This window comes from Nocardioides sp., from assembly GCF_036493135.1.
Classification (GTDB): domain Bacteria; phylum Actinomycetota; class Actinomycetes; order Propionibacteriales; family Nocardioidaceae; genus Nocardioides.
Genome location: NZ_DASXQG010000087.1, coordinates 1 through 96,502 on the forward strand (window position 1 = coordinate 1; position 96,502 = coordinate 96,502).

Here is a 96,502-nt window from a genome sequence, read left to right on the forward strand (position 1 = left end):
GTGCCGTTCACGGGCATCAGCAGCAAGGCGGTGATCATCGGCCTGGCCCTCTACGCGCTGACGATCCTGGTCCGGAGCATGCTCGCCGGCCTGACCGGTGTGCCGGAGGAGGTGCGTGAGTCGGCGCGCGGGCTGGGCTACGGCCGGACGCGGTTGCTGGTGCGCGTCGAGCTGCCGCTGGCGCTCCCGGTGATCATGGCCGGGATGCGGGTGGCGACCGTGTCCACGGTCGCGCTGACCACCGTCGGAGCGTTGGTGTCGTACGGCGGGCTCGGCAACCTGATCCAGGACGGCGTGCAGAACAACTTCAAGGCCGAGATCCTCGCGGCCAGCGTGCTCTGCGTCGTCCTGGCGGTCGTGCTCGACGCGATCATCGTCGTCGTCCAGTGGTCGGTGACGCCGTGGACCCACCGGAGGCGGTCGGCATGAGGGACCTCCGCGGCGCCTGGGACTACCTGACCACCGGCGCCAACTGGGGTGGCCCCGAGGGGATGTGGCACCTGCTCGTCCAGCAGCTGCTGATCAGCGTGACCGCCCTCCTGGCGGCGATGGTGATCGGGCTCACCCTGGCCCTGTGGCTCGGTCACCTCGGCCGCGCCGGCTTCCTGGCGGTGAACGTCACCAACATCGGCCGGGCCGTCCCGACATTCGCTCTCCTCGCGATCCTGGTGACCCTCGACCACCCGGGCACCGCGACGTTCGGCCCTTACGGTCGCGCCGGCCTGGCGACACTCATCGCGCTCGCCCTCTTCGCGCTGCCGCCCATCTTCACCAACGCCTACGTCGCGGTGCGCGAGGTCCCGCCCGAGGTCAAGGAGTCGGCCGCCGGGATGGGCATGACCGGGTCGCAGCAGTTCTGGCGGGTCGAGCTGCCGCTGGCGATGCCTCTGGTCGTCTCGGGCCTGCGGCTGGCGCTGGTGCAGGTCTGGGCCACCGCGACGATCGCCGCCCTCGTCGCCGGGCCGGGTCTCGGCTCGCTGATCACAGAAGGCTTCTACCGCACCGACTACCCCAAGGGCATCGCGGCCGCGTTCGTGGTGGCCGTCGTCGCCTTCCTGCTCGAGGTCGGCGGCGCTGCGGTGGAGCGTGCGGTGGGCCCCAATCGTAAGGGAACTGCAATCCGGTCCACCCCTGCAGGGGGTCGCACGGCCGAGGTGGTTGGGACATGATGGCCGTCCACGCCCTGGCACGAACGGGGGCACCGGACACGCGCGTCGATCGCGACGCGGGACACAGAAGGTGAGAGAAGTTCCCATGCAGACTCGACGCCTCGTGGTCGGGGTGGTGGCGGCCAGTGCCGCGCTGCTCACGGCCTGCGGAAGCTCCAGCAGCAGCACAGCCACCGACTCGGGCTCGACCGGAACCGCCGACAAGGGCACGGTCCGCATCTCCGGCCAGAACTTCACCGAGGCCGAGATCGTCGCGGACATGTACGCCGCGATCCTCCAGAAGGCCGGCTACACGCCCGACGTCCACCTCGTGGGCACCCGTGACGTCTACATGAAGATCTTCCCGAGCAAGCTCGACGTGGTGCCGGAGTACACCGGGTCGATCGTCGAGTTCCTCAACGGCAGCTACAACGGCGCCAACGCCAAGCCGATCACGGTCTCCGATCCCCAGAAGACCATCGACAAGGCCAAGCCGCTGCTCGACAAGGCCGGCATCACCCTGCTCAAGCCGTCGACCGCGACGGACACCAACGCCTTCTTCGTGACCAAGAAGTACTCCGACACCAACAACGTCCACACGCTCTCCGACCTCAAGGGCAAGTCGGTCACCCTGGCTGCGGCGCCCGACTGCAAGGGTCGCATCGACTGCGAGGGCGGGCTGTCGTCGGCGTACGGCATCCACATCACCAAGATCCTGCCGCTGGGCTATGCCAGCCAGCAGACCTACGACTCGGTGCTGAAGGGCGAGTCGCAGCTGGGCGAGACGAGCACGACCGACGGCACCCTGCAGAGCCAGGGCCTGGTGCTGCTGGCCGACGACCAGCACATCCAGCCGGCGCAGAACCTCGTGCCGATGGTCTCGACGGCGTTCCTGCAGCAGCATCCGGACGTAGAGGCTCCGCTGAACCAGCTGATGGCCGCGCTCACGACCGATGACCTCACCCAGCTCAACGCCGAGGTGTCGGTGCAACGGGCGAAGCCGGAGGACGTCGCTCAGCAGTGGCTGTCGGACGCCGGGTTGATCTGACGCGCCCGATCCGACCGGGCCGCGACGGGAGACCGCGGCTAACATGCCGGCCATGCCGTCTTCGTCCGGCAACTCCGGGATCCGCGATCTTCGGGCGTTGCGATCGATCGTGTCGAAGGAGAAGCCGGGTTCTCGGGTCGCGGTGCTGCTCGCCCACGGTGGCGTGGCCGACCGCCTCGAGTGCTGGCTGACCGAGCTGGCCGACGACCGCGTGGTCGTCCTCACGCCCGACCCCCGAGAGCTCCGCCGGTACGGCGTACCGACGCATGCCGCGGTCACGCTCGACGACGTCACCGCCCGACTGCGCCTCGTGGGTGCGGTCGACCTGGTCGTCGATCTCCTGGCTCCAGACCGGTTGCCCGACGGATGCGCCGACCACAGGTCGCTGCTAAACGCGGTCCTCCCGTACCTCGGGCGCCAGGGAGCGCTCGTGCACGATCGGATCGCGGCACCCGGCGACCTGGGCGGAGCGTTCGGTGGCCTGGCCGATGTGCTCGATGACCCGGTCGACGCGGCACCGGGTGGGGACGTCGGCACCGTCGCGATCACCCCTGACCTGGTCGTCGTGACCAACCGCTACCGGCACTACCTGAGGCTGCGCGAAGCCGATGTGCCCGACGTGCTGGTCTCCCGCGAGCCGGACCTGGTGGTCGAGGAGCTGGCGGTCCTGCCCGAGGGCGACTTCTCCGCACGGACCACGGTCCACCATCACGGGGAGGAGCCGACCGTCGCGCCGATGCATCCCGTGATCCACCACCCGCGGCTGGTGACCCGCCACTACTGCGGGCCGGTGGCGATGAGCGGGCGCACCCTGATGTGGTCCGGAGGCACCGTGCTTCCCGACTCGTTCCGGTGGCACCTGGCCAGGCACCTGGCCAACCCCTACCTGGAAGAGCCGGTCGGCGAGTTCGTCCGGCTGAAGCGTCGGCACGTCCCGGAGCGCTCACTCGAGGGCGACTTCTACCAGCTCGAGTCGGCCTACCCGAGCCACTTCGGGCACGTCCTCACCGAGGTGGTCTCGCGGATGTGGGGGTGGGACGAGGCGAAGCGGCGGATGCCCGGGCTCAAGGTGCTCTACCACCCGCGCCCGGACTTCGACCCCAAGGTCGAGCGCGCCCTCTTCTCGGCGTTCGGCATCGCAGACGACGACGTCGTCCTGGTGGAGGGGCCGGTCGAGGTCGGCTCCGTGACATCGGCGACGCCGATGTGGCACAACGCCGAGCCCCACTACGTGCATCCCGATCTGGCCGAGGTGTGGGCGCGCATCGGCGCTGGCCTGAGCACGCACGAGTCGGCGATCGAGACCTCCCCCCGGATCTTCATCTCGCGCTCCGACGCGACGGCCAACAACGACCGGATCTGCCGCAACGTCAAGGAGGTCGAGCGTCGCTTCGCCGCCCGGGGCTTCACGATCCTCTACCCCGAGCAGCATCCGCTGCCCGACCAGGCACGGCTCTTCCGCGAGGCGCGCGTCGTCGCCGGCTTCGGCGGCTCGGCGCTCTTCAACGTCATGCACACGCGTCGCCTCGAGGCCTTGGTGGTGCTCAACCACAGCGGCTACTTCGCCCGCAACGAGCACCTGTTCGCGGCCATCAAGGGCGGCGAGTCCCACTACTTCTGGTCGCCGCCGGACCAGCGACCCGAGAACCCGATGTCGATGGAGGCGTTGCGGGCGAACTGGACGTTCGACGTACGCCGCCTCGGCGACGACCTGGATCGGCTGCTGGCCCGGCTCTGACGCCCGGGCGGCGGACGGTCCTCGTTACGATGCCCGGCATGCCGCCCCGGTCACGCCTTCGCGAGATCGGCCGCTCGGCTTTCGGGCGGGTGCCCGGGCCGCTGCGCGCGCGCCTGCTCGGCCTCGTAGGCACCCGGGTCGGGCTGAGCGGCGCCGAGATCGGTCTCGTGGCGGTCGTGGTGGTCTTCGAAGAGGGTGACCGGGTCGAGGACTGTCTGGCGTCGGTCCGCGGGCAGACGCACCCGCTGCTGGACGTCGTGCTCAGCCCGGTCGGAGTCGCCGCTGCCGAGGGGCCCGACGACCCTCGGTTCCGTTCCATCGCGCCCTCCGCAACGTCGTACGACGCGGTGCGAGCGGGGATCGCCGCTGCCTCCGGCCGGTACGTAGTCCTGGTGCGCGGCTGCGACCGGCTCCTGCCGCACGCCGTCACCGACCTCGCGGGGTCGCTGTCCGTCAGCGGTTCCGACCTCGCGACCGGAGTGCTCGAGCAGACGGGCGAGCCGGAGACGTGGCTGGTGCGCGCACAGGCGGACACGCACGCGGAGCCCGGCTCGGCGGGCCCCGTCCCGCCCGCGCTGGCCGGCGACCTCACGCTGGCCAACAAGGCCTTCACCCGTGACCTGGCCCGCCGGTTGCAGCTCGATGCCGGGGACGACTGGTTGTGCTCCCCCGCGCTGGCCTGCCTGCTGCCGGGGCTGGTCGTCGACGTCCTGGATCGGCCGGTCGCGCGGTACGCCTGGGGTCGCGGGCACCGTGCCTTCGGGGCCCGACCCAGCCCGCTCCCGGAGATGGACGCGTGGCTGACCCTGCACGACGAGGTGACGGCCGCGTTGGTCGGGACACCGCTCGCCGCCGGCTGGCTGCGGCACTGGTACGACGTGCTCCTTCCGCGCTACGTGGCGGACGCGGAACGTGCCGACGAGGCGACCTGGGGGCGCCTCGTCGGCCTGAGTCGCGTGCCGGACGGGCTCGACCTGAGGGCGTCGTCGCGAAGCCTCCTGGGCCTGGCCTCGGACGCACGGCGCTCGGAGGCGCAGGCGCTGGCCGCCGAGCTCGAGTCGCTGGGCGAGGACATCCCGACGGAGCTGACCGGCGACGGACCGGTCGCGGTGTGGCGCTCGGTCGACCTCCCCGCGCAGGCGCGGCGGATGGGTGGCGGTGAGACCCGGATCGCAGCCCGGGTCGTTCGCATGACCGAGGTGGCCCAGGGGCGTGCCGTCGACCTGTGGGTGCGGGTCGGGGGCGTCGACCTCGCCGAGCACCCGATCGCGCTGACGGTCGAGGCGGACGGCGCGGTCGTGCCGGTGGAGCCTGGCGTCGACCGGACGGCCGACCGGTGGGCCGCGACGCGCTTCCAGTCGGCGGCAGAAGGAGCCGCGCGGGTGACCGTCCCGCCCGGGACCCACCAGCTGCGGGTCGACGCCCGGGTCGGGCCGGTGGCGGGCACGGCGTACCTCGCCCCACGGCCGCGCACCGCGGACCCTGCCGGTCCGGAGCCCGTCGTCCACGACATCGACCTCGCCGGCGAGACCCTCGTCGTCCGGCTCGACCGACCCGTGGCCGGCCTGCGGCTGAGAGGCCCCGGCACCGAGCTCGAGGGCGAGGCGCGCGGCCACGGCACGGTCGTGTTCCCGACCCGGCGCGATCTCTACGGCCGCGAGGTGTGGCTGGCGACGGGGGTCTACCACCTGCACCACCCCGGGGGTCTGGGCGGTCGGGCGACCTGGCGTGACCTGCTGCCGAGGGAGGTCGTCGGCGACCGCCACCGGATGAGGGTCCTGCCGGGCGGGGGTGGGCCGGGCGAGATCCACCTGGGTCCTCCTCGCCGTGACGACGAGCTGGGCGCCTACGGCCAGGAGCGGCTGCGCGCGTCGTACGCCGTCGACGAGCGGGCGACAGACCCGGACCGCTGGTACTTCGAGAGCTTCGCCGGTCGCTCGGCCACCGACACGCCGCTGGCCGTCTTCGAAGAGCTGCGCCGTCGTCGCCCCGAGCTGGAGCCGGTGTGGGGGATCCTCGACCACGGCCACTGGACTCCGCCTGGGTCGCGCCCGGTCGTGATCGGGTCTCGTGAGTGGTACGACGTGCTCGGCACGGCCGGGGTGCTGGTCACCAACACGGAGCTCGAGGAGTGGTACCGCCGGCGCTCCGACCAGCTGGTCGTGCAGTGCTTCCACGGGTACCCGTCCAAGGCGATGGGCCGGTCCCAGTGGGATGCCCGCGAGCTCCCGCCGCGGCGGGTCGCGGTGATGCGACGGCGCAGTGTCGAGACCTGGGACCTGATCTCGACTCCGACGCCGGAGATGACGGAGGTCTACCGCGAGCAGTACGGGTACACCGGCCCGGCCGCCGCGCACGGATACCCCCGCAACGACGCGCTGCGGCGGGCCGATGCCGACCGCGTGCGCGCGACGGCGCGGGCGCGGCTCGGCGTACGTCGGCACCAGACGGCCGTGCTGTACGCGCCGACCTGGCGCGACCACCTCGCGACGCGGCCGCGGGCCGCGGCGATGTCGGAGCACCTCGACGTGGACGCCGCCGCGGCCGCGCTGGGCGATTCTCACGTCTTCCTACTTCGCGGGCACCGCTTCCACACGCCGGGGCCGTCGCGCCCGGGCGTCATCGACGTGACCGACCATCCGGAGATCAACGAGCTGATCCTGGCCTCGGACGTCGCCGTACTCGACTACTCGTCGCTGCGCTTCGACTATGCGATGACCGGACAGCCGATGGTGTTCTTGGTGCCGGACCTGGCCGACTACACCGCCGGTGTCCGCGGCTTCCTGTTCCCGTTCGAGGACACCGCGCCGGGACCGCTGGTGGCCACCACCGACGAGGTCGTGGAGCAGGTGCGCGACGTCCCGGCGTTGACGGCCACCTGGTCCGGGCGCGTCCGCGCGTTCGACGAGCGCGTCAACCCCCACCAGGACGGCCGAGCCGCCGAGCGCATGCTCGACGCGATCCTCGCCCTCCGGTGAACGTCGAGTCGTCAGATGACGACTCGACGGTGTCCGTTTGCGCCGACTCGGCGGTCAGCCGTCGCCGCGGGGGGTGAAGACGGCGTCGACGAGGCGCGCCGAGGCGTGGCCGTCGTCGAGGTCCACGTAGTCGCGGCGGAACGCCTTGCGCTCGGCGGCGGTACGACGCGCCAGACCGTCCAGGTCGCGCACCAGCGTCACCACCTCCCGCGTGGTGGTTACGTGCGGGCCGGGTGCGGTCGGGGCATAGGGGATGACTCCGCCGCGGACCGCGTCGTACTTCTCCAGGTCGGGCACCAGGAAGATCATCGGCTTGTCGACGAGCGCGTAGTCGAAGCGCAAGGACGAGTAGTCGAGCACCGCGCAGTCGGAGGCCAGGATCAGGTCGTTGATGTCGGGGTGGCCGGTGACGTCGAGGATGTTCGCGCCACCCTCGTGCTTCCCGCCGGCACGCGCGTTGAACGCATGCCCGCGCACCAGGAACGTGTAGCCCGGCCCGATGTCACGGGCCGCCCGGTCGACGTCGAAGAAGTCGATCCGCTCGGCCGCCATGTCGTCGGCCGACATGTAGTCGCGGAACGTCGGCGCGTACATCACGACCCGCTGCCCGTCGGCGATCCCCAGCACCTTGCGCACCCGGTCGCGGATCGCCGGAGCGTCGTCGGACTGCAGCACGTCGTTGCGTGGATAGCCGATCTCGAGCACCTCGGCGGTCGCGCCGGCCGGCTCGAGGAACGCCTTGTTCAACAGGGGAGTGGCGTACGTCGCGGGCGAGATGAAGTAGTCCCAGGCTCGGGCCCGACGGTCGAAGCTGTTGATCTGGCCCGCCGGGAAGCCACCCTTCTCCCACCACTCGTGACCCATCACCTTGTACGGGTAGCCGTGCATGGTCTCGATCAGCACCTGGCCGCGAGGCTTCCGGTACCAGTCGGGCTGGTGGACGTTGATCATCACGTAGCGCGTGGTGGCCAGTGCCTCGTGCCACTCCGGCGTCCCCTCGACCAGCCGCACGCCGCCCTCGGGCACCGGCACCGACTGGTCGCGCACCGACCAGTAGCGGACCAGCGAGGTGCCGCGACGGCCCAGCTCGTGGTGGACGCCAAGCATGTTGCAGTTGGCAGCCTCGCTGTAGAGCGCCCGGAAGAACACGCTCGGCTGGGTGGCCTCCTCGACCTGCGCGGCGTGCCGCAGCCGGTACTGGTTGCGCTGCCCGCGGACATCGTCGGCCAGCGGTTCCTGGACGTTGAGGATCAGCGTCTGCGGCCTGGTCGAGATCACCTCCACCAGCGTGCGGAACCGGTCCTGGGGCTCGTCGGCCGGCAACAGGTCGAGCAGCTCCGACGACGGGGTGACCGGAAGGTCCTCCTCACGATCGTCCCCGGCCGCCCGCATGGTCACGGCGTACTTGTTGCGCGGGAGGGTGAGGTCGTCGTACCCCCACCGTGACCCGATCAGCGGGAACGTAAGTGTGTCGACGCCGTCATCGGCGCGCTCGATCGCACCGGGCACGTCGAGGTCGACGCTGGACAGCATGGGGGCGTAGGGGCCGAGATCGAGGCTCGTCCGCACTCGGACCGTGAACGTCTCGGCGGAGACGGTGTACGACGTGGCGACCGGCACCCGGTCGATCAGCTCCAGCTCGCCGCTGGTGCTCGCGGTGAGCCTGCGCGGCCCGGACGCCTTGTCCACCACGTCCGGCGACGTCGCCGTCGCCGGCGGGGCGAGGATCGGCGTCCACCGGCCATCCTGGTGCCGGACCCGGATGCTGAGCGGCCGCGTGACCACGCCGTACGACGTGGAGTTGGTGGCCGGCGTCGGCAGCGAGCCGAGGTCCAGCGTCACCCGCCACTCACCGTCGGTGCCGGTCGGCTCGGGCGTGGCGGTGAGCAGGTCACGGCGCTCGTTGTCGGTGTGGTTCACCACGACCTTGTCGGGGGCCGGAGCGCGGAACACGATGCTCGTCCTGCCGTCCGCGAGCTGCTTCTGCGAGACGGCGTGGGCCCTGGCGTGCGCGACCCGCATGGCCATCTGCCGCTCGGCGCCGCGCATCACGGTCCGGGTCACGCCACCACTGTCGACGTGTGCCTGCGGCACGGATACCGAGCCCGCCCGGGACATGTCGCGGACCCGCGAGGTACGGCCTACGCCTGCGGCGGTCATCGTGATCTCGAACGACCAGTCCTGCTCGACGTCGGCGGGCACTCGGTCGGCCGGGACGCGAGCGCTCCATCCGCCGGGGCGGTAGTTGCAGTGCCAGTGGGCGCCCAGCACGTCGAGCCGCGGCTCGTCGAAGAGCTCGCTCTCCAGCGGGATCCGGGTCTTGCCGTCGGCCGAGACCAGCTCGACGGCGAACTCCGGGGGGTTCGCCACGAGGTCGATGTTGCGGATGTAGGCCCACCCCGTGACCGTGGCCGTGCCGCCGTCCCAGACCGCGCGCATCACCCGGCTCACCAGCTCGAGCTGGCTGTCGGAGAGGATGCTGACGTCGTCGGGGAGACCCTCGGTCAGCGGCAGCTCGACCCGGATGCCCTCGGGCGTGGCCTCCGTCGGGAACCGGCGGGCGTCGTTCCCCCAGTTCTCGATGTAGGCGACCGCCTCGTCGCGCCGACCGCTCGCGATCAGCTCGACGAGCACCTTGTCCTGCGCCCCGACGCTGTGCACGAACTCCTCGCGGGAGACCCGGTGCACGAGGTCGAGCAGTGCCTCTCGCAGGAGTGTCCAGAACTCCGGTCCGCCCTTCACGAGGTGCCGGGTGAAGAACGGCATGTTGTACGAGATCAGCTGGAGTGCCCGGATCTCGACGGCACGGTCCTTGCCCGCGGCACGCAGCGCCTCGAACGACGCCGCCACCGCGTCGTTGTGCGCCTCGAGGTTGCGGGTCGACCAGGCGCTCTGCGAGATCGAGGAGCGGTCGTTGCGGATGCGCCACGACACCGAGATGTCGGGCACCACGTCGAAGGCACGCGCCTGGGCGAACGCCGCGGCGCTCACCGGCTGGTCCTCGTAGATCCTGCCCTCGGGGAAGCGCAGGCCCGCCCTGTCCCAGAACTCGCGGCGGTAGGTCTTGCTCCACGCCACGGCGTTCACCATCGCCTCGGGGAACGAGTCGAGGTCGACGCCGAGGCGCTTGCGGGCGTGGGCCGCCCGGATCCAGGTGCCCGCCGGGACGTGCTTCTTGTTCTCGAGGCGGTCATAGCAGGAGACGACGAAGTCAGAGCCCGACTCACGCAGCGCGTCGATCGCCGTGGAGTACGCCTCGAGGCTGACCACGTCGTCGGAGTCGACGAACGTCAGGAACTCGCCGCGGGCGTGCTCGACGCCGGTGTTGCGGGCCGCGCTCAGCCCGCCGTTCTCGCGGGTGACGACGCGGACGCGGAGGTCGCGGCGCGCGTGCCGGCGGGCGATCTCGCCGCTCCGGTCGGGGCTGCCGTCGTCGACCACGATGACCTCGATCTCGCGGTAGAGCTGGAACCGCAGCGAGATCAGGCACTCGTCGAGGAAGTCCTCGACCTGGTAGCAGGGCACGACGATCGAGAGCAGGCCCGGCACGTAGCCGCCGCGATGGACCGCTCGCCGGGCGCGGATGCGCAGGCCGTCGGTCGCACGACGCGCACGGTCGGGAGCGCTGCGGGCGAGGCGCTTCACCCGGTCGACGGATACGTTCGACAACCGGGCGGGCGGCGTGAGGCGGTTCTGCATCGATCCCTTGGGTCGGTCTGTACGGCGGGCTCCGGTCCTGGCTCATGCTAGCGGCGGCACGCGCCCCGAGCCGATTCGGTCGGGCCCCTGCGTTCGGGCCAGGAAGGGATAGTACGTATCAAAGTGCCGGGGGTACGTCGCGTAGTCGCCGGCCGTTTGATACGTACTATCCGCACGTGGCGGCCCCGGGTCGGGGGGCGTGGGAACGGTCAGGCGAGGTCGTCGGCATCCTCGACGGGATCGGCGAGCGGATCCAGCTTGCGCAGGTCGAGCACGTGCCCGGTGCCCTCTGACAACAGCACGTCGATCGAGGCCTTGGCGACCAGCCGCGAGTCGAGCAGGGAGCCGGCCGGCTCTTCGCCGAAGGCCTTCGTCCGCATCGGCGTCCCGGTCCGCTCGGGGTTGACGACGTTCACCCGGACGCCGCTCTCGGCCCACTCGTCGGCCAGCGCCTGGGTGAGGTTCACGACCGCGGCCTTGGCCGATGAGTACAGGCTGTAGCCGCTGCGTCCGCGGGTGTAGCTGCTCGACGTGAACAGCAGGAGGGAGCCCCCGGTGCGGTGCAGGTGGGGGAAGAAGACCTGCGCGATGAACACCGGTGCGAGGTAGTTCACCTCGGTCGCGGCGTAGATCGTCTCTTCGGTGGTCTCCAGCAGCGAGCCCCGCGGCAGGATGCCGGCGGTCGCGACCACGTAGTCGATCCGCCCGTGCTTCTCGGCCACCTGCTCGGCGACCGCGACGAGGTCGGAGCGCCGCTCCACGTGGGTGTTCGTGCTGGAACGGCTGAACGTCTCGACGGTCGCGCCGTGCTCCCTGGCCAGCGCCGCGATGTCGGCGCCGATGCCGTAGCTGCCGCCGAGCACGACCACGACCTTGCCGTCGAGAGCCGCGCGGTACTCCTCGGGGTCGTGTCCCTCGGGCATGTAGCTGCTGGTGAGCTGGAACAGCTTGTCGGCCAGGAACACGTCGATCGGGTCGGTCACCTTCATGTTCCGCTCCTCGCCGGAGACGACCCAGATCCGGACGTCGGGGAGGTAGCGGAGTACGACGCCGCAGTCGTCGGTCGCGGTGAAGCCGGGATCGTCGCCCGCCTTCTCGTACGCCGCGCGCAGCACGGAGGAGCGGAACGCCTGAGGGGTCTGGCCGCGCCGAAGGTTCGACCGTTGCGGGATCGCCCGGATCGTGTTGTCGGCGGGGTCGACCTCGATGATCGTGTCGGCGGACGGGATCGCGACGTCGACCGCGTCGTACTGCTCGAGCGCCTCGAAGCACTCGGTGATGATCCGCTCGCTGATCAGTGGCCGAACAGCGTCGTGGAAGAGCACCGGACAGTCGTCGGGGAGGGCGTCGAGCGCACGCAGCGTGGTGCCGTTACGGGTGTCGGCTCCCTCGTGGATCTGGGTCACCTTGTCGTAGCCGCCCTGACGCACCATGGCCCGCACCGCGTCGAGGTGGCCGGCGGCCATCATCACCACGATCTCATCGACCATCGGGTGCGCCTGGAAGGCGGCCATGGTGTGCTCGAGGATCGTCCTTCCGGCGATCTTGATCAGCTGCTTGGGGATGTCGAGCCCGACGCGTACGCCGAGCCCTCCGGCGAGGAGCACGGCGACCCGGGGTGCCCCGGGCCGGCTCGGACCGTCGGTCACGACGAGGACTTCCGCAGCGAACCGAAGACACGTCGCGTCAGACCACGGACGCCGCGCTCGGCCGCTGCCTGGCGCATCTCCTCACGCACCCGGCGGGCGGCCTTGCGCCGCTCGCGACGGGCGAAGGCACCGACGCGGGTGCGGGCCACGTCGAAGCACTCGTTGTAGTACGCGGTGAGCTCCGCGCGGAGCGTGTCGAGCTCGCGCCGGGTGAGGTCCTGCTCGGCCGCAGAGGCCCCGACCAGGCGGCCGTAGGCGTCGTAGGTGCGGGTCGCGAGGTCGAGAACCCGGGCCGGCAGCTCGAGCTCGTCCCAGTCGGCCGCGGAGCGGTGCAGCGTCGGGTCGACCAGGTCGCCCGCCTCGGCCACCTGCGCGGCGGTCGCCCGCTCGAACAGGTCCATGTCGAGGAGGGAGTCGGCCTGGGTCAGCGCCGCACGCCAGTCGGCGAGCAGGTCGTCGTACCGGACCGTCGCCCGCGGGAAGTCACGGGTGCGCGCCTCGATGCCCAGCATCATGGTCATCCAGCCGACCACGCGGGTGGTGTTGTTCGTACGCGTTCCGTAGGCGATCTCACGCGACCGCATCACCTCCGCCGGATGCCGCAGCATGGTCGCGACGTGGATGTCAGCGCCGACCTTCGCGGCGGCGACCCGGTGGAGCTCGAAGAACCAGGCGAGCCGCGGGTCCTTGACCACGATCCGCTCGTTCTCGCCGAACTGCGCCTCCAGCCAGTCGACCAGCGGCCCGAGGGCCTTCGGATCCTGGGCCAGGTCGTCGGTCAGGTCCCAGGCCTCCGGTCGGCCGTCCTCGACCACGACGTCGACCGAGGAGAGGAGGTCGTTGTGGTAGTCGACCAGCCAGCGCGGCTCGCCGAACCCCCGTGGGTTGGACCGGTTGGCGCTGACCTCGGGCTTGGGGATGTGGACGCCGAGCCGACCGGTGAGACCGGTGAAGAGACTGGTTCCGCTGCGACCCGAGCCGGCGACCAGCAGCATCTGCCTGCGGCATGTCTGCGCCGAGGTCTGGTCCTGCATGGGTGGAACTCTGTCACATCACACGCTCTGGGCCCGCGTCGGCGAGGTCCGTCGGCGACCCCCTGTCCGGCAAGCGTTTGGAGGGGCGTGCCCTAGACTTCCGGCCGGCCGGAGGCGAGCGGAGGGGTCGGGATGTCGACGGAGACCGAGCTCCTCCCCGAGCGCGCTGTCCTGGTGCACATCGGGCCGTACAAGACCGGCAGCACCGCGATTCAGAGCAGTCTGCACGCGCATCGGGCCGAGCTGTCCGCGGCCGGGATCACCTACCCCGGCAGCTACCACCGCCAGATGCGCCCGAGCTGGGCCCTGCTCGGTCGTAGCCGCGTCGGTGAGGCCGACGTACCGACCGCCGAGTGGGACGAGATGGTCGCCGAGGTACGTCGAGCGCCCGGGCGCGTGGTGATCTCCAGTGAGGACTTCTCCTCGGCCCGACCCGAGCGAGCCCGCAAGCTCGTCGACGACCTCGGGGCCGACCTCGTCCACGTGCTGATAGTGGCCCGGCGACTCGACAAGCTCCTGCCGTCCGCCTGGCAGGAGCGGGTGAAGTCGGTCAACGAGACCCGTACCTACGACACCTGGCTTCGCGAGGTGCTGGCGAAGGAGCGCACGGGCCGGGCGGCCAGGGTCTTCTGGCACAACCACGGCCTTGACGGCCTGATCGCGCGCTGGCGCGCGGTCCTGCCCGCGGAGCAGGTCATCGTGCTCGTCACCGATGAGGCCGACCGGGGGCTGCAGCCGCGGACCTTCGAGCGGTTGCTCGGCCTGGACGAGGGGCTGCTCACTCCCGGGCCGCACACCAACACGTCTCTTTCCATGGAGCGGATCGAGTTCTGCCGCCAGGTGAACCTCGCGGTCGAGTCCCGCGGCTGGGTCGGCAACAAGCGCCTCAACCCCGCCCGTCGCGCCCTGCTGTCCGGCCTGCGGGTCGCCCCACTCGCCGACTGGGAGACGCTCATCCCGCCGCTCCCGAGCTGGTCGACCGAACGGCTGGTAGCGCTCAGCGACGAGCGCGCCGACGCTGTCGCCCGCGCCGACGCCACGGTCGTCGGCGACCCGGACCTGCTGCGCTGGCACGGAGAGGGAGCCGGGGACGACCTCGGTGCACCACCCACCGCCATTCCCATCGCTGCGGCGGCCCAAGCCATGGAGCAGGCCCTCGCGGGCTCGCTCCGCGCGATCCGCAAGCAACGCCCGGCGAAGCCGGCGAGGTCGATGCCGCAGCCGGTGTTGCCGCCGGTGTCCGACGTACCGGGCCGGGACCTGGTGCGCGAGCTCGGCCGCCGGGTACGCCGCCGGGTACGCCGCTGATCCGTCCGGTGAGTCGGCTACCTCACACGAGCGCCCGTTCCGCGGCGACCGTCGCCCGCGTAGCCTGGAGGCGTTCTGGACACGTGTGGTACCCACACCGGCCGTTTCGTCTCGGGGTGACGGTGGTCGGTGGGACTGAAGCGCAGAGGACAAGCAGTGGAGACGACCTTCCGTGTAGGCGTGGTGGGTGCGGGCCGCGTGGGCGCCGTGCTCGCTGCCGCCCTTCGTGACGCCGGCCACGACATCGTCGCGGTCGCCGGCGAGTCCGACGCATCTCGCCGTCGAGCCGCCGACCTCCTGCCCGGCGTTCCGATCCGGAAGCCCACCGACGTGGCGCGCGCCTGCGACGTGCTCCTGCTGACCGTCCCCGACGACATGCTCGGCAACGTCGTCGCCATGCTGAGCGCCAGCGGCGCGCTCCGGAGCGGACAGTACGTCGTGCACACCAGCGGCCGGCACGGGCTCGAGATCCTCGCCCCAGCGGTGGCCGTCGGCGCGCGTGGCATCGCGATGCACCCGGCCATGACCTTCACCGGCACCGAGGTCGACCTGTCCCGCCTGCGCGGCTGCATCTTCGGGGTGACCGCCGCCGCCGAGGAGCGGGCCGTGGCCGAACGCCTCGTCTCCGACCTCGACGGCACCGTGATGTGGATCGACGAGTCTCGCCGCACGCTCTACCACGCGGGTCTGGCCCACGGCGCCAACCACCTGGTCACGCTGGTCGCGCAGGCGATGGAGCTGCTCGGGGCCGCCGGCGCCGACGACCCCGCCGCGACGCTCCGCCCGCTGCTGAACGCGGCGCTCGACAACGCCCTGGCCCAGGGCGACAGCGCGCTCACCGGCCCGATCGTGCGCGGTGACGTCAACACGGTCCGCGCTCATCTGGCCGAGATCGCGGCCACCGCGCCCGACACGCTCCCGTCGTACGTCGCTCTCGGCCAGGCCACCCTCGACCGGGTCGTGACCGACGGTCGGGTTCTCCCGATCCGCGGCACGGCCATCCGGCGCCTGCTCGACGAGGCGCTCGCGGCGTCACAGGCGGCCCACCCGGCCACCGCCCGGACGCCGCTTCGATGAGTCCGTCCCCCGCCCTCGCGTCCACTCGCGAGGAGCTGGCCGACGCCCTCGCGCCCGTTCGGCGTTCCGCCGCCCCTGTCGCTCTGGTGCCCACGATGGGCGCCCTGCACGACGGGCACGCCGCGCTCCTGCGCTCCGCCCGCGAGCGCGCGTCGTCCGGGGCCGTGGTCGCCTCCGTGTTCGTCAACCCGCTGCAGTTCGCGCCCGGGGAGGACCTCGACCGCTACCCGCGCACCTTCGACGACGACCTGGTGCTCTGCGAGAAGGAGGGCGTGGACGTCGTGTTCGCTCCCTCGGTCGACGAGGTCTATCCCGGCGGCGAGCCGCTGGTGACCGTCGAGCCGGGAGCGCTGGCCACCGAGCTCGAGGGTGAGTCACGGCCCGGACACTTCCGCGGCGTCCTCACCGTGGTGGCGAAGCTGTTCGGACTCACTCGGCCGGACCTGGCGTTCTTCGGCGAGAAGGACTACCAGCAGCTGGTGCTGGTCCGGCGGATGAGTCGCGACCTGTGCCTGGGCGTCGACATCGTCGGCGTACCCACCGTCCGCGAGGCCGACGGGCTCGCCCTGTCGAGTCGCAACCGGTACCTCGACCCCGTGCAGCGCGAGCACGCCACGGTGCTCTCGCGGGCGCTCCGGGCGGGTGCCGCGCGCGGGGGGTTCGGGTTGCCGGCCGTGCGCTGGGCGGCGATGCGCGTACTCGACGAGGTGCCTGAGCCGGAGCTCGAGCTCGACTACCTCGCGATCCGTACGCCGGATCTGGGTGAGGTCACGGACCTTCACCCCGCGACGCCCACGGAGGCGCGGATCCTGGTCGCGGGCCGGCTGGGCAGCACCCGGCTGATCGACAACCTGCCGATCACGCTCGGCCCGGACGTCTGATCTGTGCGCTAAGCCTGCAGGCCGAGCTTGTCGCACAGCCGGTCGCGCAGCTCGGTGACGTCGAGGGTGCCTGCCGCGGCCTGCCGAGTCGGCCAACCGCTGATGTCGAGCCCCGAGAGCCGCTCGAACAACGCCAGGTCGTCGGCGTACCGCCGCACGAGCCCCTCGACCGCGCCCGCCGAGGGACGGGGACCGGGGTTGGTGGTCGAGCCGGCCATCCGCGTGACGAGTGCGGGGTAGTCCCGGAACCGCGCCACGCCCAGGAGGTCGGTCGCGCGGTCGAGGACGGCGTGCGGCTCGCGGATCAGCGAGCCGAACTCGACCATCAGCCACTGCTCGGCCGGGAAGAACGCCATCGCCCGCTCGAGCTGGGCGCCGTACAGCCCGCGGGCGAACGGCGAGCGGCGGAGCAGGGGGGTGGGCACCGCGTCGCTGTGCGCCGACGTGGGGAGCTCGTCCGCGCCGTACTGCTCGATGGCGGCGGGGAGGTCGGGATAAGTGTCGCGACGCCGCCGCTCCATCGCCCAGTGGGAGAACGCGCGCTCGATCGGGTCGCGGAAGCTGGCAAGGAGCTTCAGGTCCGGGTCGTAGCCGTGCATCCGCTCGATCGCGTGTGGGTAGAAGAGGTAGCCCGGGGTCGCGTCGCCGGCCTCGCGTTGTTGGCGGCGCCAGGCCGGGCGGCGGTAGGTGGAGTAGTCGGGGTTGTCCCAGTCGTGCGGCTCGATGAAGAACCGCAGCTCCTTGTGCGCGCCGCCGACGATCATCCGGTGCTGGGTCAGCATCTGGTAGAGACTGCTGGTGCCGGCCTTCTGCACGCCGACGATCGCGAACGTGATCGGCACCGTCCGCTCGGCCTCGGCGAGGAGCGCGAGCCGTCGCTGACGCCGCTGGTGGATCCCCATCGTCGCCTTCCTCCCCGCCCGTGGTCGGCGACAGGCTAGCCGGAGCCCGAGGGGGTCAGCGTCTCGTCGGGCGGCGCCAGTAGCCTGCCTGCGTGAGCGTACGACGTACGGTCGGCCGGCTGGCGGCTCCGGAGCCGGGCTGGTCGGTGGGTGCAGACGTCGTCGTGATCGGCTCGGGCATCGCCGGCCTGACCGCCGCTCTGCGGCTGCGGGGACTGGTCGACCACGTGCTCGTGGTCACCAAGGACGTCCTCGACGCGGGGTCCACGCAGTGGGCGCAGGGCGGCATCGCGGCCGCGCTCGGTCCTGGTGACACCCCGGAGCAGCACGAGCGCGACACCTTGGTCGCCGGCGCCGGCGCCTGCGACGCGGAGGCCGTCCGGGTGCTGGTGACCGAGGGCCCCGACGCCGTCCGCGAGCTGATCGCGCTGGGTGCGAACTTCGACCTCCATCCCGGCGGCGAGCTCAGCCTGACCCGTGAGGGAGGCCATCACCGCGACCGGATCGCGCATGCGGGAGGCGACGCGACCGGCGCCGAGATCCAGCGCGCGCTGATCGCCGCCGTCGCGCGGGCTCCCGAGATCGAGGTGACCGAGCACGCTCTCGCGGTGGACCTGCTGCTCGCCGAGGACGGCGGCGTAGCCGGGCTCACCCTGCACGTGATGGGGGAAGGTCAGCGTGACGGGGTCGGCGCGGTGCGCTGCCGAGCGGTCGTACTGGCCAGCGGTGGGCTCGGTCAGGTGTTCTCACAGACCACGAACCCGTCGGTCGCGACCGGCGATGGGATGGCGTTGGCCTACCGGGCCGGCGCGGTGCTGCGCGACCTGGAGTTCGTGCAGTTCCACCCGACCGTGATGTGGCTCGGCCCCGACTCCCTGGGCCAGCAGCCGCTGATCTCCGAGGCGGTCCGGGGCGAGGGGGCTTTCCTCGTCGACTGGGAGGGCACCCGCTTCATGCAGGGCGTCCACGAGCTGGCCGACCTCGCGCCACGGGACGTGGTCGCCAAGGCGATCACCCGCCGGATGATCGAGACCGGCCACCCGCACATGTGGCTCGACGCGCGGCACCTGGGCGGAGCGTTCTGGGAGACCCGCTTCCCGACGATCCTGGCCACCTGCCGGCGGTACGACGTGGACCCGGTCACCGAGCTGATCCCCGTGGCTCCGGCGTGCCACTACGCGTCCGGTGGCGTGGCGACCGACGTCTGGGGGCGGAGCACACTGCCGGGCCTCTACGCCACGGGCGAGGTCGCCTGCTCCGGCGTGCACGGAGCCAACCGGCTTGCCTCCAACTCACTCCTGGAGGGGCTGGTGTTCTCGCGTCGGATCGCCGAGGTGCTGCCCAGCGAGCTGCGCGCGTGGGTCGACGCGGCTGCCGATCTGCACCAGCCGTGGCTCGTTGACGGGTCGTGCCGTCGAGCGCTGCAGGAGGAGATGACCGGTCGGGTCGGGGTGCTCCGGTCCGCCGACGGGCTGCGCTCGGCCGGCCACGCGCTGGAGGAGTTGGCCGACACTCCCGCGGTCACGGTGGACCAGGATGCCTGGGAGACCACCAACCTGGTGACGGTGAGCTCGCTGCTGGCCGAGGCCGCCTTGCTGCGCGAGGAGACCCGAGGGTCCCATTGGCGCGAGGACTTCCCCGAGCGGGACGACGCGCACCAGTCGGGTCACCACGACTGGTGGCACGCGGGCGGTGTCCCCCAGCACGTGTTCCGCCCGGCCGCACCGACCGACCTGACCACCGCGGCACGATGACGATCGCACGCGCGTCGTACGCCGACCTGCCGCGCGCGCTCGTCGACGAGCTCGCCGGCGCCGGGCTGGATCCGCGATCCGTCTACGAGATGGTCGTGGCCGCGTTCGATGAGGACCTGCCCGACGGCGGACGCGACGTCACCAGCAGCGCGATGCCCCCGATGGGCAACGGCATCGGCGACATCGCCGCTCGCGAGAGCGGCGTGGTCGCCGGGCTCGGCGTCGCGGAGCTGGTCTTCGTCTACGCGCTGGGTCTCGATGTCGACGTGACCGGTCGGCTCGCCGACGGCACACACGTGGCGGCCGGCGACGTGGCGATGACCGTGTCCGGCCCCGTCCAGGACCTGCTCACCGCCGAGCGCACGGCCCTCAACTTCGCCTCGCACCTCTCGGGGGTCGCGACCGCGACCAGCCACTGGGTGGCCGCGCTCGAGGGCACCCGCGCACGGGTCCTCGACACCCGCAAGACGCTGCCGACGTACCGCGCCCTCCAGAAGTACGCCGTGCGCTGCGGCGGCGGCGTGAACCACCGGTTCAGCCTGTCCGACCGGGCGATGGTCAAGGACAACCACGTGGTCGCGGCCGGCGGAGTCGTGCCGGCGTACGAGCTGGTGCGCGCGGCCAACCCGACCCTGCGGGTCGAGGTCGAGGTCACCGACCTCGACCAGCTGCGGGAGCTGCTCGACGCCGGGTGCACCGAGATCCTGCTCGACAACATGGACACCGCCACCATGGCAGAGGCCTTCCGGATCACGGGCGGCCGCGCCACCCTGGAGGCCTCCGGCGGGCTGACCCTCGACCGCGCGCGCGAGGTGGCCGGGACGGGCGTGGACTTCATCTCGGTGGGCGCACTCACCCACTCGGTCAAGGTCTTCGACCTCGGGCTGGACCTGCGATGACCGCGCCCTCGCTCCTTGCCGCCGACATCGGCAACAGCCACACCGTGCTGGGCCTGGTCCGCGGCAGCGAGGTCGTCGCGCACTGGCGGGTGGCCACCGTCGAGTCGCGGACGGCCGACGAGTGGGCCGTGCTCATCCGCGGCCTGCTCGGGCCGCGCGAGGAGGAGGTCGAGGGGATCGTGGTCTGCTCGACGGTGCCTTCGGTGCTCCAGGCGTTCCGGACCATGCTCACCGACCACTTCGGCGGAGTCTCGAGCGTCGTCGTCGAGCCCGGTGTCCGCACCGGCGTGCCGGTGCTCACCGACAACCCGCGCGAGGTCGGCACCGACCGGATCGTCAACGCCCTGGCCGCGGCGACCCGGTACGGCGGCCCGGCGGTGGTCGTCGACTTCGGTGGTACGGCGACGACTTTCGACGTGGTGAATTCGCAGGGACAGTACGTCGGCGGTGCCATATCGCCGGGCATCGAGATATCACTCGAGGCGCTGGAACGGCGGGGCGCACAATTGCGCATGGTCGAATTGCGGCGTCCGCGGACCGTGATCGCCCGGAACACGGTCGAGGCGCTGCAGTCGGGAATGGTGTTCGGGGTCGCCAGTCAGGTGGACGGAATTGTCTCCCGGATGATCACCGAGCTCGGCGTCGACGAGGCCGAGGTGTCCGTCATCGCGACCGGCTACCTCGCGCCGCTCGTGTACGACGAGTGTGGGTGTTTCACCGCCCATGATCCGTGGCTGACGCTGCGCGGGCTCGAGCTGGTCTACGCACGTAACCGCTGACCTCGCGCGAGTTAATACGTCGATATCACCGCCTTAACCGATCTTCGAAGCCCGTCAGGTTTGTGTGGCATCGCGCCTTCCGAGTATGTTTTCGTGCAGCACGCACGCCGGCACGGATATCGTGGATCCGTCACCCCGAGAGGACTTTGAACATGGCACAGAAAGTGCACATCACGCTCGAGGACGACCTGGATGGTGGCGACGCCGCCGAAACCGTGGCTTTCGGTCTCGACGGCCGCTCCTACGAGATAGACCTGAACACCAAGAACGCCAAGGCCTTCCGTGACGCGCTGGCCAAGTACGTCGCGGCCGCCCGACGGGCAGGCGGTCGTTCGTCCGGCGCCAAGCGCCGCACCCAGGTCGGCACCAGCGCCCGCGAGATCCGCGACTGGGCACGCTCGAACGGGCACAAGGTGCCCGACCGGGGCCGCATCCCGTCTGTGGTCCGCGAGGCCTTCGAGGCAGCGCACTGACCCTGCCTCGACCAGCGCCGACGGCCGCCCCCGCAGCAGCGGGGCGGCCGTCGCCGGTTTCAACGCGTGTGTTCGCTCTCGGCGGACGGCGGGTGTCCGGACCCGGGAACACGTAGGCTGGGAGACCAGTTGGAAGCAGCGACGCCCGGGGTGGAGCCACACGTGGGCGTCTCCACGTTTTCCAGTGTTTGGTGCAGGCGGGTGATCCCAGACCCGCGTTGAGGAGAGATTGGCATGTTCGAGCGGTTCACTGACCGAGCCCGGCGGGTGGTCGTGCTGGCCCAAGAAGAGGCCCGCATGCTCTCCCACAACTACATCGGCACCGAGCACATCCTGCTCGGCCTGATCCACGAGGGCGAGGGCGTCGCTGCCAAGGCCCTGGAGAGCCTCGACATCTCCCTGGAGGCCGTGCGCGCGCAGGTCGAGGAGATCATCGGCCAGGGCCAGCAGGCCCCGAGCGGGCACATCCCGTTCACGCCGCGCGCCAAGAAGGTGCTCGAGCTGTCCCTGCGTGAGGCGCTCCAGCTCGGCCACTCCTACATCGGCACCGAGCACATCCTGCTCGGCCTGATCCGCGAGGGGGAGGGCGTCGCCGCCCAGGTGCTGCAGAAGCTGGGCGCCGACCTCAACCGCGTCCGCCAGCAGGTCATCCAGCTGCTGTCCGGCTTCCAGGGCAAGGAACAGGCCGGCACCCAAGCCGCGACCGCCGGCGCACCCGCCGACACCCCGTCGTCGTCCCTGGTGCTCGACCAGTTCGGAAGGAACCTCACCCAGGACGCCCGAGAGTCCAAGCTCGACCCGGTCATCGGGCGCGAGCAGGAGATCGAGCGCGTCATGCAGATCCTGTCGCGCCGTACGAAGAACAACCCCGTGCTGATCGGCGAGCCCGGCGTCGGCAAGACCACGATCGTCGAGGGCCTCGCGCAGGACATCGTCCGCGGCAATGTCCCCGAGACGCTCAAGGACAAGCAGATCTACACCCTCGACCTGGGTGCCCTGGTGGCCGGGTCGCGCTACCGCGGCGACTTCGAGGAGCGCCTGAAGAAGGTGCTGAAGGAGATCCGCACGCGCGGCGACATCGTGCTGTTCATCGACGAGATCCACACCCTCGTCGGCGCCGGCGCGGCCGAGGGCGCGATCGACGCGGCGAGCATCCTCAAGCCGATGCTGGCTCGCGGCGAGCTCCAGACCATCGGCGCGACCACGCTCGACGAGTACCGCAAGTACCTCGAGAAGGACGCCGCGCTCGAGCGCCGCTTCCAGCCGATCCAGGTGGCCGAGCCGTCGATCGCGCACACGATCGAGATGCTCAAGGGCCTGCGCGACCGGTACGAAGCGCACCACAGGGTCACCATCACCGACGAGGCCCTGGTCTCGGCCGCGACCCTGGCCGACCGCTACATCTCCGACCGGTTCTTGCCCGACAAGGCGATCGACCTGATCGACGAGGCCGGCTCGCGGCTGCGCATCCGCCGGATGACCGCGCCGGCAGACCTCCGCGAGTACGACGACAAGATCTCCGAGGTCCGGCAGCGCAAGGAGGCCGCGATCGACGGCCAGGACTTCGAGGCGGCGGCCAAGCTCCGCGACGAGGAGAAGCAGCTGACCGCGAAGAAGGTCGAGCGCGAGAAGCAGTGGCGCGCCGGCGACCTCGACGAGGTGGCCGAGGTCGACGAGGAGCTGATCGCCGAGGTGCTCGCCGTGGCGACCGGCATCCCGATCGTGAAGCTCTCCGAGGAGGAGTCCACGCGACTGCTCAAGATGGAGGACGAGCTCCACCGCCGGGTCATCGGCCAGGAGGAGGCCGTCAAGGCGCTCAGCCGGGCGATCCGTCGTACGCGTGCCGGCCTGAAGGACCCGAAGCGTCCCGGCGGCTCGTTCATCTTCGCCGGCCCGTCCGGCGTCGGTAAGACCTGGCTGTCCAAGACGCTCGCGGAGTTCCTCTTCGGCGACGAGGACGCGCTGATCCAGCTCGACATGAGCGAGTTCAGCGAGAAGCACACGGTCTCGCGGCTGTTCGGCTCGCCTCCGGGCTACGTCGGCTACGAGGAGGGCGGCCAGCTCACCGAGAAGGTGCGCCGCAAGCCGTTCAGCGTGGTGCTGTTCGACGAGGTCGAGAAGGCCCACCCCGACATCTTCAACAGCCTGTTGCAGATCCTGGAGGAGGGTCGGCTGACCGACTCCCAGGGTCGGGTCGTGGACTTCAAGAACACCGTGATCATCATGACCACGAACCTCGGCACGAAAGACATCGCCAAGGGCATGAACCTCGGGTTCGCCCAGACCGACGACGTGGCGGGCTCCTACGAGCGGATGAAGAACAAGGTGCAGGAGGAGCTGAAGCAGCACTTCCGGCCGGAGTTCCTGAACCGTGTCGACGAGGTCATCGTGTTCCCGCCGCTGTCGCGCGAGCAGATCGTCCACATGGTCGACAACATGATCGCGTCCGTGGAGCTCCGGCTGAAGGACCGCGACATGACGCTCGAGCTCACCCAGGCGGCGAAGAACCTCCTGGCCGTGCGTGGCTTCGACCCGGTCCTCGGCGCGCGGCCCCTGCGCCGTACCGTCCAGCGCGAGGTCGAGGACGTCCTGGCCGAGAAGATGCTGTACGGCGAGGTCGGTCCGGGTCAGATCGTGCTGGTCGACGTCGAGGGCGAGGGCGAGACCGCGACGTTCACCTTCCACGGCCAGAAGATGGCCGAGCTGCCCGATCTGCCACCGCTGGAGACGGTGGCGGTCGAGCCCGCATCCGGTCCGGCGGGACGCGGCGAGGGCAGCGACGAGACGCCCGGCCCGAGCGACGTGGAGAAGTCGGCCGACTGACCGAGGCAGCACGGACCCGGTCGACCCACTCCGGTGGGCGGCCGGGTCTTGTGCCGCCTTGGGAGGGCCCGCGGCCGCGTGAGAGGCTCGAGCGCGGTCGGTGCCCGCTCGTGACCCGAAGGAGGCCGCGTGATCCTGTCGGCCAGCACGGTCAAGGACTCGCGTGAGAACGTCGAGAAGTTCGTGCAGCGCAACCTACGCGGTGGGATCGACCACCTGGTGATGTTCCTCGACGCGCCACTTCCCGACGTCGAGGAGTACCTCGACGATCAGCCGGACGTGTCCTACGTCCGCGCGCACGGCACGTGGTGGGGCGACATGGATGTCGGCGGTCTCAACGAGCGCCAGATCATCAACGCCGCGTTGATCTCCCGCCTCGCGGCCGGCTTCGGGTGGGCCGAGTGGATGTTCATGCTGGACGGCGACGAGGTGGCCCGCATCGACCGCACGGTCCTCGATCGGCTCGACCCGGAGACACGATCCGTGCGGCTGCTCCCGCTGGAGGCCGTCAGTCGACTCCACCCCGACGGTGACCCGACCTTGTTCAAGCGGCGACTCGACCAGGACGAGCTTCAGCTGCTGCACGAGCTCGGGGTGATCGCCGAGCCCAAGGAGCGGTCGTACTTCCGCGGGCACATCTCCGGGAAGCCCGGACTCAGGCCCTCGCACGACCTCGCCCTCGGCGTCCACCACGTCATCGACACGACCACCGGCGACCGGGTCGACGCTCACACCGACCCCGGACTGAGCCTCCTCCACTACGAGTCGCACAACGGCGACGAGTTCGTGCGCAAGTGGATCGCGCTGCTGTCCTCCGGCGAGGACGTCCGCCAGCACCGGAACCGCGCGCCCCTGGCGCGCTCGATCAGCGCCATCCTGGCGCTCGGTCTCTCGGAGGCGGAGACCGCCGCCTTCCTGGAGCGTCTCTACGAGCGCTCCGCCCTGGACGACCTCGAGACGCTGTCGCGGCTCGGCCTCCTGGTCGAGGTCGACCCGGACCTCGGCGAGCGTGCGCCGAGGCCCCCGGAGGAGGCGCGGCGGCAGGTCCGTGCCCTGCTCGACGGGGCGTACGACGTGCCCAAGCGCGTGTTCCGACCCCGGGGGCGTCACCCGAAGGCAGCCCGGGTCATCGACCGGATCCAGCGCCACGCCCGGCGTTGAACCGCCGCGGCCGGCGCTCTCGCTCCGGGCTCAGTGAGCGGCGTGCAGGTTGAGCACCACGACGCCGAGCACGATCAGCCCGAGGGCGGTGAGCTTCACCGCGTCCACACGCTCCCCGAGGACCAGCACGCCGATGGCTGCAATGGCCGCGGTGCCGAGCCCGGACCAGACGGCGTACGCCACCGAGACCGACATGTGGTGCACCACGACGGCGAGCAGCCAGATGGACAGGGCGTAACCACCCAGCACGACAAGCGACCACGGAAGGTCGTGGAACCCCCGGGTGCGCGGGAGTGCGGTGGTGGCACCGACCTCGATGCCGATGGCGGCAAGAAGGACGACGAACGGGCTGAGCATGGTCACACTCCTTCCAGGCGGATGTAGCGATCGCTACATACACTACTGTAGCGCTCGCTACGGCGCCTGTTCAAAGCGAAATCGCTCGCTAAGGTGTGCTCGTGGCCACACGACGGGACGAGCTCGCCGAGGCGGCCACCGACTACGCCCTCGAGCACGGCCTGATCGGGCTGAGCCTGCGGCCGCTCGCCCAGGCCCTGGGCACCAGCGACCGGATGCTCCTGTACCACTTCGAGGACAAGGACGACCTGGTCGCCACCATCCTGCGCACGACGAGCGAGCGCTCGGTGCGCAGCCTGCGTGCGCTGCCGCCCTCGCCCGGCCTGAGGTACGCCGTGCTCGACCTGTGGCGCGCGGTGACCACTGGCCCTCAGCAGCGCTGTCAGTGGTTGTACGTCGAGGCCGCCGCGCTCGGCCTGTTCGGGCGCGAGCCGTACGCCACGGCAGTCAAGGAGACCAACGCGCTGTGGGTCTTGGCGGTGGCGGCGCACTTCCGAGGCGTGGGCCTGACGGCGACCGCCGCGCGGCGGGTCACCCTCCTGGTCGATGCGACGTTCATGGGGCTCCAGCTCGACGAGCAGCTCGACTCGACGGCACAGCAGCGAAGGGCCGTCCGCGACCTCGCCGACGCGGTGGAGGCGCGCTGGGGCCGACGGTCTCAGCCGGGCAAGGCGTAGCCCGCGCCGTCTCGCACGAGCAGCCCGTCCGCCAGGAGCGACGCGACGCAGCGCCCGCGCTGGTCGGCCTCCGGCCAGGCGCGCTCGAGGGCGCTCGCGCCGACCGGGCCCGCGGCCTCGCGGGCCAGCGCCATCAGCCGGCCCCGGCACTGACGGTCGGTCCCCGACCAGGACTGCCCGCGTCGCGGTGGCCCGTCGTACGCCGGATGCCCGGCCGAGCGCCACGCACAGCTGTCGCGTACCGGGCAGTCGTCACACCGCGGAGCGGTGGCCGTGCAGACCAGCGCGCCCAGCTCCATCAGGGCCACCGACCAGGTCGCGGCCGTGGCGTCGTCGTCGGGCAGCTGCTCGACCGCGAGCGCCTTCTCGGCGGCGGTCACGGCGTTCGGCGGGAGCTCGATGCCGGTCACCATGCGGGCCAGGACCCTGCGGACGTTCGTGTCGAGGACGGCCTGCCGGTGTCCGAATGCGAACGCCAGCACGGCCGAGGCCGTGTAGTCGCCGACGCCGGGGAGCCCACGCAGCGCGTCGTAGTCGTCGGGGACCTCGCCGCCGTGGTCCTGGGTGATCGCGGTCGCGGCGGCGTGGAGCCGGATCGCACGGCGGGGGTAGCCGAGTCGTCCCCACGCCCGGATGGCCTCACCGGACGGCTCGGCCGCGAGGTCCGCGGGCCGCGGCCAGCGTGCGAGCCACGCGTCGTACACCGGAAGCACGCGAGTGACGGGCGTCTGCTGGAGCATGAACTCCGAGACCAGCACTCCCCATGACGTCGCGGTTGCCCTGCGCCACGGCAGGTCACGCGCGTGCGCGTCGTACCAGCGTAGGAGCGGCGCGTGGACGTCGGACACCCGGTGATCGTAGGACTCGCGAGCAAGCGTGCCTGATCGTCGGACTCGCAAGCGAGCTCGCTGCGGGCGTGGCAACCACGAGGGCCGGCTCAGGCTGATTAGCGTGACCGCATGAGTGGAAGGACGCGTGGGCGGCGGCTGCCGGCGCGCGTCTACTGGGTACGCCGGCTGATGGTTCTCGGCATCGCCGCCTTGCTCGTCGTGGGCATCGCAAAGATGCTCGGCGGCTCGAGCGACGGGTCGTCTGGCGACGACACCGCTCAGAACGTCGCGGCCAGGTCGCAGCACACCCAGGGCCCGGTCGCGAGCAGCCCAGCGACCGGCGACAGCGCTACGAGCGGCAAGCACCACGGGAAGCAGGCCGACGACCCGGTCACCCCCGTGGTGATGCCGTCGGGTCCGTGCGCGGCCAGCGACGTGGCGATCACGCCGTCGGTGCCGGAGCCCGTGGCCGGACGCGACATCTCGCTGGTGCTCGACATCTCCAGCCTGGAGACGCCGGCGTGCACCTGGACGATCTCGGGGAAGACGCTCGCTCTGAAGATCACCTCGGGCAACGACCTGATCTGGACCACGACCGAGTGCGCCCGTGCGATCCCGCAGCAGGACCTGGTGCTCCGCCAGGCCCAGCCGACCAGGGTGAAGCTGACCTGGGACGCACGGCGTTCGGAGCCGGGTTGCCCGGTGCGGACGGCGTGGGCGCTGCCTGGCACCTATCACCTGCACGTCGCCGCGCTGGCCGGTCAGCCCCAGGACGTCACGTTCCTGCTGACCACGCCGAGCCCGGCCGAGGTCACCAAGACCGCGCACCCGCACAACGGGCACCACGGCAAGAAGAAGAAGTCGGCGGTCGACTGACGCGTCACACGTAGCGCTCGAGGATCGACGACTCGGCGAGCCGCGAGAGTCCTTCGCGGACGCTGCGTGCCCGGAGCTCACCCACGCCGTCGACGGCCTGGAGGTCGTCGACACCGGCGGAGAGCAGCTTCTGCAGGGTGTCGAAGTGTTCGACCAGCCGTTCGACGACGGTGGAGGGCAGCCGCGGCACCTTGGCCAGCAGTCGATAGCCACGGGGCGCGACGGCACCGTCGAGGTGCTCACCGAGACCGAGCGCGCGTGCGGCTGAGGCCGGGTCCACCAGGTCGATGGAGGAGAGGCCCTCGAGCCTGGCCAGGGTGGCCTCGGGACCCTTGGACCGCCGACCGGCGGGCAGGTAGTCGCGGACCACCAGCTCGCGCTCCTGGTCGACTCCGGTGACGAGCTCCTCGAGCTGGAGCGACAGCAGGCGGCCGTCGGTACCGAGCTCGAGGACGTAGTCCTCGATCTCGGAGGCGATCCGGGTCACCATCTCGAGCCGCTGCGCGACCACCGCGACATCGCGGACCGTCACGAGGTCCTCGATCTCGAGCGCCGACAGCGTCGCCGAGACCTCGTCGAGGCGGAGCTTGTACCGCTCGAGCGTCGCCAGGGCCTGGTTGGCCCGCGAGAGGATCGCGGCCGAGCCCTCGATCACGTGCCGAGTCTCCCCGACGTACGCCGCGATGATCTGCATCGACTGCGACACCGAGATCACCGGGAGACCGGTCTGCCGCGCGACCCGGTCGGCGGTGCGGTGCCGGGTGCCGGTCTCCTCGGAGTGGATCGACGGGTCGGGCATCAGGTGGACGGCCGCCCGGGTGATCTTTGTGAGGTCGCGCTCGACGATGATCGCACCGTCCATCTTCGCCAGCTCGCGGAGCCCGGTGGCGGTGAAGGGCACGTCCAGGGTGAAGCCGCCGGTGCAGATCGACTCGACGGTCCGGTCGTGGCCGAGGACGATCAGCGCGCCCGTGCGTCCCCGGAGGATGCGCTCCAGGCCGTCGCGCAGTGCGGTGCCGGGTGCGATCGCCGACAGCGTGGCGCGCAGGCGCATCGTGTCGTCGTTCACCGTGGCGCCGGGCACGCCGGCCTCCCCTCGTCGAGACTGGCGACCGCGATGCGCGCAGCCGCGGCGTCAGTGTAGGGGGTGGCCGGCAGTTTCCTAGGACGTCGGCCGCTCGTCGATCCCGCCGTCCCTCTCCTCGGCAATCACGTGGAGAACGGCGTTGATCAGGGCCAAGTGGGTGAACGCCTGGGGGAAGTTGCCGAGGTGGTGACCGCTGCGCGGGTCGATCTCCTCGCCGTACAGCTCGAGCGGCCCGGCGAAGGACAGGAGCTTGGCGCAGAGCTGCCGGGCCAGCTGGTGCTCGCCGATCTCACAGAGCGCCGAGACCAGCCAGAACGAGCAGATCGTGAAGGTGCCCTCCTCGCCACTGAACCCGTCGTCGGTCTCCTCCACCTTGTATCGCAGCACCAGGCCGTCGACGGTCAGTTCGTCGCGGATCGCCATCACCGTCGCCCGCATCCTCGGGTCGTCGGGCGGCAGGAAGCGAAGCAGCGGGGCGAGCAGCAAGGACGCGTCGAGCGACGTGCTGCCGTAGTACTGCGTGAGCACGCCGCGCTCGTCGACCCCGTTGTCCAGGATGTCCTGCTTGATCTCGTCGGCGGCGAGCTCCCACTCCGCCGCCTTGTCGACGGCGCCACCCATCCGGGCGATCTTCGCGCCGCGGTCGAGCGCAACCCAGCACATGATCTTGGATGACGTGAAGTGCTTCGGCTCGCCACGCACCTCCCAGATGCCGGCGTCGGGCTCGCGCCAGTTCTTCAGCGCCTCCCCGACCTGGCGCTCGAGGATCGGCCAGATCCGGTTGTCGAGGTGGTCGGCCGCCTTCGAGTGCAGGTACACCGAGTCGAGCAGGGCTCCCCACACGTCGTGCTGGCGCTGCGAGTAGGCGGCGTTCCCGATGCGCACCGGGCGAGAGGCGGCGTAGCCGGGCAGGTGGTCGAGCTCGAACTCCTCGAGCTCGCGCTCGCCGCCGATGCCGTACATGATCTGCAGGTCCTGGTCGCCGGCCGCCATGTCGGCGATGAACGAGAAGAAGTCGACGGCCTCCCAGTCGAGGCCGAGGGAGTACATCGCCCACAGCGCGAACGTCGCGTCGCGGATCCAGGCGTACCGGTAGTCGTAGTTGCGGTTGCCGCCCATGGTCTCCGGCAGAGAGGTGCTGCCGGCCGCGGTCACGGCGCCGGTCGGCGAGTAGGTCAGGCCCTTCAGGGTCAACGCGCTGCGCTGGAGGTAGCTGCGCCAGGGGTGATCCGGGAACCGTCCGCGGGCCAGCCAGTGCTGCCAGTGGTGGGCGGTCCACACCAGCCGCGCGTAGGCGTCGTCGTACGTCGTGGGCGGCTCGGCCCCGCCCCAGGAGAGGGCGACGAAGCGGACGTCGCCCTCCTTGAGGAGCGTGCGGCTCCCGGCGTGGCCGCCCTCGAAGCCGAGGAGCATGTCGGTGGTCAGCGTCAGGTGCACGTCGCCGCCGTCGCGGGTGGCAATCCCCTGGTGGTAGCTGGTGCCGGTGTACTCCCAGTGCGCGGGGCAACGGCCGTAGTCGAAGACCGGTTCGCAGTCCATCACCGTCTGGACCTCGCCCGAGACGCACCGGACGGTGCGCAGCAGGATGTGCTCGGCCTCGTAGTCGTTCGGGGTCCGGCGGTACGTCGCCGAGCGGTCGATCGCGTGGTGCCACGGTCCGATCAGCAGCACGTCGCGGATGATGATCCATCCCGTCGGGGTGCCCCAGCTGGTCTCGAGGATCATCGTGCCGGGCAGATAGCGTCGGCTCGCCGGGACGTTGACGTCGAGCGGTGCGATCCGGAAGGACCCGGCCAGGCGCCCGAGGATCGACCCGAAGACGGACGCCGAGTCGAAGCGTGGCACGCACATCCACGCCACCGAGCCGTCGGGCGCGAGCAGTGCGGAGACCTCACCGTCGCTGAGGAAGCCGTGGTCGCCGATCGGCACCGCGCGAAGTTGGCCGGCGACGTCGTTGCGTGCCTCGCTCTGCTGCGCCATGAGGGCAGGATGTCGCCCCCATGAGGGGCGCGCAAGGGAGACGTCAGTCGGCGCCGGGGCGCGCCGGCGAGCCGTGGCCCGCCAGGCCGAGGGCGCTCAGCGCGCCGCGGAGGTCACCGACCTCGACGACGGTCATCCCGTCGACGGTGCGCCGTCGCGGCGTCGCGCTGCGGTCGCCGACCGGCACCACGGCCACGCGGAAGCCCAGCCGCGCGGCCTCGGCGATCCGCTGCGGGAGGTCGCGGACCTTGCGCACCTCTCCGGCCAGGCTGATCTCGCCGAGCGCGACCACGCCGTGCGGGGGTGCGGACTCGATGGCCGCCGACGCCAGCGCGATCGCGATGGCGAGGTCGCTGGCCGGCTCGGCCAGCCGGGCGCCGCCGACCGTGGACACGAAGACGTCGTGGGTGTGCAGCGCGATGTGACAGTGCTGCTGGAGGGCGGCGAGGATCATCGCCACCCGGGCGGAGTCGAGCCCGGACGTCGTACGTCGTGGACGGTCCAGCGGGGTCTTGGCGACCAGCGCCTGGATCTCGGCGAGCATCAGCCGGCGTCCGTCCATCGCCACCGCGACGCAGGTGCCGGGAACGCGCGACTGGTGGTTCTCCACGAAGAGGCCGCTCGGATCGGTGACGGCGGTGATGCCGTCGGCGGCGAGGTCGAAGCAGCCGACCTCGTCGACGGGCCCGAACCGGTTCTTCAGGGCACGCACCATCCGGAATCGCGAGTTGCGGTCGCCCTCGAAGTGGAGCACGACGTCGACGACGTGCTCGAGGACGCGCGGGCCGGCGATCGAGCCGTCCTTGGTGACGTGGCCGACGATGATCGTGGTGATGTTGCGGGTCTTGGCCACGCGGATCAGGGCGGCTGCGACCTCCTTCACCTGGGTGACACCGCCGGGGACCCCGTCGAGGCCCGAGGCCCCGATGGTCTGGATCGAGTCGACCACCAGCACCTCGGGTCGCACCTGCTCGACATGGGTGAGGATCGCGCCGAGGTCGGTCTCGGCGGCGACGTACAGCTCGTCGTGGACACCGCCCGTGCGGTCGGCGCGCAGTCGCACCTGGGACGCCGACTCCTCGCCGGTGACGTAGAGGGTGCGGCGCTGGTAGCGCGACGTCTGGGCCGCGACCTCGAGGAGCAGCGTGCTCTTGCCGACGCCGGGCTCGCCGGCCAGGAGGATCGCGGCACCCGGGACGAGCCCGCCGCCCAGGACCCGGTCGAGCTCGGGCACACCGCTGCTGCGGAACGCCGAGGCCTCCACCGACACCTGGGCGATCGGCAACGCGGCGCTCGTCACCGGAGCCGCCTCGGCCCGCGGCCCTCGTGTCGCCGTACGGATCATCAGGGCCTCGGCGACCGACCCCCACGCCTGGCACTCGCCGCAGCGCCCGACCCACTTCGCGGAGGTCCAGCCGCACTCGGAGCACTGGTAGGACGCGCGCGGGGTCTTCGACATGATCGGCACGCTAGGCCGAGGCGCCGACAGGCCCGCGCAGACACGTCGACGGACGCGTCGTACCCGTGTGGGTGTAGCGCGGACGGGAGCGATCGCGGACGGTATCCTCAGCCGTTGGATCGATCAAGGGGACGATCACGAGGGGAGCGCTCCATGGCGTGGTCCGGACGAATGTCGGTCACGCCGCCGACGCTCGCCGACGTGGCCGAGCGGGCCGGCGTGTCCCGGCAGACCGTCTCCAACGCCGTGAACAGCCCCGAGCTGCTGCGCCCGGACACGCTGGCTCGCGTGCAGGACGCGATCGCCGAGCTCGGGTACTCGCCGAACCGCGCCGCTCGCAACCTGCGCACTCGCGCCTCCCACCTGATCGGCCTGAAGTTCAACCCCGCGCAGGAGGGTACGGCGAACGCCGCGATGGACCGCTTCGTCCACTCGCTGGTGGAGACGTCGGGCGAGAGCGGCTACCACATCCTGTTGTTCTCGGGCACGACCGACGTCCCGCTCGGGGGGTACGACGCCCTCCTCCGCTCGACCGCGGTCGACGCGTTCATCGTGACCGACACCTACCTCGGAAACCCGCAGGCAGCCTGGCTGACGTCGCGGCGCGCGCCGTTCGTCGCGTTCGGCCGGCCGTGGGACAACCCGGACGCCACCCACGCGTGGGTCGACGTCGACGGCGCCGCCGGCGCCGAGCTGGCGACCGACCACCTGCTCGACAAGGGCCACACCAGGATCGCCTGGATCGGCTGGCGCAAGGACTCCTTCATCGGTGAGGACCGGCGATCGGGCTGGACGCGTGCCATGCACGCGCGCGACCTGCCGACGACCGGCCTGGCGTCGCGGGTCGAGGACACGGTGGCCTCCGGCCGGGAGGCCGCATCGGTCCTGCTGGACGAGGCGCATCCGTCGGCGTTCGTCTGCGCGTCCGACACGTTGGCGATGGGCGTGCTGCACGCCCTCGGCGACCGCGGCATCCACTGGGGCCAGGACATCGCCGTCGTCGGCTTCGACGACTCCCAGGTGGCCCAGGTGGTGCCGGGCGGACTCACCTCCGTGCGCCAGCCCCTCGAGCAGGTGGCGGTCGAGGTGATCAAGGCCCTCGAGGGCCTGCTCTCCACCCCACCCGTCGCGGGCCCCGGCGTGCTGCTCTCCCCGACCCTCGCCGTGCGCCTGTCGTCGGGGTGAGCCCGGCGTCGGTTTCAGCGCCTACGCGGTGAATCTCATGCTTCGTGGCCGCGGCAACGCCCCAGAAGCATCAGGAAAGGCCAGGAAGATGGGGATCAGAAGCGCCGCCACCAGAGGTTGACGGCGTAGTCGACGGTGGTGCCGTCGTGCTCGGAGAGGATCGCGTCGGAGACCTCGGGGCTGAACTCGATGCGGACGACGGCCTCGAGGTCCGCACGATCGTCGAAGCGCCAGTCGAGGTCGAGCGGCACGCGGGCCCAGCCCTGGCCGGCCCAGAAACGTTCGACGGTTACCGGGTCCACCTTCGGGTAGCCGCGCCGGAACCACCGCCCGAACGTCGAGCGGGTCGCGTCGTTGTCGATGACGAACACCGTGCCGCCGCGACGTACGACGCGCGCGAGCTCGCGCAGTCCCGGCTCGCAGCCGGGCCCGAAGAAGTACGCCCACCGAGCGTGCGCGACGTCCACCGACGCATCCGGCAACGGCACGGCCTGGGCGGTGCCGTGCAGCAGCGTCACGTTGGCCGACCCCCGGGTACGACGTGCCGCCAGCCGGAGCAGGGCGGGATGCGGCTCGACGCCGTACACGCGAGCCGCGGACGCCGCGAACCCCGGCAGCTGGAAGCCGGACCCGCACCCGAGATCGAGCACCTCCCTGGACGACCAGTCGGCGATCGACGACATCGTCGACCCGAGCACCCCGTCGCGGTCGACCGCGCGGTTCTCGAGCTCGTACGTCGCGGGGTGCTCCCAGATGTTGGGGCTGCGGACCGAGCCCCGCGGCAGGCCCTCGGGACCCGTCAGACCCGGACCAGCCCGTTCGGGGTTTGGAACTGCGCGGCGATGATGCCGGGTGTGCCATGCGGTGCGACCCACTCGACCTTGACGTCCTCCAGCGGTGCCTCGACCGTCTCACCGAGCCACTCGCTCACCCGCTGCGGGTCACCGGCGATCTCCAGGCAGGCTAGCGACCAGTCGTCGACACCTCCGGTCGACGGGTGCAGCCCCTCGGGGCTCAGCCACTGCACGAAGAACGGCAGCTGCGGGTCGGAGATCAGCCCGTTGACACCGATCTGCTTCCAGAGCAGCTCGGTGCCGTCGGGGCGACGGCGGTTGCCGGCCACCGACTCGCGACCGAGCCGACGCTCGAGCGGCGCGATGTCGTCGACCGCGATGACCCAGCCGAGCCAGCCGCCGCCGAGAGCCGAGCGGGCACGAACGGCCTGACCGAACGGGGCCTTGTCTGACGCCGGGTGGTCGAGCACCTCGACCACCTCGAGGTACGTGTGGTCGGCCAACGGCAGCACCATGTTGCGGGTCCCGAACCGAGGGTGGATGCCACCCTCGCTGAAGTCACGGCCGAGCAACCCCCCGATGCGCTGGGCGGTGCCGGCGAGGCCGTCCGGGCCGGCGGCGTAGCTGAGATGGTCCAGGCGCATGCGGAGCATTCTGCGCCACGACGTACGCCGATCCGGACGGGGGGTCGGTGTCTCTCGACGTCGAGAGGTGGTAGGAGCCTCAGCTCGGGTCGGCCGGATGGATCGCCAGCCGGTCGCGTGCGGCGAGGTGTCGCTCGCAGTGCGTCACCAGCTCGTCGTACGCCGCGCGTCCCATCAGTGCGACCAGCTCCGCCTCGTTGCTGACGTAGAGCGCTTCGCGCGCCACGTGCGCCTCGGTGTTGCCCGAGCAGTACCAGTCGAGGTCGTGGCCGCCCGGCCCCCAGCCGCGCCGGTCGTACTCGCCGATCGACACCTCCGTGTACGACGTGTCGTCCTGGCGCTCCACGGTGCGGAAGGTCCGGCGAATCGGCAGCTGCCAGCAGACGTCCGGCTTGGTCTCCAGCGGGTTGCGCCCCTGCTGCAGTGCCAGCGAGTGCAGTGCGCAGCCCGCGCCGGTCGCGAAGTCCTGACGGTTGTGGAAGATGCACGCCGACTGCCCCTCGTGCTCGACGACCTTGGTCTTGCGCTCGCCGTCGGCGTCCTTCTCGATCCAGTCGGACTTCTTCGCATGGCCCTTCGGATGGAACTGCCACAGGTCCGGGCCGAGCTGGTCGACGTACGACGCGACGCGCTTCTCGTCGGCCTTGTCCGCGAAGTGCGCACCGAGGGCGCAGCACCCGACGTCCGGCGCATCGGCGTAGATGCCCCGGCAGCCCTGGCCGAAGATGCAGGTGTAGCGGGAGGTCAACCAGGTGAGGTCGCAGCGGAAGACCTGGTCGGCGTCGGCCGGGTCGGCGAACTCGACGTAGGCACGCGGAAACACCAGATCGACCTCGGGCACCGGTCCAGCCTACGGGCGTCCACGCCGGGCCCGCGTACCTCGGGTCCGGCTGCGCGCTTGTAGATTCGACCCATGCGCCTCGGCGTCCTCGACATCGGCTCCAACACCGGTCACCTGCTCGTCGTCGACGCACATCGCGGGGCGGCGCCGCTTCCGGCGTACTCCCACAAGGAGCCGTTACGCCTGGCCGAGCACCTCGAGGACGGCGAGGTGACCGAGGGCGGGATCAAGGCGCTGACCAAGTTCGTGGCCGACGCCGTCGTCGTGGCGGAGGACAAGGGAGCCCAGGACATGCTGGGGTTCGCAACGTCGGCGGTCCGCGATGCGCGCAACTCCGACGCCGTTCTCGACCGTGTCGCCGACGAGACCGGGGTACGGATCGCGGTCCTTCCCGGTGACGACGAAGCGCGGCTGACCTTCCTCGCCGTACGACGCTGGTTCGGGTGGTCGGCCGGGCGGCTCTCCGTGTTCGACATCGGCGGCGGCTCGCTCGAGATCGCCGGCGGCGCCGACGAGGAACCCGATGTGGCCTGGTCGATGCCGTTGGGTGCGGCCCGGCTGGCGCGCGACTACTTCAGCAACGGGCCCCCCGACGAGAGCCGTATCCGCGCGCTCCGCAAGAAGATCCGCGCCGACATCGCCCAGGACGCCGGTCGCCTCCTGCGAGCGGGGCCACCCGATGTCGCGGCGGCGACGTCCAAGACGTTCCGGTCGTTGGCCCGCATCTGCGGCGCGGCGCCCAGCGAGCTCGGACCACTGGTCGACCGGGCCCTCGCACTCGGCGATCTGCAGGGCTGGATCCCGCGCCTGGTCGGGATGGGTCCCGAGGATCTCGCCGCCCTGCCCGGCGTCTCGCCGAGTCGCGCCCACCAGATCGTGCCCGGTGCCCTCGTCGCCGAGGCGGTGATGGACATCTTCGAGCTCGCCACCCTCGAGATCTGCCCGTGGGCGCTCCGCGAGGGCGTGATCCTCGAACGCATCGACGCCGTCGGCCTGGCCGATGGCCCGGACGGGATCTAGCGGTGGCCCTGGTCGCTCTCTCGACGGCGTCGGTCTACCCGGAGTCCAGCGCCCACGCGTTCGCCTACGCAAAGTCCCTCGGGTACGACGCGGTCGAGGTGATGGTGGGCATCGACGCGCTCAGCCAGCAGACCGCCGCGGTCAAGCAGCTGTCGGACCACCACGAGCTCCCCATCTGCGCCATCCACTCGCCGTGCCTGCTGTTCACCCAGCGCGTGTGGGGCACCGACCCGTGGGGGAAGCTCGAGCGCTCGGCCGAAATGGCGCACGCCGTCGGCGCCGACGTCGTGGTCGTCCATCCGCCGTTCCGCTGGCAGCGTGAGTACGCCGCGGGATTCGTCGACGGCATCGCGGCCATGGAGGAGTCCACCGGCCTGGCGTTCGCGGTCGAGAACATGTATCCCTGGCGCGCCTCGCCGCGGCGAGGCGTCGAGATGTACCTGCCCGGCTGGGATCCGTCCGAGGAGAACTACGCCAACACCACCGTCGACCTCTCCCACGCCGCCATCGCCCAGACCTCGCCGGTCGAGATGGCCGAGCGGCTGGGCGACCGGCTACGCCACGTCCACCTGACCGACGGGTCCGGGTCGCCGAAGGACGAGCACCTCGTCCCCGGCCGCGGTGCCATGGATGCGCAAGGCTTCCTGGAGTACCTGTCCAGCGTCCGCTTCACCGGCCACATCGTGCTGGAGATCAACACCCGCAAGGCCTCCACCCGCGAGGAGCGTGATGCAGACTTGCGCGAGTCGCGCGACTTCGCCCGCATGCACTTCCGAGCCTGAGGAGCGCCCGGCGTGGCATCGGGCCAGGTGCGCCGGAGGCGTCGCCGTGAGCGGTGTCGAGGTGCGCGACGAGTCGGCTCCTCCAGACGACGTCAACGCCGAGGTCGGCGGGCGCACGGCGCGGCTTGGGAGGGCGACCTCGAGGGCATCTAGGCGCTGCTCGCCGCCGGCGCCCCGGCGGCCCCCCTTGGCCTGGGCTGAGCACGCATCCTAGGAGGAGGCGGCCGGGCTGCTCCGCCGGCATGCCGGGCATCGACGTACCTCCGGCGTAGCCTGCGCGCATGCCGTCGACCTCCCGTGCGCCGCGCCGTGGACGGCGTCCGGGAGCCCCGGACACGCGGACGACGATCCTCGACGCGGCGCGTTCCGCCTTCGCCGAGAAGGGGTTCGCGGGGACCACGATCCGCGCCGTCGCGTCGACGGCCGGCGTCGATGCGGCCTTGGTCCACCACTACTTCGGGACCAAGGACGACCTGTTCCTGGCGGCGATGGAGCTGCCGTTCGACCCCCGCCACGTGATCGGTCCGGCCATGGCCGGTGGACCGGTGGGCGCGGGGGAGCGGCTGCTCCGCGCGTTCCTCTCGCTGTGGGACGACCCCGAGATCGCGCCGGTGCTCGTGGGGATCGTCCGCTCGGCGCTCCAGCCGGGCGGTGAGCGACTGCTCACGCAGGGCTTCGTGCCAGTGGTGCTGCTGCCGGTCGGTGAGGCGCTCGGCATCGATCGACCCGACCTCCGGATGCCGCTGGTGATCAGCCAGGTGGCCGGGTTGATCCTGACCCGCTACGTGATCGGGCTCGAGCCGATCGCGTCGATGCCGGCCGAGACCGTGGTGGCGACGTACGCCCCGGTGATCCAGCACTACCTGACCGGGGATGTGCCCTGAGATGTCACAACAGCGCGATCGCGCCGTTGTGACATCGAAATGGCCGATCCGACTGTCACAACAGCGCGATCGCGCAGTTACGACAGCCGCGGACGTGGGGTCTCCCTGACCGGTCAGTCGTGACGACGTAGCCAGGTCAGCACCGCCAGCACCCGACGGTTGCTGTCCGCGCTCGGCGGGAGGTCGAGCTTGGACAGGATGTTGCCGACGTGCTTGTTCACGGCCGCCTCGGTGACCACGAGCCGCTCGGCGATGGCCAGGTTGGAGTGACCCTCGGCGAGCAGGGCGAGCACCCCGCGCTCGCGCTCGGTGAGCCGGTCCAGCGGGTCCGAGCGGCGCATCAGCTGGCGGACCACCTCCGGGTCCACGACTGTGCCGCCGCCCACGACGGTGCGCAACGCCTGACCGAACTCCGCGACGTCGACCACCCGGTCCTTGAGCAGGTAGCCGACCGCCCGTCCGCCGGCCGAGTCGAGGAGGTCCTCGGCGTAGCTGCGCTCGACGTACTGGCTCAGCGCCACCACCGGCAGCGCCCGCCGGGTGCGCAGCCGGCAGGCCGCGCGCAGGCCCTCGTCGCTGTAGCCCGGTGGCATCCGGATGTCGGTGACCACGAGGTCGGGGTCGTGCTCGTCGACCGCAGCGATCAACGCCTCGGCATCGCCGACCGCCGAGACGACCTCGAAACCGAGCCGCTCCAGCAGGCCGACGAGCCCCTCACGGAGCAGGGTGCCGTCCTCGGCGAGGACCACGCGCGTCAACGGGACTCCGGGATGCGCATGCGCACCACGGTAGGGCCACCCGGCGGGCTCGACAGCCCGAGCGAGCCGCCGACCGCGGCGAGCCGATCTGCCATCCAGGTGAGTCCGGAGTCGGGTCGGGGAGTCGCGCCGCCATGCCCGTCGTCGCGGAGCTCGACCACGATGTCGCCCCCGTCGCGGCCGAGCGAGACACTGGCGCGGCTCGCACCGGAGTGGCGCACGATGTTGGTCAGCGCTTCCGAGGCCGCGAAGTACGCCGTCGTCTCGACGTGCGCGGCCGGCCGAGTGGTGAGGCTCGAGGTGACGGTGACGGGGAACGGCAACGACGCCGTGAGCTGGTCGATCGCGGCCACCAGCCCGACATCGGTCAGGACCTTCGGATGGATGCCGCGGACGAACGCGCGCAGCTCGTCCATCAGCACCTTGGCCTGCTCGTGTGCTGCGGCGACCCCGTGCGCGGCCGGGTGGTCCGCGCCGAGCGCGTCGACCACCTCCAGCCGGGCCACACCCAGCCCCATCGCCAGGGTGACGAGCCGCTGCTGCGCCCCGTCGTGCAGGTCGCGCTCGATCCGGCGGCGTTCGCTGTCGAAGCTCTCGACCAGGCGGGTCCGCGACGCGCCCACCTCGGTCAGCTCCTCGGCCAGCCGCCGAGCGTGATCGGCCTCGAGCGTGCGGCGGAGGAGGGCGACCTGGAGGCAGGCGCCGGCGGTCCAGGCGTAGACGACACCGACCAGGAGGGCCAGGCCCAGCAGGGCCAGCAGCAGCGCGGCCGACGAGCTGGTCGTCTGCCACGGGCCGACACTGACCGGGTCCTCGTCCGAGACCAGGACCGGCGCGGCGATCAGCGCCCCTGCGGAGGTCGCGAGCAGGCTGACGGTCGCGAGGATCGCGCCCTGGAGCACCAAGGTCGCGGCGGCGTAGCCGGCGTACCGCCAACGCCGCACGGTGAGGTAGCGGTCTCGCAGCCACGCGCCGGGGACCGACGGCGCGCGTGGAGGCGCCGCGAGCCGGGTCGGGTCGACCAGTCGCGCACGCCAGCGGTCGAGCGCTAGCACGGGCGTGGCCAGGAGCGGGAGCACGATGAAGCCGAGAGCCAGTCCGAGCAGCAGCAGGCCGGACGCGGACAGGACCTGCCCCCGGCTCAGCTCGGCGATCGCACCACCGATCGGTACGCCCACGGCAAGGCACGGGATCGCGAACACCACCCAGACCACGAGCGTCGACATCGTGTGCGCGAGCGCGCGCCAGGGCCACCGCCCGAGCAGGAACCGCCGTCGACGCAGTGCCCGCCAGGCGTTGTCGTCGGGAGTCGTCGCGGGCGGCACGGTGCCACGCTACGGCGCCCTCACGAGGCTGTCGGTAGTGCTGGCGCTACCGCACAGACGCCCGCAGGACGTAGTGATCCGGAGGCCCGCGTCCGGTGGCATGGACCCATGACCGATCTGCGTCCCGCACCCGTTGTCGCCTCCGGAGCGACCACCCCCGCCCTCGCACTGCACGACGTACGCCGGAGCTACGGCCGCGGCGCCGGCACGGTGACCGCACTCGATGGTGTCTCGCTCGAGGTGCCCGCTCGCACCTGGACCGCCGTGATGGGGCCGTCCGGCTCCGGCAAGTCGACCCTGCTCCATGTCGCGGCCGGGCTGGAGCGCGCCGACCAGGGCCAGGTCTGGCTGGCCGGCCACGACCTGACCCGGGCCTCCGATCAGATGCTCACGCGGCTGCGTCGTTCCGAGATCGGCTTCTGCTTCCAGTCCTTCAACCTGATGGGCGCCCTCACGGCTGCCCAGAACGTCGCGCTGCCGCTCCGGCTCGGCGGCCGCCACGTCGACAAGGCCCGCGTGCGCGAGGTGCTGGCGTCGGTCGGATTGGCCGACCGGGCCCGGCATCGCCCGCGCGAGCTGTCCGGTGGCCAGCAGCAGCGAGTCGCGATCGCCCGGGCGCTCGTCACCGAGCCGGCCGTGCTGTTCGCCGACGAGCCGACCGGTGCACTCGACACCGCATCGGCCCGGTCGGTGCTGACCATGCTCCGCAATCTGGTCGACCAGCGCGGCCAGACCATCGCCATGGTCACCCACGATCCGGCGGCCGCCGCCCGCGCCGACACGGTGGTGTTCCTGGCCGACGGCCGGATCGTCGACCGGCTCGAACGCCCCGACGCCGCCACCGTCGCCGCCCGCCTCGCGGCCCTGGAGGGCTGAGCCTTGTGGTCGATCTCGCTGCGGACCCTGCGCGACCGATGGACGCTGTTCGTCGGGGCGCTGCTCAGCGTGGCCCTCGGCGTCGCGCTGGTGCAGTCGAGCACCGTGCTGCTCGTCGCCGCCGCACGCACCCATCCGGCGCCCGCCTCGACGCCTGCCGAGGCCCGGGCTGTGCGCGAGACGGTGGAGGGGATGAGCTCGCTGATGGGGATCTCGATCTTCCTCGCGGTCTTCTTGTCGGTCTTCATCATCGGGTCGACGATGGCCTTCACCGTCGTCGAGCGGCGTCGCGACCTGGCCCTGCTCCGGCTGAACGGCGCCTCACGACGGCAGGTGCGGCGGCTGCTCGTCGGTGAAGGCCTCGTGGTGGGCTTGGCCGGGACCGGCCTCGGTGCCTTGCTGGCCCCGCTCTCGACGGCCGTCGAGGGCCGACTGGTGCACCGGGCCGGCCTGGACGCTGGGCTGCTCCACGTCGGCGTTCCCGCGTGGATCTTGCTGATCGACCTCGGCGCGGGTGTCGGCTCGGCACTCGCCGGTGCATTTGTGGCTGCGCGGCGGGCGGGGCGCGTGCGACCGCTCGACGCGTTGCGCGAGACCGGCGAGCAGAGCCGGGTGATGACGGTGGCCCGCTGGACCTGGGCGCTGATGCTGGGGATTCCAGCCATGGTGGGTGCGATGCTGGCGCAGGCCAGCGGCGACGTCCTGGTCGCGATCATGGTGGGGCTCCTGGTGATCGTGGCCGGCTCGATCGCCTTGCAGCAGCTGAGCCCGCTCGTCGTACCTCTCGTCGCGCGGCTGCTGGCGCTGCCGGCTCGGCGGCACGTCGTGGGCGAGCTCGCGCAGGCGGGCATGCGCGACGGCGTACGACGCAGCGCCACCACGGCGGGTCCGGTGATCGTGCTGTTCGGGCTGGTCGTCGGCCTGCTCGGGATCCTGGAGACGCAGACGGAGGCGTCCCGGGTGGAGCGCGTGCAGCAGAGCTCGGCCCAGCTGGTCGTGGTCTCGCACGGGGACGTGTCGGGGCGGGTGGCAGCGACGCCCGGAGTGACGGTCGCCTCGCCCGAGACCACCGTCAGCCTGCCGGTGCGGGTCAGGACGCCGCGGGGAGGGTGGGCGCGGGTGGATGCCCCGGTCGTGACCGCGGTCGACCCCGCGGCATACCGGCGGCTGACCCACCAGCCCCTGGCTGCCGGACACCTCGTGGATTTCACCGGCGGGCGTGCCGTGCTCGGTCCGTCGGCGTCTGACGACGGGCTCGGTCGGCCGTCCGCCGTGCTCGTGGGGGGCCGGCGACTCGCGGTCGTCGCCAGGGTGGCCACCACCATCGCCGGGGGTGCCGACGTCGTGGTCGACCGCGACGACGTGCCGGTGTCGCTGCTGGCGCACGCGGAGACGACGACGTTCGTGGGAGTGGCGCCGGGCTCCTCGGCCGGCGACGTCCGGGCCAGGCTGGCGGGCCTGTCCGGCGTCTCGCGGGTCTCGACGCTGCAGGTCTGGGCCCAGCATCTGGCCCACCAGGAGGGCCGGGAGAACAACGGCGTGATGGAGGCGCTGGCGGGGCTCGGCGGTCTCTACGCGTTCTTGAGCCTGGTCAACGCGGTCGCCATCGGAACCGCTCAACGGCGGCGCGAGTTCGCCGTCGCACGGGTCACGGGGGCCTCGCGCGGTCAGGTCGTCTCGGCGGCGGCGCTGGAGTCCCTCGGCGTCGGCGCCATCGGGGTGGCGCTCGGGTCGGCGGTGGTCGCGGGCTGCCTGCTCGGGATGCGGCACGGGATCGAGGGGACGCTGGGGGTGCCGATCCTCGAGGTCCCCTGGACACTGGGGATCGGGCTGACGGTCGCCGCGCTCGCCGCGGGTGCCGGTACGGCGGCCGTCGCGTCGTGGTCGGCGACACGCACCGCTCCGGTACTTCTGGTGGCGGCTCGAGAGTGACCGCCCGCCCTTGACCCGGGTCGCGTTGGCCGCTCATAATTCAACACATGGTGAATAACTTGGTCGAGATCCGGGACCTCGTCGTCGACCGTGGCGGCCGGCGCGTGCTGCACGGGCTGGACATCACCATCGAGCAGGGGAGCGTGACCGGGCTGCTCGGCCCGAGCGGCTGCGGCAAGAGCACGCTGATGCGCTCGCTGGTCGGGGTGCAGCAGCTCACATCGGGTCGGGTGATCATCGATGGCGTCGAGGCGGGCAGCAAGGAGCTGCGCAGCCGGATCGGCTACGTGACCCAGGCCGCCAGCGTGTACGACGACCTCACCGTCCGCGAGAACCTCTCCTTCTTCGCCCAGGTGCTCGGCGCCGACACCGCGGCCGTCGACGAAGCGATCGCGACGGTCGACCTGGCCAGTCACGCCGACCAGGTCACCGGCCGGCTCAGCGGCGGGCAGCGGTCGCGGGCCAGCCTGGCCGTCGCGCTGCTCAACTCCCCGGACCTGCTCGTGCTCGATGAGCCGACCGTCGGACTCGACCCCGTCCTGCGCCGCGACCTGTGGGCGCTGTTCCACCAGCTGGCCGAGGCCGGCGCCGCGGTCTTCGTCTCCTCCCACGTGATGGACGAGGCCGACCGATGTGACCGCCTGCTCCTCATGCGTGAGGGCGGGATCATCGCCGACGACACTCCCGCCCACATCCGCGAGCAGACCCGGACCCGGGACATCGAGGGCGCCTTCCTCGCCCTCGTCGACGGCGACCGCTCCGACCAGGGCAGCGCGTCATGACGCCCCGGATCCTGCTCGCCGTCGCCCGGCGCGTGCTCACCCAGCTGCGCCGCGACCGCCGTACCGCCGCGATGCTGCTGGTCCTGCCCTGCGCGCTGATGACCCTGCTGTGGTGGATGTTCCAGGACATCCCCGGCTCGCTCTTCGACCGCTTCGGCCCGGCCCTGCTGGCGTTGTTCCCCTTCATCGTGATGTTCCTGGTGACCAGCGTGACCACCCTCCGCGAGCGCTCCTCGGGCACGCTCGAGCGGTTGCTGGCGATGCCGATGGGCAAGCTGGACTTCCTCGGTGGGTACGCCGTGGCGTTCGGCGTGGTCGCGGCCGTCCAGGCCGCCCTCGCCGTGGCGTTGAGCGTCGGGCTGTTGGGACTCGAGGTCGAAGGGCCGGTCCTCCTACTCGGTGTCGTCGCGGTCGCCGACGCCGTCCTCGGCACCGCGCTCGGCCTCTTCGTCAGTGCGTTCGCACGCACCGAGTTCCAGGCGGTGCAGTTCATGCCACTGTTCGTGATCCCGCAGATCCTGCTGTGCGGGCTGTTCGTCCCGCGGTCGTCGCTGCCCGACTTCCTCCACGCGGTGAGCAACCTCTTGCCGCTGAGCTACGCCACCGACGCCATGCAGACCCTGGTCAGCACCCCGGCGACCGGCGACGTCTGGCGCGACCTGGGCATCGTCGTTGCGTTCGCGGTCGCCTCCCTCGGCCTCGGCGCCGCCACCCTGCGCCGCCGTACCCCCTGACCCCGAAGTCGATAGTCCCTGACGTTTCCGTCCCCCGAGCCGCCGGGAGCGAACGGAAACGTCAGGGACTATCCCGTCCCCCGGGGCCTCGTCACCCCAAGAAGTAGCCTGTCGCCATGCCGCTCCTCCGCCAGCCGTTGCTGCTGCTCGCACGCAGCGGCCGGATCAAGCGCCTGGTCAGCACGATGCCGGTCTCTGCGGGGATCGTCCGGAGCTACGTCCCCGGCGAGGACACCTCGGACGCCGTGCACGCGACGGCCGGCCTGGTCGACGAGCACCTCCGGGTCACCCTCGACTACCTCGGCGAGGACACGCTCGACTCCGACCAGGCCGACGCGACCGTCCAGGCCTATCTCGACCTGCTCGGCGCCCTCTCCGTGCGCGGGCTGACCAGGTGGGCCGAGGTGTCGGTCAAGCTGTCGGCCATCGGCCAGGCGATCCCGCAGCAGGGACACAAGATCGCGCTGGAGAACGCCCGCACCATCTGCCGCGCCGCACGCAACGCCGGCACCACCGTCACGCTCGACATGGAGGACCACACCACCACCGACGCGACGCTGGCCACCCTGCGCGAGCTCCGCAAGGACTTCCCCGAGACCGGAGCCGTCCTCCAGGCCTACCTCCACCGCACCGAGGCCGACTGCCGCACCCTCGCCTACGAAGGCTCGCGGGTCCGCCTCTGCAAAGGAGCGTACGACGAGCCCGCCGAGGTCGCCTTCCAGAGCCGGCTCGAGGTCGACAAGTCCTATGTCCGCTGCCTCAAGGTCCTGCTGGCCGGACAGGGCTACCCGATGATCGCCACCCACGACCCACGGCTGATCCGGATCGCCTCCTCGCTGGCGAGCCGCAACGGCCGCGCGGCCGGCAGCTACGAGTTCCAGATGCTCTTCGGCATCCGCCCCGAGGAGCAGCGCCGACTGGTGGCGGCCGGCGAGACCATGCGCGTCTACGTGCCCTACGGCACCGAGTGGTACGGATACCTCATGAGACGCCTCGCAGAGCGGCCGCAGAACCTGACATTCTTCGTCCGGTCCCTGGTCTCCAAGAAGTAGCCACGAGAAAGATGTCGCCCGTGAGCACCACCGCGATCATCGGCGCCGGCGTCATGGGCGAGACCCTCCTCTCGGGACTGGTCCGCGCCGGACGCCCTCCCGCCGAGCTCCTCGTCGGCGAGAAGCGTCCCGAGCGGGCCCGCGAGCTCGAGGAGAAGTACGCCGTCTCCGTGGTCTCCAACCTCGACGCCACCAAGCGTGCGGACACGATCGCGCTGGTGGTGAAGCCGCAGGACATGGGCGCCCTGCTCGACGAGATCGGGCCCGCCGTCCGGCCCGGGCAGCTCGTCGTCTCACTCGCGGCCGGCATCACCACGTCGTTCCTCGAGTCGCGGCTGCCGGACGGCGTCCCGGTCGTCCGGGTCATGCCGAACACGCCGGCCCTCGTCGACGAGGGCATGGCCGCGATCGCTCCCGGCTCCCACTGCGACGACGAACACCTCGCGATCGCCGAGGGGCTTCTCGGCGCGACCGGTCAGGTCCTCCGGGTGCCCGAGAAGCAGATGGACGCGGTGACCGCGATCTCCGGGACCGGCCCGGCGTACGTGTTCTTCGTCGTCGAGTCGATGATCGAGGCCGGCGTCCATCTCGGACTGCCGCGGGCCACGGCGACCGAGCTGGTCGTCCAGACGCTGGTCGGGTCGGCGAAGATGCTGCGCGAGACAGGCACCCATCCGACCGTGCTGCGCGAGCAGGTCACCTCGCCCGGCGGCACCACCGCCGCCGCGCTCCGCGAGCTCGAGATCCACAAGGTCCGAGCGGCCTTCCTGGCAGCCATGGAGGCCGCGCGCAATCGTTCGGCCGAGCTCGCCGAGGGTTCCTGACCGGGGCGCGTCGGGCGGTCCTGCCGGTCTAGTCTCCTGACCGAGGAGGCTCCGATGTTCCGTCCGAGGCTGACCCGGGCCGTGACCCTGACGCTCGCGACACTCCTCGGTGCGGCGGTCGGCGTGGTCCTGCTGTCGGGCAGCGACCAGCCGGTGACCGCGCACGTCTTCGCACGGTGGCAGCAGCTCGCCACGCCACCCCTGTCTCCGCGTACCGACGCGCTCGGCGTCCACGTCGGCCACCGGGTGCTCGTGCTCGGAGGACGGCAAGGGTCCGTGCTGCGCGACGGCGCGACGTACGACCTCCGGACCGGGATGTGGCGCCATCTGCGGATGCCGGTCGCGGTCACGGACCGGGACCACGCCGTGGCCGCAGCGGGTGTGGCCGTCCTGCGGCACGCCCGGCCCGGCCGGTCCGCGGCCTGGTGGCGCTTCGACCCGAGGATCGACCTGTGGTCCCGGATGCGACACCTGCCCGCGCACCTGTCGGTCGCGTCCGCGCTCGGCTCGGAGGTGTACGCCATCTCCGAGCGTCACGTCGTCGTCTACAGCGTCCAGCTCGATCGGTGGACACCGCTGCCGGCCGACCGACTCCGGCCCGCGCTCCGTGGCCGCAGGGTGACCGCGAGCCCATCCGGCACCGTGATCACGGGGTACGCCGCCGATCACCCGCATCGGCTTCTCGCCGACCGCTGGGACGGCCTGCGCTGGCACCGGCTCTCCCACCTGCGAAGCGCCAGCCTGGCTCGGACGCCCGTGGGCCCCACCCCCGCGGCGCGCTACGGGAGCACCCAGGTCTGGGCCGGTGGCCGACTCGTGGTGTTCGGGGGAGCGTCGTACGACGGACTGCGGCGGGTGCTGACCAACCGGGCCTGGATCCACTCACCGTGATCCCGGAACCGAACCGAACGTCCGCCCGTCGACGTTCCTGAGGTGCGAGCGAGACGGGGAGGTGCGATGACGGTGCCGGAGTACGACGAGGTGTACGCCGCGCTGTGGCCGCGCCTGGTGCGCACGGCGTACGCCGTCTCCGGTGACCTCGGTGTCGCGGAGGACGCCGTGCAGACGGCGTTCGCGAAGGCCTACCGCAGCTGGCGCCGGATCTCGCAGATGGAGGCTCCGGTGGCCTATCTCCGGAAGATGGCCGTCAACGAGGTGCTCAACGACCGTCGTCTCGCCCGCCGTCGGCACGAGATCACCAGCGACGAGCCGCCGGAGCGCGCGGATGCCGGGAGCCCGGACGTCGCGCTCGCCCACGACGAGCTGTGGCGGGCGATTTCGTCGCTGCCGCCCCGCCAGCGGGCGGTGCTCGTGCTGCGCTACTACGAGGACCTCAGCGAGCAGCAGATCGCCGACGTCCTCGGCTGCCGCCCGGGCACCGTGAAGTCGCAGGCGTCGGCTGCCCTGGCCACCCTGCGCACCCGGGTGGACCACCCGAGCCGAGCCGGAGAGGGGCTGTGATGGACGTCGAGCAGCAGCTGCGGGAGACGTACGCCGAGCGACTCGGCGCGCTCGAGCCGTCGGGCGGTGACGTCGATGTGGCTCGTCGTACCGGCGCGCGACTGCGCGCGCGTCGCCGGCTGGCTGTGGGGGCCGCCGCGGTGGCGATCGTGACCGTCGCCGTCGGCGGGACCCTCGTCGGGACCGGGAGGGTGTCGGTCGGCCCCTCGCACGACGTCGGTCACTGGCGCGAGCTCCCGGCCGCCCCGTTGTCGCCGCGTGCGTACGCCGAGTCCGTGTGGACCGGCCGCGAGGTGATCGTGCTCGGCGGCTCAACCGATCCCTGCCCGCCGAACGCGAGCTGCGTCAAGGCGGATGTGGAGCTGCGCGACGGTGCGGCGTACGACCCTGCGACGAACAGCTGGCACCGGATCGCGTCCGCGCCCGTTCCGGTCGGTCCCGGCGACCGGTTGCTGGCGGCGGACGGCGTGGTCGTGCTGCGTCACTGGCAGCAGCACGGGTCGCGGTGGTTCACCTACGAGCCAGACCACAACCGCTGGTCGCGGATCGGGAACGTCCCGCGCGGCGTGCGCGACCTGCCGTCGGCGTACGGGTCGAAGGTCTACGCCCTGGTCGGCCGCCGGGTCGCGGTGTACGACGTGCGCTCGTTCCGCTGGACGTTGCTGCCCGGGGACTCGCGTCAGCCCCCGATGACCGAGCGACGGATCACCGCAACGCCGGACGGGCCCGTCGTCATCGGGCAGCTCGCGATCAACGGCCCGGAGACCGGCGACGGGGTGACCGCCGACCTGTACGACGGGAGGTCGTGGCGTCGCTTCCCGATGACGCACATCGAGGGCAACGACTGGGTCTGGGCGGGCGACCGGATGGTCGACTTCGACTCCTACCAGCACCAGGGGATGGACCGGATGCTTCCCGGCGTCTCCCTCGGTGGCACGCTCGACCCGTCCACCGGGCAGGCGAGCCCGCTCCCGGACTCGGCCCTCGAGACGCCGCCTGACCCGTGGTCGCCGAACGCCGTCGGTCCGGGACCGTGGGCCGCCTCCTGGGGTCTGGTCTACGACGTGTCCCACGGCCGCGCCTGGACGCTGCCGCGACCCGACGGCGCCCAGGACGAGGGGGTGACGGCAGCCTGGGCCGCCGGGGAGCTGCTGGCGTTCGGCGGCACCGACTACGGAGCCGACGGTGCCGAGCCCGTCAACCGGGCATGGCTCTACACGCCACCGACGTCATAGCCCCATCGCCGCCGTCGCGTCGGCGAGCACCGACGCCGTCACCTCCCGGCACCGCTCGGAGCCCGACGTAAAGACCGAGGCCACGTACGCCGGGTCGTCGGCGAGCTCGACGTACGCCTTCTGCAACGGCTCCAGCGTCGCGACCACCGCCTCGGTCACCGCCGACTTGAGGGCGCCGTACGTCGTGATCCCGTCCGCAGATCCTCCGCACGCGGTGAGGATGTCGAGCAGGTTGGTCACCCCCGGCTTGTCCTCCGAGGAGCGGACCGCGTCCGGCCCGGTGTCGGAGTCGGTGACCGCGCGCGCGACCTTGCGGCGTACGACGTCGGGTGCGTCGGTCAGCCGGATCACGCCTGCGTCGTTCGCGATCGACTTCGACATCTTCTTCGCCGGGTCCTGGAGGTCCATCACCCGAGCGCCCGCGGCCGGCGTCCGCACCTCGGGCACCACGAAGACCGGCCCATACGTGTGGTTGAACCGGATCGCCAGGTCGCGGGTGAGCTCGACGTGCTGGCGCTGGTCGTCGCCGACCGGCACCACCAAGGGCCGGTACAGCAGGATGTCGGCCGCCATCAGCGCCGGATAGGTGTACAGCGAGACCCGCGTGGACGGGACGCCGCGTCCCTTCTCCTTGAACTGGATCATCCGGTTCAGCTCGCCGGTGTACGCCGTGCACTCCAGCAGGTAGGACAGCTCGCGGTGCGCCGGCACCCGGCTCTGGCGGAACAACGTGACCCGCGACGGGTCGAGTCCCGCGGCGAGGAACAGGGTCGCCATCTCGGTGATGGTCGCCCGCAGCTCGGCCGGGTCCTGCGGGGTGGTCAGGGCGTGCAGATCGCACAGCCCGAAGAAGCAGTCGTCGGGCGACGACGCGGCGTCCTGCGCCTCCACGAAGCGACGCAGCGCGCCGAGGTGGTTGCCGAGCGTCAGCCGCCCGGTCGGGGTGATGAGCGAGAGGTTGCGGTCCATGGTGGGCTCCTGTGTGGGGGCCCACGGGCGGAGGTCTCGACAAAGCGGAGGACACGAAGAACGGCCGCCCGTGGGCGGCCGTGGAAAGAGGGTGTGCTCGATCGGGGGTCCGCCGTCAGGCGGGCCACCAGCAGAGGTTCTGGTTCCGAAGCACGACCCCAGGCTACCGGTAGCGTGAAGCGCATGCCAGCGTGTTCGGGTCCCGCGACGGTGGTCTTCGATCCGACGCTGACCGAGTACGACTTCGGGCCGAGCCACCCGATGTCCCCGATCCGGGTCGACCTCACCATGCGTCTGGCCGGCGACCTCGGGGTGCTCGACGGGTTGCGGACGGTCACCGCGCCGGTGGCCGACGACGAGCTGGTCGCCACCGTCCACGAGCCTGGGCTGATCGAGGCGGTGAAGCGCGCCGGTGCCGACCCGATCGGTTTCGAACCGACCCACGGGCTCGGCAGTGACGACAACCCGGTGTTCCACGACATGCACCGCGCGGCCGCCCACGTGGTCGGCGCCACGGTCGAGGCCGTTCGCCAGGTGTGGAGCGGCGACAGCCTGCACAGCGTCAGCATCTGCGGAGGCCTGCACCACGCGATGCCCGACAGCGCGAGCGGCTTCTGCATCTACAACGACGTGGCTGTCGGCATCCGCTGGCTGCTCGCCCAGGGCGTGCAGAAGGTGGCCTACGTCGACGTCGACGTCCACCACGGCGACGGCGTCGAGCGGATCTTCTACGACGACCCGCGGGTGCTCACGATCTCGCTGCACGAGACCGGCCAGGCGCTGTTCCCGGGGACCGGCTTTCCGCAGGACTGCGGCGGCCCCGACGCCGCCGGGAGCGCCGTCAACGTCGCACTCCCACCCGGTACGTCGGACGCCGGCTGGCTGCGGGCCTTCCACGCGGTCGTGCCGCCACTGGTCCGCGAGTTCGCGCCCGACGTACTGGTGACCCAGCACGGTTGCGACAGCCATCGGGACGACCCGCTCGCCGACCTGATGCTCAGCGTCGACGGGCAGCGCGCGTCGTACCTCGCCCTCCACGACCTCGCCCACGAGGTCGCCGGAGGTCGCTGGGTGGCGACCGGTGGAGGCGGCTACGCCCTGGTGGAGGTGGTCCCGCGCGCTTGGACCCACCTGCTCGCCGTGGTCGCCGGGCAGCCGCTCGAGCCCGGCACGGCGGTCCCCGAGTCATGGCGCACCCACGTGCGGCAGGCCCTCGGCCGGACGGCGCCGTCGGTGATGACCGACGGTCGCGACCCGGCGTACCGGGACTGGTCGGAGGGCTACGACCCGGCGACCTGGCTCGACCGGTCCATTCTGGCCACCCGAGAGGAGATCTTCCCGCGGCACGGCCTGGACCCGCTCCCGTGACCCTTCCGGACGGTTCAGGACGGTAAAATTGGCGTCCGTTTCAACTCGACACGCGTAGGTATCGTGAGTTTCTATAGGGATTTCCTTCCCCATGAGTCACATGAGGCCCTATTCTCACCAACGAAAGCGCGGGACGTCGGTCACCGGAGGGGAAGCCGGTGCGTGCCTGCCAAGAGAGACGGTGCCTGCGATGCCTGCCCACGAGCCCGGAGACATCTCCGACGTGAAGTTCCTGACCGTGGCCGAAGTAGCCGCGATGATGCGCGTGTCCAAGATGACGGTGTACCGCCTGGTCCACGGCGGTGACCTGCCCGCGGTGCGGGTCGGTCGCTCGTTCCGGGTGACCGAGGAGGACGTCAACGAGTACCTCCGCAAGAGCTTCTACAGCGCCGGCTGACATCCGCTGTACCCACCCAGACCGGAGCAGCCCTCCGGTAGTTTGCGCCGAATTCCTCGCCTCACCCGCAGGCCGTTAGGCTGACGGGGTCGTCCCGGCAGGTCCGGGATCCCGGACAGGTCGGTCGGAAGAGGTATTCGTGGGTTCGGTCATCAAGAAGCGTCGTAAGCGGATGGCGAAGAAAAAGCACCGCAAGCTGCTGAAGAAGACGCGCGTCCAGCGACGCAAGCTCGGGAAGTAGACCCCTCCTCCGGGGAACACCGTGGGCGCCGACACGAAGGTCGTGCTCGTCACCGGGGTCTCCCGAGACCTCGGACGCCGTTTCGCGCGACGGTTGGCCGCTGAGCCCGACGTCGCCCGGGTGGTCGGCGTCGACGCCGTGCCGCCACGTGGCGACATCGGCGACGTCTCGTTCGTCCGAGCCGACATCCGCAACCCCGTGATCGCCAAGGTGATCGCCAAGGAGGACGTCGACACCGTCGTCCACATGAGCGTCATCGCCACGCCCGGCACCGCCGGCGGCCGCGGCACGATGAAGGAGCTCAACGTCATCGGGACGATGCAGCTACTCGCGGCCTGCCAGAAGTCCGAGAGCATCCGCCACCTCGTCGTGAAGTCCACCTCGACCGTGTACGGCGCGAGCAGCCGCGACCCGGCCATGTTCACCGAGGAGATGGGTCCGCGCCGCGAGCCCAGCTCCGGTTACGCCAAGGACGTCGCGGAGATCGAGGGCTACGTCCGCGGTTTCGCCCGGCGTCGCCCCGACGTCCGGGTGACCACGCTCCGGCTGGCCAACGTGCTCGGCCCCCACGTGCTGAGTCCGATCACGTCGTACTTCCGGCTCCCGGTGATCCCGACCGTCCTCGGCTTCGACCCGCGCCTGCAGTTCGTGCACGAGACCGACCTGATGAGCGTCCTCACGCACTGCGTCCACACCGACGTGCCCGGCACGTTCAACGTCGCGGGCGACGGCGTGATGCTGCTGTCGCAGGCCGTACGCCGACTCCGCAAGCCCACCGTCCCGCTGGTGCGGCCGGCGGTGGGCGGCGTCGCCGCGGTGCTGAAGTCCGCCAGGATGGCCGACTTCTCGCCAGAGCAGCTCGGGTTCCTCACCTTCGGCCGCGGCATCGACACCTCCCGGATGCGTGCGGAGCTCGGCTTCGAGCCGACGTTCACCACCGAGCAGGCGTTCGCCGACTTCGCCGCGTCGACCGGCCGGTCGGCCAGCCCGGTCGAGCGCGTCTTCGACGGGCTCGCGTCGGCCCTGCCCGATCCCGCGACGACGGGAGCAGGCCATGGGTGACGCCGAGATCATCCCGATCGGCACCGGCGGCCGGCCCGGCCGTGGCACGGGCAGTGCGCGCCCGTCGAAGGCATCCCGCACACTGGCCGGCGGCGCGAAGGCGGCTGCGCGACGCGGGCCGACGCTGGCGCCGGAGCCCGAGTCCCGGCCCGAGCGCCCGGCCACGACGACGCAGGACCGTGCTCCGATGGCGGGCATCACGCCGGGCGAGTGGCTGGCGGCGTTCCAGACCGGGGCGACCCAGGTGTTCGGCGACGACTGGGAGCCGCAGCTGGCGCGACTCCTGGCATTCTTGCGTCGCCGGCTGACCGGCGAGTACGACGTCGACGAGTACGGCTTCGACCAAGAGGTCGCCGAGAAGCTCCTGCTGGCCAGCCTGCGGCCGATTGCCGAGAAGTGGTTCCGGATCGAGGCCCGCGGCGTCGAGAACCTCCCGTCCGAGGGGGGCGCCCTGGTGGTCTCGAACCACTCCGGCACGCTGCCCGTCGACGGCCTGATGACGATGTTCACCATCCACGAGCAGACCGGCCGGTTCCTGCGTCCCCTCGGGGCCGACCTGGTGTTCCGGATGCCGCTGATCAGCAGCCTCGCGCGCAAGGGCGGCGCGACGCTGGCGTGCAACGAGGACGCCGAGCGGATGCTGGCCAGCGGCGAGCTGGTCGGAGTCTGGCCCGAGGGGTTCAAGGGCATCGGCAAGCCGTTCACCGAGCGCTACAAGCTGCAGCGGTTCGGGCGGGGTGGGTTCGTCGCGGCGGCCGTGCGCACGGGTGTCCCGATCGTGCCGTTGTCCGTGGTCGGTGCCGAGGAGATCTACCCGCTGGTCGGCAACGTCCCCTCGCTGGCCCGGCTGCTCGGCATCCCCTACGTCCCGATCACGCCGTTGTTCCCGTGGCTCGGTCCGCTCGGGCTGGTGCCCCTGCCCTCGAAGTGGCTGATGGAGTTCGGCGAGCCCATCCGCACCGACGAGTACGACGCGGGGTCGGCCGACGACCCGATGCTGGTGTTCAACGTGACCGACCAGGTGCGCGAAACCATCCAGCAGTCGCTGTACTCGCTGCTGATGGAGCGGACCTCGGTCTGGCGCTGACGCCGTACGCCGTACGCCGTACGTCAGGGGAGGGGCAGCAGGCTGCCCACCCCGTCGACGGTGTCGCCGAGGACGCCGGCCACCTGATCGCCGGCCTGACCCACCGCGTCGAGGAGGTTGGTCGCGGTGTCGGTGACCGTCGAGGCCACGTCGTTCTGGTGACCGTGGGTCAGCCCGTCGGTGAGGTGCTGGACGGTGTGCTGGACGTCGCCGGCGGTCGGCGACTGGGTGGTGTCGCCGGGGTCGTCGGTGCTGGAGGTGCCCGGGTCGGTGACGCTCGCCGGCGGCAGCTGACCGTGGATCTGCGGCAGCTGCGGGCCGCCGTCGGAGCCCTGCTGCAGCGGGCCGTGGTGACGTGGCTTCGGGGCCGCCACCAGCCAGGAGTCAACGGTCGCCTGGGTCGCCTGCACGAGCACGCTCGGCACCGACGTGATCGCCGGACCCTGGCAGGACGGGCAGGTGTGGAGCGAGGTCTGTTGGACCTGGTCGAGCACCTGGGCGGCCTGCAGGAGCGGGTCGAGAGACTGGGGCGGGACCTCGGACTGCAACACCTTCAGCCGATCCATGCTGGTGGCGGTGAACGCCCGCAGCGCGGTCATCGACGACCGGTCGCCGGTCGCCTCGTAGTCGGCGACCAGGAGGTCGGAGCCGTCGATCGCCTGCTGCGAGAACGCGTCGAGTGCCTCGTTGATCCGGGCCGGGTCGGCGTGCTCGCGGCTGAGCTCCTGTGCCTCGTCGAGGCGGGTGCCGGCGCTGCCGAGCAGGACCCGACCGCGGTCGCCGCGGTCGAAGGTGAGCTCGGCGTGAGCACTCTCCAGGCCGCGCTTGACCGGGTAGAGCCCGTCGCCCGGCAGGGCGCTCTGGGCGGCCACAGCCACGGTCGCGGAGGCACCCACGAGCGCGACGCCGCTGACCACGGCCGCCAGCCGACGGTGCCGGCGCCGGGTCTGGGGGGTGGTGGGCCGCAGGCGCAGCCGGGCGTCGGTGTCGTCGCGCTCGGCGGCCGCGGCGATCAGCACGGACTCGGCCTCGGCCAGCAGCCGGTCTCGGAGGGCGGCCACGAACACCGGGTCGGCGACAGGTGCGGGAACGGCGCGGAGGGCACCCACGACGTCGAGGAGGTCGGCGTACTCGGGCAGGCGTGCGCCTCCCGTCGAGCTGTCCTCGACAAGCTCCTGGAACTGCTGAGCGCGTCGCCCCCTGGTCACGATGAACCTCGATGCTGGTCGGGAGTGTCGCGGCGTGTGCCTGACACGCCGCTCAACGAGCGGCCCTCGCAGCGGGTTACGGGACCAAGGTCCCGAGCGGGTCTACTCATCGCGCCACCCGGCCGGCACGAGCTTGGCGAGGTTGCGCACGCCGCGGAGCTGGAGCTGCTTGATCGCCCCTTCGCTGCGGCCGAGGACCTCGGCGGTCTCCGCGATGCTGAGGCCTTGGAGGAAGCGCATGATCAGGCAGTCGCGCTGCTCGTCGGAGAGCTGCCGGAGCCCGTCGAGCAGCACCTCGTTGGTGAGCCCGGCCATGACCGCGTTCTCCGGTCCCTCGGTGGCGTCGTCGTGGGCGCCCATGTCCTCGGTGGTCTGCTCGAGCCGGGTACGGCCCGCCTTGAAGTGGTCGGTGCACAGGTTGCGGGCGATGGTCATCAGCCAGGCGCCGAAGTCCTTGCCCTGCCACCGGAACCCGCTCATGTTGCGCAGGGCCCTCAGGAAGGTCTCGGAGGTGAGGTCCTCGGCGAGGGTCTGCGACCGCGTGCGGTAGTAGACGAACCGGTAGACCGACCCCTGGTAGTGGTCGTACAGCTGCCCGAACGCCTCGCTGTCCCCGCCGCGGGCGAGCTCGACGAGGGCGATCAGCCGGGCGCGGTCAGCCTCGGAGTCCTCCGAGGAGGCGGCTTGGTCGGAGTCGTCGAAGCCGCCTCCGGACGACGGCCCGCCGGCGACCGTCGCCTCGCTCAGCAGCATCCAGGACGGGACCCCGGCCGGCTGGGGTCGCAGGTCGAGGACGCCGAGCACAGCGGCGCGCAGGTCGTCGAGTCCGCGTGCCGTGTCGTGGTGGGCCCACGTCATGGCTGTTTGTCCCTCCCGAGCACCAGGGGGTTGGCGCAGTTTCATGGTAAGTGCGAGACGCCGCAGGTGTAACCCGCTGTGACGAAAACGCGGAACACCGCTACCGGCGGCGACGTACGGCGGCACCCGCGGCGACGGCTCCGGTCGCGGCTCCTGCGACTGCGGCGGCCACGAGCCCGACTCTGGCGGCCTTCCGGCCGGTCCGGTAGTCGCGGATCCGCCAGCCCTGACGTTTGGCGTAGGCCCGCAGCCGGGCGTCGGGGTTGACCGCGCACGGGTCGCCGACCAGCGAGAGCATGGTCAGGTCGTTGTACGAGTCGGAGTACGCCGAGCAGGCGGCGAGGTCGAGCCCCTCCCGCTCGGCGAGGGCCCGCACCGCCTCACCCTTGGCGGGACCGTGCAGCATGTCGCCGACCAGCCGACCGGTGTAGACGCCGTCGACGTGCTCCGCGACGGTGCCCAGGGCGCCGGTCAGTCCGAGCCGGCGGGCGATGATCCGGGCGATCTCGATCGGCGCGGCCGTCACCAGCCAGACGCGCTGGCCCTCGTCGAGATGCATCTGCGCCAGCGCGCGGGTGCCCGGCCAGATGCGGTGGGCCATGGCCTCGTCGAAGATCTCCTCGCCGAGGTCCTCCAGCTCCTTCACCGTGTGGCCGGAGATGAACGACAGGGCGCTCACGCGGGTCTGTGCGACGTGGTCGGGATCCTCGACGCCGACGATCCGGAAGTAGGCCTGCTTCCAGGCCGCCGAGGCGATCTCGCGGGTCGTGAAGAACTTGCGCCGATGCATCCCTCGGGCGAGGTGGAAGATGCTCGCGCCCTGCATCAAGGTGTTGTCGACGTCGAAGAACGCGGCTGCCGTCGGATCGGCCGGAGTGGCCAGTGCGGTCTCCACCTCGGCGGCCGCGGCAGCGGCCTCACCGGCGAGAGTCGAGCGCTGTCGGAGGTTCAGCGGCTTGCGGCTCTTCTCGGGAGTCACGGGTCGAACACTAGGGGGTGGGAAGGCGTTCGTGCTGTGCGATCCTTGCCCGCATGCCCACCCACGACGTGTCCTCGCTCGTGGCCGACGCGGCTCTCGACCGCCCGGAGATGCTGGCCGTCGTGGAGTCCGGTGGGCGCAGCGTCACCTGGGGTGTGCTCGAGGACGAGGTCGCGCGGATCGCGACCGGTCTCGGCGCCGCGGGGCTGGTGGCCGGCCAGCGGGTGCTGGTCGCGATGGGCAACCGCATCGAGTTCGTCACGGCGTACCTCGGCGTGCTGCGCGCTCAGGTCGTCGCCGTCCCCGTGAACCCGCGCGCCACGTCCGGTGAGCTCGCGCGGATGATCGCTGACTCGGGGTCGCGGCTCGTGATCGCGGACTCGGAGACGATCGCGACGGTGCGGGACGCCGTACGACTGGTGCGGGCGTCCCGCGCCGGCGAGACCGACGAGCTGGACACCGACCTCGTCGAACGGTCGCACGACCCCCGTGTGTACGTCGTCGGTGCCGAGCCCCAGGACGGCGAGCAGGCGTACGACGCGCTGCGTGCCTCGGCGCCGCGGCCCGTTCCTCCGCTGCCCGACCCGGACAAGCTCGCCTGCCTTCTCTACACGAGCGGGACGTCGGGCCGGCCGCGTGCGGCGATGCTCACCCACCGCGCGCTGATCGCCAACATCGATCAGGCCGCCGAGGTCGAGCCGCCCATGATCCACGGCGACGACGTCGTGCTCGGAGTGCTGCCGCTGTTCCACATCTACGGACTGAACGCCGTGCTCGGCGGCGTGCTGCGCCACCGAGCCAAGCTCGTGCTGGTCGAGCACTTCGACCCCCAGGCGACCCTCGACCTGATCGACGACGAGGCGGTCAGCGTCGTGCCGGTCGCGCCACCGGTCTTCGCGTACTGGATGCCCGAAGAGCACCTGCGCGAGCGCCTCGGCCCGGTCCGGCTGATGCTGTCCGGCTCGGCCCCGCTCTCGCCGGAGCTGAAGGAGCAGTTCACCGAGGCGACCGGCATCCCGGTCCACCAGGGGTACGGCCTCACCGAGGCCGCGCCGATCGTCACCAGCACGCTGTGCAGCGTCGAGCTCCAGAGCGGCTCGGTCGGTGCGGCGCTGCCCGGCATCGAGATCAAGCTCGTCGACGAGGTCGGTGTCCCTCCGGAGGGCGACGACCCGGGTGAGATCTGGATTCGCGGCGCCAACGTGTTCAGCGGCTACTGGCCCGACGGTGACGGCGGCCCCGACGCCGACGGCTGGTGGGGCACCGGCGACGTCGGCTTCCTCGACGCCTCGGGCGACCTGTTCCTGGTCGACCGGCTCAAGGAGCTGGTGATCGTCTCCGGCTTCAACGTCTATCCGGTCGAGGTCGAGGACGTCATCCGCGAGGTACCCGGCGTCGCCGAGGCCGCGGTGATCGGCGTCGAGGACCCGGCGACCGGCGAGGCCGTCGTTGCGTACGTCGTACCGACCGGCGGGGCAGAGGGTGTCGCCGCCGCGGTCCGCGACCACTGCGCCGTACGCCTGGCTCGGTTCAAGCAACCCTCGCGCATCGAGGTCGTCGACGAGCTGCCGTTGACGGTCACCGGCAAGGTGCAGAAGGGCCGGCTTCGCGGCATGGAGCGGCGTCGGCAGCTCGGGCTGCTCGAATGACGTCCCGCGTCACCTTCTACACCCGCCCCGGCTGCCACCTCTGCGACGACGCGCGGGTGCTGATCGAGCAGGTCTGTGCCGAGCTGGGGGAGTCGTACGACGAGATCTCCATCGCCGACGACGCCGACCTCGAGCGCCGCTTCGGCCACGAGGTCCCGGTCACCTTCGTCGACGGACGGCAGCACGACTACTGGCGGGTCGACCCCACCCGCCTCCGGGCCGCGCTGACCTGACCCGCTTCAGCCGAGTGAGGCTCTCGCGCCGGCGCCCACGTGAACGCTGCGCAGGAACCGCACCATCGCCGAGCGGTCCCAGCCGGCGTTGTCGGGGTACTGGATCCGGACCACGCCTGCCGGCTCACCGGCCACGGTCCTCATCGAAAGGGTCGTGTAACCCGAGTCCCCGTGGATCCAGACCTGCCGGCCGCTCCCGGCCACGAGCTGACCGCTCAGCGGATTGTGGTCGAAGGTGATGACGAGCTTGCCGACGAAGTCGTTCGGGTGAGGTGACGTGGAGCCGTCGTCGGGCACGATCGTGACGGCGTACGGGCTCTGCGACTGCACCGACCATCCCCGGGGCGTCAGATCGAAGGAGTACGGCTTCGCGTGCAACGTCGTCGCCAGCAGCTCGATCGACCCCGAGGTGACCGACGGTGTCGTGTTCTCGGGCTGCGCCGCCCGGTTGAGCACACCGTCCACACCGACCCCCGCGATCGTCGCCAGAGCCAGTGCGCCGAGCCCGATCCGGAAGCGTCGACGCGAGCGAGCCCGGAGAGCGGTGCGGGCGCGGGCGAGGTCGTCGTAGGGGTCGGCGGTGACGGCGTTCTCGGGCAGGACGTGTTCGAGTGCGCGCTTGACGCGGGTGGAATCGTCCATCAGCCCAGCTCCCGGACGGTGTCATGGTCGACCACACGGAGGGCGTGCCTCAGATGTGCCAGTGCTCGTGCATTCTGCGACTTCACCGTTCCCGGTGAACAGCCGAGCAGCCGCGCGGTTTGCTCGACGTCGAGGTCGTGCCAGTGCCGTAGCACGACCACCGCCCGCTGTCGTGGCCCGAGGGTCGCGAGGGCGTCGAGGATGGTGCGCCGCAGGTCGACGTCCGGATCGTCGCTGACCGGATCGGCGGGCATCACGTGCACTGGCAGAGACTCTCGGCGCCGGTGCGCTCGGCGCATCTCGTCGATGAACGCGTTGGCCAGGCTCGCGCGCGCATAGGCAACCCTGCACTGGGCAGTACGCACCTTCTCCCACGACAGCGGTCAGACCCCACCCCGACAAGCTCGCCCCGCTCTGCCGAGGCCACCATCGCGCCAAGACCTTCGGCCGTTGGCACTACCGACGCCGGCCCGACGGCAGCTACCGCTGGACCTCACCTTCGGGACAGATCCACCTCGTCCCGGCACGCCCACGCGACTGACGCGCGCCCACACAGAACTGTCGGCGTCCGGCCGTAGGGTCGCCGGTGTGACGCGACGATGAGCAAGATGGACAACCTGCGGGCGATGCGGGAGGCCCGGTACGAACAGGCCAAGGCCCGCGGCGCCCAGGCCGGGCCGACTCACCCCGTCCTGCCTCCGGCCGACCTCCCCGAGACCGACGCGGGTGGGGAGCTGTGCGGCCATCGCGCGATCAGCGGGCGTACGTGCACCCGCGAGGCGGGGCACTCCGCCAAGAGTCACCGCTACGCCTGACGACCTCAGCACGAGCCCGTCGTACCGATTTTGTTCTCGCGTTCACAAACTCCTACAGTGAACGACGCCGCTCGGGCCGGTCCTGTCCCACCTCAGGGCTCGACCTCCGTGTCCGGCGGCTGGAAAGACGAAGGCCTTGACCGCACGGACGTCCCACGACACCGCCCGGGAGATTCCCGAGGCGACCGTGGCCCGACTCCCCGTCTACCTGCGGGCGCTCACCACGCTGTCGGAGGCGGGCACCACGGTCTGCTCGAGCGAGGAGCTCGCCGCGGCCGCCGGCGTCAACAGCGCCAAGCTCCGCAAGGACCTGTCCTACCTCGGGAGCTACGGCACCCGCGGGGTCGGGTACGACGTCGACTACCTGCGCTACCAGATCGCCCGCGAGATGGGGGCGACCCGCGACTGGCCCGTGGTAATCGTCGGGATCGGCAACCTCGGCCACGCGCTCGCGAACTACTCCGGGTTCCGCAGCCGCGGCTTCCGCGTCGTCGCCCTGCTCGACGCCGACGGCCAACGGCACGGCGAGGTCGTGGCGGGCGTCGTCGTACGCCCCTTCAGTGACCTGCGGGCGATCGTGCGTGAGCACGGCGTCGCCATCGGTGTCATCGCCACCCCGGCCGCCGCCGCCCAGGACGTCGCCGACCAGATGGTCGATGCCGGGATCTCCAGCATCTTGAACTTCGCACCCACCGTGCTCAACGTCGGCGACCACGTCGCGGTCAGCAAGGTGGACCTCTCCAAGGAGCTCCAGGTGCTCGCCTACCACGAGCAGCGCAAAGCGACCCAGGAGACCGCATGACGGCCTTGGTCGTGGGCATCTCCCACCGCTCCGCTCCGATCGCGCTCCTCGAGCGCCTCGCCGTCGACCCCGACGGTGCCGCCAAGCTGGTCGAGGACGTGCTGGCCTACCCCCACGTCTCCGAGGCTGCCGTCGTCGCGACCTGCAACCGGCTCGAGATCTACGCCGCGGTCGACCGCTTCCACGGCAGCGTCGAGGACATCTCCCAACGCCTGGTCGAGCCAGCGGGCGGGAGCGTCGAGTCGCTGATCCCGAACCTCTACGTCCACTACGACGACGGCGCGGTCTCCCACCTGTTCCGGGTCGCCGCCGGTCTCGACTCGATGGCGGTCGGTGAGGCGCAGATCCTCGGCCAGACGCGCGACGCGCTGCGCATCGGCCAGGAGCAGGGCTCGGTCGGCCCGGTCCTCAACACGCTCTTCCAGCAGGCCCTTCGGGTCGGCAAGCGCGCCCACGCCGAGACCGGCATCGACCGGGCGGCCCCGACCCTGGTCTCCGCAGCGCTCGACCGGGCAGCCGGCGACCTGGTCGGACGCCGGGTCGCCGTCGTGGGTGCCGGTGCCATGTCCGCTCTGAGCGTCGCCACCGTCGTACGCCGCGGCGCCACAGAGGTCGTCGTCATCAACCGCACGCCCGAGCGCGCCGAGCGCCTCGCCACCGAGTACGGCGTGCGCTGGGCGCCGCTGACCGCGGTCGCCACCGAGGTCGCCGGGGCGGACATCGTCGTCGCCTGTGCCGGTGCGTCCGGGGTGCTGGTCACCCGCGACGCGGTCGCCGCCGCGCCAGGCCCGATCGCACTGGTCGATCTCGCGCTGCCCCATGACATCGACCCGTCCGTCACGGACCTGCCGGGTGTCTCCCTGGTGACCCTCGCCGACCTCGTCGACGAGCTCCGTGCCTCCGACGCCGGTGCCGAGGTCGAGGCGGTCCGCACGATCGTCAACGGCGAGGTCGAGGCCTTCCTCTCCGCGCGTCGGCACGCGAGCATGACTCCGACCGTCGTGGCCCTGCGCTCGATGGCCACGAGTGTCGTCGAGTCCGAGATGGACCGCATCGAGCGGAGGCTGCCCGGCCTCGACGAGGCCACGCGTGCCGAGCTGCGCCACACCCTGCGCCGGGTCGCGGACAAGCTGGTCCACCAGCCGACGATCCGGGCCAAGGAGCTCGGCGACCGCGACGCCGTCTCCTACGCCACCGCCCTGGCCGAGCTGTTCGCCCTCGACCCCGAGGCGGTCGACGCCATGACCCGGCCGATCGAGCCGGGCCACCCGGGAGCCGAGTCGTGACCGGGCCGATCCGCCTGGGCACCCGCGCCTCGGTGCTCGCCACCACCCAGTCCCGCTGGGTGGGCGAGCGCCTGACCTCGGCTCTCGGCCGCGAGGTCGAGCTGGTCGAGATCACCACCGAAGGAGATCGCGTCGCCCAGCCGATGGCGCAGCTCGGCGGCACCGGAGTCTTCGTCAGCGCGCTCCGCGAGGCGCTGCTGGAGGACCGCATCGACGTCGCGGTGCACTCGCTGAAGGACCTGCCGACCCAGCCGGCCGCCGGCATCACGCTCGCCGCCGTACCTCTCCGCGAGGACCCGCGCGACGTGGTGGTCGCCCGCGACGGGCTGACGCTCGGCGAGCTCCCCGCAGGCAGCCGGATCGGCACCGGCTCTCCGCGTCGGGCCGCCCAGCTGCACGCCCTCGGCCTCGGTTTGGAGATCGCCGACATCCGCGGCAATGTGGACACCCGGATCCGCAAGGTCCGTGAGGGTGTGTACGACGCGGTCGTCATCGCCCGCGCCGGGCTGGCCCGCCTCGCTCGCCTCGACGAGGCCACCGAGGTTCTCGACCCGCTTCAGATGCTGCCGGCCCCGGGGCAGGGCGCGCTGGCCGTCGAGACACGGGAGGGAGACGACCTGATGCACGACGTGGCCGTCCTCGACGACGCCCACTCCAGGGCCGCCGTCACCGCCGAGCGTGCCGTGCTGGCGACGCTCGAGGGCGGGTGTGCGGCCCCGATCGGAGTCCTCGCGGAGGTCGTCGAGGGCGACGAGGGAGAAGAGCTCTGGGTGCGAGCGGCCGCGCTCTCACTCGACGGGACGCTGGCGGTGCGGATGTCCGCGACCGGCGACCCGGCCGACGCCGGCGGCGTCGGGAACCGTCTCGCCGGGCTGATGCTCGACGAGGGGGCAGGACAGCTGACGGATATCCAGCACAGGACACAGCCGATGACACCGCGTGAGCAGCCGGTGACCGACTGCGAGAGGCAAGAGGCATGACGCGAGCCCAGAGGGCCCAGTCCCAGACCACGGTGAGCAGCGCGACCCCGACCCGGGTAGCGCGGGCCACTTCCGCCAAGCCCGGATGCGTGGCGTTCGTCGGAAGCGGGCCGGGTGATCCCGGTCTGCTGACCGTGCGTGCGGCCGACCTCATCCGCGAGGCCGAGATCGTGATCACCGAGGGTCCCGAGCACCCGGCACTGGTCCGAGCCCTGCTCGGTCTGCCCGAGGGTGCCGAGGGCGGTCCCGAGCTGGTCGACGGCGGGTTCGGCGAAGACGGTCAGCCGCTGACCCATGCGGCCCGCGCCAAGGTCGTGGTCAAGCAGGCCAAGCGCGGCGCCCGCGTGGTCCGGCTGCTGACCGGCGACCCGTTCGTCTACGCATCCGGTCCCGAGGAGGCCGCGGCGTGCGCCAAGGCCGGTCTCGACTTCGAGATCGTCCCCGGTGTCTCGTCGGCGGCCGCGGTCCCGGCGTACGCCGGCATCCCGCTGACCACCAAGGACCACCGCGAGGTCACCGTCGTCACCGCCGGCGACAAGGTCGACTGGAGTCGGTACGCCGAGACCAAGACCCTGGTCCTGCTCTCGGCCGTGAACTCGATCTCCGACATCGCCAAGGCGCTCGTCGCCGCTGGTCGCGATCCGGAGACCCCGGTCGCGATGACACGGACCGGCACCACCACCGACCAGCACACCGTCACCTCGACGCTCGAGCACATCGCGGCCGACGCCCGCGCGGCGCGGATGGCTCCGCCCGCCGTCACCGTGATCGGCGACGTGGTCGCGATGCGCGACGCGCTGTCGTGGTTCGAGACCAAGCCATTGTTCGGCTGGCGGATCCTGGTGCCCCGCACCAAGGAGCAGGCCGGCTCGCTCTCGGCCCGGCTGCGTGGCTTCGGAGGCGTGCCCGAGGAGGTGCCCACGATCTCGGTCGAGCCGCCCCGCAATCCGCTGCAGATGGACAAGGCGGTCCGCGGCCTGGTCGAGGGTCGCTACGAGTGGATCGCGTTCACCAGCGTCAACGCCGTCAAGGCGGTCCGCGAGAAGTTCGAGGACTACGGACTCGACGCCCGTGCCTTCTCCGGCCTGAAGATCGCTGCCGTCGGCGACAAGACCGCCGCCGCGATCGCCGACTGGGGTCTGCGGCCCGACCTCGTCCCCAGCGGCGAGCAGTCCGCGGCCGGCCTCCTCGAGGACTGGCCGGAGTACGACGAGCTCCTCGACCCGATCAACCGGGTCTTCCTGCCGCGGGCCGACATCGCCACCGAGAACCTCGTGGCCGGACTGATCGACCTCGGCTGGGAGTGCGACGACGTCACGGCGTACCGCACGGTCCGCGCGGCCCCGCCGCCGGCGCCGGTGCGCGATGCGATCAAGAGCGGCAAGTTCGACGCGGTCGTCTTCACGTCGTCCTCGACGGTACGCAACCTGGTCGGGATCGCCGGCAAGCCGCACCCGTCGACGGTCATCGCCGTGATCGGTCCGGCCACGGCGAAGACCGCCGAGGACCACGGGCTCCGGGTCGACGTCCTCGCGTCGAAGCCGGACGTCGATGAGCTGGTCGACGCGCTCGCCGACTTCGGCGCCGCCCGCCGCGCGGAGCTGCTCGAGGCCGGCCTGCCGGTCACGAAGCCGTCCGAGCGCAAGCCGGCCACCCGCAAGAGCAAGGCCACCTCGTCGCGATGACCGACGAGCTCGGCGCGCAGGTCCCGCGGCCGGTCACCCGGCCTCGGCGCCTTCGCACGACCCAGGGTCTGCGGAGCCTGGTCGCCGAGACCCGGCTCGCGCCCGAGCAGCTGGTACTGCCGATGTTCGTCCGTGAGGGCGCCACCGAACCGCGACCGATCTCGACCATGCCCGGGGTCGTCCAGCACACCCGCGACTCCCTGCTGAAGGCTGCCCACGAGGCGGTCGACCTCGGGCTCGGCGGTGTGATGCTGTTCGGCATCCCGCAGGATAAGGACGCGCTCGGGTCCGGCGCGACGGCACCGTCGGGGATCCTCAACGTCGCGATCACCGACGTGGTCGCCGAGGTGGGCGACGCGCTGACCGTGATGAGCGACCTCTGCCTCGACGAGTTCACCGACCACGGGCACTGCGGCGTCCTCACCCCCGACGGCCGGGTCGACAACGACCGGACCCTCGAGGTGTACGCCGAGATGGCGCTGGCCCAGGCCGACGCGGGCGTCGAGATGGTCGGCCCCAGCGGGATGATGGACGGTCAGGTCGCGGCGATCCGTGGTGCCCTCGACGGCGCCGGCCACACCGACGTCGCAATCCTGGCCTACTCCGCGAAGTACGCCTCGTCCTTCTACGGCCCCTTCCGCGAGGCCGTGGACTCATCACTGCAGGGCGACCGACGGACCTACCAGCAGGATCCCGCCAACGCCCGCGAGGGCGTCCGCGAGGTGTTGCTCGACATCGCCGAGGGGGCCGACATCGTGATGGTGAAGCCCGCGCTGGGCTACCTCGATGTCGTACGCCGCGTGCGCGACGCGGTCGACGTGCCCGTGGCGGCGTACAACGTCTCGGGCGAGTACTCCATGGTCGAGGCCGCCGCCGAGAACGGCTGGATCGACCGCGAGCGCGCGATCCTCGAGGTGCTCACCTCGATCCGGCGTGCCGGCGCCGACGTGGTGCTGACCTACTGGGCCCTGGAGGCTGCGCGCCTGCTCAGTGCGTGAGGTCGTAGACGCACTGGTTGAAGGCGCTCGTTCCCTGGAGTAGGCCGTTGGCGAGGCACTGCACGATCGCTTCTGCGGTGGTCAGGACCGTCGGCGTGGGCAACGGCGGCACGCTGAGCGTCGGACCACCGGGCACCGTGATCGGAGGAAGCGGAGGCGTCGCGGACGAGCTCGGGTCGCGGGTGGGACCGGAGGTCGGCCCGGTCGTCGGCCCGGACGTCGGCCCGGACGTCGGCCCGCCGGTCGGCCCGGACGTCGGCTGGGGCGTCGTCCCCGGGGGCTGGTTGCCGTGATGGTGGCCATGGTGGTGACGGCCGTGGTGCACGGAGTTGCTCACCAGCGGCGGGTTGCCCAGGGAGAACCCGGTGGTCGTCGTGCCGTTCGGCACCGAGCTGTAGTCGCCGGCCAGGTAGGCCTGCTCGATGGCCAGCACCAGGTCGACGTACCTCTGGTTGTGGTTGTAGCGGTACACCGCCGACCTTTGGCCGGCCGTCGTCGCGAGGTCGTCGGGTCCTGAGCAGAGATAGACGGCCGAGCCGAGCGCGGCGTCGTAGATGTCCTGCGGGTTGCGCTGGCCGTCGTTGTCGGCGTCCACACCCACGATCGCCCAGGTCGAGGGGATGAACTGCATGGGGCCGACCGCGCGGTCGAACCTCGTGTCGTGGTCGTACTGACCGGCATCGGTGTCGGCGATCCTCACGGTGCCGTGCGTGCCGTCCAGCACCGGCCCGAGGATGCCGGGTTTGTCGATGCCCTGGTCGGTCAGCACGTTGCCGTCGGCGCGGCCGTGGTCGGACTCGACCCGGCCGATGGCCGCGACCAGCTGCCAGGGCATGTGGCAGGTACGGTCGGCGGCGTCGATGACGGTGGCCGCGCGCTGGTACGCCGCGAGGGCCACCTCGGGGATGCCGCTCGCCGAGGCGGTGGACTCCACCTGCTGAGCGTTGGCACGGGTCAGGCCGTGTGACGGGATGAGGCTGGCGGGGGCCCGCACCGCCTGCGCGGGCACCCGGGTGCCGTCGGGCAGGGTCTGCGAGTCGGCAGCAGCCGACGCGTTGGACCCGGTGGTGGCCAGTCCGGCCGTCCACGCCGCCGAGAGCACAGCCAGCGGCAGCAGTGCCGACGCCTTCTGTGCGCGTCCGTACCTGCCCATCGACCCTTCCTCCTCGTGGAGCCGACCCGGAGGGGGTCTTCGCGACGACCGACCCACGGAGCATGGCTCCGGGGTGCAGGTTTCCCTCCCTGACCCCCGTCTAAACGAGCCAGACCGTTCGATGTTACGGGTCGGTACGCGTGGGGTGGGCCACTTCGGCCAAGCGGGACAGACCCTCGATTGCGGCTCGGTTGGGCGCCTCGGCCACAATGGCCCGGTGACTCACGACCGGTCGGAGGCTCTGTTCGCGCGCGCGAGCGCCGTCACGCCCGGAGGGGTCAACTCCCCGGTGCGCGCCTTCCGCGCGGTGGGCGGGACGCCGCGCTTCATCCACTCCGCCTCGGGTGCCCGGATGACCGACGTCGACGGCCACGAGTACGTCGACCTGGTGGGCTCGTGGGGTCCGATGCTGCTCGGGCACGCCCACCCCGAGGTGATGGCGGCCGTGCAGGACGCGCTCGCCCGCGGCACGTCGTACGGCGCGCCGACGGAGGTCGAGGTCGACCTCGCCGAGGAGATCGTGGGACGGACGCCGGTCGAGCAGGTCCGCCTCGTCTCCTCCGGCACCGAGGCCACGATGTCGGCGATCCGTCTGGCGCGCGGATTCACCGGTCGCGACGTCGTCGTGAAGTTCGCCGGTTGCTACCACGGACACGTCGACGCGCTCCTCGCCTCCGCCGGCTCGGGGCTCACCACGCTCGCCGTACCCGGCACCCCGGGTGTCCCGGAGACCGCCACGGCGCTGACCCGGGTGCTGCCCTACCACGACCGCGACGCCGTGGCCGCGCTCTTCGCCGACGAGGGCGACCGCGTCGCCTGCCTGATCACCGAGGCAGCACCCGGCAACATGGGCGTGATCGCGCCCGACCCGGGGTTCAACCAGTTCCTCGCTCAGACCTGCGGCCGGCACGGCGCGCTGTTCATCAGCGACGAGGTGATGACCGGCTTCCGTGCATCGCGCCAGGGACAGTGGGGCCTCGACGGCGCGCTCGAGGGCTGGACCCCCGACCTGATGACCTTCGGGAAGGTGATGGGTGGCGGCTTCCCCGCCGCGGCGTTCGGTGGCCGCGCCGACGTGATGGCGATGCTGTCGCCGCTGGGACCCGTCTACCAGGCCGGCACCCTGTCGGGGAACCCGATCGCCGCTACGGCCGGCCTGACCACGTTGCGGCTCGCGACCGACGACGTCTACACCCACGTCACCACCGCCGGCGACGCCGTCAAGGACGCCGCCGACAAGGCCCTGTCCGACGCGGGAGTGCCGCACACGATCTCGTCCGCCGGCACGATGTTCTCGGTCTTCTTCACCGACGGCCCGGTCCGCGACTACGACGACGCCCAGCGCCAGGACACCGCGGCGTACGCCGCGTTCTTCCACGCCATGCTCGACCACGGTGTCTACCTGCCGCCGTCCGCGTACGAGGCCTGGTTCCTCTCCTCCGCGCACGACGACGACGCCGTGGCGACGGTTCTGGAGGCGCTGCCGCACGCCGCCGCGGCCGCACGGGAGGCTTCGCGTGGCTGACCGGACCCAGGACCAGACCACGGTGCACCTGATCCGTCACGGTGAGGTCCACAACCCCGAGGGCGTGCTCTACGGCCGCCGCGACGGGTACCACCTCTCCGACCTCGGCCGGGAGATGGCCCAGCGCATCGCCGGCGCACTCGGCGACCGCGACATCGTCCACCTCCGTACGTCGCCCCTCGAGCGTGCGCAGGAGACCGCGGCGCCACTGGCGGCGGCCTTGGCCCTCACTCCCGTGATCGATCCCCGCGTGATCGAGTCCGGGAACGTCTTCGAGGGCAAGCGCTTCGGTCACGGCGACAACGCCCTGCGCAAGCCGAGCACGTGGATCCATCTCCGCAACCCGTTCAAGCCGTCGTGGGGCGAGCCGTACAAGGAGGTCGTCGCGCGGATGATCGCCGCGGTCCACGATGCCCGTGACGCCGCGGTCGGCCACGAGGCCGCGATCGTGTCCCACCAGCTGCCGATCTGGATCACCCGGCTCTCGCTGGAGAAGCGCTCCTTCCTGCACGACCCGCGCAAGCGGCAGTGCACGCTGTGCTCGGTGACCTCGCTGCAGTTCACCGGCGACGAGCTGACCACGATCAGCTACTCGGAGCCGGCCGGCGACCTGATCCCGGTCCGCGACAAGTTGGCGCCGTTCTCGGCCGGCGACGCCCCGGAGGCGAGAAAGCCGTAGATGGTGTCCAGGCGCGTGCTCTCGACGGTCGCGGCGGCCGTGTTCCTGCTGACCGCGAGCGGCTGCTCCTCCCTCCACGGTCTCAACGGCACCGACGGCAAGGACTTCGTCCAGGGAGACGGTGGCGTCCACGAGGTCGCGGTGGCCGACCGGGGCCGGCCGGTCGGCTTCACGGGCAAGGACCTCGACGGCAAGCCACTGTCGCTGGCCGCGCTGCGGGGCAGGCCCACCGTGATCTCGGTGTGGTGGGCCGGGTGCCCGCCGTGCCGCAAGGAGGCACCGCTGCTGGTCGGCGCCCAGCAGCAGCTCGGCGACCGGGCCCACTTCGTCGGTGTCGATGTCCGCGACGGCGGAACCGCCGCACCGAAGACCTTCGAGTCGCAGTTCGGCATCACCTGGCCGTCCTTCTACTCCCCGGGTGGTGAGGCGCTGCTGGCGTTCCCCGGGACGCTGACGCCCAACTCCATCCCGGCCACCGTGGTGCTCGACGCGCAGGGTCGCGTCGCGGCGAGCATCATCGGCGCGGTGCCGTCGCAGCTGACGCTGGTCCAGATGGTGCAGGACGTGATCGTGCATGGGTGACTGGTTCCAGCACCAGGCTCTCTCCGGCTCGCTGGTGCTGGCGATCCCGGTGGCCCTGGTCGCCGGGCTGGTCTCCTTCTTCTCGCCCTGCGTGATCCCCCTGCTGCCGGGCTACCTCTCCTATGCGACCGGCCTGTCCGGCGCCGACCTCGAGCACGCCCGGCGGGGGCGGATGCTCGCCGGCGCCGTCCTGTTCGTGCTCGGCTTCTCGGTGGTCTACGTCGTGATCGGGTTCACCGCCGGCTCGGTCGGCACCTGGCTGGTGCGTTCGCGCACCCAGCTCGAGGTGGTCCTCGGCATCGTGCTGATCCTCCTCGGCCTGGCGTTCGCCGGGCTCGTGCCGTTCCTGCAGCGTGACGTGCGCGTCCACTCGGTCCCCGCGGTCGGCCTCGGTGCCGCGCCCCTGCTCGGCTTCCTGTTCGGGCTCGGCTGGACGCCGTGCGTCGGGCCGACCCTGAGCGCGATCATCACCCTCGGTCTCAACGAGGGCACCGCCAACCGCGGCGCCCTACTGGCGGGGGTCTACTGCGTGGGGCTGGGAGTGCCGTTCATCGTCGCGGCCCTGGCCTATCGCCGCGCTCTGGGCGCGTTCCAGTTCGTCCGCCGTCACCAGCAGTGGGTGACCCGGGTCGGCGGCCTGATGCTGGTCCTGGTGGGGCTCGCGCTGATCACCGGCTACTGGGACCAGGCCGTCAGCTGGCTGCAGGTCCACCTCGTGAACAACTCCACGGTGGCAGTGTGAGGGCCCTCGGATGAGCGACCTCCGGACGGACCAGCCCGAGGAGACGGGGAGCTGGCAGCCGAGCGGCGACCGCGACCACCACCGGCGTGCCGGGGAGCTGACCGCGTGGGAGTTCCTGCGCTGGACGTGGCGTCAGCTGACCTCGATGCGGACCGCGCTGGTCCTGTTGCTCCTCCTCGCCCTCGGCGCGATCCCCGGCTCGGTCATCCCGCAGAGCGGCGTCGACGCGCTGAAGACGCAGAACTGGCAGGCGGCTCACCCGCACCTGACGCCGATCTACGAGAAGCTCAGCCTGTTCAGCGTCTACCACTCACCGTGGTTCGCCGCGATCTACCTGCTGCTGATGGTCTCGCTGGTCGGCTGCATCGTGCCGCGGTTGTTCGTCTACTGGCGCGGCTATCGCAAGCAGCCACCCGTCGCGCCACGCAACCTGACCCGCCTGCCGGACCACGCGTCGTACACCACCGACGAGGAGCCGGCGGTCGTCCTGGAGCGTGCCGCGCGGCGCCTGTCCCCCGGCAACCGGATCTCGACGAGCTCGACCGACCAGGGCTGGGGCCCGCCCGCGGAAGGAGGATGGGTCTCCGCCGAGCGCGGGCAGCTGCGTGAGGCCGGCAACCTGCTCTTCCACCTGTCGGTACTCGTCGTCCTCGTCGGCTTCGGCATCGGCAGCCTGTTCGGGTACAAGGGCGGCGTCATCCTGATCGTCGGCAACGGCTTCTCCAACACCCTGACGCAGTACGACGACTTCGACCCGGGCTCGCTCTTCGACGCCGACAAGATGGAGCCGTTCTGCTTCACCGTGCACGACTTCAAGGTGCAGTGGATCCAGAGCGGTCCGCGGCAGGGCCTGGCCCGCGGCTTCCAGGCGCCGTTGACCTACCGCAACTCCTGCCAGGGCGACGAGTCGTCATGGTCGGCGCAGCAGAGCTACGACCTGCGGGTCAACCATCCGCTCACGATCGGCGGTACCCAGATCTTCCTGATCGGCCACGGCTACGCCCCGGTGATCACCGTCCGCGACGCCCAGGGCCACAAGCTCTACGACGGCCCGACGGTCTTCCTCCCCGAGAGCTCCAACTTCGAGTCGTTCGGCGTCGTCAAGGCGGCCGGCCTCCGGGCAGGCCAGGACATCGGGCTCGAGGGGTTGTTCTACCCGACCTTCGCGCTGGTCCGGGGCCAGCCGATCAACGTGATGGGCGACGACAAGAACCCCACCCTGTCGATGCTCGCGTACGTCGGCGACCTCGGCCTGAACACCGGGGTGCCGCAGTCGGTCTACGCGATGGACAAGGCGAACATGCGACAGCTGAAGAAGCCGAACGGGAAGGTGTTCCGCGTCGACATCCAGCCGCACGAGACCGTGCAGCTGCCCGATGGCGCCGGCTCGGTCACGTTCCACGGCGTCAAGCACTGGACCCGGCTCCAGATCAGCCGTACCCCGGACGTGTGGCTCACGTTGCTCGGTGTCGTCCTGGCGCTCGTGGGCCTGCTGGGCTCGCTGTTCATCCGACCCCGGCGCGTCTGGGTGCGCGCTCGTCGTCGCGACGGGACGACGCTGGTCGAGGTGGCCGCCCTGGACCGGTCGGGTGGCGGTGACCTGGCACCCGTACTCTCGTCGGTGGTGGACTCGTTGCAGGCCGAGGAGGGAACACACGCATGAGCGTCGACCTGGGCATCGGCACGGGCACGTGGGAGCACCTCAGCAACCAGGCGATCGCAGCGGCGGGTGTCGTGTACTTCCTGGCGCTGGTGGCTCACCTGGTGGAGTGGAGCGCGCTGCGCACCGTACCGGTGCAGGCGGCCGCGCGCGTGGCCGTACCCGCTCGGGCCACCGCCGGTGCGCCGCCGGTCGAGGATGTCCCGTCAGGGGCCACGGCCGGGCCGGAGGAGTCGATCCGGTTCCGGATCGCGATGTTCGGCAACCTCGCGCTGATGCTCACCGTGATCGCCGCGGTCGCCCACTTCGTGGGGCTCTTCGCTCGGGCGGAGGCGGCGCAGCGGGTGCCCTGGGGCAACATGTACGAGTTCACGATCTCGGGATCATTCGTCGTGGTCGCCGGCTACCTCCTGCTGCGCAAGCGCTTCGGCCTGGCCTGGATGGGGCCGATCGTCACCGGTCTCGTGCTGGTGCTCCTGATGATCTCCGTGCTGTGGCTCTACGCCCCGGTCGAGCCGCTGACCGAAGCCCTGCGGTCGTACTGGCTGGTGATCCACGTGATGTCCGCGATGATCGCCACCGGCGCGTTCACCCTCGGCGGTATCACCTCGGCGCTGTACCTCGTGCGGGCGCGCGCCGAGAAGCGCGGACGCGTCCCCGACAAGGGGTACATCGCCCGGCTCCCCGCGCTGACGACCCTCGACCGCGTCTCCTACCGGATCCACGCGTTCGCGTTCCCCGTCTGGACCTTCGCGGTGCTGATCACCGGACCGATCTGGGCGCACGAGGCCTGGTCGTCGTACTGGAACTGGGACCCCAAGGAGGTGTGCGCCTTCATCACCTGGGTGGTGTACGCCGCCTACCTGCACGCACGCGCGACCGCCGGTTGGCGCGGCCGGAACGCCGCCATCCTGGCGCTGGTCGGCGTGGCCACGCTGTGGTTCAACTTCATCGGGATCAACTACTTCTCGACGACGAGCCAACACTCCTATGCGAGTGGCGCTCCGGCGAGCAGCCTCGTCGCCCACCTACCTCAGGACGGATGACGCTGCAGGCTCAGCTCGGGTCGTCGGGACCCTTGTCCCGCCGGGAGATCTGGGCCAGGAACTCGTCGTCGTCATCGGGGCCCACCGGTCGGACATACTCGTCGTCGTCCCGATGAGGTCGCCGAGGGAAGCCCTCCAGCAGGAACCGTGCGGCGTAGTAGGAGCCCACCGCGACAACGACCAGCAGCAGTACGAACCTCCACACGGCACCAGACTAGGACGGCGCTGGTCGTCCGTGGGCGCGACTTGCCAATTCTGGCCGTCCTCGACGGGCTGACTAACCTGTGGGTGTGAAGGAGTTCTGGATCTACACCGGCCTGCGGCTGATCTTCTTCGCCGCCTCGGTGGTCGTGATCGGCGGCGTCTGGCTCGCCGTCTCGGACTCGGCCAGCGTGATGTGGATCCTGATCCTCTCCCTGGCCGTCAGCGGCCTGGCGTCGTACTTCCTGCTCGGCAACCAGCGCACCGCCCTGGCCCGGCACGTCGACGAACGCGCCCGTCGCGCGACGGAGAAGTTCGAGGAGCTGAAGGCCAAGGAGGACGTCGACTGACGGTCACCTGGACCGCGGCCGGCTACGGCTACTTGCGACGGTTGATCTGGCGGTTGATGCGCGACTCGGACTGACCGAGGATCTTGGCCAGCAGCGGCACCCGCATCTTCCACGCCACGAACCCGGCCACCACGATCACCAGCAGGATCAACCAGAACATGTGACCAGCCTAGACGGCCGGTGGGCGGCGGCCCGGCAATCGGGTCGAGCTGTGGCAGCCCAGCGGTCCGGCAACGGTTGTGGCCTCTGGTTTGCCTCCCACGTGGTGCACCGCTGCTGAGGTGGGCTCGGCGCGGCCGGTGGTGCGGCCGGTCAGGTGGCGACAGCGAGGCCGACCAGCAGACCGAGCCCGTAGAGCAGCTCCGCGACGCCGGTCAGCTGGAGCACCGGGATCAGCCCCGGGCCTCCGGCGCCGGACCGGACGACGCGCGACGCCTTGAGCGACGGAACGGCGTACACCAGGGCGAGCAGGGCCCACCAGCTGGTGGTGAGTGCGACGCCGATCAGGGCGACCAGGGCGAGCAGCATCAGCAGCACGTAGAAGAGTCGCGTGCGCCCGTCTCCGAGCCGGACGGCGAGGGTGATCTTGCCGGCGCCGCGGTCGGTGGGGATGTCGCGGAGGTTGTTGGCGACCAGGATCGCGCAGGCGATCGCGCCGATGCCGACCGCGGCGTACCACGCGGCGGCCTGCCACTCCTGCGTCTGGACGTACGTCGTGCCGACCACCGCGACCAGGCCGAAGAACACGAAGACCATGACCTCGCCCAGACCCAGGTACCCGTAGGGCTTCGAGCCGCCGGTGTAGAACCACGCGGCCAGCACGCACAGCGCGCCGACGACCACCAGCCACCAGGCGGTCGTCGCGGCGAGCACGAGGCCGGCGACGGCCGCCACCCCGAACGCCAGGAACGCCGCGCGCTTCACGGCACCGGGCGACGCCGTACCCGAGCCGACGAGGCGCATCGGACCGACCCGGTCGGCGTCGGTGCCGCGGATGCCGTCGGAGTAGTCGTTGGCGTAGTTTACGCCGACCTGAAGGGCCAGCGCGACCACGAGGGCGAGGAGCGCCTTCCACCACACCGCACCGTCGTCGTACACCGCGACGGCGGTCCCGGCCATCACGGGCGAGATCGCGGCGGGCAGCGTGCGGGGACGAGCGCCGGCGACCCAGTCAGAGGTGGAGGGCATGGCGGGATTCAAGCAGTCGTGCCCTAGCGTTCGTCGCATGGGTCTGCGGCTGGGCGGTGTCGTCGACCGTGACATCGACGCCGTGGAGGCGTGGCTTGCCGACCAGGATCCCGGACCGGCGATCGTCGCCACCTCTGGCTCTTCGGGCGCCCCGAAGCAGGTCGTGCTGTCCCGCGCCGCGGTCCTCGCGTCGGCCGCCGCGTCGGCCGCACGGCTCGGCGGGTCGGGGCCGTGGCTGCTCGCGCTGCCGTCGTCGTACGTCGCCGGGCTGAACGTGATGGTGCGGTCGTTGCTCGCCGGCCATCGGCCGGTCCCCCTGGGCGAGCGTTCACCCCGGGACGCCTCGGTCGTCGGCGGGTACCTCTCTTTGGTGCCGACCCAGCTCCACCGTTGGCTGAGCGACCCCGATGATGCCCACTCGCTCGCGGCCTTCGGCGCCGTACTGGTCGGCGGAGGACCGGTCGACACGGACCTCAAGGACCGCGCGCGGAGTGTCGGCATCCGGCTGGTCGCGACGTACGGGATGGCAGAGACGTGTGGTGGCTGCGTGTACGACGGACTGCCGCTGGACGGCGTCGGCCTCGCGCTGGCCACCGACGGGCGGGTGAGGCTGGCGGGGCCGACCCTGTTCGACGGGTACCTCGACGATCCGGCGGCGACCGACGAGGTGCTGGTCGGCGGGTGGTTCCACACGTCGGACACCGGGCGGCTGGACCAGGACGGGCGGCTCCAGGTGCTCGGTCGGCACGACGACATGGTGGTCAGCGGCGGGGTCAATGTGCCCGCCGCCGCCGTCGCCGCACGGCTGCGCGAGCACCCCCAGGTGAAGGCGGCCGAGGTCGTGGGGCTGACCGATGCCGAGTGGGGCCACCGAGTGGTCGCCGTCGTCGTCGGTGATCTCGCGCTGGCTGAGGCACGCGAATGGGTCGGGGAGAAGCATCCGCGCGCCTGGGCGCCGCGCGAGGTGGTCGTCGTACCGGAGCTGCCGATGCTCGCCAACGGCAAGGTGGACCGGCTCGCCGTTCGCGAGCTGGCGAGGGCCGCCCGATGAGGGTGTTCTCGATCCCGATGACGACCCGCTTCCGCGGCATCGCAGTGCGCGAGGGCGCCCTGATCGAGGGGGAGTCGGGGTGGGGCGAGTGGAGCCCGTTCACCGAGTACTCCCCCGAGGTCGCGGAGCCGTGGCTGCGATGTGCGGAGGAGGCCGCGGCCGGCGACTGGCCCGCGCCCGTGCGCGACCTCGTGCCGGTCAACGCCACGGTCCCGGTCGTCTCGCCCGCGGCGGCCCACGAGCTCGTGCTTCGGTCGGGTTGCGCCACGGCCAAGGTGAAGGTGGCCGACCCCGGCACCGAGCCGGCCGACGATCTGGCCCGGGTCGAGGCCGTGCGTGACGCGCTCGGGTCGACCGGGAAGGTCCGCGTCGACGCCAACGGCGCGTGGGACGTCGCCACCGCGGTGGCCACGATCGCCGCGCTCGACCGGGCCGCGGGCGGCCTCGAGTACGTCGAGCAGCCCTGCGCGTCGGTCGAGGACCTCGCCGCGGTACGCCGTCGGGTCGCCGTTCCGATCGCGGCGGACGAGTCGATCCGCCGGGCGGAGGACCCGTACCGCGTGCGTGATCTGCGGGCGGCCGACATCGCGGTGCTCAAGGTCCAGCCGCTCGGTGGGGTGCGGGCCTGTCTGAGGATTGCCGAGGACATCGGGATGCCGGTGGTCGTCTCGTCCGCGCTCGAGACCTCGCTCGGGCTGGCGGCGGGGGTCGCCCTGGCGGCCGCACTGCCCTCACTCGAGCACGCGTGCGGGCTCGCGACCCGGGCGCTGTTGATCGCCGACGTCGCGACGCCGGAGCTGGTGCCGGTGAACGGCGCGCTGGCCGTCGGCGTACCCACCGTCGTCCCCTCGCTCCTGGACGCCGTCGCCGCGTCGCCGGACCGGGCGGCGTGGTGGGAGGAGCGCCTCGCCGCCGTGCGGGCGGTCCGACAGGATCGTGACTCGTGAACGAGTCGACCGCCCTCGCGCGGGCGGTGATCAGCCGCCTGGTCGAGGCCGGGGTGCGCGAGATCGTCCTCGCGCCGGGGTCGCGGAACGCACCCCTGGCCTTCGCGGCGTACGACGCGGCCGAGACGGGTGTGGTCCGGCTGCACACCCGCATCGACGAGAGAACCGCCGGCTTCCTCGCTCTCGGACTGACCAAGGTCGGCTCGCGAGCCGCCGTGATCTGCACGTCGGGGACCGCCGTCGCCAACCTCCACCCCGCGATGCTCGAGGCCACCCATGCCGGTGTGCCCCTCGTGGCCGTCACCGCCGACCGCCCCGCGCGCCTCCGCGGCACCGGCGCCAACCAGACCACCGACCAGGTCGGGATCTTCGGCCACCTCCTCCCCACCGTGGACATTTCCGGGCTAGTCCCTGACGAAACCGTCCTTCTCAAGGCGATATCGGAACCGTTTCGTCAGGGACTACCCCTCCACCTCAACCTCCGGCTGGACGATCCGCTGGTGCCGGAGGACCGGTGGACCGACATGCCCGCGGCCACGGAGCGGGAGGAACGACCGGGGTGGCGACGCTTCGAGAACGACGCGCACCAGGAGGTGGTGATCCCGCTCGGGCCGCGGACGGTCGTGGTGGCCGGTGACGACGCAGGACCGCCCGCTCGACAGCTGGCCGAGCGCGCGAGCTGGCCGCTGCTCGCCGAGCCCTCCAGCGGCTCGCGCACCGGCACCCATGCGATACGGACCTACCGTCTCCTCCTCGACGCCGACCTCGGCACCGAGATCGAACGGGTCGTCGTCTACGGGCATCCGACGCTGTCGCGGCCGGTCTCCCGGTTGCTGGCCCGCGACGACGTCGAGGTCTGGAGCGGGCCCTCCGGGTGGGGGACCTGGACCCAGCGACCGTTCGCCGTCGACCACGACTTCCGCCGGCTCTCCGTGGCCGAGGGCGCCGACACGACGTGGTTCGACCGCTGGCGCGAGGCCGACGCCCGTCTCGGCCGAGCACTGGACGCGCTGCTCGCCGCCGAGCCCGACCTCACGGCGTACGACGTCGCCGGTGCGGTCGCGCTGGCCCTTCCGCGCGAAGGGCTCCTTGTCGTCGGCGCGTCCAACCCGATCCGCGACCTCGACCTGATGGTGCCGCGCTACGAGGTGGGCGGCCGCCGCAAGGTGATCGCCAACCGCGGTCTCTCCGGCATCGACGGCGTCGTCTCGACCGCCGTCGGCGCCGCCCTCGGCCGCCGGTCCGACCGCAGCCTCGCCCTCGTCGGCGACGTGACGTTCCTCCACGACAGCAACGGACTCGTCCTCGGCCCCGACGAGCCGCGGCCGGACCTCACGATCGTCGTCACCAATGACGACGGCGGCTCGATCTTCGCCACCCTCGAGCAGGGTGCCGAGGAGTACGCCGAGTGCTATGACCGCCTCTTCGGCACGCCCCATGGCGTCGACATCGCCAGCCTCTGTGCCGCGACCCGTACCCCGCACCTGAAGGTCACGAGTCGCGTCGAGCTCGAGCAGGCCCTGACGACTCCCAACGGCGGGATCGAGGTCGTCGAGGCCGTCGTACGCCGCGACAACAGGCGCGACCTCGACGCCCGGATCCGCGCCCTCGCCGAGGCGCACTAGTCGGTCACGACTCAGCCACGACGATTCCGCGACGGCGACCCGGCCGTCATCATCGCGGTATGGACGCTCGTGCCGGCGTGGCCGCGCTGCTGGTCGGCGTCGGGATGTTCACCGGCTGCTCCTCCCAAGCGAGCGACCACGCAACCGACGGCGCGACCGACGACGCGGCGCGCGCGATCGCTGCCGGCGACCCGGCGTACGCGCTGGATCGGCTGCGGCACAACAACGGCGAGGTCGGCGGAGCTGCGCCCACCCTCGAGGACTCCCTGCCGAACCACCGCTACGCGCTGGGTGACACCGGAGAGGTCGCCTCCTACTCGGACGCCCTCGCCCTCGGCACCGTCACCGGGGTCAGGAAGGGCATCGGTGTGACCTGGCGCGACGATGACAACTACACCGTCGTCGACTTCGACGACATGGCGGCCGACACCCGAACGGTGGTCGTCACGATGACGGTCGCCGACGGCACGGGAGCCATCACGCCGGGCGACGGCCCCATCAGCTTCCGGGTACTGGTGCCATCGCTCGCCGACCCCGACCGGTTCGCCGCGGGCATGGCCGGACTCGGCCGGATCGCGGTGGTGCTCCACCGGGACGCCACCGACTTCGACAGCACACCCTGGCGACCACTCATGAACGACAACCTGATCGGGGTGATCGCGGACGACGGCACGCTCACGCTCCCAGGTCTGGCGCGCGGGGCAGTGTTCGCCGGCGACCTCCACACCGCCGCCCAGCTGCTCGCGGCGGCCCGGGCGCCGGACACGACCACGACCGTCCCCGTTCCTTGACCGAGCCGGCGCAAGGACGGTCAAGACACCGCCCTCGCCGCGGGGCACCATGTCCTCATGACCGTCGCCGCCGACACCTTCGCCGAGTTCGTCGACGGGCTCGCCGCTGCGCTCGACGACCACGAGGCGACCGGCGAGGACTGGGCCGCCCGCCACCACTTCTCGCGCTACCACTTCGACCGGATGATCAAGTCCGTCGCCGGCGAACCGCCGCAGGCGCTGCGTCGCCGCATCCTGCTCGAGCGCGCGGCGTACCGGATGATCACCACGCGGGCGCCGCTCCTCGACATCGCCGTCGAGGCCGGCTACTCCTCGCACGAGGCGTTCACCCGCGCGTTCACCAAGGCGTACGACGTGGCCCCGCGCGAGTGGCGCAAGAAGCCGGGCCACATCCAGATCGGAGAGGCGAACGGCGTGCACTTCGTGCCTCCGGCCAGCATCCGCCTGCCCTCGCGCGACGTCGTCCGCGGGCCCGACCTGCTCGAGAAGATGGTCGCGCACCACGTCTGGCTGACCGGCGAGATGGTCCGGGTCGCCGGTCACCTCACCGACGACCAGCTCGACGAGACCGTCGTGGTCGAGGACGACGACGAGGGCCAGACGATCCGCTCGCTGCTCAGCCGGCTCGTCGGCCAGATGGGCATGTGGAACGCCGCGATGGCGACCCGCGACTACGACTGGAGCGCCGAGGACCACGAGTCGATCAGCTCGATGCGACGTCGCCTTGGCATCGAAGGCCCGCGCTACCTCGCCCACGTGCGCGAGGTCTGTGACCAGGGGAGGATCGAGGACACGTTCGTCGACGCCCTCTGTGAGCGCGCGGAGGTGTTCACGTACGGCGGGATGATCGCCCACGTGCTGACCTTCGCGGCGTACCGCCGGACGGTCGTTGTCCTCGCGTTCAGCCGCCTCGGCCACGACGAGCTGGGCTGGGGCGACCCGATGAGGTGGGTCGCGGACCGGGCGTGATCCGCGCCGCCGTCGGCGCATGGCAAGAATGTCCGCGTGGAGATCGCGTTCGAGCTGGTGACGCTGGCGATCGTCGTGCTCGCGGGGACGGCGCTCGCCGAGCGCGTTCGCTTCCCCGCGCCGCTCGGGCTGATCGTCGTCGGTGTCGTGGCGTCGTACGTGCCCGGTGTCCCGACCGTCCACCTCAGCGCGGACGTCGTACTGCTCGGTCTGCTGCCGCCCCTGTTGTACGCCGCAGCCATCCAGACCTCGCTGGTCGACTTCAACGCCAACCGCCGGCCGATCCTGCTGCTCAGCGTCGGCCTGGTCATCTTCACCACTGTGGGCGTCGGCGTGCTCGTCCACGCCCTCCTCCCCGGCATCGACTGGTGGGCCGCGCTCGCCATCGGCGCCGTCGTCGCGCCTCCCGACGCTGTCGCGGCGACCGCGATCGGGCGACGCATCGGCCTGCCACGCCGCATCGTGACGATCCTCGAGGGGGAGTCGCTCCTGAACGACGCCACCGCACTCGTCGCCCTGCGGACGGCGATCGCGGCCGGTGCCGGAGGGGTCGAGACGTGGAGCGTGGGCACGGACTTCCTGGTCGCCTCCATCGGCGGCGCGGCGATCGGGTTCGCCGTGTTCCTCCTGATCGCCCCGATGCGTCGCCACGTCACCGACCCGATCCTCGACACCGCGATCTCGTTCGTGGTGCCCTTCGCGACGTACATCATCTCGGAGGAGGTGCACTCCTCCGGCGTCGTCAGCGTGGTGGTCGCCGGGCTGCTCCTGGGCCACAAGGCGCCGGTCATCCAGACCGCGCAGTCGCGCATCGCCGAGCGCATCAACTGGCGGACCATCGCGTTCTTCCTGGAGAACACCGTGTTCCTGCTGATCGGTCTGCAGGCGCGGTGGATCCTCCAGGGCGTCCGCGACGGCGGGACCCCCGCCGGCCGGGTCGTCCTGGTCTGCGGGCTGACGCTCCTCGCCTGCGTCGTGCTCCGGCTCGTCTGGGTGTTCTTCGCCCGCTACCTGCTGGTCCGACCCGGTCCCGACCCGATCACCGGCCAGGTGCCGCCGGCGTCGTTCACGTTCCTTCTCGGCTGGGCCGGGATGCGCGGCGTCGTGACGCTGGCCGCGGCGTTCGTGATCCCGGCCGACGCGCCGTACCGCGAGGTGTTGCTGCTGATCGCGTTCACCGTCGTGGCCGGCACCTTGTTCATCCAGGGCCTCTCGCTGCCCTGGCTGGCGCGTCGGCTGCGCGTCCCCGCACCGGACCCGCTCGAGGACGCGCTGGCCCGCGCGACCGTGCTGCAGCAGGCGTCCAAGGCGGGCTTCAAGAAGCTGCACGAGCTGGAGTACGACGACCGCCACGGCGTCTTCGCGCTCCTCAAGCAGCGCATCGAGCAGCGCAACTTCGCGGCGTGGGAGCGGCTCGGCACCGTCGCCGACCAGGAGGCCCCCAGCGAGCTGTACACCCGGGTACGGCTGGAGATGATCGCCGCCGAGCGGCAGCGGGTGCTCGACATCCGCAAGTCCGGGACCGTCGCCAGCGAGGTGGTCAGCGACGTGTTGGCCATGCTCGACGTCGAGGAGTCGATGCTGGACATCAGCCAGGACAGTCGCGAGGAGATCCGGGTGACGGCGGCGCAGCGTCGTACCGGCGTCTCGTGCGCGGACCTCGACTCCTTCCCGGCGATCGAGACGGTCGCGGAACCGGAGTGCGGTGACTGCCTCCGCGAAGGTACGGCGTGGGTCGCGCTCCGCCAGTGCCTCGAGTGCGGGAACATCGGCTGCTGCGACTCTTCACCCCGCCGCCACGCCACCGCCCACTTCCACGAGTACCAGCACCCGGTGATCGAGTCCGCCGAGCCCGCCGAGGACTGGCGCTGGTGCTACATCCACCACGCCACCGCCTGAGCGAGGTCCTCGAAGGTGGGGTGGCGGAGTGTCGTAACAGCGCGATCGCGCTGGAATGACATCCCAGAGCGCTCTTCGGGTGTCATAACCGCGCGATCGCGCCGAAATGACAGTCGCCCGACGTGCCTAGGCTGAGGACATGCGGATCACGAAGTTCGGCCATTCCTGCGTCCGGCTCGAGCACGACGGGAAGGTGGTCGTCCTCGACCCGGGGATGTTCACCGATCCGGAGGCGGTCGACGGGGCGGACGCGGTGGTGATCACCCACGAGCATCCCGACCACTACCTGCCCGATCACCTCTCTCGCACCGACGCGCCGGTGTTCACGATCGCGGCGGTGGCTGCGAAGATCCGCGACGACGCACCCGCGATCAGCGAGCGGGTGACGGTGGTGGCGCCGGGTGAGTCCTTCGACCCCGGCATCCCGGCGGAGTCGGTCGGCGAGCTGCACGCCGTGATCCACCCGGACCTACCGCGCTTCTTCAACTCCGGCTACCTGTTCGACCTCGGCGGTACGACGGTCTACCACCCGGGTGACGCACTGACCGTCCCGGAGCAGCGCGTCGACGTGCTCTGCGTGCCGGTCTGTGCGCCGTGGATGCGCGCGGCCGAGGGTGTCGACTTCGCCCGAGCTGTCGGGGCCCCGCGCAACGTCGCGATCCACGACCGGATCTATTCCGAGGCAGGGCTGAAGATCGTCGATGGCCACTACGGCCTGCTCCTGCCGGAGACCTCGACGTACCTCCGCCTCCCCGACGGCGCCGATCTCGACTGACGCCCAGGGCCTAGCGGACGAGCAGGCAGAACGGATGTCCCGACGGGTCGGCGAGCACGTAGAGCGCCTCGTCCTCCTCGTCGGTGCGGTCCAGCAGGATGCGTGCGCCGAGCGCCAGCGCTCGGTCACGCTGGCGAGCCAGCTCGTAGGCGCTGGACACCGAGAAGTCGAGGTGCATCTGCATCGGTACGTCGTGCTCGGGCCAGGTCGTCGGCTCGAGCCGGTCGACCTGCTGGAAGGCGAGCTTCCGACGGCCCTCGGAGTCGACGAGCACCAGCCAGTCCGCGTCGTCGAGCCCGTCGACAGGTGGCTCGTCGCCCGGGCGGTACTGCAACCCGAGCAGGTCGCGGTAGAACTCAGCAAGCCCGCGACAGTCGGTGGTGTCGATCGCGGTGTGCATCAGCCACGGGAACTCGTCCATGCCCGGCACGGTAGTCGCGGAGACCGACGTCAGTCGGCGCCGAGTGAGTCGCGCACCGGCACGAGCTTGGCCTGCGACTCGGCGAGCTCGGCCTCCGGGTCGGAGTCCGCGACGATGCCGCACCCGGCGAACAGGCGCACGGTGTTGTCGGCGATCTCGGCCGACCGCAGGGCGATGCCCCACTCGCCGTCGCCGCTGGTGTCCATCCATCCGACCGGGCCGGCATACCGGCCGCGGTCCATGCCCTCGATCTCCGCGATCAGGGCGACCGCCTCGGTCGTCGGCGTGCCACCGACGGCCGCGGACGGGTGCAACGACGCGGCCAGCTGGAGCGACGACACCGTGCTCGCGTCGTGGACGACGCCGGCCACGTCGGATGCGAGGTGCATGACGTTGGGGAGGTGCAGCACGAACGGCGTCTCGGGGACGATCATCGACGAGCAATGCGGCTCGAGCGCGTCGGCGACGGAGCGTACGGCGTACTCGTGCTCCTCGTGGTCCTTGCTCGACCGGGCGAGGGTGGCGGCCTGGGCGAGGTCGCGCTCGTCGTCGCCGGTACGCCGGATGGTTCCGGCCAGCACGCGCGAGGTCACGAGGCCGCGCTCGCGGCGCACGAGCATCTCCGGGGTCGCACCGAAGAGGCCGTCGACGTGGAACGTCCAGCACATCGGGTAGCTCGTGGCGAGGCGGTTGAGCGGCCAGCGGACGTCGATCTTGCCGGCGGCGGTGGCGACCAGGTCGCGGGCGAGCACGACCTTGCCGAGCGCGCCGGCCGTGATCCGGCCGACTGCCTCGGCCACGACCGCCATCCAGTGCTCGCCGTCCATCGCGCCGTCGCTGAAGACGACGTCCTCCGGCGCCTCGGCCGCCCCCCTCGGCGCGGCGTACGACGCGCCGTCGACGACGGTGAGCCAGGTGCGGCCGCCTCGGCGGCCGACCACCACCCGCGGAACCGTCAGCACTGACTCCCCGGGGTCGTCGGCGAACGCGAAGGACCCGAAGCAGACCAGCCCCGAGCCGGGTTCGCTGACGTCGTCCCGGATGTCGGCGCGAGCGACCGTCTCGGTCCACCACTTGTCGGCGTCGGAGAAGCGCGTGATGCCGCGGGGCCGGATCTGCGCGGCGACGCCCCAACCGACCAGTCCCTCGTCGCGGCGGAGCCAGGTCACGGCGTCGTCTGCGGGGAGCATGGTGAGGAGGGGGTCGTCGTCGTCGATCTCGGTCGTCCGGACCGACAGACCGGGCGACGCGGGGGTGGCCGCGGGGCTCGTCACAGTCGGGAAGCGTACCGGGCGGCCGACCTCAGCCACGCGTCGACGGGAACTGCTGTCGCCAAGGTCACGACCAGTAGACGACGACCTTGTCCCCGACCTGCACCTGCGAGAACAGCCATTTGACCCCGTCGTAGTCACGGATGTTCACGCACCCGTGTGAGGCGCCGTTGTAACCGACGGTCGCGAAGTCCGAGGAGTAGTGCACCGCCTGGCCGCCCGAGAAGAACATCGAGAACGGCATCGACGAACCGTACATGCGCGACACATGGTCGGCGTCCTTGAGATAGACGTGGAACAAGCCCTCGCGGGTCGGGGTGTCGTTGAGCGTCGAGCCGAACCGGGCGTCGAGCGTCTGCTGCACGTGGCCGTCGATCACCCACCGCAGCGTCCGCGTGGTCTTGTCGATGCACATCACGCGACCGGTGAGGCAGCGCGGGTCCAGCTTGCCGGGGGAGGGCAGCTCGTTCCGGAGCTCGGCCGAGGTCGGGGTTGTCGTCATCGCGTCCAGCCGGTCAAGAGTGCGCTGGTCGACGGCACCGGTGACCGGGATGGCCCGCTTCGCCTGGAAGCCGTTGACCGCGGTGAGGGTCTGCGAGTCGTAGGTGCCGGTGACGTCGCCGAAGTACCACGCGATCTGGCGCAGGCGCGCCTGGATCGCACGTACGTCGTGGCCGTTGTCGCCGGACTGGAAGAGGGGCTTGCCCGCGTGGAGCACGTTGAACATCGCGTCGTGGGTGGGCGTGGTCGTCATCGCCCGGAGCTGCTTCCAGGTCTTCGCGTCGAGAACCCCCGTGCGGTGGAGGCTGTGCTTGCCCTGGAAGCCCTTGACCGCGGCGGCGGTGGTCGCGTCGTAGTCCCCGGTGGTGGTCTCGGGGAGCCACGCCAGCTGGAACAACCGCTGCTGCAGCTCGCGGACCTGGGTGCCCTTCGATCCGGGCTTCAGCACGTCGGCGTCCGCCTGCACGTGGTGGGTCGGTGACGAGCTCGGGGAGCTGGGGGAGCTCGGCGACGTCGGTGACGTCGGCGATGTCGTGGAGGAGGGCGGCGTCGTGGAGGAGGGTCCGCCGGGCAGGTTGCCCGACGACGCCACGGAGCGTTGGTCGTGGTCCTTCAGGAGCCGACCTCCGGCGTACGCCGCGCCGCCGAGCACGCCGATGACGAGCACCAGCGTCAGCAGGATCTTGAGGACCTTCATTGTTCTCCTCCGGGGAAGTCCACGGCTCGGCGGTCGGGCGAGGCGTGGCGAGGACGCCTCAGTGTCGATCCTGAAGACGCGAAAACCCGGCATTTGGTTGCAGTCGCCACGCGTCGTCGGACGTGCTCTCATCGGACCGGCACAGGGTGCGGACAGAACCGAGCCCTACTCTCGTGCCGTGGCCCGCGCAGACCTGGACAAGCAGCCGAGCGACGTACGCCGGATGTTCGACACGGTCGCCGAGCGGTACGACGTCACCAACGACGTGCTGTCCCTCGGCCAGGACCGGCGCTGGCGCAAGGACGTGTTCGACTCCGTCGCGCCCGAGCCTGGCGAGCTGGTCCTCGACCTCGCCGCTGGCACCGGCACCTCCAGCCAGCCGTTCGCCGACGCCGGCGCGACCGTCGTGCCCTGCGACTTCTCGCTCGGCATGCTCCGAGTGGGCAAGCAGCACAAGCCGTACCTACCGTTCACGGCCGGGGACGGCACCCGGCTGCCCTTCGCCGACGGCGTCTTCGATGCGGTCACCATCTCGTTCGGGCTGCGCAACATCGTCGACCCGCTGGCCGGGCTTCGCGAGCTGCGGCGCGTCACCCGGCCCGGGGGTCGGCTCGTCGTCTGCGAGTTCAGCCACCCGACGTGGGCGCCGTTCCGGACCCTGTACGTCGAGTACCTCATGCGCGCGCTCCCACCCATCGCGCGCGCGGTCTCCTCGAGCCCCGACGCCTACGTCTACCTGGCCGAGTCGATCCGGGCCTGGCCCGACCAGCCGGCCCTCGCCGACATGATCGGAGAAACCGGGTGGCGGCGTCCGCAGTGGCGTAACCTCACCGGCGGCATCGTCGCGCTGCATCGGGCAACGGCATGAGGGAGCGGCATGAAGAGAGTCGGCTGGTTCGGCCTGGTGTGCCTGCTGCTCGTCTCGGCGAGCGGATGCAAGGTCCATCGACCGTCCTTGAGCGATGACGGTCCTGAGCGCGGCTGTACGCCGCCGAAGCTGACCGTCGTCGGGCACGCCGGGAAGCGTGGTCCCCTGACGGTCCATCCCGGACAGACCCTGCGCCTGCGCGGGATCCACTTCACCGACGACTGTGCGGCCGGTGGAGCCGGCACGGGGCGGACGATCCCCAGGTTGCAGCTCGTGCTTCAGTCGAAGTACCGGATCGGTCCCCTGGCCACCGTGCATCCTCACGGCGCGAGCTCGGCGTTCACGGTGGCCGTCAGGATCCCGCCGACGACCGCGACCGGTCCGGCGAAGATCTTCGACACGGCCGGCTCCGTCGCTGGCGGCATCCGGCTCGTCGTACGACCCTGAGCAGGGTGGCAGGTACGGCATTTAGGGCACATCGGAGTTCGTTAAATGCCCAGGTGAGAGGCCGTTTGCCGGTCCACGGACCCGGAGATGCACGCCCGATGGTGGAGTCCTAGACTGGCCGACGGCCGGTTCGTGAAGGCGTTCACAAAGTCACAATCTCGGTGACGTGGGTCACGGACGGACACCGCAGCAGGGAAGGAAATCTGGATGGAGCTCTACACGCCCGTCCTGGTACTGGCGGCGATCGCGGCGGCTTTCGCGATCCTCTCGGTGATCATGTCGGCCGGGGTCGGGCCCCGGCGCTACAACCGCGCGAAGCTCGATTCCTACGAGTGCGGCATCGAGCCCACACCGCAGCCGGTCGGCGGCGGCCGCTTCCCGATCAAGTACTTCATCGTCGCGATGATGTTCATCATCTTCGACATCGAGATCGTCTTCCTCTATCCCTGGGCCGTGCAGTTCGACGCACTGAAGGCCTTCGGGCTCGTCGAGATGGTGCTGTTCATCGCCACCGTCTTCGTCGCCTTCGCCTACGTCTGGCGACGCGGCGGCTTGGACTGGGACTGAGGTAGCTGTTCCATGGGTCTGGAAGAGAAGCTTCCGAGCGGCGTCCTGCTGACCACCGTCGAGGGCGTCGCGGGCTACATGCGCAAGGCCAGCTTCTGGCCCGCCACCTTCGGTCTGGCCTGCTGTGCCATCGAGATGATGACCACCGGTGGCCCGAAGTACGACCTCGGGCGCTTCGGCATGGAGGTGTTCCGGGCCAGCCCCCGCCAGGCCGACCTGATGATCGTGGCGGGCCGGGTCAGCCAGAAGATGGCCCCGGTGCTGCGCCAGATCTACGACCAGATGCCCGACCCGAAGTGGGTGCTCGCGATGGGTGTCTGCGCCAGCAGCGGCGGGATGTTCAACAACTACGCCGTCGTACAAGGCGTCGACCACGTCGTCCCCGTCGACATGTACCTGCCCGGCTGCCCGCCGCGTCCGGAGATGCTGATCGACGCGATCCTCAAGCTCCACGACCAGGTGCAGCACAAGCCGCTCGGCCCGAACGCCCGCAAGGCCGAGGTTGAGCACGAGACCGCCGCCCTCGCCGCCGCCCCGACCTCGCAGATGAAGGGCCTGATGCGGTGAGCCCCGACGACCACACGGAGCAGAGCAACGTCCCGGCCCAGCCCGGCTCGGTCGAGAGCATGGGCACCCGCCACGGCATGTTCGGCGTTTCCGGGTCCGGCGACACCAGTGGGTACGGCGGTCTGGTCAAGCAGACGATCTTCCCCGGCGCCAACCAGCGCCCCTACGGCGGCTGGTACGACGAGGTCGCCGACGCACTGGAGGCACGGCTGAGCTCCACCGGACTGATGGCCGCCGTCGAGAAGGTCGTCATCGACCGCGACGAGATCACGTTCCACATCCGGCGTGACGACCTGCCGTTCGTCGCACAGATGTTCCGCGACGACGACGCGCTGCGCTTCGAGCTCTGCTCCGGCGTGAGCGGCGTCCACTACCCCGGCGACACCGGGCGCGAGCTGCACGCCGTCTACCACCTGCTGTCGATGACCTACAACCGCCGCGTGCGGCTCGAGGTCAGCGTCCCCGACGCCGACCCCCACGTCCCGAGCATCGTCAGCATCTACCCCACCAACGACTGGCACGAGCGCGAGACCTTCGACATGTACGGCATCGTGTTCGACGGCCACCCGGCCCTGACGCGGATCCTGATGCCGGACGACTGGCCCGGCCATCCGCAGCGCAAGGACTACCCGCTCGGCGGCATCCCGGTCGAGTACAAGGGCGGGACGATCCCACCGCCCGACGAGCGAAGGAGCTATTCCTGATGTCACCCCACGACGTTCTTCTCCTCCGCCGCGCCGCTTCCCCGTCGAACAACGCCCCGGGGACCCCGACGTCTCGTGGAGATGAGGCATGACGACACAAGACCTGTACGCCGGCACCGCCGACACCGCCGAGGGCAAGGTCTTCACCGTCACCGGCCAGGACTGGGACTCCATCACGCAGGGCCTCGACGACGTCGAGGAGCGCATCGTGGTCAACATGGGCCCGCAGCACCCGTCGACCCACGGCGTGCTCCGGCTGATCCTCGAGCTCGAGGGCGAGACGGTGACCGAGGCCCGCTGCGGCATCGGCTACCTCCACACCGGCATCGAGAAGAACATGGAGTACCGCTCCTGGGTGCAGGGCGTCACGTTCTGCACCCGGATGGACTACCTCGCGCCGTTCTTCAACGAGATGACCTACGTGCTCGGTGTCGAGAAGCTGCTCGGGATCGAGGAAGACATCCCGGAGAAGGCCCAGGTCATGCGGGTCCTCCTCATGGAGCTCAACCGGATCTCCTCCCACCTGGTCTGCATCGCTACCGGCGGCATGGAGATCGGCGCCCTGACCGTGATGACGATCGGGTTCCGCGAGCGCGAGCTCGTGCTCGACCTCTTCGAGCTGATCACCGGGCTGCGGATGAACCACGCGTTCATCCGGCCCGGTGGCGTCTCGCAGGACCTCCCGCCCGGCGCGCTCGACGAGATCCGCAGCTTCGTCGCGCTGATGAAGAAGCGCCTGCCGGAGTACGCCGACCTCTGCAACGCCAACCCGATCTTCAGGGGCCGCCTCGAGGGGGTCGGTCACCTCGACCTCGCCGGGTGTCTGGCGCTCGGTCTGACCGGCCCGGTCCTACGGTCGACCGGCTACCCGTGGGACCTCCGCAAGACTCAGCCCTACAGCGGCTACGAGACCTACGACTTCGACGTCCAGACCTGGGACACCAGTGACTCCTACGGACGTTTCCGGATCCGGCTGGCGGAGATGTGGGAGTCGCTGAAGATCGTCGAGCAGGCGGCCGACCGGCTGGCCAACCTCGACGGTGCGCCCGTGATGGTCGCCGACAAGAAGATCGCCTGGCCCAGCCAGCTCGCGATCGGCAGCGACGGCATGGGCAACAGCCTCGACCACATCCGCCACATCATGGGTGAGTCGATGGAGGCCCTGATCCACCACTTCAAGCTGGTCACCGAGGGCTTCCGCGTTCCGCCCGGCCAGGCGTACGTGCCGATCGAGTCGCCGCGCGGCGAGCTCGGCGCCCACGTCGTCTCCGACGGAGGCACGCGTCCGTTCCGCGCGCACTTCCGCGACCCGTCGTTCACCAACCTCCAGGCCACCAGCGTGATGTCCGAGGGCGGCATGGTCGCCGACGTGATCGTCGCGATCGCCAGCATCGACCCGGTGATGGGAGGGGTCGACCGGTGACCCAGGAAGCAACCGGGCTCAGCGACACGACATACGCCGAGCTGAGGGAGATCGCAGCGCGCTACCCGCAGCCGCGCTCCGGCCTGCTGCCGATGCTCCATCTCGTGCAGGCCGCGGAGGGTCGCATCACGCCGGAGGGCATCGAGGCGTGCGCCGACATCCTCGACATCAGCGCGGCCGACGTCAGCGGGGTGGCGACCTTCTACACGATGTACAAGCGTCGTCCGGTCGGCGAGTACCACGTCGGGGTCTGCACCAACACGCTGTGCGCCGTGATGGGTGGCGACGCGATCTTCGAGCGGCTCAAGGAGCACCTGGACGTCGGCAACGACGAGACGACCGACGACGGGAAGATCACCCTCGAGCACGTCGAGTGCAACGCCGCTTGCGACTACGCCCCCGTGATGATGGTCAACTGGGAGTTCATGGACAACATGACTCCCGAGTCGGCCACGCAACTGGTCGACGACCTCCGGGAGGGCGCGGAGGTCCGGTCGACGCGTGGACCGCGGGTCGCGACCTGGCGCGAGGTCGAACGAGTGCTCGCCGGCTTCCCGGACGATCTGGTGGACGAGGGTCCGGCTGCCGGTCCTCCGTCCCTGGTTGGCCTCGAGATCGCCCGCGAGCAGGGCTGGACCGCGCCCGGCCAGGACACCACACACGAGGAGGGCCACCAGGATGGTTGACACGCTCACCCCGGTCCTCACCTCCGACTGGGCCGACGAGCAGAGCTGGAAGCTCGCGACGTACGAGCGCAACGGCGGGTACCGCGCCCTGCGCAACGCGTTGTCGATGGCGCCCGACGACATCATCACCGCGGTCAAGGACTCCGGGCTGCGCGGCCGTGGTGGCGCCGGCTTCCCGACCGGGATGAAGTGGGGCTTCATCCCGCAGGACAACCCGAACCCGAAGTACCTCGTGGTCAACGCCGACGAGTCCGAGCCGGGCACCTGCAAGGACATCCCGCTGATGATGGCGTCGCCGCACACGCTCGTGGAGGGTGTGATCATCAGCAGCTTCGCGATCCGCGCGAACACCGCGTTCATCTACGTCCGCGGCGAGGTCGTCCACGTCATCCGGCGGGTGCAGGCTGCGGTCGCCGAGGCGTACGCCGCGGGTCACCTCGGGACGAACATCCACGGGTCCGGCTACGACCTCGACGTCGTTGTGCACGCGGGCGCGGGTGCCTACATCTGCGGTGAGGAGACCGCGCTGCTCGAGGGTCTGGAGGGCCGACGCGGACAGCCGCGGCTGCGACCGCCGTTCCCGGCCGTGGCCGGTCTCTACGCGAGCCCGACGGTCATCAACAACGTCGAGTCGATCGCGTCGGTGCCGAGCATCATCGGCAACGGCGCCGACTGGTTCGCCTCGATGGGCACCGAGAAGTCCAAGGGCTTCGGGATCTTCAGCCTGTCCGGCCACGTCGCTAAGCCCGGGCAGTACGAGGCGCCGCTGGGCATCACGCTGCGCACGCTGATCGACCTGGCGGGCGGGGTCCGGCACGGCCACGAGCTGAAGTTCTGGACGCCGGGCGGTTCGTCCACACCGATCCTCACCGCCGAGCACCTCGACGTTCCGCTGGACTTCGAGGCGGTCGGCGCGGCCGGCTCGATGCTCGGCACCCGGGCCCTCCAGATCTTCGACGAGACGACGTGCGTGGTCCGGGCCGTGCTGCGGTGGACCGAGTTCTACAAGCACGAGTCCTGTGGCAAGTGCACGCCGTGCCGCGAGGGCACCTGGTGGCTCGTGCAGATGCTGACGAACCTCGAGCAGGGCGTCGGCCGCGAGGAGGACCTCGACGTCCTGCTCGACCAGTGCGACAACATCCTCGGCCGCTCGTTCTGCGCACTCGCGGATGGTGCGGTGAGCCCGATCTCGAGCTCGATCCAGTACTTCCGGGACGAGTACCTCCAGCACCTCTCGAACGGCGGATGTCCCTTCGACCCGGTCGCCTCCACCCTCTTCGTGTCCGAGGGAGCCCGCTGATGGCGATCTCCGAGGTCGAGCACCCTGACCTGATCACCCTGACCATCGACGGCGTCCAGGTCAGCGTGCCCGCCGGCACCCTGATCATCCGGGCGGCCGAGCAGGTGGGCGTCCAGATCCCGCGGTTCTGCGACCACCCGCTCCTGGAGCCGGTCGGCGCCTGCCGGCAGTGCCTGGTCGACGTACCCGACGCCGGCAACGGCCGGCCCATGCCCAAGCCGCAGGCGTCCTGCACGATCCCGGTCGCCGAGGGCATGGTGGTCAACACCCAGGCCACCAGCGAGGTCGCCGACAAGGCGCAGCAGGGGATCATGGAGTTCCTGCTGGTCAACCACCCGCTGGATTGCCCGGTCTGCGACAAGGGCGGCGAGTGCCCCCTTCAGAACCAAGCGATGTCCAACGGCCGTGGCGAGTCGCGGTTCGCCGTGACCGGCGGGGTCAAGCGCACGTTCCCCAAGCCGATCAACATCTCCGCCCAGGTGCTGCTCGACCGTGAGCGCTGCGTGCTCTGCGCCCGGTGCACGCGATTCTCCGAGCAGGTCGCCGGCGACCCGTTCATCGCACTGCTCGAGCGCGGCGCGCTCCAGCAGGTCGGGATCTATGAGAAGGAGCCGTTCGAGTCCTACTTCTCGGGCAACACCATCCAGATCTGCCCGGTCGGCGCGCTGACCAGCGCCGACTACCGCTTCCGCTCGCGCCCGTTCGACCTGGTCTCGACCCCGTCGATCGCGGAGCACGACGCGTGCGGCGCGGCGATCCGCGTCGACCACCGTCGCGGCCAGGTGATGCGTCGGCTGTCCGGCAACGACCCCGAGGTCAACGAGGAGTGGATCACCGACAAGGACCGCTTCGCGTTCGGCTACCTGCGCACCGACGACCGGCTCGGCTACCCGCAGATCCGTGAAGAAGGCGAGCTGCGGCCGGCGTCGTGGCCCGAGGCGTTCGCAGTCGCGGCGCGCGGCCTCGCCGAGGCCGGTGCGACCGGTGTCCTGCCAGGCGGCCGGGTGACCGCCGAGGACGCCTACGCGTACAGCACCTTCGCGCGGCTCGCGCTGGGCACCAACGACGTGGACTTCCGGTCGCGACCGCACTCGGCGGAAGAGGCTGACTTCCTGGCGGCCGAGGTGGTGCTCCGGCAGGGCGCGACGTACGCCGACCTCGACGCCGCCAACTCCGTCGTCCTCGTCGGGCTCGAGCCCGAGGACGAGGCGGGCACGATCTTCCTGCGCCTGCGCAAGGCGAATCGCGAGCACCGCACACGGGTCTGGTCGGTCGCGCCGTACGCCACCAAGGGGCTGAGCAAGATGGGCGGCACGCTGATCGCGGCCAGGCCCGGTACCGAGGCCGAGGTGGTCTCGGGGCTGGCCCACGACGAGGGCGTCGAGCTGGACAGCGCCAGCGTGATCCTGGTCGGCGAGCGGATGGCGACCGTCCCCGGCGCGCTCACCGCCGTCGCCCGACTGGCCCGCACCTCCGGCGCCAAGCTGGCGTGGGTGCCGCGGCGGGCCGGCGACCGCGGTGCACTCGAGACCGGCTGCCTCCCGAACCTGCTGCCCGGTGGCCGTCCGGTCACCGATCCTTCGGCCCGGGTGGACGCGGCCACCGCCTGGGGCGTGGCCGGCCTGCCCGAGCAGCCCGGTCGGGACGCAGACGCGATCGTCGCCGCCGTCGCGTCCGGTGCGCTGGGCGGCCTGGTCGTCGGCGGCGTCGATCCCGACGACACGGCCGATCCCGCGGCGTTCCGGACGGCGCTGGAGTCCGCCCGCTTCGTGGTCGCGCTCGAGCAGCGCGAGACCGACGTGACCCGCGCCGCCGACGTCGTGTTCCCGGTGGCGCCGGTGACCGACAAGCCCGGCACCTTCGTCACCTGGGAGGGCCGGCCCCGCGAGTTCGACGCGGTCTTCGTCGACCCGAACGCCCTGCCCGACGCCCGGGTCCTCGCCGGCATCGCCGAGGAGCTGGGCCGACCGCTCGGCTTCCGCACTTCGGCCGAGGCACACGACCGGATGGTCGAGATGGGGCCGTGGGACGGCGAACGCGCGACGCTGCCCGACACCCCCGCTCCGGGCTCGGCGACGGCCCTTCAGGACGGCCAGGTCGCGCTGGCCAGCTGGAAGCTGATGCTCGACAACGGCTCGATGCAGGACGGCGAGAAGTACCTCCGCGCCACCGGTCGTACGCCGGTCTGCCGCGTCTCGCCGGGTGCCGCCGCCGCGCTCGGCGCCATGGTCACGCTCGAGGGAGACCGCGGCTCGGTCACGCTCCCGGTCGAGGTGGCCCACGGCCTCGCCGACGACGTGGTCTGGGTACCCGCGAACTCCACCGGCAACGGCATCCTCGCCGACCTGGCCTCGCCCGGGTCCGGCGTACGCCTGAAGGGAGCCGAGCAGTGACGGTCCTCGATCTCTCCCCGAGCGCCGGGGCCAACGGCCTGGGCGCCTTCGGCCAGGACCCCTGGTGGCTGATCCTGATCAAGGCGCTGCTGATCTTCGTGATCCTGGTGCTGCTGACGCTGTTCAACATCTGGTTCGAGCGCCGCGTCGTGGCCCGGATGCAGCACCGCATCGGCCCCAACGTGAACGGCCCGTTCGGTCTGCTCCAGAGCCTCGCGGACGGCGTGAAGCTGGCGCTGAAGGAGGACATCATCCCAACGGCCGCCGACAAGGCCGTCTTCATCCTCGCTCCGGTGATCGCCACGGTCCCGGCGTTCGTGGCGTTCTCGGTGATCCCGTTCGGCCCGGTCGTCACGCTGCCGTGGAGCGACCGGCAGACCCCGCTCCAGCTGACCGACATGCCGGTGGCCGTGCTGTTCGTGCTGGCGGTCGGCTCGATCGGCATCTACGGCATCGTGCTCGGCGGCTG

Annotated in this window: 93 protein-coding genes; 66 read left to right on the top strand and 27 right to left on the bottom strand. The window is 71.2% G+C overall.

What is annotated here, in order from left to right:
• From VGJ24_RS16015 to VGJ24_RS16035, 5 genes are all read left to right on the top strand, one after another.
• The coding region (locus VGJ24_RS16015; protein WP_331501634.1) for an ABC transporter permease at nucleotides 1-429 on the top strand (429 nt) is incomplete at its 5' end.
• Nucleotides 426-1,169, top strand: a complete 744-nt coding sequence (locus VGJ24_RS16020; RefSeq protein WP_331501635.1) for an ABC transporter permease — start codon at nucleotides 426-428, stop codon at nucleotides 1,167-1,169. The genes VGJ24_RS16015 and VGJ24_RS16020, both read left to right, overlap by 4 nt.
• A gap of 85 nt (nucleotides 1,170-1,254) precedes the next feature.
• A complete protein-coding gene (locus VGJ24_RS16025; RefSeq protein ID WP_331501636.1) occupies nucleotides 1,255-2,196 on the top strand; it encodes an ABC transporter substrate-binding protein in 942 nt (313 codons plus the stop codon).
• Nucleotides 2,197-2,248: 52 nt separating this feature from the next.
• Nucleotides 2,249-3,934, top strand: a complete 1,686-nt coding sequence (locus VGJ24_RS16030) for a glycosyltransferase family 61 protein (protein WP_331501637.1) — start codon at nucleotides 2,249-2,251, stop codon at nucleotides 3,932-3,934.
• 38 nt (nucleotides 3,935-3,972) lie between these two features.
• The gene (locus tag VGJ24_RS16035; RefSeq protein WP_331501638.1) at nucleotides 3,973-6,912 is read left to right on the top strand and encodes a bifunctional glycosyltransferase/CDP-glycerol:glycerophosphate glycerophosphotransferase; all 2,940 of its coding nucleotides are present in this window, start codon (nucleotides 3,973-3,975) and stop codon (nucleotides 6,910-6,912) included.
• A gap of 54 nt (nucleotides 6,913-6,966) precedes the next feature.
• On the opposite strand, the gene VGJ24_RS16040 is transcribed toward VGJ24_RS16035, so the two are convergent.
• The 3 genes from VGJ24_RS16040 to VGJ24_RS16050 all read right to left on the bottom strand — a co-directional run bounded on the left by VGJ24_RS16040 (nucleotide 6,967) and on the right by VGJ24_RS16050 (nucleotide 13,294).
• Nucleotides 6,967-10,611 carry a bifunctional glycosyltransferase/CDP-glycerol:glycerophosphate glycerophosphotransferase gene (locus VGJ24_RS16040; RefSeq protein WP_331501639.1) on the bottom strand — a complete coding sequence of 1,215 codons (3,645 nt, stop codon included), beginning with the start codon at nucleotides 10,609-10,611 and terminating at the stop codon, nucleotides 6,967-6,969.
• Nucleotides 10,612-10,820: 209 nt separating this feature from the next.
• Nucleotides 10,821-12,260: a bifunctional cytidylyltransferase/SDR family oxidoreductase gene (locus VGJ24_RS16045; RefSeq protein ID WP_331501640.1), complete on the bottom strand. Its 1,440-nt coding sequence runs from the start codon at nucleotides 12,258-12,260 to the stop codon at nucleotides 10,821-10,823.
• Nucleotides 12,257-13,294, bottom strand: coding sequence for a hypothetical protein (locus tag VGJ24_RS16050; protein WP_331501641.1), 1,038 nt, complete (start codon nucleotides 13,292-13,294; stop codon nucleotides 12,257-12,259). The genes VGJ24_RS16045 and VGJ24_RS16050 overlap by 4 nt, the downstream gene beginning before the upstream one ends.
• Nucleotides 13,295-13,426: 132 nt before the next feature.
• Here VGJ24_RS16050 and VGJ24_RS16055 point away from each other — a divergent pair, with 132 nt between their 5' ends.
• From VGJ24_RS16055 to panC, 3 genes are all read left to right on the top strand, one after another.
• Nucleotides 13,427-14,602, top strand: coding sequence for a hypothetical protein (locus VGJ24_RS16055; protein ID WP_331501642.1), 1,176 nt, complete (start codon nucleotides 13,427-13,429; stop codon nucleotides 14,600-14,602).
• 156 nt (nucleotides 14,603-14,758) lie between these two features.
• Nucleotides 14,759-15,679, top strand: coding sequence for a Rossmann-like and DUF2520 domain-containing protein (locus VGJ24_RS16060; RefSeq protein WP_331501643.1), 921 nt, complete (start codon nucleotides 14,759-14,761; stop codon nucleotides 15,677-15,679).
• Nucleotides 15,676-16,560 carry a pantoate--beta-alanine ligase gene (gene panC, locus VGJ24_RS16065; RefSeq protein WP_331501644.1) on the top strand — a complete coding sequence of 295 codons (885 nt, stop codon included), beginning with the start codon at nucleotides 15,676-15,678 and terminating at the stop codon, nucleotides 16,558-16,560. The genes VGJ24_RS16060 and panC overlap by 4 nt, the downstream gene beginning before the upstream one ends.
• Before the next feature lie 8 nt (nucleotides 16,561-16,568).
• Here the strand turns inward: panC and VGJ24_RS16070 are convergent, their stop codons facing one another.
• Nucleotides 16,569-17,462 carry a hypothetical protein gene (locus tag VGJ24_RS16070; RefSeq protein WP_331501645.1) on the bottom strand — a complete coding sequence of 298 codons (894 nt, stop codon included), beginning with the start codon at nucleotides 17,460-17,462 and terminating at the stop codon, nucleotides 16,569-16,571.
• Between the two features lie 92 nt (nucleotides 17,463-17,554).
• Here VGJ24_RS16070 and VGJ24_RS16075 point away from each other — a divergent pair, with 92 nt between their 5' ends.
• The 6 genes from VGJ24_RS16075 (at nucleotide 17,555) to VGJ24_RS16100 (ending at nucleotide 25,351) form a co-directional block, all read left to right on the top strand.
• Nucleotides 17,555-19,216 carry an L-aspartate oxidase gene (locus VGJ24_RS16075; RefSeq protein WP_331501646.1) on the top strand — a complete coding sequence of 554 codons (1,662 nt, stop codon included), beginning with the start codon at nucleotides 17,555-17,557 and terminating at the stop codon, nucleotides 19,214-19,216.
• Nucleotides 19,213-20,115 (top strand): carboxylating nicotinate-nucleotide diphosphorylase, encoded by a 903-nt coding sequence (gene nadC, locus VGJ24_RS16080; protein ID WP_331501647.1) that lies wholly within the window; start codon nucleotides 19,213-19,215, stop codon nucleotides 20,113-20,115. Before VGJ24_RS16075 ends, nadC begins: the two co-directional genes overlap by 4 nt.
• Nucleotides 20,112-20,894 (top strand): type III pantothenate kinase, encoded by a 783-nt coding sequence (locus VGJ24_RS16085; protein WP_331501648.1) that lies wholly within the window; start codon nucleotides 20,112-20,114, stop codon nucleotides 20,892-20,894. Before nadC ends, VGJ24_RS16085 begins: the two co-directional genes overlap by 4 nt.
• Before the next feature lie 152 nt (nucleotides 20,895-21,046).
• Nucleotides 21,047-21,367, top strand: a complete 321-nt coding sequence (locus VGJ24_RS16090) for an Lsr2 family protein (protein WP_331501649.1) — start codon at nucleotides 21,047-21,049, stop codon at nucleotides 21,365-21,367.
• A 234-nt stretch (nucleotides 21,368-21,601) separates the two neighbouring features.
• Complete coding sequence (locus VGJ24_RS16095; protein WP_331501650.1) at nucleotides 21,602-24,190, top strand: ATP-dependent Clp protease ATP-binding subunit; 2,589 nt, start codon at nucleotides 21,602-21,604, stop codon at nucleotides 24,188-24,190.
• A 129-nt stretch (nucleotides 24,191-24,319) separates the two neighbouring features.
• Nucleotides 24,320-25,351 (top strand): glycosyltransferase family 2 protein, encoded by a 1,032-nt coding sequence (locus VGJ24_RS16100; RefSeq protein WP_331501651.1) that lies wholly within the window; start codon nucleotides 24,320-24,322, stop codon nucleotides 25,349-25,351.
• Nucleotides 25,352-25,381: 30 nt separating this feature from the next.
• On the opposite strand, the gene VGJ24_RS16105 is transcribed toward VGJ24_RS16100, so the two are convergent.
• The gene (locus VGJ24_RS16105) at nucleotides 25,382-25,708 is read right to left on the bottom strand and encodes a DMT family transporter (RefSeq protein ID WP_331501652.1); all 327 of its coding nucleotides are present in this window, start codon (nucleotides 25,706-25,708) and stop codon (nucleotides 25,382-25,384) included.
• 101 nt (nucleotides 25,709-25,809) lie between these two features.
• Between VGJ24_RS16105 and VGJ24_RS16110 the strand changes: the two genes are divergently transcribed.
• The gene (locus VGJ24_RS16110; protein ID WP_331501653.1) at nucleotides 25,810-26,385 is read left to right on the top strand and encodes a TetR/AcrR family transcriptional regulator; all 576 of its coding nucleotides are present in this window, start codon (nucleotides 25,810-25,812) and stop codon (nucleotides 26,383-26,385) included.
• Here VGJ24_RS16110 and VGJ24_RS16115 read toward each other — a convergent pair.
• Nucleotides 26,367-27,233 carry an A/G-specific adenine glycosylase gene (locus VGJ24_RS16115; RefSeq protein ID WP_331501654.1) on the bottom strand — a complete coding sequence of 289 codons (867 nt, stop codon included), beginning with the start codon at nucleotides 27,231-27,233 and terminating at the stop codon, nucleotides 26,367-26,369. The two genes, VGJ24_RS16110 and VGJ24_RS16115, sit on opposite strands and share 19 nt — an antisense overlap.
• Before the next feature lie 111 nt (nucleotides 27,234-27,344).
• Between VGJ24_RS16115 and VGJ24_RS16120 the strand changes: the two genes are divergently transcribed.
• Complete coding sequence (locus VGJ24_RS16120) at nucleotides 27,345-28,091, top strand: hypothetical protein (RefSeq protein WP_331501655.1); 747 nt, start codon at nucleotides 27,345-27,347, stop codon at nucleotides 28,089-28,091.
• A gap of 4 nt (nucleotides 28,092-28,095) precedes the next feature.
• Here VGJ24_RS16120 and disA read toward each other — a convergent pair whose 3' ends face one another.
• The 3 genes from disA to radA all read right to left on the bottom strand — a co-directional run bounded on the left by disA (nucleotide 28,096) and on the right by radA (nucleotide 32,617).
• Complete coding sequence (gene disA, locus VGJ24_RS16125; protein WP_331501725.1) at nucleotides 28,096-29,145, bottom strand: DNA integrity scanning diadenylate cyclase DisA; 1,050 nt, start codon at nucleotides 29,143-29,145, stop codon at nucleotides 28,096-28,098.
• Nucleotides 29,146-29,253: 108 nt separating this feature from the next.
• The gene (locus VGJ24_RS16130) at nucleotides 29,254-31,158 is read right to left on the bottom strand and encodes a glycoside hydrolase family 15 protein (RefSeq protein ID WP_331501656.1); all 1,905 of its coding nucleotides are present in this window, start codon (nucleotides 31,156-31,158) and stop codon (nucleotides 29,254-29,256) included.
• A 43-nt stretch (nucleotides 31,159-31,201) separates the two neighbouring features.
• Nucleotides 31,202-32,617: a DNA repair protein RadA gene (radA, locus tag VGJ24_RS16135; protein ID WP_331501657.1), complete on the bottom strand. Its 1,416-nt coding sequence runs from the start codon at nucleotides 32,615-32,617 to the stop codon at nucleotides 31,202-31,204.
• Between the two features lie 153 nt (nucleotides 32,618-32,770).
• On the opposite strand from radA, the gene VGJ24_RS16140 reads away from it, so the two are divergent.
• Nucleotides 32,771-33,802: a LacI family DNA-binding transcriptional regulator gene (locus VGJ24_RS16140; protein WP_331501658.1), complete on the top strand. Its 1,032-nt coding sequence runs from the start codon at nucleotides 32,771-32,773 to the stop codon at nucleotides 33,800-33,802.
• A gap of 95 nt (nucleotides 33,803-33,897) precedes the next feature.
• On the opposite strand, the gene VGJ24_RS16145 is transcribed toward VGJ24_RS16140, so the two are convergent.
• The 3 genes from VGJ24_RS16145 to VGJ24_RS16155 all read right to left on the bottom strand — a co-directional run bounded on the left by VGJ24_RS16145 (nucleotide 33,898) and on the right by VGJ24_RS16155 (nucleotide 36,081).
• The gene (locus VGJ24_RS16145; protein WP_331501659.1) at nucleotides 33,898-34,677 is read right to left on the bottom strand and encodes a class I SAM-dependent methyltransferase; all 780 of its coding nucleotides are present in this window, start codon (nucleotides 34,675-34,677) and stop codon (nucleotides 33,898-33,900) included.
• The gene (locus tag VGJ24_RS16150; protein ID WP_331501660.1) at nucleotides 34,602-35,240 is read right to left on the bottom strand and encodes a VOC family protein; all 639 of its coding nucleotides are present in this window, start codon (nucleotides 35,238-35,240) and stop codon (nucleotides 34,602-34,604) included. The genes VGJ24_RS16145 and VGJ24_RS16150 overlap by 76 nt, the downstream gene beginning before the upstream one ends.
• Nucleotides 35,241-35,319: 79 nt before the next feature.
• The gene (locus VGJ24_RS16155) at nucleotides 35,320-36,081 is read right to left on the bottom strand and encodes a hypothetical protein (protein ID WP_331501661.1); all 762 of its coding nucleotides are present in this window, start codon (nucleotides 36,079-36,081) and stop codon (nucleotides 35,320-35,322) included.
• Between the two features lie 72 nt (nucleotides 36,082-36,153).
• On the opposite strand from VGJ24_RS16155, the gene VGJ24_RS16160 reads away from it, so the two are divergent.
• From VGJ24_RS16160 to VGJ24_RS16170, 3 genes are all read left to right on the top strand, one after another.
• Complete coding sequence (locus VGJ24_RS16160; protein WP_331501662.1) at nucleotides 36,154-37,101, top strand: Ppx/GppA phosphatase family protein; 948 nt, start codon at nucleotides 36,154-36,156, stop codon at nucleotides 37,099-37,101.
• A gap of 8 nt (nucleotides 37,102-37,109) precedes the next feature.
• A complete protein-coding gene (locus tag VGJ24_RS16165) occupies nucleotides 37,110-37,883 on the top strand; it encodes a sugar phosphate isomerase/epimerase family protein (RefSeq protein ID WP_414691101.1) in 774 nt (257 codons plus the stop codon).
• 281 nt (nucleotides 37,884-38,164) lie between these two features.
• Nucleotides 38,165-38,767 carry a TetR family transcriptional regulator gene (locus tag VGJ24_RS16170; RefSeq protein WP_331501664.1) on the top strand — a complete coding sequence of 201 codons (603 nt, stop codon included), beginning with the start codon at nucleotides 38,165-38,167 and terminating at the stop codon, nucleotides 38,765-38,767.
• 113 nt (nucleotides 38,768-38,880) lie between these two features.
• Here the strand turns inward: VGJ24_RS16170 and VGJ24_RS16175 are convergent, their stop codons facing one another.
• Both VGJ24_RS16175 and VGJ24_RS16180 read right to left on the bottom strand, forming a co-directional pair.
• Complete coding sequence (locus tag VGJ24_RS16175; protein ID WP_331501665.1) at nucleotides 38,881-39,525, bottom strand: response regulator transcription factor; 645 nt, start codon at nucleotides 39,523-39,525, stop codon at nucleotides 38,881-38,883.
• A complete protein-coding gene (locus VGJ24_RS16180) occupies nucleotides 39,522-40,850 on the bottom strand; it encodes a sensor histidine kinase (protein WP_331501666.1) in 1,329 nt (442 codons plus the stop codon). The genes VGJ24_RS16175 and VGJ24_RS16180 overlap by 4 nt, the downstream gene beginning before the upstream one ends.
• Nucleotides 40,851-40,958: 108 nt before the next feature.
• Here VGJ24_RS16180 and VGJ24_RS16185 point away from each other — a divergent pair, with 108 nt between their 5' ends.
• From VGJ24_RS16185 to VGJ24_RS16225, 9 genes are all read left to right on the top strand, one after another.
• Complete coding sequence (locus tag VGJ24_RS16185; protein ID WP_331501667.1) at nucleotides 40,959-41,726, top strand: ABC transporter ATP-binding protein; 768 nt, start codon at nucleotides 40,959-40,961, stop codon at nucleotides 41,724-41,726.
• A 3-nt stretch (nucleotides 41,727-41,729) separates the two neighbouring features.
• Nucleotides 41,730-43,658, top strand: coding sequence for an ABC transporter permease (locus VGJ24_RS16190; protein ID WP_331501668.1), 1,929 nt, complete (start codon nucleotides 41,730-41,732; stop codon nucleotides 43,656-43,658).
• Nucleotides 43,659-43,705: 47 nt separating this feature from the next.
• Entirely contained in the window at nucleotides 43,706-44,440 is a 735-nt protein-coding gene (locus VGJ24_RS16195; protein WP_331501669.1) for an ABC transporter ATP-binding protein, read from the top strand.
• Nucleotides 44,437-45,174, top strand: coding sequence for an ABC transporter permease (locus VGJ24_RS16200; RefSeq protein ID WP_331501670.1), 738 nt, complete (start codon nucleotides 44,437-44,439; stop codon nucleotides 45,172-45,174). Before VGJ24_RS16195 ends, VGJ24_RS16200 begins: the two co-directional genes overlap by 4 nt.
• Nucleotides 45,175-45,290: 116 nt before the next feature.
• The gene (locus VGJ24_RS16205) at nucleotides 45,291-46,226 is read left to right on the top strand and encodes a proline dehydrogenase family protein (protein ID WP_331501671.1); all 936 of its coding nucleotides are present in this window, start codon (nucleotides 45,291-45,293) and stop codon (nucleotides 46,224-46,226) included.
• An 11-nt stretch (nucleotides 46,227-46,237) separates the two neighbouring features.
• A complete protein-coding gene (proC, locus tag VGJ24_RS16210; protein ID WP_331501672.1) occupies nucleotides 46,238-47,050 on the top strand; it encodes a pyrroline-5-carboxylate reductase in 813 nt (270 codons plus the stop codon).
• 54 nt (nucleotides 47,051-47,104) lie between these two features.
• A complete protein-coding gene (locus VGJ24_RS16215) occupies nucleotides 47,105-47,941 on the top strand; it encodes a hypothetical protein (protein WP_331501673.1) in 837 nt (278 codons plus the stop codon).
• A 66-nt stretch (nucleotides 47,942-48,007) separates the two neighbouring features.
• Complete coding sequence (locus VGJ24_RS16220; protein WP_331501674.1) at nucleotides 48,008-48,511, top strand: SigE family RNA polymerase sigma factor; 504 nt, start codon at nucleotides 48,008-48,010, stop codon at nucleotides 48,509-48,511.
• A complete protein-coding gene (locus VGJ24_RS16225; RefSeq protein ID WP_331501675.1) occupies nucleotides 48,511-49,746 on the top strand; it encodes a hypothetical protein in 1,236 nt (411 codons plus the stop codon). Before VGJ24_RS16220 ends, VGJ24_RS16225 begins: the two co-directional genes overlap by 1 nt.
• On the opposite strand, the gene trpS is transcribed toward VGJ24_RS16225, so the two are convergent.
• Nucleotides 49,741-50,715: a tryptophan--tRNA ligase gene (trpS, locus tag VGJ24_RS16230; protein WP_331501676.1), complete on the bottom strand. Its 975-nt coding sequence runs from the start codon at nucleotides 50,713-50,715 to the stop codon at nucleotides 49,741-49,743. The genes VGJ24_RS16225 and trpS overlap by 6 nt on opposite strands.
• Nucleotides 50,716-50,898: 183 nt before the next feature.
• Between trpS and VGJ24_RS16235 the strand changes: the two genes are divergently transcribed.
• The 5 genes from VGJ24_RS16235 to VGJ24_RS16255 all read left to right on the top strand — a co-directional run bounded on the left by VGJ24_RS16235 (nucleotide 50,899) and on the right by VGJ24_RS16255 (nucleotide 54,870).
• Nucleotides 50,899-52,083, top strand: coding sequence for an acetoin utilization protein AcuC (locus tag VGJ24_RS16235; RefSeq protein ID WP_331501677.1), 1,185 nt, complete (start codon nucleotides 50,899-50,901; stop codon nucleotides 52,081-52,083).
• Between the two features lie 190 nt (nucleotides 52,084-52,273).
• Nucleotides 52,274-52,480: a helix-turn-helix domain-containing protein gene (locus VGJ24_RS16240; RefSeq protein WP_331501678.1), complete on the top strand. Its 207-nt coding sequence runs from the start codon at nucleotides 52,274-52,276 to the stop codon at nucleotides 52,478-52,480.
• A gap of 139 nt (nucleotides 52,481-52,619) precedes the next feature.
• Nucleotides 52,620-52,721: a 30S ribosomal protein bS22 gene (locus VGJ24_RS16245; RefSeq protein WP_008356322.1), complete on the top strand. Its 102-nt coding sequence runs from the start codon at nucleotides 52,620-52,622 to the stop codon at nucleotides 52,719-52,721.
• A 21-nt stretch (nucleotides 52,722-52,742) separates the two neighbouring features.
• The gene (locus tag VGJ24_RS16250) at nucleotides 52,743-53,783 is read left to right on the top strand and encodes an NAD-dependent epimerase/dehydratase family protein (RefSeq protein ID WP_331501679.1); all 1,041 of its coding nucleotides are present in this window, start codon (nucleotides 52,743-52,745) and stop codon (nucleotides 53,781-53,783) included.
• Nucleotides 53,776-54,870: a lysophospholipid acyltransferase family protein gene (locus VGJ24_RS16255; RefSeq protein ID WP_331501680.1), complete on the top strand. Its 1,095-nt coding sequence runs from the start codon at nucleotides 53,776-53,778 to the stop codon at nucleotides 54,868-54,870. Before VGJ24_RS16250 ends, VGJ24_RS16255 begins: the two co-directional genes overlap by 8 nt.
• A 23-nt stretch (nucleotides 54,871-54,893) precedes the next feature.
• On the opposite strand, the gene VGJ24_RS16260 is transcribed toward VGJ24_RS16255, so the two are convergent.
• From VGJ24_RS16260 to VGJ24_RS16270, 3 genes are all read right to left on the bottom strand, one after another.
• The gene (locus VGJ24_RS16260; protein ID WP_331501681.1) at nucleotides 54,894-56,078 is read right to left on the bottom strand and encodes a DUF5667 domain-containing protein; all 1,185 of its coding nucleotides are present in this window, start codon (nucleotides 56,076-56,078) and stop codon (nucleotides 54,894-54,896) included.
• Between the two features lie 102 nt (nucleotides 56,079-56,180).
• A complete protein-coding gene (locus VGJ24_RS16265) occupies nucleotides 56,181-56,936 on the bottom strand; it encodes a sigma-70 family RNA polymerase sigma factor (protein WP_331501682.1) in 756 nt (251 codons plus the stop codon).
• 100 nt (nucleotides 56,937-57,036) lie between these two features.
• Nucleotides 57,037-57,915 carry an HAD-IB family hydrolase gene (locus tag VGJ24_RS16270; protein WP_331501683.1) on the bottom strand — a complete coding sequence of 293 codons (879 nt, stop codon included), beginning with the start codon at nucleotides 57,913-57,915 and terminating at the stop codon, nucleotides 57,037-57,039.
• A 53-nt stretch (nucleotides 57,916-57,968) separates the two neighbouring features.
• Here VGJ24_RS16270 and VGJ24_RS16275 point away from each other — a divergent pair, with 53 nt between their 5' ends.
• Nucleotides 57,969-59,564, top strand: a complete 1,596-nt coding sequence (locus tag VGJ24_RS16275) for a class I adenylate-forming enzyme family protein (RefSeq protein ID WP_331501684.1) — start codon at nucleotides 57,969-57,971, stop codon at nucleotides 59,562-59,564.
• The gene (locus VGJ24_RS16280) at nucleotides 59,561-59,797 is read left to right on the top strand and encodes a glutaredoxin family protein (protein ID WP_331501685.1); all 237 of its coding nucleotides are present in this window, start codon (nucleotides 59,561-59,563) and stop codon (nucleotides 59,795-59,797) included. The genes VGJ24_RS16275 and VGJ24_RS16280 overlap by 4 nt, the downstream gene beginning before the upstream one ends.
• A gap of 6 nt (nucleotides 59,798-59,803) precedes the next feature.
• Here VGJ24_RS16280 and VGJ24_RS16285 read toward each other — a convergent pair whose 3' ends face one another.
• A complete protein-coding gene (locus VGJ24_RS16285) occupies nucleotides 59,804-60,439 on the bottom strand; it encodes a hypothetical protein (protein ID WP_331501686.1) in 636 nt (211 codons plus the stop codon).
• Nucleotides 60,439-60,804 (bottom strand): sigma-70 family RNA polymerase sigma factor, encoded by a 366-nt coding sequence (locus tag VGJ24_RS16290; protein WP_331501687.1) that lies wholly within the window; start codon nucleotides 60,802-60,804, stop codon nucleotides 60,439-60,441. The genes VGJ24_RS16285 and VGJ24_RS16290 overlap by 1 nt, the downstream gene beginning before the upstream one ends.
• 234 nt (nucleotides 60,805-61,038) lie before the next feature.
• Here VGJ24_RS16290 and VGJ24_RS16295 point away from each other — a divergent pair, with 234 nt between their 5' ends.
• The 6 genes from VGJ24_RS16295 to hemB all read left to right on the top strand — a co-directional run bounded on the left by VGJ24_RS16295 (nucleotide 61,039) and on the right by hemB (nucleotide 67,005).
• Nucleotides 61,039-61,254, top strand: coding sequence for a hypothetical protein (locus VGJ24_RS16295; RefSeq protein ID WP_331501688.1), 216 nt, complete (start codon nucleotides 61,039-61,041; stop codon nucleotides 61,252-61,254).
• 136 nt (nucleotides 61,255-61,390) lie between these two features.
• Nucleotides 61,391-62,056: a redox-sensing transcriptional repressor Rex gene (locus VGJ24_RS16300; RefSeq protein WP_331501689.1), complete on the top strand. Its 666-nt coding sequence runs from the start codon at nucleotides 61,391-61,393 to the stop codon at nucleotides 62,054-62,056.
• Complete coding sequence (locus VGJ24_RS16305; protein WP_331501690.1) at nucleotides 62,053-63,342, top strand: glutamyl-tRNA reductase; 1,290 nt, start codon at nucleotides 62,053-62,055, stop codon at nucleotides 63,340-63,342. Before VGJ24_RS16300 ends, VGJ24_RS16305 begins: the two co-directional genes overlap by 4 nt.
• A complete protein-coding gene (gene hemC, locus VGJ24_RS16310; RefSeq protein ID WP_331501691.1) occupies nucleotides 63,339-64,322 on the top strand; it encodes a hydroxymethylbilane synthase in 984 nt (327 codons plus the stop codon). Before VGJ24_RS16305 ends, hemC begins: the two co-directional genes overlap by 4 nt.
• Nucleotides 64,319-66,007, top strand: a complete 1,689-nt coding sequence (locus tag VGJ24_RS16315; protein WP_331501692.1) for a uroporphyrinogen-III synthase — start codon at nucleotides 64,319-64,321, stop codon at nucleotides 66,005-66,007. Before hemC ends, VGJ24_RS16315 begins: the two co-directional genes overlap by 4 nt.
• Nucleotides 66,004-67,005, top strand: a complete 1,002-nt coding sequence (gene hemB, locus VGJ24_RS16320; protein WP_331501693.1) for a porphobilinogen synthase — start codon at nucleotides 66,004-66,006, stop codon at nucleotides 67,003-67,005. Before VGJ24_RS16315 ends, hemB begins: the two co-directional genes overlap by 4 nt.
• Here the strand turns inward: hemB and VGJ24_RS16325 are convergent.
• Nucleotides 66,995-68,158 (bottom strand): hypothetical protein, encoded by a 1,164-nt coding sequence (locus tag VGJ24_RS16325; RefSeq protein ID WP_331501694.1) that lies wholly within the window; start codon nucleotides 68,156-68,158, stop codon nucleotides 66,995-66,997. The two genes, hemB and VGJ24_RS16325, sit on opposite strands and share 11 nt — an antisense overlap.
• Before the next feature lie 217 nt (nucleotides 68,159-68,375).
• On the opposite strand from VGJ24_RS16325, the gene hemL reads away from it, so the two are divergent.
• Genes hemL through ccsB form a run of 6 tightly spaced genes read left to right on the top strand, consistent with a single transcriptional unit; the run spans nucleotide 68,376 to nucleotide 74,392 of the window.
• On the top strand, nucleotides 68,376-69,683 hold the full coding sequence (gene hemL, locus VGJ24_RS16330; RefSeq protein ID WP_331501695.1) for a glutamate-1-semialdehyde 2,1-aminomutase: 1,308 nt from the start codon (nucleotides 68,376-68,378) through the stop codon (nucleotides 69,681-69,683).
• Nucleotides 69,676-70,362, top strand: a complete 687-nt coding sequence (locus VGJ24_RS16335; protein ID WP_331501696.1) for a histidine phosphatase family protein — start codon at nucleotides 69,676-69,678, stop codon at nucleotides 70,360-70,362. Before hemL ends, VGJ24_RS16335 begins: the two co-directional genes overlap by 8 nt.
• Nucleotides 70,363-70,944, top strand: coding sequence for a TlpA disulfide reductase family protein (locus VGJ24_RS16340; protein WP_331501697.1), 582 nt, complete (start codon nucleotides 70,363-70,365; stop codon nucleotides 70,942-70,944). It begins immediately after the preceding gene.
• Nucleotides 70,937-71,686 (top strand): cytochrome c biogenesis CcdA family protein, encoded by a 750-nt coding sequence (locus tag VGJ24_RS16345; protein ID WP_331501698.1) that lies wholly within the window; start codon nucleotides 70,937-70,939, stop codon nucleotides 71,684-71,686. The genes VGJ24_RS16340 and VGJ24_RS16345 overlap by 8 nt, the downstream gene beginning before the upstream one ends.
• A gap of 10 nt (nucleotides 71,687-71,696) precedes the next feature.
• Nucleotides 71,697-73,349: a cytochrome c biogenesis protein ResB gene (gene resB / locus VGJ24_RS16350; protein ID WP_331501699.1), complete on the top strand. Its 1,653-nt coding sequence runs from the start codon at nucleotides 71,697-71,699 to the stop codon at nucleotides 73,347-73,349.
• Nucleotides 73,346-74,392 carry a c-type cytochrome biogenesis protein CcsB gene (gene ccsB / locus VGJ24_RS16355; RefSeq protein WP_331501700.1) on the top strand — a complete coding sequence of 349 codons (1,047 nt, stop codon included), beginning with the start codon at nucleotides 73,346-73,348 and terminating at the stop codon, nucleotides 74,390-74,392. Before resB ends, ccsB begins: the two co-directional genes overlap by 4 nt.
• A gap of 10 nt (nucleotides 74,393-74,402) precedes the next feature.
• Here the strand turns inward: ccsB and VGJ24_RS16360 are convergent, their stop codons facing one another.
• Nucleotides 74,403-74,597, bottom strand: a complete 195-nt coding sequence (locus VGJ24_RS16360; RefSeq protein ID WP_331501701.1) for a hypothetical protein — start codon at nucleotides 74,595-74,597, stop codon at nucleotides 74,403-74,405.
• 85 nt (nucleotides 74,598-74,682) lie between these two features.
• Here VGJ24_RS16360 and VGJ24_RS16365 point away from each other — a divergent pair, with 85 nt between their 5' ends.
• On the top strand, nucleotides 74,683-74,943 hold the full coding sequence (locus tag VGJ24_RS16365) for a DUF4229 domain-containing protein (RefSeq protein ID WP_331501702.1): 261 nt from the start codon (nucleotides 74,683-74,685) through the stop codon (nucleotides 74,941-74,943).
• A gap of 28 nt (nucleotides 74,944-74,971) precedes the next feature.
• Here VGJ24_RS16365 and VGJ24_RS16370 read toward each other — a convergent pair whose 3' ends face one another.
• Nucleotides 74,972-75,103, bottom strand: a complete 132-nt coding sequence (locus tag VGJ24_RS16370) for a hypothetical protein (RefSeq protein WP_331501703.1) — start codon at nucleotides 75,101-75,103, stop codon at nucleotides 74,972-74,974.
• A gap of 152 nt (nucleotides 75,104-75,255) precedes the next feature.
• Nucleotides 75,256-76,131 carry a 1,4-dihydroxy-2-naphthoate polyprenyltransferase gene (locus VGJ24_RS16375; protein WP_331501704.1) on the bottom strand — a complete coding sequence of 292 codons (876 nt, stop codon included), beginning with the start codon at nucleotides 76,129-76,131 and terminating at the stop codon, nucleotides 75,256-75,258.
• A 37-nt stretch (nucleotides 76,132-76,168) separates the two neighbouring features.
• Between VGJ24_RS16375 and VGJ24_RS16380 the strand changes: the two genes are divergently transcribed.
• The 7 genes from VGJ24_RS16380 (at nucleotide 76,169) to VGJ24_RS16410 (ending at nucleotide 84,188) form a co-directional block, all read left to right on the top strand.
• Nucleotides 76,169-77,182: an AMP-binding protein gene (locus tag VGJ24_RS16380; protein WP_331501705.1), complete on the top strand. Its 1,014-nt coding sequence runs from the start codon at nucleotides 76,169-76,171 to the stop codon at nucleotides 77,180-77,182.
• Entirely contained in the window at nucleotides 77,179-78,129 is a 951-nt protein-coding gene (locus tag VGJ24_RS16385; RefSeq protein WP_331501706.1) for an o-succinylbenzoate synthase, read from the top strand. Before VGJ24_RS16380 ends, VGJ24_RS16385 begins: the two co-directional genes overlap by 4 nt.
• The gene (gene menD / locus VGJ24_RS16390) at nucleotides 78,126-79,754 is read left to right on the top strand and encodes a 2-succinyl-5-enolpyruvyl-6-hydroxy-3-cyclohexene-1-carboxylic-acid synthase (protein WP_331501707.1); all 1,629 of its coding nucleotides are present in this window, start codon (nucleotides 78,126-78,128) and stop codon (nucleotides 79,752-79,754) included. The genes VGJ24_RS16385 and menD overlap by 4 nt, the downstream gene beginning before the upstream one ends.
• A gap of 59 nt (nucleotides 79,755-79,813) precedes the next feature.
• On the top strand, nucleotides 79,814-80,545 hold the full coding sequence (locus VGJ24_RS16395) for a hypothetical protein (RefSeq protein WP_331501708.1): 732 nt from the start codon (nucleotides 79,814-79,816) through the stop codon (nucleotides 80,543-80,545).
• A 57-nt stretch (nucleotides 80,546-80,602) separates the two neighbouring features.
• Nucleotides 80,603-81,514, top strand: coding sequence for an AraC family transcriptional regulator (locus tag VGJ24_RS16400; protein ID WP_331501709.1), 912 nt, complete (start codon nucleotides 80,603-80,605; stop codon nucleotides 81,512-81,514).
• A gap of 36 nt (nucleotides 81,515-81,550) precedes the next feature.
• Nucleotides 81,551-83,413, top strand: a complete 1,863-nt coding sequence (locus VGJ24_RS16405; protein ID WP_331501710.1) for a Na+/H+ antiporter — start codon at nucleotides 81,551-81,553, stop codon at nucleotides 83,411-83,413.
• A gap of 139 nt (nucleotides 83,414-83,552) precedes the next feature.
• Nucleotides 83,553-84,188, top strand: coding sequence for an MBL fold metallo-hydrolase (locus VGJ24_RS16410; RefSeq protein WP_331501711.1), 636 nt, complete (start codon nucleotides 83,553-83,555; stop codon nucleotides 84,186-84,188).
• Nucleotides 84,189-84,198: 10 nt separating this feature from the next.
• On the opposite strand, the gene VGJ24_RS16415 is transcribed toward VGJ24_RS16410, so the two are convergent.
• From VGJ24_RS16415 to VGJ24_RS16425, 3 genes are all read right to left on the bottom strand, one after another.
• Nucleotides 84,199-84,609, bottom strand: coding sequence for a VOC family protein (locus VGJ24_RS16415; RefSeq protein ID WP_331501712.1), 411 nt, complete (start codon nucleotides 84,607-84,609; stop codon nucleotides 84,199-84,201).
• A 29-nt stretch (nucleotides 84,610-84,638) separates the two neighbouring features.
• Nucleotides 84,639-85,883: an isochorismate synthase gene (locus tag VGJ24_RS16420; RefSeq protein WP_331501713.1), complete on the bottom strand. Its 1,245-nt coding sequence runs from the start codon at nucleotides 85,881-85,883 to the stop codon at nucleotides 84,639-84,641.
• Nucleotides 85,884-85,947: 64 nt separating this feature from the next.
• Nucleotides 85,948-87,078 carry a L,D-transpeptidase family protein gene (locus tag VGJ24_RS16425; RefSeq protein WP_331501714.1) on the bottom strand — a complete coding sequence of 377 codons (1,131 nt, stop codon included), beginning with the start codon at nucleotides 87,076-87,078 and terminating at the stop codon, nucleotides 85,948-85,950.
• A 178-nt stretch (nucleotides 87,079-87,256) separates the two neighbouring features.
• On the opposite strand from VGJ24_RS16425, the gene VGJ24_RS16430 reads away from it, so the two are divergent.
• The 10 genes from VGJ24_RS16430 to VGJ24_RS16475 form a co-directional block, all read left to right on the top strand.
• Entirely contained in the window at nucleotides 87,257-87,946 is a 690-nt protein-coding gene (locus tag VGJ24_RS16430; RefSeq protein ID WP_331501715.1) for a demethylmenaquinone methyltransferase, read from the top strand.
• A 9-nt stretch (nucleotides 87,947-87,955) separates the two neighbouring features.
• A complete protein-coding gene (locus VGJ24_RS16435; protein WP_331501716.1) occupies nucleotides 87,956-88,393 on the top strand; it encodes a hypothetical protein in 438 nt (145 codons plus the stop codon).
• Nucleotides 88,394-88,600: 207 nt separating this feature from the next.
• Nucleotides 88,601-88,960, top strand: coding sequence for an NADH-quinone oxidoreductase subunit A (locus tag VGJ24_RS16440; RefSeq protein ID WP_331501717.1), 360 nt, complete (start codon nucleotides 88,601-88,603; stop codon nucleotides 88,958-88,960).
• Between the two features lie 12 nt (nucleotides 88,961-88,972).
• Nucleotides 88,973-89,527: an NADH-quinone oxidoreductase subunit B family protein gene (locus VGJ24_RS16445; protein ID WP_331501718.1), complete on the top strand. Its 555-nt coding sequence runs from the start codon at nucleotides 88,973-88,975 to the stop codon at nucleotides 89,525-89,527.
• Nucleotides 89,524-90,231 carry an NADH-quinone oxidoreductase subunit C gene (locus VGJ24_RS16450; RefSeq protein ID WP_331501719.1) on the top strand — a complete coding sequence of 236 codons (708 nt, stop codon included), beginning with the start codon at nucleotides 89,524-89,526 and terminating at the stop codon, nucleotides 90,229-90,231. The genes VGJ24_RS16445 and VGJ24_RS16450 overlap by 4 nt, the downstream gene beginning before the upstream one ends.
• A gap of 88 nt (nucleotides 90,232-90,319) precedes the next feature.
• The gene (locus VGJ24_RS16455; protein WP_331501720.1) at nucleotides 90,320-91,654 is read left to right on the top strand and encodes an NADH-quinone oxidoreductase subunit D; all 1,335 of its coding nucleotides are present in this window, start codon (nucleotides 90,320-90,322) and stop codon (nucleotides 91,652-91,654) included.
• Nucleotides 91,651-92,340 carry an NADH-quinone oxidoreductase subunit NuoE gene (gene nuoE, locus VGJ24_RS16460; RefSeq protein WP_331501721.1) on the top strand — a complete coding sequence of 230 codons (690 nt, stop codon included), beginning with the start codon at nucleotides 91,651-91,653 and terminating at the stop codon, nucleotides 92,338-92,340. The genes VGJ24_RS16455 and nuoE overlap by 4 nt, the downstream gene beginning before the upstream one ends.
• The gene (nuoF, locus tag VGJ24_RS16465; RefSeq protein WP_331501722.1) at nucleotides 92,333-93,640 is read left to right on the top strand and encodes an NADH-quinone oxidoreductase subunit NuoF; all 1,308 of its coding nucleotides are present in this window, start codon (nucleotides 92,333-92,335) and stop codon (nucleotides 93,638-93,640) included. Before nuoE ends, nuoF begins: the two co-directional genes overlap by 8 nt.
• Complete coding sequence (locus tag VGJ24_RS16470; RefSeq protein WP_331501723.1) at nucleotides 93,640-96,033, top strand: NADH-quinone oxidoreductase subunit G; 2,394 nt, start codon at nucleotides 93,640-93,642, stop codon at nucleotides 96,031-96,033. The genes nuoF and VGJ24_RS16470 overlap by 1 nt, the downstream gene beginning before the upstream one ends.
• A partial coding sequence (locus VGJ24_RS16475) for a complex I subunit 1/NuoH family protein (protein ID WP_331501724.1) occupies nucleotides 96,030-96,502 on the top strand: 473 nt, incomplete at its 3' end. The genes VGJ24_RS16470 and VGJ24_RS16475, both read left to right, overlap by 4 nt.

Coding starts and splice junctions, on each gene's coding strand:
- VGJ24_RS16215 (WP_331501673.1), top strand. CDS start 47,105: ATGTTCCGTCCGAGGCTGACCCGGGCCGTGACCCTGACGCTCGCGACA.
- VGJ24_RS16325 (WP_331501694.1), bottom strand. CDS start 68,158: ATGGGCAGGTACGGACGCGCACAGAAGGCGTCGGCACTGCTGCCGCTG.
- VGJ24_RS16280 (WP_331501685.1), top strand. CDS start 59,561: ATGACGTCCCGCGTCACCTTCTACACCCGCCCCGGCTGCCACCTCTGC.
- VGJ24_RS16240 (WP_331501678.1), top strand. CDS start 52,274: ATGCCTGCCCACGAGCCCGGAGACATCTCCGACGTGAAGTTCCTGACC.
- resB (WP_331501699.1), top strand. CDS start 71,697: ATGAGCGACCTCCGGACGGACCAGCCCGAGGAGACGGGGAGCTGGCAG.
- VGJ24_RS16035 (WP_331501638.1), top strand. CDS start 3,973: ATGCCGCCCCGGTCACGCCTTCGCGAGATCGGCCGCTCGGCTTTCGGG.
- VGJ24_RS16055 (WP_331501642.1), top strand. CDS start 13,427: ATGTCGACGGAGACCGAGCTCCTCCCCGAGCGCGCTGTCCTGGTGCAC.
- VGJ24_RS16225 (WP_331501675.1), top strand. CDS start 48,511: ATGGACGTCGAGCAGCAGCTGCGGGAGACGTACGCCGAGCGACTCGGC.
- VGJ24_RS16130 (WP_331501656.1), bottom strand. CDS start 31,158: ATGGCGCAGCAGAGCGAGGCACGCAACGACGTCGCCGGCCAACTTCGC.
- VGJ24_RS16305 (WP_331501690.1), top strand. CDS start 62,053: ATGACGGCCTTGGTCGTGGGCATCTCCCACCGCTCCGCTCCGATCGCG.
- VGJ24_RS16455 (WP_331501720.1), top strand. CDS start 90,320: ATGACGACACAAGACCTGTACGCCGGCACCGCCGACACCGCCGAGGGC.
- VGJ24_RS16385 (WP_331501706.1), top strand. CDS start 77,179: ATGAGGGTGTTCTCGATCCCGATGACGACCCGCTTCCGCGGCATCGCA.
- nadC (WP_331501647.1), top strand. CDS start 19,213: ATGACGATCGCACGCGCGTCGTACGCCGACCTGCCGCGCGCGCTCGTC.
- proC (WP_331501672.1), top strand. CDS start 46,238: ATGTCGCCCGTGAGCACCACCGCGATCATCGGCGCCGGCGTCATGGGC.
- VGJ24_RS16170 (WP_331501664.1), top strand. CDS start 38,165: ATGCCGTCGACCTCCCGTGCGCCGCGCCGTGGACGGCGTCCGGGAGCC.
- VGJ24_RS16440 (WP_331501717.1), top strand. CDS start 88,601: ATGGAGCTCTACACGCCCGTCCTGGTACTGGCGGCGATCGCGGCGGCT.
- VGJ24_RS16435 (WP_331501716.1), top strand. CDS start 87,956: ATGAAGAGAGTCGGCTGGTTCGGCCTGGTGTGCCTGCTGCTCGTCTCG.
- VGJ24_RS16255 (WP_331501680.1), top strand. CDS start 53,776: ATGGGTGACGCCGAGATCATCCCGATCGGCACCGGCGGCCGGCCCGGC.
- VGJ24_RS16370 (WP_331501703.1), bottom strand. CDS start 75,103: ATGTTCTGGTTGATCCTGCTGGTGATCGTGGTGGCCGGGTTCGTGGCG.
- VGJ24_RS16235 (WP_331501677.1), top strand. CDS start 50,899: ATGCCAGCGTGTTCGGGTCCCGCGACGGTGGTCTTCGATCCGACGCTG.
- VGJ24_RS16295 (WP_331501688.1), top strand. CDS start 61,039: ATGAGCAAGATGGACAACCTGCGGGCGATGCGGGAGGCCCGGTACGAA.
- trpS (WP_331501676.1), bottom strand. CDS start 50,715: ATGGACCGCAACCTCTCGCTCATCACCCCGACCGGGCGGCTGACGCTC.
- VGJ24_RS16050 (WP_331501641.1), bottom strand. CDS start 13,294: ATGCAGGACCAGACCTCGGCGCAGACATGCCGCAGGCAGATGCTGCTG.
- VGJ24_RS16425 (WP_331501714.1), bottom strand. CDS start 87,078: ATGAAGGTCCTCAAGATCCTGCTGACGCTGGTGCTCGTCATCGGCGTG.
- VGJ24_RS16415 (WP_331501712.1), bottom strand. CDS start 84,609: ATGGACGAGTTCCCGTGGCTGATGCACACCGCGATCGACACCACCGAC.
- panC (WP_331501644.1), top strand. CDS start 15,676: ATGAGTCCGTCCCCCGCCCTCGCGTCCACTCGCGAGGAGCTGGCCGAC.
- VGJ24_RS16085 (WP_331501648.1), top strand. CDS start 20,112: ATGACCGCGCCCTCGCTCCTTGCCGCCGACATCGGCAACAGCCACACC.
- VGJ24_RS16315 (WP_331501692.1), top strand. CDS start 64,319: ATGACGCGAGCCCAGAGGGCCCAGTCCCAGACCACGGTGAGCAGCGCG.
- VGJ24_RS16160 (WP_331501662.1), top strand. CDS start 36,154: ATGCGCCTCGGCGTCCTCGACATCGGCTCCAACACCGGTCACCTGCTC.
- VGJ24_RS16375 (WP_331501704.1), bottom strand. CDS start 76,131: ATGCCCTCCACCTCTGACTGGGTCGCCGGCGCTCGTCCCCGCACGCTG.
- VGJ24_RS16470 (WP_331501723.1), top strand. CDS start 93,640: ATGGCGATCTCCGAGGTCGAGCACCCTGACCTGATCACCCTGACCATC.
- VGJ24_RS16345 (WP_331501698.1), top strand. CDS start 70,937: ATGGGTGACTGGTTCCAGCACCAGGCTCTCTCCGGCTCGCTGGTGCTG.
- VGJ24_RS16070 (WP_331501645.1), bottom strand. CDS start 17,462: ATGGGGATCCACCAGCGGCGTCAGCGACGGCTCGCGCTCCTCGCCGAG.
- VGJ24_RS16140 (WP_331501658.1), top strand. CDS start 32,771: ATGGCGTGGTCCGGACGAATGTCGGTCACGCCGCCGACGCTCGCCGAC.
- VGJ24_RS16150 (WP_331501660.1), bottom strand. CDS start 35,240: ATGCGCCTGGACCATCTCAGCTACGCCGCCGGCCCGGACGGCCTCGCC.
- nuoF (WP_331501722.1), top strand. CDS start 92,333: ATGGTTGACACGCTCACCCCGGTCCTCACCTCCGACTGGGCCGACGAG.
- VGJ24_RS16020 (WP_331501635.1), top strand. CDS start 426: ATGAGGGACCTCCGCGGCGCCTGGGACTACCTGACCACCGGCGCCAAC.
- VGJ24_RS16185 (WP_331501667.1), top strand. CDS start 40,959: ATGACCGATCTGCGTCCCGCACCCGTTGTCGCCTCCGGAGCGACCACC.
- VGJ24_RS16090 (WP_331501649.1), top strand. CDS start 21,047: ATGGCACAGAAAGTGCACATCACGCTCGAGGACGACCTGGATGGTGGC.
- VGJ24_RS16200 (WP_331501670.1), top strand. CDS start 44,437: ATGACGCCCCGGATCCTGCTCGCCGTCGCCCGGCGCGTGCTCACCCAG.
- VGJ24_RS16040 (WP_331501639.1), bottom strand. CDS start 10,611: ATGCAGAACCGCCTCACGCCGCCCGCCCGGTTGTCGAACGTATCCGTC.
- VGJ24_RS16120 (WP_331501655.1), top strand. CDS start 27,345: ATGAGTGGAAGGACGCGTGGGCGGCGGCTGCCGGCGCGCGTCTACTGG.
- VGJ24_RS16265 (WP_331501682.1), bottom strand. CDS start 56,936: ATGACGTGGGCCCACCACGACACGGCACGCGGACTCGACGACCTGCGC.
- hemB (WP_331501693.1), top strand. CDS start 66,004: ATGACCGACGAGCTCGGCGCGCAGGTCCCGCGGCCGGTCACCCGGCCT.
- VGJ24_RS16445 (WP_331501718.1), top strand. CDS start 88,973: ATGGGTCTGGAAGAGAAGCTTCCGAGCGGCGTCCTGCTGACCACCGTC.
- VGJ24_RS16340 (WP_331501697.1), top strand. CDS start 70,363: ATGGTGTCCAGGCGCGTGCTCTCGACGGTCGCGGCGGCCGTGTTCCTG.
- VGJ24_RS16205 (WP_331501671.1), top strand. CDS start 45,291: ATGCCGCTCCTCCGCCAGCCGTTGCTGCTGCTCGCACGCAGCGGCCGG.
- VGJ24_RS16105 (WP_331501652.1), bottom strand. CDS start 25,708: ATGCTCAGCCCGTTCGTCGTCCTTCTTGCCGCCATCGGCATCGAGGTC.
- VGJ24_RS16030 (WP_331501637.1), top strand. CDS start 2,249: ATGCCGTCTTCGTCCGGCAACTCCGGGATCCGCGATCTTCGGGCGTTG.
- VGJ24_RS16195 (WP_331501669.1), top strand. CDS start 43,706: ATGGTGAATAACTTGGTCGAGATCCGGGACCTCGTCGTCGACCGTGGC.
- VGJ24_RS16380 (WP_331501705.1), top strand. CDS start 76,169: ATGGGTCTGCGGCTGGGCGGTGTCGTCGACCGTGACATCGACGCCGTG.
- VGJ24_RS16220 (WP_331501674.1), top strand. CDS start 48,008: ATGACGGTGCCGGAGTACGACGAGGTGTACGCCGCGCTGTGGCCGCGC.
- ccsB (WP_331501700.1), top strand. CDS start 73,346: ATGAGCGTCGACCTGGGCATCGGCACGGGCACGTGGGAGCACCTCAGC.
- radA (WP_331501657.1), bottom strand. CDS start 32,617: ATGTCGAAGACCCCGCGCGCGTCCTACCAGTGCTCCGAGTGCGGCTGG.
- VGJ24_RS16285 (WP_331501686.1), bottom strand. CDS start 60,439: ATGGACGATTCCACCCGCGTCAAGCGCGCACTCGAACACGTCCTGCCC.
- VGJ24_RS16410 (WP_331501711.1), top strand. CDS start 83,553: ATGCGGATCACGAAGTTCGGCCATTCCTGCGTCCGGCTCGAGCACGAC.
- VGJ24_RS16095 (WP_331501650.1), top strand. CDS start 21,602: ATGTTCGAGCGGTTCACTGACCGAGCCCGGCGGGTGGTCGTGCTGGCC.
- VGJ24_RS16400 (WP_331501709.1), top strand. CDS start 80,603: ATGACCGTCGCCGCCGACACCTTCGCCGAGTTCGTCGACGGGCTCGCC.
- VGJ24_RS16395 (WP_331501708.1), top strand. CDS start 79,814: ATGGACGCTCGTGCCGGCGTGGCCGCGCTGCTGGTCGGCGTCGGGATG.
- VGJ24_RS16025 (WP_331501636.1), top strand. CDS start 1,255: ATGCAGACTCGACGCCTCGTGGTCGGGGTGGTGGCGGCCAGTGCCGCG.
- disA (WP_331501725.1), bottom strand. CDS start 29,145: ATGCGCCTGCGCGCCACGCTGTCGGCGATCGCACCCGGCACCGCACTG.
- VGJ24_RS16275 (WP_331501684.1), top strand. CDS start 57,969: ATGCCCACCCACGACGTGTCCTCGCTCGTGGCCGACGCGGCTCTCGAC.